Here is an 83,349-nt window from a genome sequence, read left to right on the forward strand (position 1 = left end):
CTCGCTGCCGATGCCCATCAGGTCGTACTCCGCAAGGCCGCGCGAGCCCAGCTCGCAGCACTCGAAGTACACGAGCTTGTCGGTCACGTGCAGGCGCATGGTGTCGCTGCGCGAGGCGCCGTAGTAGCGGGTGGCGCGGTTGCCGGAGATGGTCACGATGGACCACGTGACCACGCGGCCCTCGTGGCGCCCGGCGAAGACGCGGCAGTGCTCGGGCCCGAGGATGCGGATCATGTCCTCGTAGTCGGAGATGGCGGCCGGCGTGAAGCCGTCGCGCTCGCCGGTCTCGCGCATGACGTCGTAGTACTCCTCGAAGGAGGCGAGCGCGAGCTCGGTCTCGTCCGCGCAGGTCGCGGGGCTCTCGCGCAGGGCCTTGCGGACGTCGCGGCGGCCGCGCGGCTTCATGCGGGAGAGGATGGCCTCGTCGCCGCCGGTGAGGTCGATGACCACCGTGGTGTCGTAGGGCACCGTGGAGAGGCAGGGGCTCGTCTCGGGCAGCTCGTGCGCCACGGCGAGGCGGGCGAAGACCTGCTTCTTGTCCCGCGCGCGGACGAAGTCGGCGAGGGCGGCGAGGGCGGCGGACTCCTGCTCGGCCGAGGGCGCCTCCGCCCAGACCGGGGCGTGGTGGCCGCGCAGGTAACGATAGCCGTGGGTCTCGTACTGCTGGAAGGAGGCCACGGCGAGCGTGCGGCCGCCCTCCTCGAGCGCGACGCAGCCCCAGTGGGAGCGGCCGGGGATCGTGGACTCGTAGTCCTGCCAGACGCCGAGCTGCTCGACCGGCGGATTGGGGTCGACCTCCGTCAGTGCCCGCTCGTACTCCTCGCGCGTAAGCTCTCTCACCTGCATCTGGCGACGCTCCGTTCTCCGGTCCGGTTACTCCCCATCATCCTAACCCAGCCTCCGCGGTCGGGCGGGCCCGGAGGCGCGACTCCGCGAAACCCCCAGCGGCGGGGTCGTCGTGCCACCGGCGTCGGGCTTGTGCCACTGGCGTCAGGTTCGTTTGGCACGCGGGCCGCGCGTGCCAAACGAACCTGACGCCAGTGGCACAAGCCCGACGCCGGTGGCACGGCTAGCGGCGCCTGCCGAGGTAGCGGTCGAACTTCTCGTACTGGCGCGCGGAGCGCAGGTGCGCCCAGAACCGGTGGGCGATCGTGTCGGGGGCGTAGTCGAAGGGCGACGCGGCCCTCCCCTCGCGGATGAGGCCGAGGGCGCGCTCGCGCAGGGCGTCGTCGGCGACGAAGTCGCGGACCACGCGCGCGGGCACGAGGGTGTAGAGCGCGTCGCGGTAGGCCTCCTCGTAGGGCAGCTCACGTCCGAGCACGTAGTCCTCCACGATGAGGCGCGCGAAGTTCACCCCGCCGAGCGCCATGTACCAGGTGTTGGCGCCGGGACGCACGTTCACCTCGAAGAACTTGTAGGTGCCGTCGCGCTCGTCGTACTTCGCGTCGAAGTTGGCGAAGCCCCGGTAGCCCACGCGCTCGCAGAAGCGGCGCGCGTCCTCGACGAGCTGGTCGCAGCGCTCGAGCAGGATGCACACGGGGTTACCGATGCGGGCCGGCGAGTGGTCCTGGAGCACGACGCGCCCGCCCGAGACCGCGACCAGGCGGCCCGAGGCGTCGGAGTAGGTGGTGAGCGAGCGGATGGCGTCGTCCTCGCCGGGGACGAAGTCCTGCACCACGAGCTCGCGGTCGTAGCCGGCGTCGTGGAGCAGGCCGAAGACGCGCGCGAGGCCGGCGGGGTCGTGCACCTCGTAGACCTTCTCCTTGCCCGGGAAGTCCATGAGGTCGTAGCGGGCCGAGTTGGAGGGCTTGGCCACGAGCGGGTATGGGAGCCCCGCCGGGTCGAGCGGCAGCTCGGGGAGCGCGCAGTCGAACGACCAGGTCTTGGGGTACGCCATGCCGAGCTCCTCGCAGAGCTCGTAGAAGCGGCCCTTCTGCGTGATGTCGTCGAGCAGGGCGAAGTCGTTGTACGGCACGACGAACCACTGCTCGAGCTCCTCCTTGTGGCGCGAGATGATCCGCACGTGCCAGTCGGCGCTGCCGAGCAGCAGGGCGACTTTCCCCTCGCCCGCGAGGCGCGCGCCGAGCTCGCGCAGGAGCGCCACGATGGCGTCCTCGCCCTCGGACATGGCGGGCTCGACGTGGTAGTCGACGAAGCGGCTCGAGGAGGTCACCTTGACGTCCACGCCGGAGTAGACCGTCGTGGTGACGCCGTAGGCCTCGTGGAAGCAGCGCGCGTACGAGTACGCGAGGACGTCCCCGCCGAGCACGATGGGCGTGAGGCGGCCTGCGAGCTCCCCCTCGGTGATGCGATCCATGTCAGAACCTCCTGGCTGTGATGGCGAGAAGAACGCGCGGCTGGACGCGCGGCTCGCCAGCTTGACGGTTTTCGCGCACAATCCGACATGCGCGACAATTTTACCTGGCCACATACATTGTGGTACCGGATTCTGCGCGTTATTCGGCGCCCCCCGCGAGCGCGGCGCGGACGGCGTCGGCGGCCCGGCGGGCGCCCGCGGCGCCCACGTCGGCAGGGAGGGCGGCGCAGGTGGCGACGAGCCGCTCGTGGACCGGCAGGCCGGAGCGGTCGGGCGGCACGCGGAACGCGGCGGCGTCGAGGACGCCCGGGCCGAGCTCGGGGCGGTACCACGCCTCGGCGAAGAGCCCGGCGGCGCAGACCCCCGCGACGACGCGGTCCGCCGCGCGCGTGTCCGGCGCGAGGACCGGGTAGCGCAGGAGCGGCTGGGAGGGCCCCTCGAGGGCGGCGGGGAGCGTGTCTGCGCCGTCGACGCCGCCGAGCGCCGCGCGGTACGCCTCGACCGTCTCGCGCCGCAGGGCCTCGGCCTCGTCGAGGCCGGCGAGCGCGGCGAGGGCGCGCTCGCACACCCATGCGGAGGCGCGGACGGGGCCGCGCGCGGCGGCGCCTAGGCGCTCCTGCTCGCTCACGGCCGGCTCCATCGCGCCGGAGGAGACGAGCGCGCGGCGCAGGGATGCGGAGACGCCCGCGGGCAGGTGTGCGAGGACGCGGTTCTCGGTGCGGTAGCGCCGGGCGAGGGCGTCCAGGCGCGCGGGCGGCTCCGACAGCGCGGCGAGGGCGTCGCGGACGGCGCGGACGAGCCCGGAGAGCGGGCTCGCGGGGTTCACCCACACGGCGCCGCCGAAGTGCGTGGGCAGGATCTTCTCGACGCCGAACGAGTGGACCGAGACGTCCGCGACGGGCTCGCCCGACGCGTCTCTCGCCATGCGGCAGACGCAGTGGGCGCTGTCCTCGACCACGAGCGCCCCCGCGGCATGGGCGCGACGGGCGAGCTCCTCGGACTCGGCGTCGTCGACGATGCCGTAGGTGTGCTGGAGCATCACGGCGCGCGTGCCGGCGGGCGGGTCGAGCCGCTCCGGGTCGAGCGAGGCCGTGCGGGCGGAGACGTCTCGGTAGACGGGCGCGAGCCCGGCGGCCACGATGGGGACGACGGCCGTGAGGCAGGTGAAGAGCTGCGTCACGACCACGCCCTCCCCCGTCGCGGGACGCAGCGCCGACAGGGCGGCCTGCATGCCGTAGCGGGCCTTGAAGACGCAGAACCAGTCCTCGGGCATCGTGCCGGTGCGCTCCGCGAGCGCGCGGGCGAGGGCCTCCTCTGCGGGGGTGCGGGCCATGGGGGCTCCTTTCGGAACGGGTCGGGCTAGGCGGCGCGCCGACGCGCGAGGCGCGAGAGCATGCCGGTCACGAACGACGCCTCGGGCAGACGCAGGGCCGCCGCGAGGCCGAAGGTCACCACGAGGGCGGGGACGCCGCCGGCGACCGCGTAGGCGAGCGCCTGGGCCATCCCGGAGCCGAGCGGGCCCGCGAGCGCCTGCAGGCCGAGGAGGATGGAGCCTCCCACGACGGCGCCCGCCGCGCCGAGGGCAAAGGCGCGCAGGAAGGCGACGACCATGTCGCGCATCCCGATGCGGCCGAGTTCGCGACGCAGGAAGAGCAGGATGACGAAGTCGATGGAGACGAAGAAGAACGTGGAGCTGAAGCCCACGAAGTTGAGGCCGAAGACGGGCGTGAGCCAGAGGCAGAGCACGATCTGGATCGTGCCCGCGATGCACTCCGCCACCGCGAAGAGGATCATGCGGCGCAGGGCCGAGCAGGCCTTCTGGAGATAGGTGGCAAGGCCGTAGCCCGGCAGCGAGACGGAGAGCCACGCTATGTACGCGGCGAGGTCGCCCACGGCCTGGACGTCCATGTTGCCGCCGCCGAGCAGCCGCGCGAGGCACGGCGAGAAGACCACGAGGTACATGGCGAAGGGGACGAGCATGAAGAGGATCTTGCCCGTGCCGCCGGCGAGGCCGCGCACGAAGCTCGGCAGGTCGTCTCGGGCGACCGAGGTGGAGAGCTCGGTGAACATGGCGGTGGTGATGGGGATGGCGAAGACGGAGTACGGCAGCATGTACCACATGCGCGCATAGTAGGCGATGGAGGCGCCGCTCGCCGTCGCGGAGAGGGCGCAGTTCGTCTGGATCGAGGTGGTGGCGAAGGAGACGAGCGTCACGATGAGCGTGGGCGCGCCGATGGAGACGGTCTCGCGCAGGCACGGGTCGTGCAGGTCGATCCTCAGGCGCAGGCGCACGCCGTGGCGCAGGAGCGCCGGCACCTGCATGAGGACCTGCGAGAGCACGCCGAGCGGGCTGCCCACGGCGAGCGTGAGCAGGGCGAGCTGGGGGTTCTTGTCCGCGAGCAGGCCATAGGCGAGGAAGGACGCCGTGGTCACCACGTTGTTGGCGATGGGCGCGGCGGTGCTCCAGAGGTAGTCGCGCTCGGCGTTGAGCACGCCCGAGATGATGGACGAGAGGGCGTAGAGCACGATGGAGATGGCGAAGAACCGGAAGAAGTAGACCGAGAGGCCGGCGTCGAACTCCTCGCTCGCGCTGAACGACTGCGTCCAGATGACCTGCTCGGCAAAGGCGAAGGCGGCCACCGCGAGGACGCCCATGAGCAGGACGACGAGCGAGAGGAGGTTGGAGGCGTAGGCCGTGGCCCCCTCGCGGCCGGCGCGCTTCTTCGCCGAGACGTAGACCGGCAGGAACGCCGTCACGAGCATGCCGCCCATCACGAGCTCGTAGAGCTGGTTCGGGAGGTTGTTGGCCACGGTGAACGCGCTCGCCGTCATGGTGGCGCCAAGGCCGATCGCCTGGGCCCAGGTGCGCATGAAGCCCGTGATGCGGCTGATGATGACGAGGCCGCTCATCATCGCGGCGGAGCGGCCGACGGCCTCCTCGCTCGCGACGTCGTCCTCCCCGTCATGGGCGGACTCCGCGCGCAGGGTGCCCGTGACCTCCGCCTCGTCCTCCTCGGGAGAGGCAACGGGCCCGGGCTCGGCGGCGGGGCGAGCCGCGTGGCGGCCGCGCGGGGCGAGGGGGGCCGCCTCGCCCCGCGCGGCATGGGACGGGCGACCGGGCTCGGGCCTGGACGGGACGCGCCCGGCGCGGGCCGCCTCCACGTAGATCATCGTGTCGTCGGGCGAGGCCGGCCGCGGCGCCGCCGCGTGCCGGGGCCGGAGAGGACGCCCGGCAGCTCCGCCAGGCGAGAAGTGCGCGCCGCGCGCGGGGATGTCGGTTGTCTCGTGCTCCATGTGACCGTCCTTCTCGGCACCCGCGCTGCCGGGTGCCCCATACGTACGGCCCCGAGGCTTCGAAGGCGCCTCGGGGCCGAGTCTCTCCCGCACGTGCTCTCCGGGCAGGTGGCTCGCTAGACGATGGAGCCGCCGCCCATGAAGCCGTTGACGAAGTACATGCTGCGCACCTGGACGCCGCCGCCCGGGACGGAGTCGATCACGCAGCCGTTGCCGACGTAGATGCCCACGTGGCCGGGCGCGCGCCCGCCGTAGCGGTAGAAGACGAGGTCGCCGTACTTGAGCGAGCCCGCGTTGGTGGTGTACGTGCCGCGCGAGACGACCTGCGAGTAGAGGGTCTCGGGGCTGTTGGAGTTGGTGGGCAGGCCGAGCGCGTAGTCCACGACGCCCGAGCAGGTGAAGTACGAGCTCGAGGGGCTGCCGGTCCAGACGTAGCCGCTCCAGCTGTAGCCGGAGCCGATGATGTTGTAGGCGCGGGCCACCATGGCGCTCGCGGAGCCGGTGGGCGCGGAGCTGCCGCCGCTGGAGGAGCCGCCGTTGCTGGAGCTGCCGCCGTTGGAGGAGGAGCCGCCGTTGTTGGACGACCCACCGTTGTCGGTGGAGCCTCCGTTGCTGGAGCCGCCGTTGCTGGTGGAGCCGCCGTCGTTGGCGGAGCCGCCCTCCTCGGAGCCACCCTGGGCCTGCTGCTCCTGCTCGGCGGCCGCGGCGGCCTCCTGCTCGGCGAGGCGCTGGGCCTCCTCGGCGGCCTGGCGGGCCTCCTCCTCGGCGGCCTTGCGCGCGGCCTCCTCCTCGGCGGCGATGGCCTGCTTGACCTCGTCGGAGAGCTGGTCGTAGTAGGCCTGGGCGTCCGCCGCCGCGGCGTTCACCTCGTCGGTCTTGGCCTGCTGGTCGGAGACGAGCTGCTCCTGCTGGGTCTTCTGCTCCTCCAGGCTGGAGCGGCTCTCCTCGAGCGAGGTGGTCAGCGTCTTGATCTGGTCGATGGCCTCCTGCTTCTGGTCCGCGATCGAGCTCGCGTAGTGGACGTTGGTGATGAGCTCGTTGAAGTCGGCGGAGTTGAGCAGCAGCGTGAGCAGGTCGGCCTCTCCACCCTTGTACTGCATGGCGATGAGGTTGCCGAGCTGCTTCTGCGTGTCGGCGAGCTGGACCTGCTGGTCGGCGATGTCGGTCTCGAGCTGATCGATCTGGGCGTTGGTCTCGTTGAGGTCGTTGGTGACGCTCACGAGGTCGTTGTTGGCCTGCTCGGCGGAGGAGTAGAGCGAGTGAAGCTGCGCCTCGGCCTGGTCGAGCTCGGACTGGAGCTCGGCGGACGTGGCGGCCAGGGCCGGCATCGGGGCGAGCCCGAGCCCAAGGGTCAGCACGATTGCGGAGGCGACGGACGCGCCGCGCGTGCGAAGTGACATAGGACGCTCCTTACGTGTTCTTTCCTTCATCATGGCCTGTGCGTCTGGGGACCATGCCTGTTCGTCATACTAGCAGTACCGCAGGCGAGTGGGAGCCATTCCACCTCGGCTCCACAGACATGAATCGGGAAAGGGGCGCCCCGCGCGCACGGCCTCAGCGGTGCCGCGCGTCGAGCTCGCCCGCGAGCTCCCCCACGCTGACGCCGTAGCGCTCGAGCGTGACGAGCAGGTGGTAGACGAGGTCCGCCGCCTCGTAGCGGATGTGGTCGTGGTCGCGGTCCTTGCAGGCCATGACGACCTCGGTGGCCTCCTCGGTCACCTTCTTGAGGAGGCTGTCCTCCTTGCCCTGCAGCAGGCGCGCCGTGTAGGAGGACTCCGGGGAGGCCTCGCGCCGCCCGTGGATGACGCGCGCGAGTCCCTCGATCGTCTCGCCGATGTTCCCATCGGTCACGTTGGCGGTTCTCTCCCCCATGGCCCCTCCTCGACTCGTGCCACTGGCGTCAGGTTCGTTTGGCATGCCACTGGCGTCAGGTTCGTTTGGCTCGCCTGGCCTGCCCGGCGCGCCCCTAGGCGAGCGCGCGATAGAAGCAGCTGCGGTGCCCCGTGTGGCACGCGGGGCCCGGCGAGTCCACCTCGACGAGCAGCGTGTCCGCGTCGCAGTCCACGAGCACGCGGCGCACCCTCTGCACGTTGCCGCTCGTGGCGCCCTTGTTCCAGAGCTCTTGCCTGCTGCGGCTCCAGAACCACGTGGTGCCGGTCTCCAGCGTGAGCCGCAGCGACTCCTCGCTCATCCACGCGACCATGAGCACCTCGCCGGTGCCCTCCTGCTGGACGACGGCGGGCACGAGGCCGCGCTCGTCGAAGCGGACGCCCGCGGCCCCGGGCGCGGCTACCTCGAGCGGCTCGCCCGCGTAGGTATAATCGACGGAAATCTCGGACACGACGCCTCCTCTCGCGTGCCCAGTGTAGCGCGCGGGGGCAAGGGAGCCGCCCCATGTGCGCAGCATGTAACAGTGACGTATTCGACGTCCTCGTGGTGGGCGCGGGCATCGCGGGCTGCGAGGCCGCGCTCGCGGCGGCCGCCTCGGGCGCACGCGTGGCGCTCGCCAGCGCCGGGCAGACGTTCTCCGGCTCGAGCTTCTTCCCCGGCACCTGGGGCCTCGGCCTCGTCGGCCCGGACGGCGAGAAGGACGAGGACGACCTCGTCGGGGCGATCCTCGAGGTGGGCAGGGGCGTGGCGCTGCCCGGGCTCGCGCGCGCCCTCGTGCGCGGCGTGCAACCGGCAATCGAGCGCCTCCAGGGGCGCGGCGTCAGGCTCCTCGAGGCGGACAACCCCGACGAGCGCGACTTCATCCCCTGCTTCGACCGCGCGCGCCGCAGCTGGCACGGGCTCGGCCGCGCGTCGTACCGGGCTGCGACCGAGACGGCGCTCGGGCGCGCCGGCGTCGTGACGCTCCCCCGCCACGAGCTCCTCGACCTCGCCGAGAAGGACGGTCGGGTCCGCGGGGCGCTCCTCCGCGACGCGCGCGGCGAGGCGCGCGCCATCGGGGCCGGCGCCGTCGTGCTGGCGACGGGCGGCTTCGGCGGGCTCTTCTCGCGCACGCTCACCATGCCCGACGTGCGGGGCACGGCCGCCGCCGTGGCCCTGCGCCACGGCGCCCGCCTCGTGAACGCGGAGTTCATCCAGATCATGCCGGGCCTCGTGGAGCCGGTGAGAGACGTCGTCTTCAACGAGCGGACCTTCCGCTACGCGCGCGTCGAGGGGCTCGACGCCACGGACGCGGGGAGGCTGCTCGACTCGCGCGGCGGGCACGGGCCCTTCACGGCGAGCCTGCCGGACCGCGCGGTCGACCTCGCCCTCGCGGCCGCCGGCCCGCGCGGCGCGGCGGTGTCCTACGACCTCCCGGCGCGCCTCCCCGAGTTCATGCAGACGTACTTCTCGTGGTTCGAGGACGCGTTCGGCCGCCGCCCGGACGAGGGCCTGCGCATCGCCCCGTACGCGCACGCCTCGAACGGCGGCATCCTCGTCGACGAGCGCGGCTCGACCGGCGTGCCCGGGCTCTTCGCCTGCGGCGAGGCCACGGGCGGCATGCACGGCGCCGACCGCATCGGCGGCCTCTCGAGCGCCAACGGCCTCGTCTTCGGCCACGCCGCGGGGCGCGCCGCCGCGTCCTGGGCCGCGGGGCGGGCGCGAGAGGACGACGCGAGGGAGCCCCTCCCCCGCGCCCCGTCGGAACGCGGGGCAGAGGCCCTTCTCGCCCTGCGGCGCGCCATGGACGAGCGCTGCCTTCTGGGGCGCACGGACGAGGGGCTCCGCGAGATGCTCCGCCTCCTCGACGAGCTTGACGAGAAGAACGCGCGGGCCGGGTCCGCGCGCGTGGCGAACGTCGCCCTCTCCGCCCGCGCCCTCGTCACCGCGATGCTCGCGCGCACGGAGAGCCGAGGCGCGCACTTCCGCGCTGACTTCCCCGAGGAGGACCCCGCCCAGGCGCGCCCGCTCGTGGTGCGGCTTGACGCGGACGGGCGCCCCGTGGCGGAGCCGCTCTCCCCGCGGCGGAGCCGCTCTCTTAGATCAGTCGGACCGTTCCCGACGGAAGATGAGCGCTGATCTCGAGCGTGCCGCCGAGGGCGGCGATATAGCGTCTCAGCGTATCGACCTTGAGCAGGTCAAGTCGACCGTTCTCGATGTCCGAGATGCGCTTCTGGCTCACCCCCATGTCGCGGGAGAGCTCGGCCTGCGTGACGTCACGACTCTTGCGCGCCTGCATGAGGTTATACGTCTTGATCTTGTCCTGCGTCGCGCGCAGCGCCTCCTCCCTCAGCTCGTCGGGGATGCCGCGGCCGGCAAGGTAATCGTCAAGGGAAAGCGCCATCATTTCTCACCCAGCCTCTTCAAGTGCTCAGCATAGAGCCGATCGGCTTCCGGAACGGCCCGCTTGTACCACCCTCCCCACCGCCTCTGCGTCGCGCCTGCCGACTTGTCTCCCGCGAGCAGCATGATTGCCTGTCGCTGAGGATCGAAGGCGAAGAGAATCCGAATCTCGCTCCCTCCCGGCGACGCGGGCCGCAGCTCCTTCATGTTGGGAAATCTCGAGTGCTCAACGGTGTCGACAAGCGGCCTTCCCAGCGCCGGCCCCTTTTCGGAGAGCACCGAAAGGGCGGCCCAGACATAGGCGACGGTCCTGTCATCCTGATCGTCAAGCCACTTTCGTATGTGCCCCACGTCAATCTCCCACGCTTTCATGATATACCCTTTCTATTCTAATTTGGAAGGGCAGATTCAGTAGAACAAATGTACCATAATTCCCGTACAATTCAGTACATTTGTTCTATTTTTAGAGAGCATGGGTTATTCTGAATCCGCAGTCGAGAGGGCCGCACGCCCCCACGCCGCCGGCGCAAGCATGGCCGACAGAACCATCGGGGCGCACACGAGACGAGAAGAGCCGCCCGCTCGAGGGCGTTCTTCTCGCCACGTGCGCGCTTGGCAGACTGCGATGCGGCAAAGGGAGGCACGAGGGGGCTAGAAGTCCAGCCTCACGGGGATGCCCTGGCTGGCCATGTACTCCTTGACCTGGCGGATGCTGAAGGTGCCGAAGTGGAAGACGCTCGCGGCGAGCACGGCGTCGGCCTCGCCCTCGAGGATGCCCTCGGCGAAGTGCTCGAGCGTGCCCACGCCGCCCGACGCGATCACGGGGATGGGCACGGCGCGCGCCACCGCGCGGGTGAGCGCGAGGTCGAAGCCGTCCTTGGTGCCGTCGCGGTCCATGCTCGTGAGCAAGATCTCGCCCGCACCGCGCCGCGCCGCCTCCTCGGCCCACGCCACGGCGTCGATGCCCGTGGCGACGCGCCCGCCCGCGAGGTAGACCTCCCAGCGGTCCTCGCGGCCCACGCGCTTTGCGTCGATTGCGCAGATCACGGCCTGGCTGCCGAAGGCCGTGGCCGCGGCGGTGATGAGCGCGGGGTCCTTGACGGCGGCGGAGTTGAGCGAGACCTTGTCGGCGCCGGCGGCGATCATCTCGCGGCAGGACGCCACGTCGCGAAATCCCCCGCCCACGGTGTAGGGGATCCGCAGCTCGGCCGAGGCGCGGCTCGCGAGGTCGATCTTGGTGGCGCGGTCGTCCGAGGTGGCGGTGATGTCCAGGAAGACGACCTCGTCGGCGCCCTCCTTGTCGTAGCGCCGGGCAAGCTCCACCGGGTCGCCAGCGTCCCGCAGGTCAACGAAGTTGACGCCCTTCACCACGCGCCCCTCGCACACGTCAAGGCAGGGAATGACTCTCTTGGTCAGCACGGCATGGTCCTTTCGGTCGTCGGGGCCCGGGCTCGCCGGCCCCTCTCGCGGGGCTCGGCGCTCGCTTCGCTCGCTCACTTCGTGACTCGCCCCGCGAGGGGGGCCGGCGAGCCCCCAATCGCTGAAGGACGCCTCGGTCACACTGCCACTGTAAGGGAACCAGAGGTCGCATGCGCCTTCTGCCCCGAGGATGTTACATGGGGGTCAGCGCCGGCGGCCCCAGGCCCTGAGGGCGAGGCCCACGGGCCCGGGCTGGAAGCGTCGGCCGACGTCCGCCAGGCGCGCCGGGATGTCGATGTGCTGGGGGCATCTGCGCGCGCAGGCGCCGCAGCCCACGCAGTTGCTCACGAGCCTGGGCTCGCTCGTGCGAACCGCGCTCGCGGTGAAGTACTGGGAGAGCCCCGTGAGCCAGCCGTGCGCGTAGCTCGCGTTGTAGGCCGAGAAGCACCCCGGGATGTTGATGCCCCGCGGACACGGCATGCAGTAGTTGCACCCGGTGCAGGGCACGCGGTTCGAGCGCTCGAACTCGGCCACCACGCGGGCGACGACCTCGTGCTGCGCGGCCGTCATCGCGCCCGGCAGGGCCCGCTCGGCGACGTCGGCGTTCTCGTCCACCTGGCCGGGCGACGCCATGCCGGAGAGGAGCATCGTCACCTCGGGGTGGTCCCACACCCACGAGAGCCCCCAGGCGGCGGGCGAGCCGAGCCCGGGCTCGGGGGCGGCGTCGAGGATGCGGCGGGCGCGCGGGGGCAGCCTGTCCGCGAGCCGGCCTCCCAGCAGGGGCTCCATCACGAAGACCGCAAGGCCGCGACCGGCCGCGGCGCGGAGCCCCGCGGTGCCCGCCTGGTACCGCTCGCCCGCGTAGTTGTACTGGATCTGGCAGAAGTCCCAGTCGTACGCGTCGAGAAGGACGGGGAAGTCGCCGGAGCTGCCGTGATAGGAGAAGCCGACCTGGCGGATGCGCCCCGCGGCGCGCTGGCGGGCGAGCCAGCCCTCGGCCCCCGCGGCGCGCAGGCGCTCCCACTGGGAGGGGCTCGTGACGTTGTGGATGAGGTAGTAGTCCACGCGGTCCGTGCGCAGGCGCCTGAGCTGCTCCTCGAAGATGCGGTCGAGGTCGGCCGCGCCGCGGACGGAGCCGTGCGGGAGCTTGGTCGCCAGGAAGACCCGGTCGCGCAGTCCCATCCCCTCGAGCGCGGCGCCCACGCAGGCCTCGTTGCCCGGGTAGAGGTAGGCCGTGTCCAGGTAGTTGACGCCGCGCTCGACGGCGCGCGCGATTATGCCGCGGGCCTGGCGGGGGTCCGGGCGCCCCGGCGGCCCGGGGAAGCGCATGCAGCCGAGGCCGAGGGCCGAGATGCGGTCGCCGTTTCTCGGGTTCACGCGGTACTGCACGTCCTTCTCCCCTCCCCCGGCGAGCCGTCGGATCCGGCCCCGGGCCCTCACATCAAATCTGTCCGCACGATTTTGGCAGTTTTGCCCTCGGAGGCCCCTCAAACGGCCAAAAAGACGCGGCCAGATTTGATGTGCGCGAGAGGCGCGGCGAGAAGGACGCGCGGAGGGGTGTGCGCAGCCCCGTGCGAGAAGGACCTCGGCCGGGGGCTTCCCCGGCGACGGCGCGCTAGCGGCACGCCTCGAGCGCGTCCTCGAGCGAGAAGGACCCCTCGTAGAGGGCCCGCCCGGTGATGGCGCCCTCGATGACGTCCGGGCCGAGGGCCGAAAGGGCGCGCAGGTCGTCGAGCGAGGCGATGCCGCCCGAGGCCACCACGGGAAATCCCGCGACCTCGGCCACGTGGCGGTATGCCCGCGCGTCCACGCCGCAGCGCATGCCGTCGCGCGCGACGTCGGTGAACACCAGGTGGCGGTAGCCGAGTCCCGCGAGGCGCGCCACGAGCTCGTCGGCGGGGAGCGCGGCCCCCTCGCGCCAGCCGTTCACGCGCACCTCGCCGGCGCGGGCGGCCACGTCGGCGACGACGAGCTCGCCGAACTGCCGCGCCGCCTCCGCGGCGAAGGCCGGGTCGCGCACGAGGGCGGTGCCGATGGCGATCCTTCGCACGCCCAGGCCCGCGAGCCGCTCCACGGCCGCGAGGTCGCGCACGCCGCCGCCCGCGTCGACGGAGATGCCCGGCACCGCGCAGATCGCCCGGATCGCCGCGTCGTTGGCGGCGCGGGCCGCCTCGTCCTCCTCGAGCGTCGCCGAGAGGTCAACCACGTGGACCCACGCGGCGCCGGCGTCGCGGAAGGACTCCGCCACCGCGGCGGGGTCGTCCGAGTAGACGTCCATGTGGGCGCGCTCGCCGCGCGCGAGGCGCACCACGCGGCCGCCCACGAGGTCGATGGCGGGAAAGAGGATCATCTGCCACCTCGCACCACGTCGACGAAGTTGGACAGGATCGTCGCGCCCACGGCGGAGGACTTCTCGGGGTGGAACTGCACGCCGTAGACGTTGTCGCGCCACACGGCCGAGGCGAAGCTCCGCACGTAGTGGGTGCGCGCGGTCACCACGCCCGCGTCGACGTCGTCGGCGAGCGCGAAGGAGTGCGTGAAGTAGACGTTGGCCCCGTCGGGCACGCCGCGGAAGAGCCGGCACGCGCCGCCGAGCGGGGTGAGGTTGACCTGGTCCCAGCCCACGTGCGGCACCTTGAGGCGGGTCGACTCGAGGCGCGTGGCGGAGCCGGCGAGCACGCCGAGCCCGTCCGCCCACGAGCCGTCCGCCGTCTCGTCGCCGCGCTCGAAGAGGAGCTGCAGGCCGAGGCAGATGCCCAGGAACGGCACCCCGCGGCCGAGGGCGTCGAGGACCGCGTCGGCCTCGCCGCTCTCGCGCAGGAACGCCATCGCGTCGCCGAAGCTCCCCACGCCCGGGAGCACCACGCCCGAGGCGTCGCGGATGAGCGCGGGGTCGTCGGTGACGAGCACCTCTCCCCCCGCGTCGACGAGGCCCCGCTCCACCGAGCTGAGGTTGCCCTTGTGGTAGTCCACCACCGCGATCGGGCGCGCCATCACAGGCTCCCCTTGGTGGAGGGCACTCCCTCGACGCGCGGGTCGGCCTCGACGGCCTCCCGCAGGGCGCGCGCCGCCGCCTTGAACGTCGCCTCGAGGATGTGGTGCGCGTTCTCGCCGCAGGCGAGCCGCAGGTGCAGCGTCACGCCCGCCTCGCGGGCGAGGCCGCAGAAGAACTCGCGTCCGAGCTCGGTGTCGAAGGTGCCCACCTTGGCGGGCCCGATCGGCACGTCCCAGAAGAGCTCGCCGCGGCCGGACACGTCCACGGCAGCCATGACGAGCGCCTCGTCGAGCGGCACCATCACGGAGCCGAAGCGGCGGATGCCGCGCTTGTCGCCGAGCGCCTCGCGCAGCGCCTGGCCGAGCACGATGCCCGTGTCCTCGACGGTGTGGTGGTCGTCCACCTCGGTGTCGCCCTTGACGCGGACCGTGAGGTCCACGAGCGAGTGGCGCGAGAAGGCGGCGAGCATGTGGTCGAAGAAGCCCACGCCGGTCTCGATGTCGTAGGCGCCCGTCCCGTCGAGGTCGACGGACAGGCCGATGTCCGTCTCTGCGGTGGCGCGGACGGCCTTGGCGGTCCTGGTCATGCTTCCTCCCTCACGAGCGTCGCGAGCGCGTCGAGAAGGACGTCGTTCTCCTCGCGCGTGCCCACGGAGATTCTGAGACACCCCTCGAGCCCCGGCGCGGCGCTGAAGTCGCGCACGAGGACCGAGAACTCGTCGCGCAGGCGCCGGCGCACCTCGGCGGCGCGCGGCACGCGGACGAGCACGAAGTTGGCGGCAGACGGCCACACGCGCACGCCGGGCAGTTCCGAGAGCCCCGCCGAGAGGCGGGCGCGCTCCGCCACGATGTCGCCCACCACGGGGGCGAGCGCCTCGCGGCCGACGAGCGCGGCGAGGGCCGCCGCCTGCGCGAGCACGTCAACCGAGTATATCTGACGCACGGCGGCGAGCGCGCCGATGACGGCTGGGTCGGCCACGACGTACCCCACGCGCAGGCCCGCGAGGCCGAAGGCCTTGGAGAGCGTGCGCAGGACGATGAGGCGCGGGCACGCGGCGACCCGGCCGACGAGGCTCGAGCCCTCGGGAGCGAACTCGACGTAGGCCTCGTCCACAAGCACGAGGGCGTCCGTCTCGTCGAGCAGGCGCCGCACGAGCGCGTGGTCCACGAGGTCGCCCGTGGGGTTGTTGGGCGAGGTCAGGATCACGAGCGCGGCGTCGCGCGCGGCGGCGAGGAGGGCCTCGGCGTCTATCGAGAAGTCCTCCGGGTCGCGCGGCACGCGCACGACGGGGGTCTCGCACATCGCGGCGAAGTTGGCGTACTCGGCGAAGTCCGGCGGGCACGTGACCACGGCGCGCCCCGGCCCCCCGAAGGCGAAGAGCAGGTTGAAGAGCAGCTCGTCCCCGCCGTTGCCCACGCAGACGGCCTCGCGGGCCACGCCGTGGCGAGCCGCGACAGCGTCCCTCAGGGCGTTTGCCATCGGGTCGGGGTAGCGGTTGAGCGGCGTGGCGAGAAGCGCCTCGCCGATCGCCGCGCGGACCTCGGCCGGCAGCTCGTGGGTGTTCTCGTTGGCCGAGAGGTTGACGCGGCAGGGAGAGAAGGCCGGGTCATAGGGCTCGAAGTCGCGCAGGGCGGGCCGCAGGCGGGCCGTCACGCCAAGGTTCTTCTCGCCCATGTCATGCCCCCGGCCCGTCAGCCGTGGACGGTCCCCCGTCCGCGGGGAGCGGGACGGCGGGGGGCGCGGGAAGGTCCTCGGGCCAGGCGACGCGATGGACGTCGGACGCGTCGAGGACGCCGCCCTCGGCGAGGCGCCGGCGCAGGCCCACGGAGAGCGCGTGGGCCCAGAGGCCCTCGGCCTGGGCGATCGTCTGGGTGGCCGGGGCGTCGGCGAGAAGCCCCTCGGGCGTGTAGCAGATCACGCTCGAGCGCTTCTGGAAGTCGTAGACGCCGAGCGGGTTGGAGAAGCGGGCCGTGCCGCCCGTCGGCAGGGTGTGGTTGGGGCCGGCCACGTAGTCCCCCAGGGGCTCCGAGCTCCAGGGGCCCACGAAGATGGCACCGGCGTTGCGCACGCGGCCGAGGAGGGCCATGGCGTCCTCGCAGTGGAGCTCCAGGTGCTCGGGCGCGATCGCGTTGACGGCGTCGACGGCGGCGGCGAGCGTCTCGCAGACCACGATGACGCCGCGCTCGTCCAGGCTCGTGCGGGTTATCCCCTCGCGCGGGCTCTGCGCGACGAGCGTCTCCACCGCCTCGAGCACGCGCTCGGGCAGGGCCTCGTCGCAGGTCACGAGGTAGCAGCTCGCCATCGGGTCGTGCTCGGCCTGGGCCATGAGGTCGGCGGCCACGACCACGGGGTCCGCCGTGGAGTCGGCCAGCACGCACACCTCGGAGGGGCCCGCCACCATGTCGATGCCCACGTCGCCGGAGACGTAGCGCTTGGCGGCCGCCACGTAGGCGTTTCCGGGGCCGACGATCTTCTCGACCGCGGGGATGGTCTCGGTGCCGTACGCGACGGCGGCGATGGCCTGCGCGCCTCCCACGGCGTAGACCTCGTCCACGCCGGAGAGCGCCGCCGCGGCGAGCGTGTAGGCGGAGAGCGTCCCGTCAGCCTGCGGCGGGGTGACCATGACCACGCGCCCCACGCCGGCCACCTTGGCCGGGATGGTGTCCATGAGGACGGTGGAGGGGTACTGCGCGCGCCCGCCGGGCACGTAGACCGCGGCGGAGGCGACGGGCGTCACCTTCACGCCGAGCATCGTGCCGTCAGCGCGCGTGGTGAACCAGGACTGCTCGCGCTCGCGCTCGTGGAAGTCCCAGATCTGGTCCCGGGCGCGCGAGAGCGCGGCGAGGAACTCCTCGGGCACGAGACCCGTCGCGCCGCGCACCAGCTCGTCGGGCACGCGGAAGTCCCCGGGGCAGGCCCCGTCGAAGCGCAGGCACAGCTCGCGCACGGCCGCGTCGCCGCGGGCGCGCACGTCCTCCACGATCCCCTCCGCCGACGCGACGACGTCGGCGGGCAGGGCCCCGGTGCGGTTGAGGTCGGCCTGCGTGAGGCGCCGGCCCCCCTCGAGCGTCACCCTTCTCATGACGCGCTCCCCCTCTCTGCGACCTCGGCCAGACGGCGCGCGAGGTCGCGAATCCTCTTGTCGCAGCGGTAGGCGGCGGGCCCGGCGAAGAAGCGCGCCGTGCACTCCATGACGTCGTCCACGACCACGAGGTCGTTCTCGGCGAGCGTGGTGCCCGTGGCCGTGATGTCCACGATCCGGTCCGCCATGCCCACGATGGGCCCGAGCTCGATGTTGCCGTGGAGCGTCACGATGTCCACCTGCTGGCCGATGGAGTCGTAATAGTCCTGCGTGATGCGCGGGTACTTGGTGGCCACGCGCACGGTGCCGCGCCAGGCGTAGTTGCGCTCGGCCTCGCCCGCGCGGGAGGCCGGCTCGGCCACCACGAAGCGGCAGCCGCCGTAGCCGAGGTCGACGAGCTGCAGCAGGTCGAGGTCGGCCTCGATGAGCGAGTCCTTGCCGCAGATGCCGCAGTCGGCGCCGCCGTGCCCCACGAAGGCCGGGGCGTCCTGGGCGCGCACGATGACGTACTCGACGTCGCCCTCGCGGACGACGAGCTTGCGCCCGGGGTCGGCGAGCTCGGCGGTGGGAAGGCCCGCCGCCGCGAGCGCGGCCACGGTCTCCTTGAAGAGCGACCCCTTGGGGACGGCGATGCGGATGGGGCGGGCGGCCACGCGCACGCCCGGCGTCACGACGCCCGACTCGCCCGGCTCCCCGAGCACCTCCTGGAGCCGCTCGAGCGAGAGCGCGAAGCCGCAGGCGGCGAGGCCCGGGCGGCCCAGGTTGGCGAGGACCGCGTCGTAGCGGCCGCCCGAGGCGAGGCTCGCGGCGATGCCCTCGGCGTAGCCCTTGAAGATGATGCCGGTGTAGTAGTCGAAGGAGTTGATGATCGAGAAGTCAAAGGAGAGCCGGCCCTGCTCGAAGAGGTCGGCGAGCTCTCCGGCGAGCGCGCTGAGCTCGGCGGTGCCCCGCGACGCGGGATCGACGCCCGCCGCGGCGAGAAGGGCGTCGAGGCGGCCTATGACCTCCGCGCCGCCCCCCATGCGGCAGACCTCGCGCAGGGCCCGCGCGGCGGCGGGCGCGAGGCCCTCGGTCGAGGAGATGAGCTCGTCGAGGGTCACGAGGTCGGAGTCGTGCACGAGCGCGAGGACCTCCTCGCGGAAGCCCGGCGTGGGCGCGCAGGCGTCAAGCAGGGACGTGAGCGGCGTGACCGAGCCGAAGACGATGCGCCAGTCGGGCACCTCGAGGGCGCCGAGCGCCTCGGCGAGCAGGCGCACGACCTCGACCTCGGAGGCGGCGCCGTCCTCCCCCACGAGCTCGACGCCGAGCTGGGTGAACTGGCGGGGCTGGCCGCGCAGGCTCGGCTCCTCGCGGACCACGGGGGCCGCGTAGCGGAAGCGGGCGGGCAGCTCCCCGGCCGAGACGCGCCCGGCGACGAGGCGCGCGACGGGAAGCGTCAGGTCGGGGCGCAGCATGAGGAGGCTGCCGTCGGAGTCGAAGAGCTGGAACGCGGAGTCCTTGACCCGGGCCCCCCGCTCGATCGCGCGGCGGTCCTCGAGCAGCGGCGTCTCGACCGGGAGGTAGCCGTGCGCGGAGAAGCACTCCCGCACCACGCCGGTTATGCGCTCGCGCGCGAGCGCCTCCCTCGGGAGGATGTCTCTGAACCCACGGGGCGTACCTGCTGTCACGTCATATCCTTTCGGGCGCGCGGGGCGCCGGTCGCTTGGGGGCTGGGCCGGCAACGCCGGCCGTCCGCGGGGAGAGTGTCGCACAGGGGCCGCGCGCCGAGGCCGGCTTCGGGCAAGCCGTTACAGTCTGCTTTCAAAAGCCCTCTGCTACGGCGTGCCAAGGGCGGCCATCGCCGGGGCGAGAAGAGCGCGCCGATCGAAAGCGTGGCGAATCCGACGCCGCCCTCGGGGCGCCTCCCCTCGCCGGGCCGCCCGCGGCGGGAAGCCGGCCGCCCGCCGAGAGGCGGGCCGCCGCGACGGGCGGTGCGGCGGCCTCGAGCTGCGACGTCAGCGGCCAGGCAGAGAGCGGGAAGACACGGGCGGCGCCGCGCCTGCTATGCTCGCCCGACCCACCGGAACGAGGAAGGGAGCACGCGATGGGACTGTACTGGAGAAGGGCGCGCGTGGGCGTGAGGTTCGAGGACCGGCAGAGGGAGGACGAGCGCGACTACCCGGCGGACGCGATCGTGATAGCGGCCGGCCCGGAGCGGGCGGCGGACCCCGCCTTCGCCCGCGACGTGAGGAGGATCGTCATGATGCGAACCCTCGAGCACGAGATGGAGGACGGCCCCGAGGCCGGCGACGGGGACGACGGGGCCATGCGCGCGGCGGAGCGCGCGTTCCTCGAGCGCTTCCTCGACGAGGGTGATGGCGAGGACGGCCAGGGCATCCCGGAGCGCGAGCCGGCCTGGGACGAGCTCGCCGACGCGCTCGCGGGCTCCGTCGGGGGGCTCGGGTGGTACGCCCGCGAGGTCGGGTGCCCCGGCGGACCGGCCGTCCAGCTCATCGTCAACCGGTGCGACGAGGTGATCGTGGGAGGCTAGGCGTCGGCGGCCCGGGCACGCCCGGGCCGCGGCCCCGCCGCGCTAGCCGCGCACGATGTCGGCAAAGGACGCCTCGCAGAAGCCCGCGAGGTCGTCGGGGGCAAGGACGAGGCTCAGGCCGCGCCTGCCGCCCGAGACGTGGATCTCGTCGAAGAGTTGGGCCGTCTCGTCGATGAGGGTGGGAAAGCGCCTTTTCATGCCCACCGGCGAGCACCCGCCACGGACGTAGCCCGTCGTGGGCTCGAGGTCGCGGACGTGCATGAGAGCGAGGCTCTTCTCGCCCGCCGCCGCGGCGGCCTTCTTGAGGTCGAGCTCGTCGGCCACGGGAACGCAGCAGACCACGTGGTCGCCCGACGGCGTCACGCAGACGAGCGTCTTGAAGCTCGCAGCGGGGTCCTCGCCGAGCATCTGAGCGATGTGCAGGCCGAGCTCGCTCGACGTGTCCGTCTCGTCGACCTCGTAGGTCTCGTACGAGAAGGGCACGCCGGCGGCCTCGAGCTCGCGCATCGCGTTGGTCTTCTGGAGCTTCTCCCTGCGCGCCACGGCCGGCCTACGCCCTCGCCTGGCGGGCGCGGTCGCGCGCCAGGATCTGGCGCAGGAACTGGCCCGTGTAGCTCTCGGGCACCTCGGCCACCTGCTCGGGCGTCCCATAGGCCACCACGGTGCCGCCCCCGTCGCCGCCCTCCGGGCCCATGTCGAGCACGCGGTCGGCCATCTTGATGACGTCGAGGTTGTGCTCGATCACGAGCACCGTGTTGCCGGCATCCACGAGCTTCTCGAGCACGTCGACGAGCTGGCGCACGTCCTCGAAGTGCAGGCCCGTGGTGGGCTCGTCGAGGATGTAGAAGGTCTTGCCGGTCTGCTGGCGGTGGAGCTCCTTGGCGAGCTTCACGCGCTGGGCCTCGCCGCCGGAGAGCGTGGTGGCGGGCTGGCCGAGGTGGATGTAGCCCAGGCCCACGTCATAGAGGGTCTGGAGCTTGTTCTTGATGCGCGGGATGTTGGCGAAGAAGGCGAGCGCCTCGTGGACGGTCATGTCCAGCACGTCCGAGATGGACTTGCCGTGGTAGAGCACCTCGAGCGTCTCGCGGTTGTAGCGCTTGCCGTGGCAGACCTCGCAGGGCACGTAGACGTCCGGCAGGAAGTTCATCTCGATCTTGATCTGGCCGTCGCCCTTGCAAGCCTCGCAGCGGCCGCCGGGGACGTTGAACGAGAAGCGCCCGGGGCTGTAGCCGCGCGCGCGGCTCTCGGGAAGCGACGCGAAGAGCGCCCGCAGGTCGTCCCACAGGCCGATGTAGGTCGCCGGGTTGGAGCGCGGCGTGCGGCCGATCGGGGACTGGTCGATGTCGATGACCTTGTCGATCTTGTCCACGCCCTCGAGCTTCCTGTACGGCCCCACGACGCGCTTGGAGCGGTGCACGGCGTTGGTGAGCGCCGGGGCGAGCGTGTCCGTGACGAGCGAGCTCTTGCCGGAGCCCGAGACGCCCGTGACCACCGTGAGCGTGCCCAGCTCCACCTTGGCGGTGACGTTGCGAAGGTTGTTCGCGGAGGCCCCCGTCACCTTGATGGCGCCGCGGCGCGGGTTGCGGCGCCTCTCGGGCAGGCGGATCTGCCGCTCCCCCGTGAGGTAGGCGCCCGTGATGGAGTCCCTGCAGGCCGCGATCTGGTCGGGCGTGCCGGCGGCGACCACGCGCCCGCCGAGCTCACCCGCGCCGGGCCCCATGTCGATGACGTAGTCGGCGGCCCGGATGGTGTCCTCGTCGTGCTCGACCACGATGACGGTGTTGCCCTGGTCGCGCAGGCGCTTGAGCGTCTCGATGAGGCGGTTGTTGTCGCGCTGGTGCAGGCCGATGGAGGGCTCGTCCAGAATGTAGAGCACGCCCATGAGGCCGGCGCCGATCTGCGTGGCAAGCCGGATGCGCTGGGCCTCGCCGCCCGAGAGCGTGGCCGCCGCCCGGCTGAGCGTGAGGTAGTCGAGCCCCACGTTCACGAGGAAGCGCAGGCGCGCGAGGATCTCCTTCACCACGGGCCCCGCGATGAAGAGCTGGCGCTCCGTGAGCTCGAGGGCCTCGAAGAACGCTAGGCACTCGCGGCAGGAGAGCTCGCAGACCTCCCAGATGTTCTTCTCGCCCACCGTGACGGCGAGGATCTCCGGCTTGAGGCGTGCGCCGTGGCACGTGGAGCACGGCACCTCGCGAATGTACTTCTCGAGGTGCGTGCGCATGGTCTCCGACGTGGTCTCCTGGTACTTGTCGAAGAGGATCTTTCGCACACCGGCGAAGGTGGTGAACCAGTGGGTGTTGCGCCCGTCCCGCGTGAGGTAGTCCACGCGGACCTTGGTGGTGCCCAGGCCGTCGAGAAGGGCGGACTGCACCTTCTTGGGGAGGTCGGCCCACGGCGTCTCCTCGGACACGCCGAGGTGGCGGCAGACGGCGGCGAGCACCTGCGGGTAGTAGTTGGAGTGGCCGAAGAGGCCGCCGAAGACGCCGCCCGCCACGGAGAGCGAGGGGTCCTCGATCAGGGCCTCGGCGTCCACGACCTTGCGGAAGCCCAGGCCGTCGCAGTCCGGGCACGCGCCGTAGGGCGCGTTGAACGAGAAGTCGCGCGGCTGGAGGTCGTCCATCGAGTGGCCGTGCTCGGGGCAGGCCAGGGCGAGCGAGTAGCTCAGCAGCTCGCCGGGCAGGCGCTCCGGGTCGTCGCGGTCGGGCATGAGGTAGAAGCTCACGCGGCCCTGCGCGAGGCGCGTGGCCTGCTCGACGGCCTCGGCGATGCGCCCGAGGCTGTTCTCGCGGACCACGATGCGGTCGACCACCACCTCGATGCTGTGGCGGTTCTTCTTCTCCAGGCGAATCTCCTCGTCGCCGAGCTCGCGCACCTCGCCGTCGATGCGCACGCGCGAGAAGCCCTCCCGGCGCAGGTCCTCGAAGAGCTTGGTGTACTCGCCCTTGCGGTCGAAGACCACGGGGGCGAGCACGAGCGCGCGACGCCCCTGGGCGCGCTCGAGGACCTTGTCCGCCACCTGGTCGGTGGTCTGGCGCTCGATCACGCGGCCGCACTCGGGGCAGTGCGGCGTGCCCACGCGCGCGAAGAGCAGGCGCAGGTAGTCGTAGATCTCCGTCACGGTGCCCACCGTGGAGCGGGGGTTTCTCGACGTGGTCTTCTGGTCGATGGAGACGGCCGGCGAGAGGCCGTCGATGCTGTCGAGGTCCGGCTTGTCCATCTGCCCGAGGAACTGGCGCGCGTAGCTAGAGAGCGACTCCACGTAGCGGCGCTGCCCCTCGGCGTAGATGGTGTCAAACGCGAGGCTCGACTTGCCCGAGCCGGAAAGGCCGGTGATGACGACGAGCTTGTCGCGTGGGATGTCGACGTCGGCGTCGGCGAGGTTGTGCTCGCGCGCGCCGCGGATGACGATGGAGTCCTGGGCCATGCGCCCCTCCTGCACTCAAGAGAATTTGACGCATCACAGTCTAGACGAGCGACGTCCCCTTGGCCCGCAGGCGGTCCTCGCCTTCACGGATTGTGCAACACGTGTTCGTGCAAGGCGTGCAAAGGGGACAGTCACTTTTGCACGCTATGTCCCCAGCGTGCAAAAGTGACTGTCCCCTTTGCACGCCTGTCCCCTTTGCACGCCCCCTGCACGCTGGAGAACGCCTAGCAGGCCACGTACCGGCTCACGCCGTCGCCGCCCCTCTCGCGGCGCGCGGCGCCGGTGGCCACGAGGTGGTCGAGGTGCGCGATGCTCTCGGACACGAGGAACCACCGCGTCAGGGCCGGCGTCTCCGACCAGCGGTCGAAGGGGGCGCGCCAGCCCATGGCGCCCACCAGCTCGAACCCCGTCCGGCCCGGCGTCTCCCGGATGGCCGCGAGCGCGCGGGCGCTGCGGCGCTCGTGGTGCGCGGCGTTGGCGCGGCACCGCTCGTCGAGCGGGCCCTCCTGGAGGCCATGCCCCATGAAGGCGTGCTCGACCCCGAGCGCGGCCAGCCGGTCGAGCGTGGCGAGCTGCGCCCCTATGGGGTCCTCCCCCTCGTCCCAGAAGCCGATGCACGTCGAGCAGAGGAAGAGCACGGCGTCGCCGAGAAACGCCACGCGACGCGCGGGCTCCCAGAGCACGCACTGCCCGACGGTGTGGCCGGACGCCGGGACGACCTCGAACGACCAGCGGCCGCAGCGGACCGCGTCGCCCGCGGCCACGACGGAAAACCCTATCCCCTCGCTCTCGAAGTTGAGGACGTGGTCCCAGATCGCGTCCGCGAGCTCGGCCGCCTCGACGTCGCTGACGCCCTCGGCGCGCATGCGCGCGACCATCCCGTCGCGCCAGGCGGGCACGGCGAAGCGCCGCATGTCCGCAAGCACGCCCTCGGGCACGAGCACGCGCGCGCCCGCCTCGGAGAGCTCTCGGGCGAGGCCGGTGTGGTCGATGTGCGCGTGCGTGCAGAAGAGCGTCGTGCGCGCGGGGTCCACCCCGAGCCCCACGAGCGCCCGCATGAGCCGGGTGTCGTTGAACTCGTCCGGCGTGCCGGCGTCCACCACGAGCGCGTCGCCTCCGTCGAGCACCACGAAGGCGTTGACCGAGGGCAGGAAGGTGTCGTGCATGAGCAGCTCCACGCGCCAGACCTCCGGCTCGTCGAGCACCCGGTGGCAGGTGAAGCCGTCGCCGTCGAGCGTGAAGCAGTTCGGCCCGCAGCCGCATCCCCAGTCGTCGCCGCGCGGGACGGACGTCGGCGCGCCGCCCGGCGCGGCGGACCGCCCGCTAGTCAACGAGCACCTTCACGCAGATCTTCCTGAGCGGCGCCGGATCGGCGCCCTCCGGGCAGCAGCCGGGCTTGTGGGCGTCGCACGGGGGCGTCACCACGAGGTCGCCCGCGCGCAGGACGGCGCTCGCCTCGCGGTCGCCGGGGGTGAAGAGGCCGAAGTCGTCCGCCTCGGAGAACTCCCCCACCGGCTCGCACTCGCCCACCGGGGCGACGCAGATGAGCTCGGTCCCGCTGACCACGTAGTGGATGTCGGCGTAGCGGCGGTGCGCCTCGTAGTTCTTCTCGCCCGCCGGGACGGTCACGAGCTCCTGGACGTTGGCGAAGACCTCGTCGCCGTCAATCTCGTGACGGCCGGGCTCGAGCGCGGCGAGGTCCTCCCGGGCGAGGAACGCGAGCGCCTTGGCGAAGCGCTCCGCGGAGAGGTCGTTGTCCCGCGCGTGTTCGATTGACGAGAAGATCATGGTGTGTCCCTCCTTGCGCCGGCCCCGACGAGCGGGGCGCCTGTTCTTCTCAGTATGAGGCATTCGCGGCTGCTGCTTGGGTAGAATCGAGACGTCGCAAACACGCGCCGCCGAGCGGCGCCGAGGAGAGGAATCCCATGGAACAGAGCGATCAGGAGCGGCTCCGCCAGGAGGTCGACGAGGTGCTGCACGGCCAGAAGCAGCCCCAGGGCCCGGAGTTCTTCAAGCAGAACGACTACTCGAACGTGCGCCACGTGATCGGCGTGGTCTCGGGCAAGGGCGGCGTGGGCAAGTCGCTCGTCTGCGGCACGCTCGCCGTCGAGCTCGCGCGGCGCGGCGCCAGGGTCGGCATCCTGGACGCGGACGTCACCGGCCCCTCCATCCCCAAGATGCTCGGGCTCTCCGGCGCGCGGGCGCGCGGCGTGGACGAGCTCATCGTCCCGGTCCTCACCAAGGGCGGCATCAAGGTCATGAGCGCCAACCTCGTGCTCGAGCACGAAACCGACCCGGTCATCTGGCGCGGCCCCGTGGTGGCCGGCGCCATCAAGCAGTTCTGGGAGGACTGCGCCTGGGGCGAGCTCGACTACCTGCTCGTGGACATGCCCCCGGGGACGGGCGACGTGCCCCTCACCGTCTTCCAGTCGCTGCCGGTGGACGGCATCGTGATCGTGAGCTCGCCGCAGGACCTCGTCCAGATGGTCGTTGGCAAGGCCGTCAACATGGCGAACATGATGCAGGTCCCCGTACTCGGCCTCGTGGAGAACATGGCCTACGTCGAGTGCCCGGGATGCGGCGAGAAGATCTACCCCTTCGGGCCCTCGCGCCTCAAGGAGACCGCCGAGGCCTTCGAGATCGAGGCCCTGGGCCAGCTGCCCATCGACCCGAAAATCGCCGCGGCGTGCGACGCCGGCACCTTCGAGGACGAGCTCCCCGCGGGCACGCTCTCCGAGGCCGTGGACACCGTGGTCAGCGTGGCCGAGTTCGTGGACGCCCTGCGCGACCGTCCCCAGGGCGCGTAGCTTGGCGCGCCAGGCGAGAAGGGTCCCGCGGTCCCGGGCGCGCGAGGAGGCGCTCGCAGCCGCGGCGGCCGTGCGCGTCGCGGACGCCTACGACGTGGTCGTGGTCGGCGGCGGGGCCTCCGGGCTCGCGGCCGCCATCGCGGCGGCGGAGGCGGGCGCGTCCGTCGTGGTGCTCGAGCGCGACGTCGCCTGCGGGCGCACGATCCTCGCCACCGGGAACGGGCGCTGCAACTTCATGAACGCGCGGCTCTGCGGTCCCGCCCCGGCGTGGGGGCGCTACAACGACCCCGCCTTCGTCGAGGCGGTCTCGGGGCCGGGCTTCGGCGACGACGTCCTCGCGTTCTTCGAGGGCTGCGGCCTCGCCTGGGCCGAGGAGGAGGGCGGGAGGCTCTACCCGCTCTCCCGGCAGGCGGCCTCCGTGCGCGAGGTCCTCCTTGCCCGGGCGCGGCGTGCCGGTGTGGTCCTTGCGCCCGCCCGCGAGGTCACGGGCGTGTCGATGGACGGGACGCGCTGTCGCATAACCTGCCAAAACGACCCCAAAATGGGCGGAAAATGTCAGGTTATGTCCTCGTGCGCGGTGCTCTCCGTCGGCGGCGGCCCCACGCTCGCGCGCTCTCTCGGCCCCCTTGGCCTTGGGCTCGCTCCCTTCGAGCCCGTGCTCTGCTCGCTCGCATGCGAGCCCGCAGGGGCGGGCGTCTCGCTCGCGGAGCTCGACGGCAGGCGCGCGCACGTGACCGCACGGCTGTTGCGTGACGGCGCGGAGGTGGCGCGCGAGGAGGGCGAGGCGCTCTTCCGTCCGTACGGCCTCTCGGGGATCGTGACCTTCGACCTCTCGCGCGCGGCGCGGGCGGGCGACGTCATCTCGCTCGACCTCACCTGCGGCATGGACCCGGGCAGCACGCGGCGACTCGCGCACGCGGCCGGAGGCTGCACGGGGCTCGTCGACCCCGTCATCGCCCGCGCGCTGGGAGACGACGTCGAGCGGGTGCGCGACCTCCGCTTTGCCGTGCGCGGCCCGGCCGAGCCCGAGCGCGCGCAGGTGACGCGCGGCGGGCTCGCCACCCGCCAGTTTGACCCCGCCACGCTCGAGGCACGCGCGCTGCCCGGCCTCTTCGCGTGTGGCGAGGCGCTCGACGTGGACGGCGCCTGCGGCGGCTACAACCTCGCCTGGGCGTGGAAGAGCGGGCTCGTGGCCGGTCGTGCCGCGGCGAAGTCCGCTGGGCGCCGCGCCTGACGCCCCCAGGACCCACGCCCCTCGTGACGATTGTCGGTGCTTTTCACGGACCCCCTCGGGTAGTGGCGTCCTTTCCGTGACAAATCCGCAGGTAGCTAAATGTCTCCGAATAGGTAGTACTTGAGGCCCCGTCGAAAAAACACCTACAATCGGCTGAATGCCCGCGGTCGGCGGGCACCGCGCTCGAAGGGACGCCCATGCTTGAGGTCTCCGGAATCCGCATACCGCTCTCGACGTTCGACGGCACTGACGGCCGCGAGCTCGCCGCATGCCGCCGCGCGCTCGCGCGCAGGCTCCGCGTGAGCGAGGAAGACCTCGGCCCCGTCGAGCGGCGCCGGCGCTCCATCGACGCCCGAAAGCGGGGGGACGTCCAGCTCACGTTCACGCTGCGCGCCGAGCTCGCGGGCGGCGCGGGCGCGGAGCGCGCCCTGCTCGCCCGCCTCTCAAAGAAGCGCGCCGACAAGGGCGTGCGCCTCGTGGACGAGGAGCCCTACGGCTTTCCCGCCCCCGTCACGCGCCCGACGGCGCGGCCGGTGGTCGTGGGGGCAGGATGTGCGGGGCTCTTCTGCGCGCTCTCGCTCGCCCGCGCGGGACTCGAGCCGCTGCTCGTCGAGCGCGGCGACGACGCCGCCCGCCGCACCGAGGCCGTGCGCCGCCATGACGAGACCGGCGAGCTCGACCCCGAGAGCAACATCCAGTTCGGCGTTGGCGGCGCGGGAACCTTCTCCGACGGCAAGCTCAACACCGGCACCAGAAGCGCGGCGCACCGCCTCATCCTCGAGACCTTCGTCTCGGCCGGCGCCCGGCCGGAAATCCTCTGGGACGCCAAGCCCCATGTGGGAAGCGACGTCCTTCCCTCCGTGGTGAGCGAGATCGTGAGGCAGATCGAGGAGGCGGGCGGCGAGGTCCGCTGTCGCTGCCGCATGACGGACCTCGAGGTCGCAGGCGGCGAGGTCCGCTCCGTGACGCTCGTGCCCACGGGCGCGGACGGCACCGGGCGCGAGGAGCGAGTGGCCGCGAGCTGCGTCGTCCTCGCCTGCGGGCACTCCGCGCGCGACGTCTTCGAGCTCCTGCGCGAGCGCGGCGTGCCCATGGAGCGCAAGACCTTCGCCATGGGCGTGCGCATCGAGCACCTCCAGGCGGACATCGACCGCGCGCTCTACGGAGCCGCCGCGGGGCATCCCGCCCTCGGCGCCGCCCCCTACAAGCTCTCCTGTCACCTCCCCTCCGGGCGGAGCGCCTTCTCCTTCTGCATGTGCCCCGGCGGCTACGTGGTCTCCGCAGCGAGCGAGCCCGGTGGCGTCTGCACCAACGGCATGAGCCTCTCGGACCGCGCCGGCGCCAACGCCAACTCGGGGCTTCTCGCCAACGTCTTCCCGGAGGACCTCCCCGGAGACGACGTGCTCGCCGGCGTGGCGCTCCAGCGCGCCTGCGAGCGCGCGGCCTTCGCGGCGGGCGGCGGCGGATTCACGGCGCCCGCCCAGCTCGTGGGAGACTTCCTCGCCGGCACGCCGTCCTCGGCGGGCGGGCGCGTCGCGCCCACGTACCCGCGCGGCGTGGCCTGGGGCGAGGTGGGGACGTGCCTGCCGGGCTACGTCGCGGAGACGCTGCGCGCGGCGATTCCCGTGCTGGGGCGCAGGCTCCGCGGCTTCGATGCGGCCGACGCCGTGCTCACGGGGGTGGAGACGCGCTCGAGCTCGCCCGTGCGCGTCACGCGCGGGGACGACGGGCAGAGCGTGGGCGTGCGCGGCCTCTGGCCCGTCGGCGAGGGCGCGGGCTACGCGGGCGGCATCATGAGCGCCGCCACCGACGGCATCCTCGCCGCCGAGAAGACCGTGGCGACACTCTCTGCGCGGTAGGCCCGCGCCGCCCCGAGGTCCTTCTCGCTGCTCACTGCTGCGCAGAAGTCGCGCGAGAAGGACCTCGGGGCGGCGCGGGCCGCGGCACGGAGGCTGTCGCCACGGTCTTCTCGAGACGGCGTATCCTTCGGTGGTGGCGGCTGCCGCCGGGATTAGGAGGCGTGGGGTGAACTCGATTGAAATTCGTCCTATGACGGAGGGGGACCTCGAGGAGAAGGCGCGGCTGCACGTTGCGTGCTGGAACGAGGCGTATGCGGGGATGCTGCCCGCCGCGTGGCTGCGGGAGAACATCACCTACGAGGGAATCCTCGCGCGTCAGCGACGCATCGGTTGGGAGCGTGTCCTGCTTGCCTGCGACGGCGGCAGGCCCGTGGGGTTTGCGAGCTGGGAGCCCGAGGCGCGCGCCTGGGCGGGTCGGCCTGGCGCCTCCGAGGTCTCATCGATCTACCTGCTGAGATCCCACCAGGGACGAGGCGTTGGGCGCGCGCTCATGGAGGCCGCACTCGATCGCTGTCCGCATGCTGAGGTCGCGCTGATCGTCCTCGAGGACAACGCGCGGGCCATCGGGTTCTACGAGCATATGGGCTTCTCGCTCACGGGCCGCACGTTCGCCGACGGGGCGCTCAGAGAGGCCGAGATGCTCCTCGCGAGGTAGCGCTCGGGGCTACCGCCCGCGCACGATCTCCAGGAGACGGGCGAGCTCCTTCTCCTGGTTCATGCCCGTGAGGAAGGCGACGCCGCTCACGGTGGGGACGTCGTACTCGCGCTCCGGCTTGACCACGGGCACGAACGCGTCGGCCCCGGCGAGGGCCGCCTCCGCATGGACGATGTCCACGGCCACGACCTCGGCGTCCACGCCCTCGTCCGCGAGAAGGCGCCTGATCTTGGCCGCGACCATCTCGGAGGTCGCAACGCCCGAGCCACACGCCACCACGATCTTCGCCGTCATGTCAGACCTCCGCTTCCTCGGGCTCCTCTCCCCCGTCCATTCTACCCGCGAGCAGGGAGTCGAGGTCGGGGAACTGCGGCATCGAGAAGTCGGGCATCTGGGGAAGCTGCGGGAGCTCGAAGTCGGGGATGGCGGCGCGGAACAGCAGCGCGAGCGCCCGCATGATGAGGTCGCGCCGATCGGGCTCGAGGCCGCTGAGCTCGCGAAGCATCGCCGGGACCGAGGTCTGCCAGTTGCCGCTCAGGGCCGCGAACGTGTCCTCCCCGCCCGCGGAGAGCACCGAGAAGAGCGTGTCGACGAAGCCCTCCCGCTCCTCGTGCGTCATGCTCGATATCCACTCGTTGAGCGTTCCGTCAACGAAGCCCGCGCCACGCCCGAGCCCCTCGAGGCGCACGAAGTCCGAGCCCTCGACGACCCACGAGAACGGGTCGTGCTGCGAGACCCCCGCGACCGAGGAGTCGACGACGGCATAGTCCTCCTGCTGCTCGAAGAGCATGCCGATGAGCGAGGAGCGCGGCACCGTCTTCGACACGAGGCCCGCGCGGGTGCGCCAGCCATCGGAGGCGAGCGTCTCCGCGGTAAACCCCGGCCCGTCATGGGAGTAGACGCGCACGAGCCGCGAGGCGACCGCGTCCGAGCAGGTACAGGACGCGTAGACCGCGAGGTTGCCTCCCTTGGAGTGCCCACCCACGTAGAGAGGGCCCTCCACCAGGCCCGCGACGCGCTCGAGATAGGCCGTCGCGGCGAGCTGCGAGGGCACGCCGGTCTCGAAGGCCATGTTGAAGTCCTCTCGCCAGCCCACCAGCGTGTTGTCGGTTCCCCGGAAGGAGACGTAGGCGCCGCCCGAGGGGAGGAGCAGCGTGCAGGCGGAGAACTGCTTCTCCGCAGCCTCGTCGAAGTCCTCGACGTAGTGGCAGACGCGGACCCCGCGCAGGCGAGGGCTCGCCGCCATGCAGACGAGCAGGCGCGAGAGACCCTCCGGGTCCCAGAGGCCCGCCGTCATCCCGGAGACCCAGTCGGCGCGGAGCAGGTCGGTCACCGGCATGCCCTCGGCGCCCCGGGCCGACGCGGCCTCGGGCGGGAGGCGGTAGTACGAGGCGCATGCGAGCGCCAGGCTGTCCACGTCGCCGAGCGGGCGCTCGTCAAGCGTCTCGAACTCGCGCGCGAGGTACCCGAAGACGTTCTTTTCGTCCGGCGAGAAAACCGATGCCATCGAATCACTCCCTCATGTGCGGAGCCGTGCAAAGGGGCAGCCGTGCAAAGGGGACAGTCACTTTTGCACGATGCCGTGCAAAAGTGACTGTCCCCTTTGCACGGTCCCCTTGCACGGTCCCCTCCGCATTGTCACTTCTTGTGCGGGCGGTAGCGGCGGCGCGTGGCGTGGGCCGAGCCCTTGCGCGCACCGGACTTGAGCCGGGCGATGACGGCGTCGGCGGAGCTTCCCTCCACGCGCGTGCGGATGGCGACGATCTGGTCGCGGATGCGGGCGGCCGTCTCGAAGTCCATGGCCTCGGAGGCCACGGCCATCTCCTCCTCGAGCGCGTCGAGGACGTCGGTGACCTCGTGCTCCGAGAGCAGCGCGAGCTCCGCGGCTATGGAGTCGGCCGTCGACCCGTCGTCGGCCGACTCGGCGGCAGGGGCGTCCGAGAGCGTCTCGAAGGCGCCGTGGCTGCCGGTGCCGTGACGGTCACGCGTCTTGCCCTCGAGCGTGGCCTCCGCCTCCGAGATGAACGACGAGACGTCGGTGATGGACTTCTTGACCGTGCGCGGCACGATGCCGTGCTCCTCGTTGAAGGCCTCCTGGATCTGGCGGCGGCGCCGGGTCTCTCCGATGGCCTCCCGCATGGAGTCCGTGATGGTGTCGGCGTACATGATGACCTCGCCCTGGGCGTTTCTCGCCGCGCGGCCCATCGTCTGGATGAGGGAGCGCCGGTTGCGGAGGAACCCCTCCTTGTCCGCGTCCAGGATCGCCACGAGCGATACCTCGGGGATGTCGAGGCCCTCGCGCAGGAGGTTGATGCCCACGAGCACGTCGATCTTGCCCACGCGCAGGTCGCGGATGATCTCCACGCGGTCGAGCGTGGCGGTGTCCGAGTGCATGTAGTTCACGCGGACCCCCTCGTCGAGGAGGTGATCGGTGAGGTCCTCGGCCATGCGCTTGGTGAGCGTGGTCACGAGCACGCGCTCCTTCTTTGCCACGCGCGCCTTGATCTCCGCGATGAGATCGTCGATCTGCCCGCGCACGGGGCGCACGTCGATCTTGGGGTCGAGAAGGCCCGTGGGGCGGATGATCTGCTCGACCTCCTGCTGGGTCACGGACTCCTCGTAGTCCCCGGGCGTGGCGGAGACGTAGATGAACTGCGGCACGCGCTCCTCGAACTCGTCGAAGCGAAGCGGGCGGTTGTCGAGCGCCGACGGCAGGCGGAAGCCGTGGTCGACGAGCGTGACCTTGCGCGAGCGGTCGCCCTCGTGCATGCCGCGGATCTGGGGCACCGTGACGTGGGACTCGTCGATGATGCAGAGCATGTCCTTGGGGAAGTAGTCGATGAGCGTAAAGGGCGGCTCACCGGGCTTGCGCCCGTCCAGGTGCCGAGAGTAGTTCTCGATGCCGTTGCAGTAGCCCATGGTCTCGAGCATCTCGAGGTCATAGCCCGTGCGCTGGGCGAGGCGCTGGGCCTCGAGCAGCATGTCGTTGGCCTTGAGCTCGGCCACGCGCGCCTCGAGCTCCTCGCTTATGGTCTCGAGGGCGTGCGTGATCTTGGGGCGCTCGGTCACGTAGTGGGAGGCCGGCCAGATGGGGATGGCGTCGTACTCGCGGACGATCTCCCCCGACAGGTTGTCCACCTCGGCGATGAGCTCCACCTCGTCGCCGAAGAACGAGATGCGCAGCGGGTTCTCCGCATAGGGCGGGAACACGTCCACGGTGTCCCCGCGCACGCGGAAGGTGCCGCGCGAGAGGTCGTAGTCGTTGCGGTCATACTGGATGTCGATGAGGGCCCGGATGAGGTCGTCGCGCTCCAGGGGCTCGTCCTTGCTCACGTTGGGGGCGAGCCCCGCGTAGTCCTGCGGGCTGCCGATGCCGTAGATGCAGCTCACGGACGCGACCACGATGACGTCGCGCCGGGAGAGCAGGCTCGAGGTCGCCTGGTGGCGGAGCTTCTCGACCTCCTCGTTGATCGAGGCGTCCTTCTCGATGTAGGTGTCCGTCTGCGGGACGTACGCCTCGGGCTGGTAGTAGTCGTAGTACGAGACGAAGTACACGACGGCGTTGTTGGGGAAGAGCTCCTTCATCTCGCTCGCCACCTGGGCGGCGAGGGTCTTGTTGGGCTCCATGATGAGGGTGGGGCGGTTGAGCCGCTCGATGGTCTTGGCCATGGTGAAGGTCTTGCCCGAGCCCGTGACGCCCATGAGCGTCTGGTAGCGCAGGCCCCGCTCCACGCCGTCGGCGAGCTTCTCTATCGCCTGCGGCTGGTCGCCCGCCGGCTCGAACTCGGAGACCACGGTGAGCGCCTCGCCGCCGGACTCCCTGCCAAACCTCACGAGCTCCCCGCCGAAGCGCTCGGGACCGTCCTGTGCCATGCCTCCCCCTTCCCAGCTGACCTTCAGACAGTGTACCCCAGAACTCCTTCTCCAAACACTTGTTCTCATTTTCTTTTTGGGGTAGAGTTCTCGAATCCCACGGCGGGGCTCCGCGCGGGAACGGGATACGATGGAACGGAAGAGCCGCGAGAGGAGGGCGCATGCCACAGAACGGGCAGAGGGACGATACGAGGGGACGAGGCGCGCGGCGGACTCTCGCCATAACGCTCGTCGCCGTCGCCGTGGTGGCGCTCTGCCTGCTCGCGGCCGAAGGAGGCCCCAACGGCACGCGCATGGCGGCTCGCCTGGGCGGCGGGGCGTTCGGAATCGCGGTCCTCGCCGCCTACCTGGCCGTGGAGCGCCGGAGGCGCCGCACCGAGAAGGACCTCGGGGTCAGGCCGCCCGCGCCCGTGGCCGCGCCTGACGACGAAGGCAACGAGAGGGACGCGTCCCCCCTGCCCCGGAGCGAGACGAGGGCGGAGCTCGACGGCCTGCTCCTCCACGCGGACGACGCGCTGGCGGCGCTGCGCGACCTCGTGGCGCACGGCCGCGGCCGCGCGGGCTCCGAGGTCTTGCCCGAGCTGCTCGAGCGCGCGGGCCTCATGTCATGGGAGGGCGCGCCCGCCGTCGGCGCCACCAAGCTGAGGCGCGACGGCCGCTGGTGGCTCACGCCGCGCGAGGGGGAGCTCTCGGAGGAGGGTCGCGACCGCCTGCTCTCGGTCGAGGCCTCCCTCAACGTGAACGAGGACCTCGAGCGCGGCGGCTGGCCCGAGGGCATGACGCCCGAGTGGCGCGTCGCGAGGGTCCTCGCGCGCGTGGCGGACCTCCGGCCCGTTCAGCACGACGAGGCGCCCGCCATGGCGTTTCTCTCCGAGGGGGCCGTCGCAGGGGGCGAGTGGGCGAGCCGGCTCGCCCTCGCGGACCGCATCGAGAACCTGCCCGCCCCGTTCCGCATCGAGGCCTCCTTCCAGTGCAACGTAGCACGTCGGCTCGTGGTGGCGGACGTGGCCGTGCCGAGGCCCGCGTGCTTCGCACCCTTCTCGGACGACGGCGTCCGTCGGGCGGCGCTGGCGCGCGCCTACGCCCTCAGGCTCGCCGTCCTCGTGGGGCGCATGGCGCTCGCCTCCCTGCCCGCGGGCTCCCGCGCGGTCGTCAACTGCCACGAGTTCGGACACGAGGAGACGCTGCTCTCGCTCGACCTGACGCACGACGCGCTCGACCTTCTCGCCGCGCTGGCGCGCGAGGGGCGCTCCGCCGAGGGGGACCTTGCGGACGTCCCGGGCCTCAGCGCCGCGAGCTCGGGCTCCGGATGGCTCTCCCCCGTGACGCCGCACCTGACCCTCGGGGACGAGGAGGTGTTCCCCAAGGGGCGCTACCGGGAGGTCGAGCTCGACGACTCCCCCGCCCCCGCCCCCGTCGCGCGCGCCTGCGGAGCTCGGCGGGTGAGCGACCTCGGCATCATGGAGAAGGCCGGCCGCGCGAGCGCCTGGAACCGCGTGGTGCACGAGCTCGGCGACACCACGGCGACGGCGGTCTCGCGCCTCGTCGCCCTGCGGGACGAGACCGACGACGTCACCGTGGCCGAGGCGTGCGAGCGCGCGACGAAGGCGCTCGTCGAGGGCGCGATGGACGTCTCCGACCGCCGCGGCCTCGCCCTTGCCTTCGTGGACGGCGGCCCGCTCGCGGACGCGACCCGAGGGGCGCGCCGGGCGATCGGCGCCGACTCCCCGACCCGCGAGGAGCTCTCCGCCGTCCTCGAGCGGCTCGAGGGCGCCCTCTCCCCCATCACCGAGATGGGGATCTACCTGGACGACAACGACTCGGTCTACCGCTACTTCAACTCCGTCGCCGAGCGCGTCCACTACAACCGCACCGCCGACGACGGGGGTCGCAGGGTCCGACTCGTCCCGGACGAGTACTACGCCGCCCACTCGGACGCGGCGCGCATCCTCGGCATGCTCGGTCGTCACGACGAGGCGCTCGCGCACGCGGATGAGCTCATGCGCATCGCCCCCGCGACGCCCGACGCCGCGCTCTGCAAGGTGCGCTGCCTCGAGGAGCAGACGCGCATCTTCGAGGCCGCCGACCTGCTGAGCGATGCCATCGCCTACTCGGCCACGGCGCGGGACATGTCCATCTGCTTCTATCGGCTCGCCTTCATGGAGTGGAAGCTGGGCAGGGGCGACCTCTCGGTGGCGTGCTACCAGCGCGCGATCGACCTCCACGGGGAGATCGCCGGCCAGGCGCGCCAGGAGCTGCGCGACCTCATCGAGGCGGAGGGCCCCAGGCTCGCCCTCCTCGACGACGAGCGGGTCGTCCCCGCGCTCGAGGAGGGAGGCCTTCCTGCCGGGCCGGTCGGGGCCCTGCGCGTGGAGCTGCGCGACGCCGTGGCCGCCTGCGCTGACGCGGGGATCTTCTCGGTGGCGCGGCCGCTCACGGGGGCGCTTCTCGAGCTCTGCCGAGACGACGCCCTCGTCGGCGTGCACCGCTCGCTCATGCGGCCCTAGGGGTCGAGAGGGACGTGAGGGCGGCGGGGCGAGGCTACCCCGCGATGCCGTCCGGATAGCTCTCCCGATACCCCTCGTACGCGCTCATGACGCGCTCGACGTAGGCGCGCGTCTCCGCGTACTCGATGTCCTCCGGGATGCTCCCGCCGTCCGCGAGCCACCCCTGGACGGCGCCGAGGCCGGCGTTGTACGCCGCGACGATCTCCTCCGTGGTGGAGAGGCTCTCGTGCAGGTACGCGAGGTACGCGCAGCCGTACTCGATGTTCACGAGCGGGTCGGAGAGGTCCGTCGGGCTGTACGCGTCCGCGTCGACGAGCCCCATCTCGGCGAGGTGGGCGGCCGTGTCGGGCATGACCTGCATGAGCCCCACGGCCCCCGCGTGGGACACCACGTCCTCGTCCCAGTTTGACTCGCACTTGATGACCGCGCAGACGAGCGCCGGGTCGAGGCCGTAGTCCTCGGCGGCGACCTTCACCGCCTCGGGATAGTGGGTCCCCAGGAAGAGGCGGCGCAGCGGCGAGGTGGGGACGGCCGCCATCACGAGCAGCGTCGCCATCGCCACGAGGACGACGCCGAACACGACCGTGCGGCGGGAGACGCCCGCGCGCGCCCGGCGAGCTCGGGAGGGCGGCTTCGCAGCCTGCCTCCGCGTGGGTCGCGGCGTTGGGGCCGCGTGACTCCGGGACGTGCTGCTCGATGCCCTTCTCGGCGTCGGTCTAGGCCCGCGCCTCATGCCCGGCTCCCTTGGCGACGGGCGCCCAGCCGGCCTCCTCGCGGGTCTTCCACCAGTCGCGGACCTCCTGGGCCATCACGTCCGCCGTGCGGATGTTGTTGAAGACGTGCGAGCTGTGGGCGCGCAGGTACGCCTCGCTCGGCTGCTGGTCGCGCCTGCGCTCGAAGTCCCCGCGGTCCATGCCGCGCTGGATGGCGCGGACGCGGCGGGCGTTCAGCGGGCAGACCACGCACACGATCTCGTCCGCCAGGTCGAAGGAGCCGCGCATGCGGTCGAGCAGCGGGACCTCCACCACCACGACGCGCTCGGCGGGCGCGGGCTCGCCGTTCTTCTCGGCCTCGGCGCGCGCGGCGTCCTCCTCCGCACGCAGCTCGGCGATGCGGGCGCGCAGCAGCTCGTCGATGAGCGGCAGCTCGATCTCCTCGAGCGTGACCGAGCGCTCCATGCTCGAGAAGGCGCGCGCCGCGAGCAGGCGGCGGTTCACGGTGCCGTCCGGGCGCACGACGTCGTCCCCGAACTCGCGGCGGATGTCCGGCAGGATGCGCGACCCGGGGGCGAGCGCCTGCCTCGAGAGGTCGTCGAGGTCGATGAGCGTGGCCCCGCACTCGCGCATGGTGCGGGCTATGGTCGACTTGCCCGAGGCGATGCCCCCGGCCAGATAGATGACGTGCATGCGTCCCCCTCCGTCGGCGATTGATCGAGGGATATCTTCGCATGCGCGCGCTTGCGCATGGCCCGCCAACGAGAAAAACCCGCCCATCTCCAGAGGGTGCCGGAACCTGTCCCCCTGTCAGGTCCCGGCGCGGCCGTCACGCCTCGGTCGAAGGGCCCGCCGGGCCGCGATACTCGGCGCTCCCGAGGCCGATGACGAGGTACGCGATCGAGGGAATGAGCACGAGGGCGACGGTGAGCCCCATGCCCCGCCCGAAGGCTCCCGAGACCCGGTAGGCGAGCACGCAGCCCGCCGCGAACGCCGCCACGCCGACCAGCGCCTCAAGCCAGACGAACGAGTCTGGCAGCCAGTTCTGCGCGATGACGTTCAGGATCTCGAGGGCGACCACGCAGACGCCGAGCGCACGGTCTCCCGACGCCCCCATGCAGATCTGCCAGTCCGCATAGAACGGGATGAGCGCCGCCCAACCCGGCCGCCCCATCTTGCCGAGCGTCATCCACTTGCCCATGACGACGCAGATGACGAGCAGGACGAGCACGATCGGGGCAAAGAACGTCCAGCCGAGCAGCAAGGCGATGAGCGCGGTGTCCATGGCCCCTCCTCACGTACGCGCAATCACAGGTATGGGCGCATCGGTTATGCCGGGCCCCTCCTGGCAAGCGTCGCCGCCAGCGCGATGACGACCCCACACACGATTCCCAGAACGCCAGAGAGCACGAGCGTGCCCACGCACCCCAGCGCGAGGCCGGCCGCCATGAGCGCCGCGCCGAGGGCAACGAGCGCCAGGCCGCAATTGCGATGCCGCCTGGCCATTCCCAGCGCCGCGTCCTTCTCGTCTCGCTCCCAGAGCAGGCGCGAGCGCACCATGACCTGACACACCTCCAGGGCGCAGCACAGCGTCACGACCACGAAGAGGCGGAGGGTACGAAGGGCCTCGCCTGAGACGAGTTCGCCTCCCCACATGATTCCCGAGGGTTCGGGCGCGAGGGCGCCCAGGACGGACACGGCCACCTCGCACGCGAGATACACCACCGTCAGGACCAGAAGGACGATGCTGGCGACCGCCCAACGCTGCATCGTGGAGAAGCGCACCTCGTAGTGCTTCCCCGACGCCTCCTCCATGGCAGACGAGAACAGCATGGCATCCCCCCTCGCCGAGCACCGCCCATACAATTACTACCTTTTATGCCCAATCTGACCGGCAAGGCCGGGAGGGCGGCGCGCGCGGAACCGAGCGGCGCGCTTTTCTCGGCAGACGAGGGCACTCGCCTCATCGGCGCACGGCGCCGCCCGCCACGCGCCACAGCTCCGCGCGCGGGAACCACGCGAGCTCGCGCTCGTCGTGCGTGACCCAGAAGACGGTGCGGCCGGCCATCTCCGGCAGCAGGAACGCCATCACGCGCGCAACCGTCGCGTCGTCCATGCCCTTGAGCGGCTCGTCGAAGAAGAGCGCGTCGGCGTCCGCGAGCGCGCAGCGCAGGATGGCCACGCGCCGGCGCTGCCCGCCGGAGAGCTCGCGCACGGGACGCGCGTCCGCGGGCAGGCCCACCGCCTCAAGCGCCGCGCGCTCCCGGGCGAGAAACGCCTCGAGCTCGGCACCGCGCATCCTGCCGTGCGGCGCGCGGACGTTCGCCGTGGCCGTGAGGCTGTCCAGCAGCCGGTCCTCCTGGAACGTGGCGGCAAGGCGCGCTCCCGCCGGCCGCTCCACGGCGCCCGCGTCCGGCTCCGCGAGCCCCATCAGGAGGCGCAGGAGCGTGGTCTTGCCCGCTCCCGATGGCCCCATGAGCACGTGCGCCCGGGCGGGCGCGAACTCCGCCATGACGCCCGAGAGGACGCCCAGCTCGCCGTACGCCTTGGTGACGCCGCGCAATGCGAACCCGCCCGTCATGGCCTCGCCTCCCAGCGCGCCTGCGCCGCGGCCATCCCGCGGACGACGGCCCACTCCACGAGCGCGGAGAGCGCCACGATGGCGACGGTCCACGCGAAGAGGCTCGGCGTGTCGAGATAGACCTTGGCGTCGTAGAGGTGCTCGCCGATGGTGAAGTCCGGAAGGCCGATGACCTCGGCCGCGATGCCCGCCTTCCACGAGAGCCCGAGCCCGAGCGAGATGGCGGCGCGCACGTACGGCAGCACCTGCGGGGCGTAGACGAGCCGCACGCGCTCCCAGCCGCGGATGCCAAAGACCTCGGCCATCTCGACGAGGTCGTGGTCCGTCTGCTCGATGCCCTCGAGCACGTTGGTGTAGGCGACCGGCAGCGCCATGAGGAAGGCGATCACGACGGAGAGCTCGCGCGAGGAGACCCAGAGCAGCACGAGGATGACGAAGGACGCCACCGGCACCGCCTTCACGGCGCCCATCACGGGGGCGACGAGCTCGCGCACGGCGCGCCAGCGGCTCGCGAGCGCGGCGAGCGCCACGCCGAGGGCGAGCGCCGCCAGAAAGCCGAGGGCGATCCGCCCGAAGGAGAGCGCCACCGACGCCCAGAACTCCCCCGTCGCCACGAGCTCGGCGAGGCGGGCGAGGACCTGCGAGGGGCCCACGAGGATGATCTTGAGGTCGATGGCGCGCGCCGCGAGCTCCCAGGCCACGAGCCAGAAGGCCACCGCGGCGAGGCGGGCGGCCCACGCGCGGAGCCGCCCGCCCCCCTGGGGCCCGAGGTTCTTCTCGCCCCGCATCAGGCGCTACGCGCCGTAGTAGAAGTCGTCGCCGGGGACGGCGCCGCCCACGGCCTCGGGGTTCTGGTCCGCGAGGACCTGAAGGTAGCCGGAGAGCCGCTCCTTCATCTCCTCCCCCGTGACACAGACGATGTTGCACTCGGGGATGGCCTTCTTGGCCACCTGCGCGGGCACGATGTCGTAGGAGCCCACGAGCTCCGCGGCCTCGTCCACGTTCTCGTTCACGAAGTCGACGGACTCCGCGTAGTGCGCGAGGAAGGCGTCCACGGCCGCGGGGTTGGCGTCCGCGAACTCGGAGCGCACGATGGCCACGCCCGTGACCATGGAGCTCCGCTCGTCGCCGGTCTGGACGCGGTCCCACTCCTCGGTGAGGTCGAGCGCCACGCGGATCTGGTCGTTCTGGGCCTGCGCCGTGGTGACGAAGGGCTGCGGCAGCAGCGCCACCGCGTCTCCCGAGGAGGCGGCGAGCGCTGCCACGCACTCGGCGTGCTCGCTCTTCCACTCGATGGTCACGTCCTCGCCCACGGCAAGGCCGTTCTTCTCGAGCACGTACGCGAGGCCGTACTCGGTCGTGGACCCCTTGCCCGAGGAGAGGATCGTCTTGCCGCGCAGGTCCTCCACGCTGTGGACGGCGTCGCCGAGCTCGCAGATGTAGAGCACGCCGAGGGTGTTGATGGCGATGGCGCGCACGCCGCCGTCGTTCTTGTTGTAGAGCGTGGCCGCCAGGTTGGCGGGCACGGCGGCGATGTCCACCTCGCCCTTGGCGATGAGCGGCGTGACCTCGTCCGGCGAGGCCATGATCTGGAACGTGTAGTCGTTGTCGGCCGCGTTGCCGGCCTCGGCCTCGCTCATGAAGCGCACGAGCCCCATGGCCGTGGGGCCCTTGAGGGCCACGGCGCGCACCGCGACGGGCTCGGCGGGCTCCTGCGGCTCTTCCTCGGCCGCGGGCTCGCTTTCCGCCGGGGCCCCGCCGCCGCACGCGGCCAGGGCGAGCGTCATCGCGCCCGCACCCGCGACCTGCAGAAACGTCCTTCTGTTGAGCATGAGAGAACCTCCCCTTCCATGGTTGCACCAAGCAACGATAGCACGGGGAGGTTCCGCGGGCGCGTCCCTTTGGGCAAGCGGCACGAAGGACGGGCGTGCCGAGCGCGGCCCCCTACGACTTGACCTCGAACTTGGTCCCGCACCTGGGGCAGGTGACGCGGAGCTTGCCCTTGCCGCGCGGCACGCGGACCCTCTGCTTGCACGAGCTGCAGCGGGCGTGCTTGTAGGACCTGAGCTCCGCCCAGGCGGCGCGGGGGTTCTGGACCCAGGGGCGCGCGGGGCCGAGCGCGTTCAGGAACGCCTCGTTCTCTCGCGCGCGGCTGCCGAGGTTCTTGGACTGGATGCGGAACATCGCGTAGACGATGAGCGCGAGCGCCACCCAGCCGAGCCACGACGTGCGCGCGAAGAGGTTCACGACCACCACCACGATCGCCACGTTGACGCAGAAGGTGGCGAGGTCGTCCGGCCCCTGCCGTCCCCTCAGCCAGTCCGCGAGCTTGCGCTGCCAGTCACCTGATGCCATCTCTCCCCCTTGGTCGCATATCAACCCTTTGCTGATACCCATTCCTGGCCGTCTCTACACACGGCGGCAGGCGGCGCCCCCTCCGGGTACGTACGCGCCCCTTCCGGATACGTACGCCCACACGCCCCCCAAGTTCTTATCGACACGAGAGAGCCCCAGGTCAGAGGCCCGGGGCTCTCGCATCAACATGTGAAGTTCGTACGTACCCGGAGACGGAGTGTACGTACCCGGAGGGGATGCGTACGTACCCGGAGGGGATGCGTACGTACCCGGAAACGGGGCCTCCGCCCCAGGGCCCGGCGAGAAGGACCTAGCGGCCCTCGCCCATCACGTAGGCGCGCGCCAGGCGCTCGGTCTCAACGAGCGCGTCGACGTGGCAGCGCTCGCGGCCGTGGGTGTTGAGGCACGCCATGCCGAAGGCGCCGCTGCGCAGGTCGTTGCTGTGGGTGTAGGCGCCGTTGGCGTCCGTGGAGTAGTGGAAGCAGACCTGCGTGGTCCAGCGGCCCTCGGTGCAGGCCGCGCCCGCGCAGGCGATCAGCGTGTTGGTGAGGTCCCAGTCGTAGGGGCCCTTGGCGTCGGAGCAGATGACGGCCACGGAGTGCTCGTCGGTGCCCGCGTAGTCGGGGCCGATGAGCGTGATGTCCACGGCCACGTACTCGGAGACCTCGGCCGGCACCCAGGACGCGCCGTGGCCGATCTCCTCGTAGATGGGGAAGGCGAAGAGCGTGTCGTACGCGGGCTTCTCGCCAGTCTCCTTGAGCCAGCGAAGGACGTCGAGAAGGACGGCGACGCTGCCCTTGTCGTCGATGTGGCGGCTCACGATGTAGCCGTTGTCGAAGGCCTCGAAGTGCGGGTCGATGCCGATCATGGCGCCCTCGGTCACGCCGAGCGCGCGGGCGTCCTCCGGGCTCTTGACGTCGGCGATCAGGCTCACGGACATGGTGTCCTCGGTGCGCGCGTCGGTCTTGGCCTCGGCCCACACGTGGACGGAGTGGTGGTTGCAGATGACCTGACCGGCCACCGTGCGGCCGTCGCGGCAGTGGACGAGGCAGGTCTCGCCCTCGATGCTCGCGTAGTTGATGCCGCCGAGCTGGCGGACGCGAAGGGTGCCGTCATCGTTGAAGCCGCGCACCACGAGGCCGATGGTGTCGAGGTGGGCGCCGATGCACACGGTCTTCTCGCCGCTCTTTCCGGGCACGCGGACGTAGGCCGTGGCCTTGTTGTCGACGATCATCTCGTAGCCCAGGTCGGCGAGCGTGTCGCGCAGCCATGCGTGGACCTCGGGGTAGTAGCCCACGGGGCTCTCCACCTCGACGCACTCGTGGAGGGTGTCGATCAGGTACTGGGGGTCGATCTGGTGGCTCAAGGCTCCTCCTTCGTCGTGGCGGGCGCGGGCCCGCCCTTCCCTTCTCGTCGCGCTATTCTACGCCTGCGGGCGCGCATAGAGCGCCACGAGCTCCTGCAGCACGTCCACCATGCGCTCGAGCTCGCGCACCGGCACGAACTCGCGCACGCCGTGGGCGTTGTAGTAGCCCGCGGAGAGGTTCGCGCACGGGAAGCCGCGGAAGGAGAGCTGCGAGCCGTCGGTGCCGCCGCGCATGGGCACGCAGAACATCTCCTGCCCCGCCGCGGCGTACGCCGTGCGGGCGTTCTCGATGAGGTGCGCGTACTCCGGGCGGCAGATAACCTCGGCGAGGTTGCGGTACTGGTCCTTGAACTCCACGGAGACGACGTCGGCGCCCATCTGCGCGTTCACGAGGGCCGCAGCGTCGCGCATGATCTTCTCGCGCCGCTCCACCTGCGCCCAGTCGTGGTCGCGGATGATGTAGTCCGAGGAGGCCTCCTCGCAGGAGCCCTCGATGCGCTCGAGGTAGAAGAAGCCGTCGTAGCCCTCGGTGAACTCCGGGCGCTCGGCGGCGGGCAGGAGCTGGTGGAAGCGGACGAGCGCCTCGGAGGCGTTGACCATCTTGCCCTTGGCGGTGCCGGTGTGGACGGAGACGCCGTGCGCGCGGACGAAGGCCTCCACGGCGTTGAAGGTCTCGTAGCAGAACTCGCCGAAGGGGCCGCCGTCGATGGTGTAGCCGTACGCCGCGCCGAAGGCGTCGAGGTCGAGGAGCGCCGCGCCGTGGCCGATCTCCTCGTCCGGCACGAAGGCGAGCGCGAGGCGCGGGTGCGGGAGCGCCGGGTCCTCCCTCAGGCGGGCGAGAAGGGCCACGCACTCGGCCACGCCGGCCTTGTCGTCCCCGCCGAGAAGCGACGTGCCGTCCGTGACCACGAGCTCCTCCCCCGCCATGCGCTCGAGCTCGGGGTTCATCTGGGGGCTCAGGGTCACGGGGCGGCCGTCGCGCCCGGTGCCCAGGGCGAGCTCGCCGCCCTCGTAGCGCACGACGCGCGGGCGCACCGGGTCGCCCCAGGACTGCCAGGCGGTGTCCAGGTGGCAGCAGAGGCCGAGCGTGGGCAGGCCCTCGGCGCCGGCGCTCGCGGGCCAGTGGGCCGTCACGTAGGCGTGCTCGTCAACGGTCACGTCCTCGGCGCCGAGCGCGCGCAGGTCCGCGGCCACGACCTCGGCAATCTTGAACTGGGACTCGGTCGACGGCACGTGGTCGGCGGTCAGGGGGTTGGACTGCGAGGGAACCTCGCAGTAGCGGATGAAGCGGTCGAGCACGTCAGACATGGCTGGCTCCAATCGACGATGCGTCCTTTGGTCTATCGGACCTCGGCTTATCGGTCCGAGCGCGATTCTCCCACAAAGGCCCCTACAGATGAGTGACAGGTTTCGAACGGATGAGGCCCCCTGGGGCGCCCCGTCCGTCCAAAACCTGTCACTCGAGCGTGCCAAATAAACCTGACGCCAGTGGCGCGCCAAATAAACCTGACGCCAGTGGCGCGGTGGCGCGGTGGCGCGGGGCGCGGCTACTTGGCGGAGAGGGCCGCCTCCGCCTCGGCGAGGGCGGCGGCCATGACGGGCTGGCGCTCCTCGGCCGTGAGGCCCTCGTCAAAGAGGTGGCACGCGCAGCGGTGGCCGGGCGCGACCTCGTGCATCTCGGGCGCGCGCTCGCCGCAGACCCTCATGCACTGCGGGCAGCGCGTGTGGAAGACGCAGCCCTGGGGCGGGTTGGTGGGGCTGGGGACGTCGCCCTCGAGGATCTTCTTGTCCTGGATGCGCTCGTGGCGTATGCGCGGGATGACGTCCAGCAGCGCCTTGGTGTAGGGGTGCAGCGGGTTGTCGAAGAGCTCCTCCTTGCTGGCGAGCTCCATCGTGTGGCCGAGGTACATGACCATCACGGTGTCGGAGATGTGCTTCACCACCGAGAGGTCGTGGCTGATGAAGATGTAGGAGAGGCCGAACTTCTCCTGTAGCTCCTCCAGCAGGTTGATGACCTTGGCCTGGACCGAGACGTCGAGCGCCGAGACCGGCTCGTCGCAGACCACGACCTCGGGCTTCAGCACGATGGCGCGCGCGATGCCGATGCGCTGGCGCTGGCCGCCGGAGAACTCGTGCGGGTAGCGGTACTTGTACGCGAGGTCCAGGCCCACGGCCTTCATGATCTGCTCGACGCGGGCGTCGCGCTCGGCGCGCGTCTTGTAGGTCTTGGCGATGTCGATCGGCTCGGCGATGATGTCGGCCACCGTCATGCGCGGGTTGAGGGAGGAGTACGGGTCCTGGAAGATGAGCTTCATCTTCTGGCGGGCGCGCGTGAGCTCGTCGCCCTTGAGCGCGGTGAAGTCCTCGCCGTCGAGCGTGACCGTGCCCTCGGTGGGCTCGGTCAGGCGCAGGACGCACTTGCCCGTGGTGGACTTGCCGCAGCCGGACTCGCCCACGATGGCGAAGGTCTCGCCGCGGTGCACCTCGAAGGAGACGTCCTCGAGCGCGTGCACGTAGGCGCCGGTCCTGCCGAAGACGCCCTTCTTCACGGGATAGCGCTTGGTGAGGTGCTCGACCTTGAGCACGACGTCCGTCATGTCGGCGTTTCTGCCCACGCTACTCACCCCACTTCTCTGAGTCGAACATCCAGCAGGCCACGGTGTGGTTCTCGTTGCCGTCGAGCGGCGCCACGTGCGGGCACTCCCTGCGGCAGACGTCCTTGGCGTACGGGCACCTCGGGTGGAAGGGGCAGCCCGAGGGCAGCTCGTCGAGCATGGGGACGTTGCCCGGGATGGCGTAGAGCTTCTCCACCGCGTCGTCGAGCGACGGGATGGAGTTGATGAGGCCAATCGAGTACGGGTGCTTGGGGTTGGTGAAGAGCTCGGAGGCGAGCGTGTACTCCACGAGGTGACCCGCGTACATGACGGCCACCCAGTCGGCCATCTCCGAGACGACGCCCATGTCGTGCGTGATGAGCATGACCGCCGTGCCCAGCTCCTCGCGCATGCGGTCGATGAGCTGGAGGATCTGCGCCTGGATGGTCACGTCGAGCGCCGTGGTGGGCTCGTCGCAGATGAGCAGCGCCGGCTGGCAGGCAAGGGCCATGGCGATCATCACGCGCTGGCGCATGCCGCCGGAGAGCTCGTGCGGGTAGCTCTTGAAGACCTTCTCCGGCGCGGGGATGCCCACGAGCTTGATCATCTCCAGGGCGCGCGCGTCGGCGTCCTTCTTGGGCATCTTGGGGTTGTGCACGAGGATGCCCTCGCGGATCTGGCGCCCCGCCGTCATGACGGGGTTGAGCGAGGTCATGGGCTCCTGGAAGATCATGCCGATCTTGCTGCCGCGGTAGGTGCGCATCTCGTCGCGCGTGAGCGCCGCAAGGTCAGCCCCCTCGAGCAGGATCTTGCCGCCCACGATCTTGGCCGGCGGCTGGGGCAGAAGGCCCATGATGGAAAGCGCGGTCATGGACTTGCCGCAGCCCGACTCGCCCACCACGGCGAGCGTCTCGCCGCGGCGCATGACGAAGGACAGGTTGCGGATTGCGGGCAGCGCCCCGTCCTCGGTGAACAGCGTCACCGAGAGGTCCTGAACGTCGAGAAGGACCTCGGCGCGGGCGGCCTGATCGAGCGCCTGCTCGGTGACCTCCTCCGCGACGTCGCGAAGCTCGGCGTTGACCGAGACGTTGGTCTCTGACATGGATCCTCCCCTCCTAGGAGCGCATCTTCGGGTCGAGGGCGTCGCGCAGGGCGTCGCCGAGCAGGTTGAATGCCATGACCGTGATGATGATGGCGATGCCCGGGATGACGCTGTAGTACGTGCTCGACTGGATGTAGGGCTGGGCGGCGTTGATCATCTGGCCCCAGCTCGACATCGGCGGCTGGACGCCGAGGCCGAGGAAGGAGAGCGAGGCCTCGGACATGATGGCCGAGGGGATGCCGAGCGTGGTGGTGACGATCAGCGTGGAGACGCAGTTGGGCAGCAGGTGCTTCATGATGATGCGCCAGCTCTTGCCGCCCGAGAGGATGCAGCTCTGGATGTACTCGGAGCCCTTGAGGCGCATGACGTCGCCGCGCACGAGGCGCGCCGTGGACGCCCAGCCCAGAAGGCCGAGCGCGACGTACAGGTTCACGAGGCCCGGCCCCAGCGCGTACATGACGACGATGGCGAAGAGCAGGAACGGGAAGCTCGAGAAGACCTGGATCACGAAGGAGATGACCGCGTCGACCTTGCCGCCGAAGTAGCCGGCGCACACGCCCGCGAGAAAGCCGATGACGAGGGCGATGGCCTGCGAGACCACGCCCACGGAGAGCGAGACGCGGCAGCCGTATATGACGCGGGAGAGGATGTCGCGGCCGAACTCGTCGGTGCCGAAGGGGTGCGCGGCCGAGGGGGCCTGGAGCATGTTGGCGAGCTCCTGGACGTCCGGGTCATAGGGCGCGAGCACCGGCGCCAGGATCGCCACGAGGGCGAGAAGGACGACGACGCCGAGGCAGAAGACGCCGACCTTGTTCTTCTTGAAGATGTTCCAGCTCACGGCCCAGTAGCTCGAGGCGCGGCGCTTGACGGGGCCGTCGTCCTCGGGGCTGCCGGTGGGGACCTGGGCCTCGGAGGCGCGCTCGGCGACGTCCATGGCCTTCTGGACCTTGGGGCTGTTCTTGTCGCTCGTGAGGAGAGCCATTACTCAGCCGCCTCCTTCCCGAGTCGGATGCGCGGGTCGACGACCGCGTACAGGATGTCCACGATGAGGTAGACGGCCACGCAGATGACCGCGATGTACATGACGCCGCCCTGGATGAGGGGCAGGTCGCGGGAGTTGATCGCGTCGAGCAGGAGCTTGCCCATGCCCGGCATCATGAAGATCGACTCGATGAGGATCGAGCCCGTGAGGATCTCGCCGAGCTGGGTGCCCGCGATGGTGATGATGGGGATGAGCGCGTTCCTCAGGCCGTGGGCGATGATGACCGTCCACTTTCGGACGCCCTTGGCCTCGGCGGTGCGCATGAAGTCCTGCGAGAGGACGTCGAGCATGCTCGTGCGCGTGACGCGGGCGATCGAGGCGGCGTAGCGCACACCGAGCGCGATCACCGGCAGCACGAAGGCCTGCCAGGTCTTGATGCCGGAGAGCGGGAACCACTTGAGCGTGAGCGCGAAGACGATCTGGAAGATCACGGCAACCCAGAAGACCGGGGCGGAGATGCCCAGGATCGAGAGGGCCATGAGGGCGCGGTCGATCCACTTGCCGTGGTTGACGGCCGCGATGACGCCGATGAGGAGCCCGAGCGCGAGCGCGAACACGTAGGCGAGGCCGGCGAGGCGGGCCGTGGTGAGGAAGGCCTGGCCCATGAGGGTCACGACGGGCTTGCTCTGCGTGTACGAGGTGCCGAAATCACCCTGCAGCATGTTGGTGAGCCAGCGCGCGTACTGCACCTCGACGGGGTCGTTCAGGCCCATCTGCTCGCGGATGCGCTCGACCGTCGCGTCGTCGGCCATCTCGCCCACCATGATGCGCACCGGGTCGCCCGGCACGATGTTCAGGACGAAGAACGTGATGGCGGAGATGGCGAAGACCACGCCGATCGCCAGCAGGACCCTCTTGATGAGAAAGCTTCTCACCGCCTGCTCCTTTCTTCTCGCTCGGGCGCGCCGCCCCCTCTCCTGCCGGATGCGCGCGCCGCAACGTGGGGCGCCCCGGCACGCAGGAGAGCCGTGCCGGGGTGCCCTCTCTCAGGACGTCGACTAGGCCGAGTAGTTCGGGTCGGACGTGTCGATGTCGATGTCGAACATGTGGTAGATCAGGTTGCCGACCTTGGCGTTCTTGACGTAGGACTTGGCGACGAAGGAGTTCTTCGGCCAGTACAGCGGAATCGTCGCAAAGTCGACGCGGGTGACCAGGTTGTCGGCCTGCTTGTAGAGGTCGGCGCGGACGTCCTGGTCCTGCTCCTGGCGCGCCTCGGTGACGAGCTGGTCGAACTCGGGGCTGTTGTAGAACGAGGACTTGCCCTTGGCGTTGTCGGAGAGGAAGTACGTGTAGAGGTGGTTGTCGCCGTCGGCATAGAGCGGGAACCAGCCCACGGCCGTGATCTGGCAGTTGCCGTCGGCCCAGTCGGAGGACCAGACGCCGTTGTCCTCGATGGTGAGCTTGAGGTCGACGCCAATCTCCTTCCAGTAGCTCTGGACGACGGTCATGTACGTCTCGTAGAGGTTTGCGCGGATCTTGGCCTCGAGCTGAAGGCCCTCGGCGCCGGCCTCCTTGATGAGCTCCTTGGCGCGCTCGGGGTCATACGGGATCTCGGCGTCGGAGTCGTGGCCCGGGGTCTGCGGGGCGAGCCAGCCCATGGCGGGCGTGCCGGCGCCGGCGAGGACGGTGTCCACGAGGGCCTGGCGGTCGATGGAGATGGAGAGCGCCTCGCGGACGCGCGGGTCGGTGAGGCCCATGTCGTCACGCAGGTTGAGGTTCACGAAGTGCACGCCGAGCGTCTCGTAGAGCGTGATCTGGTCCTTGACGTCCGGGTCCTCCTGGTACTGCTTGAGCAGCGTGGCCTCGAGGTCGCACCAGTCGATGTCGCCGTTCTTGAAGGCGAGGAGCTTGGTGTTGTTGTCGTCGTAGTAGATGATGTGGACCTCGTCGAGGGCGGGCTCGCCGTCGTGGTACTCGGCGAACTTCTCCATGACGACCTCGGTGGTGTCGTCGTTGGAGACGATCTTGTACTTGCCGGTGCCCACGCAGTCGGTGCCCCAGCCCCACTTGCGGCCCTCGGACTCGACCTTCTCGACGGCGGCCTGCGGGAAGATGTCCGCGTAGTTGATGCCGAGGTTGTTGATGAAGGAGACCATCGGGTACTCGAGGACGAAGGTGAAGTGGGTGTCGTCCTCGACGGTCAGGCCCTCGAGCTCGGTGGCCTCGCCGTTGAGCATGGCCTTGGCGCCCTTGATCATGTCATACATGTAGGTGGACTTGGCCGCGGTCTCGGGCTTGAACATGCGCTCGAAGGAGAACTTGACGTCGTTGGCCGTGAGCGTGGAGCCGTCGTGGCACGTGATGCCCTCCTTGAGGGTGCAGTGCAGGGTCACGCCGTCATCCTCGAACGTGGGGATCTCGGTGAGCAGGCACGGGACGAGCTCGTTGTCCTCGGTCCAGCGCAGCGGGGCCTCGAAGATGCAGTCGGCAACCGAGGAGGAGCCGGAGTTCGTGGAAATCTGCATGTCCAGGCCGAGCTTGGGGTTGGACTGGCCGAAGCGCAGGATCTTCTTGACGGAGCCGTCCTCGTTGGTGGCGGGGGCCTCCTCCCCGCCGCATCCGGCGAGGGCCGCGGTGGCGGTGGCGGCACCCGCGAGGGCAGCGCCCTTCACGAAGCCGCGACGGGTGATCTTGTCGCTCATTGACATTCCTCCCTTGGTTACGTGGCGCGCCTTCCTCCGGCGCGCGGCATCTTCATTATGGGAGGCCAACTGTCAGTCCCTTGAAACCTTAACGTACGATTTACTTTGCTAAAGTCCTCTCGGCTTCCCCTCCCTTGAGCCCGGCCGGCCGTTGTCCCATCCGGGGTTGCGGCAATCCTGTCGACTTTGGCGTTGCCCAATCTGGGGTCGTGGCAGCAATCGGGCTGCCATAACCCCCAATCCCGCAACAGGGCGAGAAGAACGCCCAGTTGACGTCCCTCTCCGATTGCCACGACCCCCAATGCGACAACGCGGCCTGCCCGGAAATTGCCGCGACCCCCAATTCCGCAGCGCGCGGAGGCCAGCTCGCCCCCCCGACCGAAAAAAGGGCCGCCCCGTGGGGCGGCCCTTGCTGAGGCTCCGTGAGAGAGGCGCTACTCGGCGTCCTCGTCCTTCTCGGCAGGCTTGTCGCTCTCGGGGAGCGGCTTGACCTCGACCTCGGTGCCGAGGGTCTCGGCCGCGGCCTTCATGGAGAGGGAGATGCGACGACGGTCGAGGTCGATCTCCATGACCTTCACCTGGACGGTGTCGCCCACGGTGCAGACCTGGGACGGCTGGTCGACATGCTGCTTGGCCATCTCGGAGATGTGCACGAGGCCCTCCACGCCCTCGCCGAGGTCGACGAACGCGCCGAAGGTGACGAGCTTGGTGACGGTGCCCTCGACGATGGCGTCGACCGGGTACTTCTTGACGAGGGAGCGCCAGGGGTCCTCGGTGGTCTGCTTGAGGCCGAGGGAGATGCGCTCGCGGTTGAGGTCGACGTCGAGAACCTGGACCTCGACCTCCTGGCCGACCTTGACGACCTCGGAGGGGTGGTTGACGTGGTTCCAGGAGAGCTCGGAGATGTGCACGAGGCCGTCGATGCCGCCGAGGTCGACGAAGGCGCCGAAGTCGACGATCGAGGAGACGGTGCCCTTGAGGCGCATGCCGACCTGCAGCTTGGAGAGGATCTCCTGGCGCTCGGCCTTGCGGGCCTCCTCGAGGACGACGCGGCGGGAGAGGACGACGTTGTTGCGGTTGCGGTCCATCTCGATGACGCGGGCCTCGATTCGGGTGCCGAGGTAGGCGTTGAGGTCCTTGACGCGACGGAGGTCGACGAGGGAGGCGGGCAGGAAGCCGCGCAGGCCGATGTCGAGGATCAGGCCGCCCTTGACGACCTCAATGACCTCGCCCTCGACGGTCTCGCCGGAGTTGAACTTCTCCTCGACGGCGTTCCAGGCGCGCTCGTACTCGGCACGCTTCTTGGACAGGACGAGACGGCCCTCCTTGTCCTCCTTCTGGAGAACGAGCGCCTCGATCTCGTCACCCATGGCGACGACCTCGGCCGGGTTGATGTCCTTGCGGATGGAGAGCTCGCGGGACGGGATGACGCCCTCGGACTTGTAGCCGATGTCAAGCAGAACCTCATCGCGCTCGATCTTGACGACGGTGCCGGTGACAAGATCGCCCTCATCGAAGTCGGTCACGGTGCCGTCGATGAGGTTGTTCATCTCCTCGTCTGAGATGTCATCCAGGGAGAAGATGGACGAGTTCTGAATCTCACTCAAAGGTGGACCCCTTTCGAACAACGGGGCCCCGGTCGTCATGGTCGCTGCCTGCAGTGCCTAGAATCGTGGCGTCTACGTGGAAACTTACATGCTCTCGGGGGCCGACAGATACGGTTGTGCGGGCCCCTGTGCCCACACGTGGACTAGAGTAGCGTTATGTGAGTGTGTATTTCAAGCGGAACTCTTGGGTATCTAGTAATTTTCTTACAGGAAATCTGCGGGGACGTCGCGCGCGCCCGAGGCGACGCAACGTCCCCTGACGCGACCAGGGAGGCCACCGTGATACGAGCCGTGCTCTTCGACCTCGACGACACGCTGCTGCGCCTCAACCTCACGGCCTTCGTGGCGCGCTACGTCGCCGGCGCCTCTCGGCTGCTCGCCGAGGCCGCGCGCACGAGCCCGGCCGCCCTCGGGGTCCCCTTCGTGCGGAGCCTGCTCGCCATCGACTCGCAGGACCGGCAGGACTCGCTCACCAACGAGCAGCTCTTCAACCAGACGTTCCAGGCGGCCTCGGGCATCCCGCTCGACGACCCCGTCATCCACGACCTCATCGACTGCTACGAGCGCGAGGTCGTCCCCGGCTACGCGCGCGGCATCGTGGCGGCGCGCCCCGTCGAGGGCGCGCGCGAGGCTATCGACGCCGTCTGGTCCGAGGGCCTCGTCTGCGCGCTCGCCACCAACCCCACGTTCTCCCTCGCCTGCGACCGCGCCCGGATGGAGTGGGCGGGCGTCCACGTGGACGACTTCGCCCTCGTCTCCACCATCTCGAACTCCACGCGCTGCAAGCCGAGCGCCCGCTACTACCAGGAGTTCGCCAACCTCCTGGGCGTTCGTCTCGAGGAGTGCCTCATGGTCGGCAACGACGCCGTGCGCGACCTGCCGCGCGCCGACTGCGGCCTGCGCACCGCCTACGTGGGCCACGCCCGGCCCAAGCGCGCCGTCTGGCGCGGCTCCATGGCCGAGCTCGCCCGCGAGCTGCCGGGCCTGGTCCGCCGACTCAACGAGGCCGACGCGCGCAAGGCGCGCTGAGGCGGGGCGCCCGGGGCCGTTTTGGCGCCGCCCTAGAAGACCGGGGTGTACATATCCCCCTCCGGCTCAGACAAAGGGACAGTTGCGAGAATAGGTGAGGGGTAGATATGTACACCCCGGTCTTTTACCCATGCCACCTCGGCGCCAGAAGTCCCGCCTCATGGGGTGGCCGCCCCTCCCCCGTGGCCGGATAATCCCCCTTTTGCCGGGAACTCTCCCTGGTTGGGCGCAACCTTTGATGCGCCACAAGCCCCACGGGGCGAGAAGAACCGTCACGCTCCCGAATCCGCCCCTTTCCACGGCGGTTGGGCCGCCGCGGGCGCCGCCACAGAAACGCCGCCCCGCACGACCGCGGGGGTCGGGCGGGGCGGCGACGGGAGGTTCTTCTCGCCAGGCGGGCTGGCCGGGGCGCTACACCCAGAAGAGCATCTGGTTGTAGGTGGGCACGGGCCAGTAGTCCTCGCCGCAGACCTTCTCCATGGCGTCCACGCACTCGCGCAGGTGCGCCATGGAGGGCAGGACGTTGTCGCGGTAGGCGAAGCACTGCTCGAGCGGGTCTGCCACCTCGCGGGCGGAGGCGTTGTTGGCCTCGAGGTCGGCCGCGGCCTCGTGGATGGCGGAGATGCCGTCCGTGAGCGTGCGCACGAGCTCCTTCTCGACCGGGCTCTCGATGCCGATCTCGGCCTTGGTGGCCACGGAGGTCGCGATGTCCCCCGAGTAGTCGAAGAGCGCCGGCAGGTAGAGGTGGCGCGCCATGTAGACCATGGTGTTGGCCTCGATGTTCAGGAGCTTGGCGTACTGCTCGGCCTTGGAGACGTAGCGGGCGTGGAGCTCGGCCTCGTTCAGGACGTGGTACTTGGCGTAGAAGGCCACGGTCTCGGGCGCGGTGATGCAGGAGAGGGTGTCCGGCGTGGTCTTGAGGTTGGGCAGCCCGCGGCGGGCGGCCTCGGCCTCCCACTCCTCGGAGTAGCCGTTGCCCTCGAAGAGCACGCGCTGGTGGTCGCGCAGGGTGTGGCGCACCCAGCGCATGGCGAGCGCGGTGAACTCGTCGCCCGTCTTGCCCTCGAGCTTGGTGGCGAAGCGGTCGCACTGCTCGGCCACCGCGGTGTTGAGGACCACGTTGGGGTCGGAGAGGTTCTGCTGGCTGCCGCACATGCGGAACTCGAACTTGTTGCCCGTGAAGGCGAAGGGCGAGGTGCGGTTGCGGTCAGTGGTGTCGCGCAGGAGGTCGGGCAGCGCGGGGACGCCGAGGTCCATGCGCTCGGCCTCGTGGACCTCCGGCTCCTCCTTGTGGATGAGCGCCTCAACGATCTCGTGGAGCTGGTCGCCGAGGAAGACCGAGATGATCGCCGGCGGCGCCTCGTTGGCGCCAAGTCGGTGGTCGTTGCCGGCGGAGGCGACGCTCATGCGCAGCAGGTCGGCGTGCTCGTCGACGGCGGCCACGAGCGCGGCCAGGAAGACGAGGAACTGCAGGTTCTCGCTCGGCACCTCGCCGGGCTCCAGGAGGTTCTTGCCATCGGCGCAGATGGACCAGTTGTTGTGCTTGCCCGAGCCGTTCACGTACTCGAAGGGCTTCTCGTGCTCGAGGCAGGCAAGGCCGTGGCGCGTGGCCAGGAGCTTGAGCTTCTCCATCGTGAGGAGGTTGTCGTCGATGGCGAGCGACCCCTGCTCGAAGATCGGCGCGAGCTCGTGCTGGCAGGGGGCGACCTCGTTGTGCTTGGTCTTGACCGGCACGCCGAGCTTCCAGAGCTCGTCGTCGACCTCCTTCATGAAGTCGTTGACCGTCGGGCGGATGGCGCCGAAGTAGTGCTCCTCGAGCTCCTGGCCCTTGACCGGCTCGCAGCCGAAGAGCGTGCGGCCGCAGTAGATGAGGTCAGGGCGCTTCTCGTAGTCCTCCTCCTTGATGAGGAAGTACTCCTGCTCGGGCCCGATCGTGGTGAAGACGCGCTTGGGCTCGCGGCCGAAGAGCGCGAGCACGCGCTTCGCCTGCTTCTCGAGGGCCACCTGCGAGCGCAGGAGCGGCGTCTTCTTGTCGAGCGCCTCGCCGTTGTAGGAGACGAATGCCGTGGGGATGCACAGGACCTCGTCCTTGATGAAGGCCGGGCTCGTGGGGTCCCACGCGGTGTAGCCGCGCGCCTCGAAGGTCGCGCGCAGGCCGCCGGAGGGGAAGGAGGACGCGTCCGGCTCGCCCTGGACGAGCTCCTTACCCGAGAAGGACATGAGGATCGTGCCGTCGTCGATGGGCGTGAGGAAGCTGTCGTGCTTCTCGGAGGTGATGCCCGTGAGCGGCTGGAACCAGTGGGCGAAGTGCGTGGCGCCCTTCTCGAGCGCCCACTCCTTCATCGCGTGCGCGACCTCGTTTGCGATGTCGAGGTCGAGCGGCTTGCCGTCGTCGATGACCTGGCGAAGCTCCTTGTACGTCGGCTTGGGAAGCCGCTCCTGCATCACGGCGTCCGTGAAGAGCAGGTTCCCGTACTCCTCTGTGACCTTGTCCTTGCCCATGTGCGCCCCTTTTCGTCGTCGGCGTTGTGGCTTACGGCGGAATACTCTAAGGGGTCATTATTTCACGACCGTTGCCCCCGCGTGAAGCTCGCGGTGACGTTTGGTTGCCGTCGTGGGGCGTCCCGGTAACGAACGGCCGTGCGGAGGGGGCAGCCGCCGTGCAAAGGGGACAGTCACTTTTGCACGGTGCTCGCGTGCAAAAGTGACTGTCCCCTTTGCACGGCGGCTGCCCCCTCCGCACGGCCCCCTCTGCACGGTCCTTCTCGCCCGTCACTTCTCCAGAAACCACTTCCAGGCCGGTACCACCCGCACGGTCCCGCCCGGCGTTGAGACCTCGTCCTCCTCGTCAAGCGTCACGAGCGTCGAAGTCGAAAGGCTCGTCTCGGCCATCGCCCGCTCCAGGTTGCCGACCTCGCTTCGATACTTTGTCGAACGGGCTCCGCCCTCCCCCGGCCGCGTTGCCCCGCTCTCAACGGCAACCTGCACCAGCTCGTACTCGGCCGCGAGCAGCGCGTCGCCAACCACGAAATCCACCTCCGGGCATGCGGGCGAGCTGTAGCGGGCAATGACCCGGTCGCGATCTCCAGCGTGACGCCGCTTGAGCCCCATGAAGACCGCGGTCTCCAGCCTCTGCCCCAGGTCGACGTGACTGGCGGGCGCCACGGCGAGCGAGAGTCCCTGGTCCACGGAGTACAGCTTGTAGGCCGCCTTGGGGTTGTCGGCAATCGAGCGCGAATAGTCCGCGAGCTTGAACGCCAGATGAGCGTCCTGGAAGTCGTCGAGCAGCGCATAGGCCGACTCACTCGATATGGAAACCCCGGCGCCGCGCATGGCGTTTACCTGCTTGTTCACCGAGAACTTCAGGCCCGTCGAGCGTAGCGCGGCGAGGGCGAGCCGCCGCCCCGCCCTGAACGACGCGTTCCCAAAGCGCTCGAGCACATCCTTGGTCACAATCTCGTCAGCATAGGCCTGCAAGAGCCGCACGCGGTCGATGGGGGTCATGCCCTGGACCGCGGGAAAGCCGCCGATGTCGAGATAGCTGAGAAATGCCTGAGAGAGCGCCGCCGCATCGCGCGTCGTGAAGATCTGGCCGGACGGAAGCGCGTCCCACCCGTGAAACGAGCAGAACTCGGCGAAGTCGAGCGGCCAAACCTCCGTTGCAAGCGAGCGGCCCCTCAGCCTGGTGGGGATGTCCAGAGAGAGCAGCTTCGAGGACGAGCCTGTGAGCACGAGCGTCACGTCGTTCTGCTCGGCGACGCGCCGCGCGAACGACGCCCAGTTGGGTATGTCCTGGATCTCGTCGAAGAAGAGGTAGCAGCCCCGAGCCGCTGCGGGGACGAGCGCGTAGTAGGCGTCCAGGACCCGCGACGCCGTGAGCTCGTCAAGCTCGCCCAAGCGGTCGTCGTCAAAGGGGAAGTACAGCATGAGCTCCCGCGGAACGCCCGAGCGCGCCAGGTCATCCATGAGCTGGAACAGGCGGAACGTCTTGCCGCAGCGCCGCACGCCGATGAGGGTTGTGATGATGTTGCGACGCGCGGGGGCGGGCAGCTCGCCAAGCGCGTCACGTCGGCGCACGTATGTCGGGAGCTCATAGGCAAGGTACTCCGCCACGAGCTGCTCATACATGGGATGCTCCAATCTTCTTCGGATTTCGGAGAAGATTGTACCTTAGCTTCTTCGGAATCCGAAGAAGTTTGGCGTGCGAGGGGGCCGTGCAGAGGGGGCAGCCGCCGTGCAAAGGGGACCGTGCAAAGGGGACAGTCACTTTTGCACGCGAACACCGTGCAAAAGTGACTGTCCCCTTTGCACGGTCCCCTTTGCACGGCGGCTGCCCCCTCTGCACGGCCCCCTCGCACGGCCTCCTCCGCACGGTCCTTCTCGCCTACAATGATGCGAGCCAACAGACGAGAGGACGCACATGCCAGACGCCACCCGCACCATCGCCGTCATCGACGGAAACTCCCTCATGCACCGCGCGTTCCACGCGATTCGCCAGCCCATGAGCGCGCCGGACGGGCGCGCCACCAACGCCCTCTTCGGGTTCTTCAACATGTTCATCAAGATGGTGGACACCTTCCGCCCCGACGGCGTGATCTGCGCCTTCGACAAGGGCAAGCCGCGCGTGCGCATGGAGATGCTGCCGCAGTACAAGGCCCAGCGCCCGCCGATGGACCCGGCGCTGCACGAGCAGTTCCCCATGGTGAAGGAGCTGCTCGGCGCGCTCGACGTCCCCGTGGCCGAGCTCGAGGGCTGGGAGGGCGACGACATCCTGGGCACCCTGGCCCGGCGCGGCGAGGCGGCCGGCTACGACATGTACCTCTTCACCGGCGACCGCGACATGTACCAGCTCACGACCGACCACGTGAAGGTCGTCTCCACCAAGAAGGGCGTGACGGACGTGGTGATCATGGACCCCTCCACGGTGGAGGACCTCTACCACGGCATCACGCCGGAGCTCGTGCCCGACTTCTACGGCCTCAAGGGCGACTCCTCGGACAACATCCCCGGCGTGCCCGGGATCGGCCCCAAGAAGGCGGCCGCCCTCATCGTGCAGTACGGCAGCCTCGACGAGGTCATCGCGCACGCCGACGAGGTCAAGGGCAAGATGGGCGAGAACCTGCGCGCCCACGTGGAGGACGCGCTCGTCTCCCGCAAGGTGGCCACGATCCGCACGGACGCGCCGATCGAGCTCGACCTCGCCGACGCGCGCTTCCCCACCTTCGACCCGGTGGAGGTCACGCGCGCGTTCTCCGCGCTCGGGTTCACGGGCATGACCTCGCGCCTCGTCCGGCTTGCCGGCGAGGAAGCCGTCGCCGCCGCACGCCAGGCGCTCGGCGAGAAGGACGAGCCCGCCCCGGCCGGCGTGGAGCTGCCCGCGCCGCTCGTCGCCGACGACGCGCTCGCGGCGCTCGACGCGGCCATGCGGGACGGCTGGGTCGGCGTGGCGCTTGACGACGACCGCGCCGACGGGGCGCTCTTCGGCCTCGCGCACGTCCTGTGGGCCTACGACGGCGAGCGGCTCCTGCGCCTCGAGGGCGACGCCGCCGACGGGGCGCTCGCCCGGCTCCTGCGCGAGGGGCGCGTGGCCGCCGGCGACGTCAAGGCGCTCATCCACGCGCTCTCCCCCGCCGACTCGTCCAAGCCCGAGCTCCTCTCGCCCGGCGAGGTCGACCCCGCCCGCATCTTCGACGTCGCCGTGGCCGCCTACCTGCTCGACTCCGAGCGCGGCTCCTTCGGCCCCGCGGAGCTCGCAGAGGCGTACCTCGCCGAGACCCTCCCCGCCGCGAGCGACGAGCTCCCCGAGGCAGCACTCGACGCGGTGCGCGCGCGCCTGCTCGTGCCGGCGCTCTCCGAGCGCATGGAGCGCGACGGCGCCACGGGGCTCTTCCGCGACATGGAGATGCCGCTCCTGCCGGTGCTCGCCGAGATGGAGCGCGTGGGCCTCGGCGTGGACGTGAGCGTGCTCGCGGCCCAGTCCTCAGAGCTCGGCGCGGAGATCGAGGGCATGGTCGAGAAGATCCACGCCGCCGCCGGCGAGGACTTCAACATCGACTCCCCGCAGCAGCTCTCCCACGTGCTCTTCGACGTGCTCGGGCTTCCCACCTTCGGCCTCAAGCGCACCAAGCGCGGCTTCTACTCCACCAACGCCAAGGTCCTCGGCGACCTGGCGAACGAGCACCCCATCGTGGCCGAGGTACTCGACTACCGCGAGCGCTCCAAGATCAAGAGCACCTACCTCGACGCCCTCCCCGCGCTCGTGGCGGGCGACGGGCGCATCCACACCACGCTCAACCAGACGGTGACGGCCACCGGGCGCCTCTCGAGCTCGGACCCCAACCTGCAGAACATCCCCACGCGCTCCGAGCTCGGCCACCGCGTGCGCCAGGCGTTCACGGTGCCCGAGGGCAGCGTGTTTCTCGCCTGCGACTACTCGCAGATCGAGCTCAGGCTGCTCGCCCACCTCTCCGGGGACGAGCACCTGGTCGCCGCCTTCTGCGAGGGCGCGGACTTCCACGCCGCCACCGCGGCGCGCGTCTTCGGCGTGCCGGTGGAGGAGGTCACGCCGCAGCTGCGCAGCCGTGCGAAGGCCGTGAACTTTGGCATCGTCTACGGGCAGCAGGCCTTTGGCCTCGCGAGCTCGCTCAAGATTCCGCGCGCCGAGGCGCAGGAGATGATCGACCGCTACTTCGAGGCCTACCCCGGCGTGCGCGCCTTCCTCGACGAGGCGGTGCGCGTCGCCCACGAGCGCGGGTACGCCGAGACGCTCTACGGCCGCCGCCGGCACATCCGCGAGTTCCAGCAGAGCAACCGCCAGCTCATCGCCTTCGGCGAGCGCACCGCGATGAACCACCCGATGCAGGGCACCGCCGCGGACATCATCAAGATCGCGATGGTGCGCGTGGAGCGGCGCCTCCACGAGGAGGGCCTTGCCGCCAAGCTCGTGCTGCAGATCCACGACGAGCTGGACCTCGAGGTCCCCGAGGCCGAGGTCGAGACCGTGAGCGCGCTCGTGCGCGAGACGATGGAGGGCGTGGTGAAGCTGCGCGTGCCGCTGCTCGCCGAGGTCTCCTATGGCGCCAACTGGGCGGAGGCCAAGTGATGGCGAGCTGGGAGGAGTTTGCGCGCTCGGCGGGAGAGAGGCTCGCGACGGGCGAGAGGGACGTGCGCCCCGGCGCCCTCATGCAGGTGCAGGCCTGGTCGGACGGCTCCTCGCGCGGCAACCCGGGGCCAGGGGGCTACGGAGCGGTTCTTCGCTACGCGGGGCCAGACGGCCGCACCTATGAGCGCGAGCTCTCGGCGGGATATCGCCGAACCACCAACAACCGCATGGAGCTCATGGGGGCGATCGCGGCGCTCGAGGCGTTGCGCCGCCCCTGCGCGGTCACGATGACGACGGACTCGCAGTACGTCTGCAACGCGTTCAACAAGAACTGGATCGGCGGCTGGCTCCGCCGCGGATGGAAGACCGCGAGCAAGCAGCCGGTGAAGAACGTCGACCTCTGGAAGCGGCTGCTGACCGCCTGCGACTCGCACGAGGTCACCTGGGTCTGGGTCAAGGGCCACGCGGGGCATCCCGAGAACGAGCGCTGCGACGAGCTGGCGACGTCCGCCGCCGACGGGACGGGCCTTCAGGAGGACGCCGGCTTCGAGGGATAGCGGCGGCGCGAGGCTCTTCTCGGTCGTTCTTCTCGCCCGCCTCCCGTTCTTCTCGCCCGCGTCCCGTACTTCTCGGCCGCCTCCCCTCCCACCTCCTTAGGTGAGCATAATCTTCGAACTAGCACGACTCACCTAAGGACGAGGCGAGAAGAACAACTGGGCAAACGTCACTCACCTAAGAAAATCGTGCAAGAAAGTTCGATATCTGTGCTCACCTAAGTCGCGGGGCGAACCGCGAGCGAGCAAGCGGGGCAGCGCGGCAAGGGCGCGAGCGCGTCGTAGGCGAGTTTTTCACCCGTCTTCCCGGCCCTTCTCGCCGGCTCTTCTCGCCGTGCGCTAAGTGAGCAAAGACTTCGAACTTTCTCGACTCACCTAAGCGCGGGGCGAGAAGAACAACTGCGCTAACGTGACCCACCTAAGAAAACCACGCAAGATAGCTAGATTAATTTGCTCACCTAAGCGCGCAGGAGAGCAGGGCGCGCAGGAGAGTAGGGTACACGGGAGAGTAAGGCGCACAGGAGAGCGCGGCCTCCTGGTCGCCTCGCCGGGGAACGGCGGCCGTGCCGGCTGGCGGCCGGCGGCGCCTCACATGCGAAACGCCGCCACGAGCTCGGTCACGCCGTTGAAGACGAGGCCGAAGCCGGCAATGGAGAACATGAGGTCGACGAGGGCAAACGGCGAGGCCACCACGAGCACGCCGAGGATGACGGTGAGGACGGCGAGCACCGTCCCCATGCCGGCGGCCGGGGAGCCCAGCGCCGCGAGCGAGCGCGCCTCCGCGAAGTCGCCAAGGCCGGAGAAGAGGATGAACACGCCCACGATCACCACGAGCCAGTTCACGAACATCCCGGGCCAGAACCAGAGAATGGCGCCGAAGACCAGCTCGACGAGGCCGACGAAGAGGTCGGACTGCGTCGAGACGTCGCGGGCGCGGGCGTAGCCCACGAGCGTGATCGCGCCCGTGATGGCGAGCACCCCGCCGAAGAGGGTCGTGAGGAAGAGCGCCACGCCGGCCGGGTTGAGCAGGATCACCACGCCGGTGAGAAGCGAGGCGATTCCCATGAGGACCACCGTCGCGCGGGCGCGCTGGAACGAGTTAGCCATGATGCCACCTTAGGTTGGGCGACGGACTCTCCGTCGCATGACGTCTTTCTACCCGCTCGCCGCGCGCGCCAACGCGGCGAGCCCCGCCGCGCGATACACTACCCACGTGGAATCTCTCGGAAGCGACGCGAGGAGGGGCCATGCCCGCTCTCATCACGCACCACATATTCGGCGAGGACGTCATCGCGGGCCTGCCCGACGGCATCGTGAGCGGCGAGGAGGAGAAGCTCGCCTTCCTGCTCGCAAACCAGGGTCCGGACCCCCTCCTCGCCCGGTTCTCGGCCCTGCCCGCCACGGCGCGCGCCTGTCACCGCCTCGCGCGGCTCATCCAGGGAGGCTGCGTCACGCGCGCGTTCTGGGCGCTGCGCGACGGCGTGAGCCGCCTGCCCGCCGCCGACAAGGGCGTCGGGCGCGCCTTCGCGCTCGGCTTTCTCGGCCACTACGCGCTCGACCGCGCGGCGCACCCCCTCGTCGTCTCCCAGCAGCGTGCCCTCGTCGAGGCGGACCGCACGCTCGCCGCAGTCGCGAGCGACGTGCACGCCGTGATCGAGTCGGACATCGACAGCTGGATCCTCTGGGAGAAGCGCGGCGCCACCGTGCTCGAGCGGCCCGCCGCCGGGAACCTCATGCGGACCGAGCGCGTCGAGCGCGTGGGCGGGGCACTCGTCTCCCAGCTCTCGCTCGCCGTCTTCGGGCTCGAGCTCGGGGCGCGGGAGTACGCCGGCAGCGTGCGGGACCTCGAGCGCGCCTACCGCCTCATCGACCCCGCCGGGTCGCCGCGCGCGCGTGCGGTCAGTGCCCTCGAGCGGCTCGCGCGCGGGCGCTCCTGGGCAGCGGCTGCGGCGCACTACGTGCGGCGCGACGAGGACTGCCCCGCGGCAAACCTCGGCTGCCTCCCCTGGCGCGACCCCTTCACGGGGCGCATCCGCTCCGAGAGCCTGGCCGACCTCTTCGACGAGGCGCGCCTCTCCTACCCCGCGCTCGCCGAGGCATTCGTGCGCGGGGACCGAGGCGGCTTCAGGAGGCTCGTCGGCGGGCTCGACTACGCGGGGCGGCCGGGGACGGACGACTGACGTCGGCGGCCCCTCCCCTCCCCTTCGCGTTTGCACGTGCAAACGCGCCGGCGCATGGCATGGCGAGAAGAACCATCAAGCCCCTGAGCAGCACGGATGCGAATCAGTCACCACGGCGCCCCTCGCGTTTGCTCGTGCAAACTCGAGGGGTGCCGCCATTGGCGTGCGTCGGGAGACGGGACGAGGCCGGTGGGGCGCCACGGCCGGGGCGCGGCCCTAGAGCCAGACGAGGGTGTCGGGCGGCTCGGGACCCTCGTCGGCGGGGCGGGCGTCTCGGGAGCCCTCGCCCCACGTCGCCGACTCCTCGAGCCAGGGGCGGCGACGCTCCGGAAGCGCGGAGAAGGGCCGCTCCTCCCCGTCCTCGAGCCAGACGAGGGACTCGGCCTCGTGCGCCGGGGACTCCTCGACGCCCGGCGTCGGGTCCTCGGAGCCCGCCACCACCGTGGCCGACCCCCGGACGAACATGATGCCAACCGGCCCGTCCATGGCTATATCCCCAGCTCGGCGGCTGCCTCTGCCGCGCAGGACAGGGCGTCTGCTATGGCGCTCACCACGAGCGAGGACCCCGTCCTCGCGTCACCGGCGAGAAAGACGGGCGTCTCACCGGGCGCCGCGGCGCGATGGGCGCCCCCCTCGGTGACGGGAAGCCCCCGCTCGCCCACGGAGACGCCCAGCGCGTCCAGCACGCCGCGCTCCGGGCCCGTGAAGCCGCAGGCTATGAGCACGAGCTGCGCCGGGACCTCGCGCTCGCTGCCGACGACGCGCTCGGGCGCGCCGCCCGACCAGTCGAGGTCGGCCACGCGCAGGCCACGGACCGCGCCGTCCGCGTCGAGAAGGACCTCGAGCGTGTCCACGCCCCAGGAGCGCATCTCGCCGCCCATGGACGCGATGGCCTCGGCCTGGCCGTAGTCGGTCTTGAGCGTGGAGGGCCACTCGGGCCAGCGCGTGACGCCCGGGCCCGGCTCGGCGGGACGCGGCAGGAACTCGACCTGCCGCAGCGAGCGAGCGCCCTGGCGGACGGCGGTGCCCAGGCAGTCGTTGCCCGTGTCGCCGCCGCCGACGACCACCACGTCGCGGCCCTCGGCGCTCACCGCGGGCTCGCCGCCGTCCAGGAGCGCCCGCGTGGAGGCCGTGAGGTAGTCCACGGCCCAGACCACGCCGCCCGAGGCAAGCCCCTCCTCGAAGCCCGCCGCGGCGAGCCCCCGCGGCCGGCGCGCGCCCGCGGCCACGACCACGGCGTTGCTCTCCGCGAGGAGCGCCGACGCCACGTCCTTCTCGGCAGCGTCCGTGTTGAGGCGAAACTCGATCCCCAGCTCCTCCATGAGCGCGACGCGCCGCGCGACCACCCGCTTCTCGAGCTTCATGTTGGGGATGCCGTAGGTGAGCAGGCCCCCCGCGCGGTCCGCGCGCTCGACGACCGTCACGCGGGCCCCGCGCCGGGCGAGCTCCCACGCGGCCGCAAGGCCGGCCGGCCCGGAGCCCACCACGGCGACGCGCGGGGCGCCCGGCGCCGCCGGCGGGAAGCGTCGGGGGCCGCCATGCGCCCACTCCCAGTCGGAGATCGCGCGCTCGTTGTCGTGGATCGTCTCCGGCTCGCCGTGACAGCCCAGGTTGCAGGCGGCCTCGCAGAGCGCGGGACACACGCGGCTCGTGAACTCCGGGAGCGGGGACGTAAGCGCCAGCCTATCGGCGGCCTCGCGCATGAGGCCACGATAGAGGAGGTCGTTCCACTCGGGGATGAGGTTATGGAGCGGGCAGCCGCTCGGGCGCGCGCCGCCGAAGCCAAGGCCCGTCTGGCAGAACGCCACGCCGCACATCATGCAGCGGCTCGCCTGCGCGCGGCGGCGGGCCTCGTCAAGCTCCCCGTGGAGCCCCTCGTAGTCGAGCACGCGCTCGGCCACCGGCCGCAGCGGCTCGGTCTCACGGTCAACCGTCAGGTACGCACCAGGCCTTCCCATGCTAGCCCTCCCTCATGACGTCGAACGCGCGCTCGAGCGCGGCCTCGCGGGACGCGCCCGCTGCCTCCGCCTCGGCCACTAGGCCGAGGACCCGCTCGTAGTCGCGCGGTATCACCTTCACGAAGCTGTCACGCGCCTCGTCGAACTGGTAGAGGAGCTTGATGCCGCGCGGGCTCGCCGTGCGGCGCACGTGCTCCTCCACGAGCGAGCGCACGAGCTCGAGGTCCTTCTCGCCCGGCTCCTCCAGGTTCACGAGCTCCCGGTTGCAGCGCCTGGCGAGCGTGCCGAAGCGGTCGTAGACGTAGGCCACGCCCCCCGACATGCCCGCGGCGAAGTTGGGGCCCACCTCGCCGAGCACGACCACGGTGCCGCCCGTCATGTACTCGCAGCCGTGCGCGCCCACGCCCTCCACCACCACCGTGGCACCGGAGTTGCGCACGCAGAAGCGCTGGCCCGCAAGGCCGTTCACGAAGGCGCGCCCGCCCGTGGCGCCGTAGAGGGCCACGTTGCCCACGATGACGTTCTCGTCGAACTTGTAGGTGGCACCGTCCGCGGGCCGCACGGAGAGGACGCCGCCCGAGAGGCCCTTGCCGAAGTAGTCGTTGGCGTCGCCCGCCACGTTGAGCGTGACGCCCGCCGGCAGGAAGGCGCCGAAGCTCTGGCCCGCCGAGCCCGCGCAGTCCACCGTGACCGAGCCCTCCGGGAGGCCGTCGGGGTGCGCGGCCGTCACGCGGCTGCCGAGCATCGTGCCCACGCAGCGGTTCACGTTGTCGATGTCCGCGCGCAGGCGGATGGGCTCGAGGTGCGCGCGGGCGCGCTCGGTGTAGGGCACGAGCAGCGTGGCGTCGAGCGTGCGGCCGAGCTCCAGGTCGGCCGCCATCTCGGGCAGGAAGCGCGGCACGTCGGCGCCGGGGATCTGCCGCCCGAACTCGCAGACGCCGGGGGCGAGAAGGTCGGAGAGGTCCAGGCGGTTGGCCTTCCAGCTGTCCTCGCCGGCGACGGGCACCTGCGTGAGGCAGTCGGCGCGGCCGACCATCTCGTCCACCGTGCGAAAGCCCAGCGACGCCATGATCTCGCGCAGCTCCTCGGCCACGAACGTCATGAAGTTCACCACGTGCTCGGGCCGTCCCGAGAAGCGGGCGCGCAGGCGGCAGTCCTGCGTGGCCACGCCCGCCGGGCAGGTGTCGCGCTGGCAGTCGCGTTGCATGAGGCAGCCGCAGGCGATGAGCGGCATCGTGGCGAAGCCGAACTCCTCGGCGCCCAGAAGCGCCGCGATCGCCACGTCGCGCCCGCTCATGAGCTTGCCGTCCGTCTCGAGCACCACGCGGGAGCGCAGGCCGTTGCGCAGGAGCGTCTGCTGCGTCTCGGCGAGGCCGATCTCGAACGGGATGCCCGCGTGGTAGATGGAGTCTCGCGGGGCGGCGCCGGTGCCGCCGTTGTGCCCGGAGACGAGGATCTTGTCGGCCCCGCCCTTGGCCACGCCCGTGGCGATGGTGCCCACGCCCGCGAGGGCGCAGAGCTTGACCGAGACGCGGGCGCCGGGGTTGGCGCACTTGAGGTCGAATATCAGCTCGGCGAGGTCCTCGATCGAGTAGATGTCGTGGTGCGGCGGGGGCGAGATGAGGCTCACGCCAGGCGTTGACTGACGCACCTCGGCGATCCACGGGTAGACCTTCTTGCCGGGCAGATGGCCGCCCTCGCCGGGCTTGGCGCCCTGCGCCATCTTGATCTGGATCTCGGTCGCGGAGACCAGGTAGCGGCTCGTCACGCCGAAGCGCCCGGACGCCACCTGCTTGATCGCGGAGCGCGCGGAGTCGCCGTTGGCGCGCGGCGTCTCGCGCGCGGGGTCCTCGCCGCCCTCGCCGGAGTTGGAGCGGCCGTGCAGGCGGTTCATCGCCACGGCGAGACACTCGTGCTGCTCGCGCGAGATGGAGCCGTAGCTCATGGCGCCGGTGTTGAAGCGCCGCACGATCTCGCTCGCGGGCTCCACCTCCTCGAGCGGCACGGGCGCGCCGGCGGGCGAGAAGCCCATGAGGTCGCGCAGGGTGACGGCGCGTCCGGGCCGGTGCACCCACGCGGAGTACTCCTTGAAGAGGCCGTAGTCGCCCTCGCGGCAGGCGCGCTGCAGGAGGTAGATGGCCTTGGGGTCGATGAGGTGCTCCTCGCCCGCCGGGCGCCACTTGGTGAGGCCGAGCGTGGGGAGCTGGTCCGGCGCGGGGGACGCGGCGAGCCCCGTCGCGGCGGCGCGGCGCGCGTCGAGCTCCCGCTGGAGGTCGTCCGCCGTGAGGCCGCCCACGCGCGTGGCCGTGAAGGTGAAGCACTTCTCGACGAGCTCCTCGGAGAGCCCCAGGACCTCGAAGATCTGCGCGGAGTGGTAGCCCTGCATCGTGGAGATGCCCATCTTGGACATGACGGAGACGATGCCCGCCGTGACCGCCCGGTCGAAGTTGGCGCAGGCCTCCTCCGGGGAGAGCGCGAGCTCGCCGCGGGCGCACAGGTCGCGGATGCAGTCGTGCGCCAGGTACGGGTGGATGCCGCTCGCCGAGTAGCCCACGAGGCACGCGAAGTCATGGGCGCAGAGGGCATCGCCGGTCTCCACCACGAGGTCCGCGCGCGTGCGCAGGCCGCAGCGGATGAGGTGGTTGTGCACGCAGCCGAGGGCGAGCAGGGACGGGATCGGCGCCTCGCCGGAGCCCGCGCGGTCGGAGATCACCACGATGTTGGCCCCGGAGCGCACGTCCTTCTCGGCCTGCGCCGCCAGGGCGTCCAGGGCCTCGGCCAGCGCGTGCGGGCCCGCACCGGCGGGGTAGGTCGCGCTGAGGCGCGCCACGGCGAAGCCCGCGCGGTCGATCGCGCAGACTCGCCGGAAGTCGGCCTCGGAGAGGATGGGGCCGGGCAGGCGCACGAGGCGGCAGGCGTCGCGGCAGTCCTCGAGGAGGTTCCCGTGGTTGCCGAGGTAGAGCGTCGTGCTCGTGACCATGCTCTCGCGCAGCGCGTCGATCGGCGGGTTGGTGACCTGCGCGAAGAGCTGATGGAAGTAGTCGAAGAACGAGCGCGTCTTGGTGGAGAGGCACGCGAGCGGCGCGTCCACGCCCATCGACGCCAGCGGCACCGACCCCTTCTCCGCCATGGGCCGCACGACCTCGTCCACGTCGTCGTAGTGCCAGCCGTAGGCGGCGAGGCGCGACGCGAGGGAGGGGGCGGCGCCGGCAGGCGGCGTCGGCCCGTCCTGCGGCGCGGGCGCAGGAAGGTCCTGGAGCTCGATCGTCTCCTCGTCGATCCAGTCGCGATACGGCTTCTCGCCCGCCAGGCGGTCGCGGACCTCGTCGTTCCAGACGACGCGCCCCTGCACGGGGTCCACCTCGAGCATCTCGCCGGGGCCGAGGCATCCCGTGCGCAGGATGTTCTCGGGCTCGACGTCGATGGTCCCCACCTCGGAGGCGAGGATCAGCCGGTCGTCGCGCGTCACGTAGTAGCGGGCCGGGCGCAGGCCGTTGCGGTCGAGCGCGGCGCCGAGCATGCGGCCGTCGGTGAAGACGATCGCCGCGGGGCCGTCCCAGGGCTCCATGAGCATGGACTGGTAGGCGTCGTAGGCGCGGCGCTTCTCGCCGAGGGCGGGGTTCTTGTCCCAGGGCTCGGGCATCATGAGCGTGACCGCGCGGTCGAGGGGCCGTCCGTTCATGACGAGGAACTCGAGCACGTTGTCCAGGATCGCGGAGTCGGAGCCCTCGCGGTTGATGATCGGCATCACGCGCTCGAGGTCGGCGCCCAGCACGGGCGAGTAGAGCCGCGGCTCGCGGGCGCGGATCCAGGAGACGTTGCCGCGCAGGGTGTTGATCTCGCCGTTGTGGATGAGGTAGCGGTTGGGGTGGGCGCGCTCCCAGGAGGGCGTGGTGTTGGTGGAGTAGCGCGAGTGCACGAGGGCGAGCGCCGTCTCCACCGCGGCGTCGTTGAGGTCCAGGTAGAAGCGGCGCATCTGCGTGGCGACGAGCATGCCCTTGTAGACGATCGTGCGGCTGGACATGCTGCAGACGTAGAAGATCTTGCCCTCGAGCGCGGGCGTGGCGTCGGCCGCGCGCTCGATGGTGCGACGGCAGACGTAGAGGCGGCGCTCGAAGTCCTGGCCGCGGGAGACGTCCTCCGGCCGGCGCAGGAACGCCTGGTAGATGGTGGGCATGCAGGCGCGCGCCGTGGAGCCGAGGTCGTGCGGGTCCACCGGGACCTCGCGCCAGAACATGAGCGGCACTTCGCACTCGGCGCAGCCGCGCTCGAAGACCTGGCGCGCCGCCGTCACGCCGGCGGCGTCGTCGTGCGGCAGGAACAGCATGGCCACGCCGTAGTCGCCCTCGTCGGGCAGCAGCTGGCCCTCCTTCTGCGCCTCCTTGCGGAAGAAGCGGTGCGGCACCTGGAAGAGCACGCCCGCGCCGTCGCCGGTGTTGCGCTCGAGGCCCTTGCCGCCGCGGTGCTCCAGGTTCACGAGCACCGAGAGCGCGTCGTCGAGCGTCTGGTGGCTGCGCTTCCCGTGCAGGTGCGCGATGGCGCCGATGCCGCAGGCGTCATGCTCGAAGCTCTCGCGATAAAGACCGCGGTTCATGGGACTCCCCTCGTTCGACTTCAAGGGGAGTCTACGGCGCGCCCGCGCCGGGCGAGAAAAACGAGACCGACTTGCTACGCGCTCGCCACGCAGGCGTTTCTCGCCCGCCATCCGCGAGACGCGCGCCGGAAACGGGCGGGAAATCTGCGCCGCTCACGCGCGGGCCGGGCCGCGGCGAAGAATGGCGCCGCGGCGCGGCCGAAGACGCGCTACCATGGACGAAGGGGGAATCGATTCCATGCCGAGGAAAGGCGGTCCCATGCTCGAGGACTATGCTAAGGCTCGCAAGCTCGGCCTCAGGCAGGTCGAGCGCGACGTCTCGGACGGCCACTACCCGTACCCTCCCGCGCTGGACGACATCCTCAAGAACCAGGGCTACCAGGGCGAGGTGCCCATCGGCCTCGCCGAGGTGGACCTCTCGCTCATCGCGGGCACCAAGACGCGCGGCAGACAGAACATGTTCTCCAGCAGCTTCTACCCCATCGCAGAGCCCGAGTCCGAGTTCGCGATGAAGTGGAGCGACCTCATCGACTCCCAGCGCGCCGAGGGGCTGCGCGACCCGATCGTCGTCTACGAGTACCTGCAGCGCTTCTACGTGCAGGAGGGCAACAAGCGCGTCTCCGTCTCGCGCTATCTGGGCATGCCCACGATCCTCGCCAGCATCACGCGCGTGACGCCCATGCCCTCCGACGAGAAGGGCCTGCGCGTCTACCACGAGTTCACGCGCTTCTACCGCGTCTGCCCCATCTACGGCATCACCTCCTCCGAGGAGGGCTTCTACGCGCGCCTCGCGGCGCTTCTTGGCCGCGACCTCGAGACCCCGTGGCCCGAGGACGTCGTGCGCGACCTGCGCGGCCTCTTCGACAGCTTCTCGGCGTCCTTCCGCGCCCACGGCGGCGACGGGCTCGACCTGCAGGTGGGCGACGCCCTCGCGAACTACATAACCATCTTCGGCTTCGAGCACCTGCGCGGCCTCTCCCCCAAGGACGTGGACGCGCAGGTCGAGAAGATCTGGGGCGAGTTCGTGGTCACGCAGGGCACGGGCGCCCGCGCCTACCTCGAGGACCCGAGCGCGGAGCGCACGGCGCCGCTGCCCAAGCTCAAGAACCTCGCCAAAAAGGCCGTGCTCGCCAAGCCCTTCCGCGTGGCCTTCGTCTACGACCGCAACCCCCTCTCCTCGGGCTGGATCTCGCTCCACGAGCGCGGGCGCCTGAAGCTCGAGGAGGCGCTCGGCTCGACCGTCGCCACCTCGGCCTACACCGACCGCAGCTCGGACGCCGCGTTCGACCAGGCCGTGGACGACGCCGTGGCGCAGGGCGCCGACCTCGTGGTCACGTGCGCCGCGGCCCAGATGCGCCAGACCCTGCGCGCCGCCGCCGAGCACCCGGGGCCGGCCTACCTCAACTGCTCCGTGAGCCTCTCGCACAGCGCGGTACGCGGATTCTACGGCCGCATGTACGAGGCCAAGTTCCTGCTCGGCGCCCTGGCGGCGAGCCTGGCGGGGCATCACAAGGTGGGGTACGTCGCAGAGTCGCCGGTCTTCTCCACCGTGGCCGAGATCAACGCATTTGCCATCGGCGCTGCGATGGTGGACCCATACGTCACCGTCCACCTCAAGTGGTTCTCCGCCAAGGACTACGACTGGCGGCGAGAATTCCGCGAGGAGGGCGTCCACATCATCTCGGGGCGCGACTACGCCAACCCGCTCGCCCCCAAGGAGTCGTGGGGCCTCTACCGGGTGGAGGACGACGGCGCGGAGACGCACCTCGCCGAGCCCGTCTGGAAGTGGGGCCGCTACTACGAGATGCTCGTGCGCTCCATCCGCAACGACACGTGGAGGAAGGAGGGCGAGAAGATCCAGGGGCAGTCGCTCAACTACTGGTGGGGCATGTCGGCCGGCGTGCTGGACGTGCGGCTCTCCGAGAACCTTCCCCGCGGGCAGCGCATGCTCGTGGACGTGCTGCGCCAGTCGGTGCTCTCCGGGCGCGTCCACCCGTTCACGGGCGAGCTGCGCGCCCAGGGCGGCGACGTCGTCCAGGGCCCGGAGGCCGGGCGCCTCACGAGCGAGCAGATCGTGCGCATGCGCTGGCTGAACGAGAACGTGGTGGGCCGCCTGCCGGAGCAGCGCGAGCTCGACCGCGACGGCCTCGTCGAGGTGGAGGTGGCAGGCGTCATCCCGGTCGACCCCTCGACGGTGCTGCTCAAGGACACGAGTCGCTAGGGGGCGGGGCGTGAGGATCCTCTTCATAGCCGACGAGGAGGAGGGCTGGCTCTACGACCACTGGGACGCCGAGCGCGTCGCGGGCGTGGACCTCGTCATCTCCTGCGGCGACCTGCCGGCGGTGTACCTGGAGCACATCGTGACCCTCACCAACGTGCCGCTCCTCTACGTGCAGGGCAACCACGACACCGCCTACGACCGGCACGCCCCCGAGGGCTGCGTCTCCATCGACGGCCAGATCCGCGACTTCTGCGGCCTGCGCATCATGGGGCTCGGCGGCTCCATCCGCTACAACGACCGCGTCCACGGCTTCACCGAGGCGGAGATGGGCAGGCAGGCGGCGCGCCTGACGCTGCTCGCCCAGGCGACGGGCGGGGTCGACGTCATCGTGACGCACGCGCCCGCGCGCGGGTACGGCGACCTCGAGGACCTCCCCCATCGCGGCTTCGAGGCCTTCAACCGACTCCTCGAGCGCACGCGCCCGCGCTACCTGGTCCACGGCCACGTGCACCTCAACTACGGGCGCATCGAGCGCGTGCGCGAGCATGCGTGCGGCACCACGATCGTGAACGCCTTCGGGTCGCACGTCATCGAGATTCCCGACGAGGACATCATACAGCGCGGCGGCCTCTTCCGCCCCGAGGGCGTGTAGGGGACGGGAAGACGGGCGCGCCGTCGTTGCGCCTCTCGCTTGACGTCCGTCTCGCCGTCCTTCTCGCCGCCGGCGCTTAGGTGAGCAAAAAACGTGAACTACCACGACTCACCTAAGGGGCGAGAAGAACGATGACCTCGGCAAACGCTACTCACCTAAGAAATCGATGCAAGATAGTTCCGATTTTTTGCTCACCTAATCCGGCAGGGCCCTACGGGCATGTCGGCAACCGGGACCTCGACACAGGAGCGGCGACGCAGCCGAAGCCACGTCGCCGCCCCAGAGTACCCTGGCGAGAAGAACGTCCGCCTTACGCCCTGCCGAGGCAGGCGGCGCCGGTCTGGCGGATGTTGGTGAGGTAGACGTTCTCGCGTCCGAAGTAGCCGGCCATGTAGTCGACGTAGCCCGCGGTCTCGGCCTTGGGCAGCACGCACATGATCACGCCGGCAAAGCCGCCGCCGTGCAGGCGGCACACGCCCGCGCCGATCTTGCGCAGGTAGAGCTCGGTGAGCGCGAGCGCCATCGGGATGGGCTCCTCGGCGGGCATGCCGGGGACGACGGCGTTCTGCAGCCACTCCCAGGAGGAGCGACCGGAGGCCGTGATGATGTCGAGCACCTTGGCCTTGTCGCCGGCGTTGATGGCGGCCTCGGCGGCCTCGACGCGACCCACCTCCTCGAAGTAGTGCAGGGCGCGCATCACCGCGCGGTCGCCGCACCTCTCGCGCAGTGACGCGAGGTTGGCGAGGACCGCGTCCTCGGTCGTGTCGCAGAGGTTCTTGACGCCGAGCGCCGAAGCAACGTCATGCATCTCGTTGGGGACGGAGGAGTACTCCTCGGAGAGGTCCGCGTGACCCTTGCCGGTGTTGACGATCACGAGGTCGTGGTCAAGCTCGTCAAAGCCGAAGTCGACCTTCTCGTACTTCACGCCGTCGGAGAAGTCCAGCAGGATCGTGCCGCCCACGGCGCACGCCATCTGGTCCATGAGGCCGGAGGCCTTGTCCCACCAGACGTTCTCGGCGTACTGGCCGATGCGGGCGTAGTCGGCGCGCTCGATGGCGTCGTCGTTGTAGAGGTGGTTGATCATCTCGCAGACGAGCATCTCGAAGGAGGCCGAGGAGCTCACGCCGGCCGACGGGATGACCTCGGAGGAGCACACGGCGTTGAAGCCGCCGATCTTGAAGCCGCGCTTGGCCGTGGCCTCGAGCATGCCGGCGACGAGCGTGGTGGAGCCGCCGCCGTGCGGGATCTTGTCGATGGCGCCCGTGTCCACGACGATGGCCTCGGGATAGCCCTCGCTCCAGATGGTGACGACGCCGTCGTCCGTGCGCTGGGCGGCGCCGATGCTGTCCATCGTGATGGAGGCGGCGAGGATCTTTCCGCCGTTGTGGTCGGTGTGGTTGCCGATGATCTCCGTGCGGCCGGAGGCGGTGAAGAACTCCGGGTCGCCGGCGCCGAAGGCCTCGTCGAAGCGCGCGGCCAGCGCGCCGAGGCGCTCCGCGGCGCGCGCGGCGTCCTCTCCGTAGACCGCGGTCAGCGCGTCGGTCGTGGGAATGCCCATGGGTAATCTCCTCTCATGCGTGGAAAAGTGACAGGCACTTTTCCACCTAGCGCACGCTCGCGACAAAGCGCGCGAGCGCCTCCCTGCCCTGCTCGTCGTCGGCAAAGACCGCGCAGTGCTCGAGCACCTGCGCGAATACCTGGCCGATCTCCTCCTCTATGACGGCGTCGAGCGCCGCGGGGTCCGCGCTCGCGACGTTCTCCGGCGCAAACTCGGGATGCCGTCCCAGGACCTCGGCCGTCCACGGCGCGTGGCTCGCCACCTCGGGCACCGCCGCCGGGTCCTCGCCCGCCAGGATAACCCGCTTCAGGCGGTCCATCTCGCCGAGCAGGCGCGCCGGGAGCACCGCGAGGCCCATGACCTCGATGAGGCCGATGTTCTCCTTCTTGATGTGGTGCAGCTCCTGGTGCGGGTGGAAGATGCCAAGCGGGTACTCGTCGGTCGTGCGGTTGTTGCGCAGGACGAGGTCGAGCTCGAAGGCCTCGCCGCGCCGACGCGCGATGGGCGTGATGGTGTTGTGCGGGGTGCCGTCCGTCTCGGCGAGCACGCCAACGGAGGCGTCGGAGTAGCCGCGCCAGGCCACGAGGATCTTGTCCGCCAGCTCCACGAGGCGCTCCGGGTCGTCGGCGTCCAGGCGGATCACGGACATCGGCCAGTCCACCACGCCGGCGCGCACGTCCTCGAAGCCCGGGAACGAGACCTCCTCGCGCAGGCCCGCCCGCGCCATGGCGAACTCGTAGCAGCCGCCCTGGTAGTGCTCGTGCGTGAGGATGGAGCCGCCCACGATGGGCAGGTCGGCGTTGGAGCCCACGATGTAGTGCGGGAACATCGTCACGAACTCGAGCAGCCGGCGGAACGTGGTGCGGCTGATCTGCATGGGCACGTGCTTCTCGGACAGCACGATGCAGTGCTCGTTGTAGTAGACGTAGGGGCTGTACTGCAGGTACCACGGCTCGCCCGCGAGCGTGAGCGGGATGAGGCGGATGGTCTCGCGCGCGGGGTGGTCGAGCCTGCCGGCGTAGCCGAGGTTCTCGGGGCAGAGCTGGCAGCGCGGGTAGGGCTCGTGGTCGCTCTTCTTGGTGAGCGCGGCGGCGATGGCCTTGGGGTCCTTCTCGGGCTTCGAGAGGTTGATCGTGATGTCGAGGTCTCCGTAGCGCGTGGAGGTGACCCACTTGCGGTCGCGCGCGATGCGGTAGGAGCGGATGTAGTCGGAGTCGAGCGCGAGCTGGTAGAAGTAGTCGGTCGCGCTCTTGGGGGACTCCTCGTAGCGCTCGCGGAACGTGCGGGTGACCTCGCTCGGACGCGGCGTCACGCAGCCCATGAGGCGCGTGTCCAGAAGGTCGCGGCTCGCGATGCCAGGATCGCACACGCCGCGGGCCACGGCGTCGTCGAGCAGGCCGGCGAGGATCTCCTCGAGCGGCGGCAGCTTCCCGGACGCGACGACGTCCCCAACGGCCTCGCGCGGGACGTACGAGCCCTCCGGCTCGTAGGAGAGCGCATCGAGCATGAGGTTGGCGGCATAGGTGACGTCATCCTGCCCGATGAGGCCCCGGTCGAGGGCGTAGGCGACGAGCTGCGCCACGCCCCTCTCGACGGCGCCTGCCTGATAGTCGTCCATATTTTCTGGGCTCCCTTCTTCGTGGGCTCCCCCCGAACCCTGCCAAACATAGCTATGGAAACGATATCGCAATCGAGGATGGCCGTGGCCCACTTCCGTGAGCGGCGTGCCCGGTGGCGGTGCCAGAGGGGCCCTGCGGCGAGCATGCCGTAACGCACGGAATCAGGTGCCGCTGGGGACGATTCCGTGCGCGGGGGCATGCTCGGGGATCTGTGCTCTGAGGCATGCCCGATGGAGCCCGACAGGGCGGCGGGCACGCCATGAGGCCGCGACGAGCATGCCCAGGCGCACGGTTGCGCCGAGCATGCCCAGGCGCACGGTTCTTCTCGCCTGTCGGCGGATTCCGTGCGCGGGGGCATGCTCGAGCCCGAAGGCGCCCGGCGCAAGGTGTCGCGAGCGCCCCGCAGGTTGGCTGCGCGGGGGCTATGCGACGGTTTCTCAGGCCAAAACGTCGCCAAGGGCCCGCAGAGCGGCTGTGCGGGGATCGCGACGACTCCCCGGCCGGCGGGCGGGAGGAGCCGCGCCACGAGAAGGACCGCGCAGCGAGAAGAACCGCGAACGGTGGAAATTCGCCCACGAGCGGAAATGTCGGGTTCTTCTCCCCTGGCGGCGCCGAGTGCGCTATAGTTGCGCTCAAGCCGTTTGGAAACGTTTCCAATCCATCCGCTCCCTCCTCTTCCCTTCCTGCTAGAATGGGCTGGAAACGTTTCCAAGCGGCTCCGGGCAACGGCATCGGGGCGAAGGCAGGTGAGCCATGGACATCAGGGACATCGCGGAGCGCTCGGGCTACGGGGTCGGGACGGTCTCGCGCGTCATCAACGGGCAGCCCAACGTCAGCGACCGCGCGCGCAAGCGCATCCTCGCCGTGATGGCCGAGTGCGGCTACGAGCCCAACTCCAACGCGCGCTACCTCAAGATGCGCTCCCAGACGCCCGTGGCCGTCTTCGTGATGGGCGTCGGCAACCGCATGTTCGACGACATCCTCGGGCCCCTCCAGGCCGCGCTCGCCCGCGAGGAGGAGGAGATCGTCGTCACCTACCTCACGGGCGAGGTCAACGAGGTCCGCGCCGCCATCGACTACCAGCACGCGCGCCACCCCAAGGGGATGGTCTTCCTCGGCGGCGAGCTCGAGAGCTTCCGCGCGTCCTTCCACGAGATCGAGACGCCGAGCGTCCTGGTCACGGCGGACGCGGGGCAGCTCGGGTTCGCCAACCTCTCGAGCGTCACCATCGACAACGAGGCGGCGGCGAGAAGCGCCGTGGGGCACCTGCTGGCGCGAGGGCACCGCAGGATCGGCATCGTCGGCGGCAACCGCACGAGCGGGCAGATCGGCGAGCTGCGCCTGCGCGGCGCGGAGCAGGCCCTCCGCGAGCACGGCATCGAGCTCGACTACGAGCGTGACTACGAGCCCTGCGACTTCGTCGAGCGCGGCGGCCACGAGGCGACGCTCCGGCTCCTCGCCCGCGCGGGCGACCTCACCGCCATCTTCGCGCTCGGCGACGTCGTCGCCTTCGGGGCGCTGCGGGCCATCGCGGACCAGGGGCTCGACGTCCCCGGCGACGTCTCGCTCGTGGGCTTTGACGACACGGCCTTCTCCCAGTACGCCGTCCCCCGCATCACGACGATCCGCCAGGATGCCGAGCGCCTCGCCGAGTGCGCCGCGCGGCTCCTGCTCGACGCCATGCGCGACGGCTCCCCGGCACGTCACGAGCTCGTGGACTTCGAGCTCGTCGAACGAGAGAGCGTCCGCTCCCTCTGACCCAAGACGGCGGCGGAAAGGCCCCGCCGAGAAAGGAGGACGCATGAGAACCTCGGGCATCCTCATGCCCATCACGTCGCTCCCCTCCCCCTGGGGAGTGGGCACGATCGGCGGGGAGGCGCGGGCCTTCGTCGACTTCCTGGCGCGCGCCGGCGTCTCCATCTGGCAGGTGCTGCCCATCGTGCCCACGAGCTACGGGGACTCGCCCTACCAGTCCTTCTCCACGTACGCCGGCAACCCCTACCTCATCGACTTCGACGACCTCGCCGCCGAGGGCCTGCTCGTGCGCGCGGAGTACGCGGGCGTGGACTGGGGGCGCGACCCGGGGCGCGTGGACTACGGCGCCCTCTACCGGGGCCGCTTCGGCGTGCTGCGGCGCGCCGTGGGGCGCCTTCGGGAGGCGCGCCCGGCAGAGCTCGCCCGCTTCTGCGAGCGAGAGGCGTCCTGGCTCGACGACTACGCCCTCTTCATGGCCCTCAAGGACCGGCATCGCGGCGCCCCCTGGCACACCTGGTCGGACGGCCTGCGCCTGCGTCGCGCGAACGCGCTCGCCCGGACGCGCGAGGAGCTCGCCGAGGACGTCGCCTTCTGGCAGGGCGTCCAGTACCTGTTCTTCTCGCAGTGGGGCCGCCTGCACGACTACGCGCGCGCCGCGGGCGTGCGCATCATGGGCGACCTCCCCTTCTACGTGGCCGAGGACAGCGCGGACGTCTGGAGCCATCCCGAGCAGTTCCAGCTCGACGCGGACCTCAGGCCCGTCGAGATCGCCGGCGTCCCGCCCGACGGCTTCTCCGACATCGGCCAGCTCTGGGGCAACCCGCTCTTTGCCTGGGACCGCATGAAGGCGGACGGCTACGACTGGTGGTGCCGCCGCATCGCCTTCCAGCTGAGGCTCTACGACATCCTGCGCATCGACCACTTCCGCGGCTTCGACTCCTACTTCGCCATCCCCGCGGGCGCCGTGACGGCGGCGGGCGGGCGCTGGCGCAACGGCCCCGGGATCGACCTCTTCCGCGTGCTGGAGCAGCGCCTCGGTCGCTGCGACATCGTGGCGGAGGACCTCGGCTACCTCACCCCCTCGGTGCACCGCCTGCTCGAGGAGTCGGGCTTCCCCGGGATGAGGGTCCTCGAGTTCGCCTTCGACACGCGCGACGGCTCGGGAGCCACGTACCTGCCCTTCGCCTACCCCGCCAACTGCATCGCCTACGTGGGCACGCACGACAACGACACCGCACTGGGCTGGCTCGAGACGGCGCCGGCCGACGACGTCGCCCTCGCCCGCGAGTACCTGCATCTCGACCCGGCCGAGGGCGAGGGCTGGGGCATGATGCGCGCCATCTGGGCGAGCGCCGCGGACACCGCCGTGGTGCAGATGCAGGACCTGCTGGGGCTGGGCAGCGAGGCGCGGATCAACACGCCCTCCACGCTCGGGGGCAACTGGGTCTGGCGGGCGCGCCCGGGCTTCGCGAGCCGCCGGCTCGCCGAGCGCGTGCACCGGCAGATGGAGCTCTACCGCCGCCTGCCGCCCATCAAGGTCGTCCCCGACGAGTACGCGCGCGGGGCAGGCGGGATCTGGTGACGACCGTGCAAAAGTGCCTGTCCCCTTTGCACGCTTTGCACGCTTTGCACGCGAGAAGAACGAGGAGGAGCACGATGGACATCGAGAAGAACCTAGGGCTGACGCTCGCCGGGATGGGCGCCACGCTCGACGACGCCACGAACGCGCAGATCTTCTGCGCCCTGCTGCGCATGGTGCGCGACCTGGAGACGGGCATGCGGCCGGCGGCGGGAGACCGCAAGCTGTACTACTTCTCCGCCGAGTTCCTCGTGGGGCGGCTCCTGCGCGCCAACCTCGTGAACCTCAGCCTGGTGGACGAGGTCGAGCGGATCCTCTCCGAGCACGGCACCACGCTCGCCGCCGTGGAGGACTGCGAGCCGGAGCCCTCGCTCGGCAACGGCGGTCTCGGGCGGCTCGCCGCGTGCTTCCTCGACTCCATCGCCTCGCTCGGCCTTCCCGGCGACGGCGTGGGCCTCAACTACCACTACGGCCTCTTCCGGCAGGACCTCTCCGCAGGCGTCCAGCGCGAGGAGCCCAACCCCTGGATCGCGCCCGATTCGTGGCTGATCGACACCGGGCGCAGCTTCGAGGTGCCCTTCGGCTTTGGCCCGCTCACGGCGCGCATGTACGACATCGAGGTCCCCGGCTACGAGAACGGCGTCGTCAACCGCCTGCACCTCTTTGACGTGGAGGAGCCGTCGCCGGCGCCCGAGCACGGCATCGCCTTCGACAAGGGCGACGTCCGCCACGGCCTCACGAGCTTCCTCTACCCTGACGACTCCGACGAGGCGGGCAGGCTCCTGCGCGTCTACCAGCAGTACTTCATGGTGTCCGCGGGCGCCCAGCTCATCCTCGCGGAGCTCGAGGGGCGCGGCTTTACGCCCGAAGAGCTCGCCGAGCACGTGGCCGTCCACATCAACGACACCCATCCCTCGATGGTGATCCCCGAGCTCGTGCGCCTGCTCATGGAGCGGGGCATCGCCTTCGAGGACGCCGCGGGCATCGTTGAGCGCACGTGCGGCTACACCAACCACACGATCCTCGCCGAGGCGCTCGAGACCTGGCCCATGGGCTACCTCGAGCAGGTGGCGCCCGGCATCGTGCCCGTGATCCGCCGGCTGGACGAGCTCGCCCGCCGGCGCACGGACGACGAGCGCGTGGCCGTGGTCGACGGCAACGACGTGGTGCACATGGCCAACATGGACGTGCACTTCTCGCATGCGGTGAACGGCGTGGCCGCGCTCCACACCCAGATTCTCGTTGAGTCGGAGATGCGACCCTTCGCCGAGCTCTACCCCGAGAAGTTCTCCAACAAGACCAACGGCATCACCTTCCGCCGCTGGCTCATGGGCTGCAACCCGGCGCTGGCCACGCTCGTGACCGACGCCATCGGCGACGGCTGGAAGCGCGACGCCTCCAAGCTTGAGGACCTTCTCGCCCTGCGTGGGGACGCCGGGTTTGTCCAGCGGCTCCTGGAGGTCAAGGGGTCCAACAAGGAGCGCCTTGCCGCGTGGCTGCGCGCCGAGAAGAACGTGGAGGTCGACCCGCACTCGGTCTTTGACATCCAGGTCAAGCGCATGCACCAGTACAAGCGCCAGCAGATGAACGCCCTCTACGCCATCTGGAAGTACCTGCAGATCAAGCGTGGAAACGTTCCCAACAGACCGCTGACGATGGTCTTCGGTGCCAAGGCCGCGCCGGCCTACGCCCTGGCCAAGGACACGATCGCCCTGCTCCTGGCACTTGGGCGCCTCATCGCCGAGGACCCGGAGGTCGCGCCGTGGCTGTGCCTCGTCTTTGTGGAGAACTACAACGTCACGGCCGCCGAGCACCTCATCCCCGCGGCAGACGTGTCCGAGCAGATCTCGCTCGCGTCCAAGGAGGCGAGCGGCACCTCCAACATGAAGTTCATGGCCAACGGCGCGCTCACGCTGGGCACCCTCGACGGCGCCAACGTGGAGATCGCGGAGCTCGTGGGGCGCGAGAACATCTACCTCTTCGGACGCTCGTCCGAGGACGTGATCGGCCTCTACGCGCGCGGCGACTACCGCCCCTGGGACCTCTGGCAGGCGGACGGCGAGCTCGCGGAGGTGCTGGACTTCATCTGCTCGCCGGAGCTCCTCGCCCGCGGCGACGCGGGATGCCTCACCCGCGTCTACCGGGACTTCGTCGCCAAGGACTACTTCATGGCGCTGCTCGACGCCCGCGACTACGTGAGCGTGAAGGAGCGCTGCCTCGCGGACTTCGAGGACCGCGCCACCTGGGGCGAGAGGGCCCTCGTGAACGTGGCGAAGTCCGGGTTCTTCTCGTCCGACCGCACCATCCGCGAGTACGACCGCGACATCTGGCACCTTGCCTAAATGGGGACGTGCCTAAAACGTGCAAGAACTTGCACAAAAGAGGCACGTCCCCTTTTGTGCAGAGAGGAGAATGACATGACCCGCAACAACGTGAGCGCCGAGTGGTGGAAGCAGGCCGTGGTGTACCAGGTGTACCCGCGCAGCTTCTACGACGCCAACGGAGACGGCCTCGGTGACATCAAGGGCGTCACCGCCCACATGGACTACCTGCACGCCCTGGGGATCAACGCGATCTGGCTCTCGCCGTTCTACCCCTCCCCGCTCGCCGACGGCGGCTACGACGTGGCCGACTACCGCAACGTGGACCCACGCCTGGGCACGCTCGAGGACTTCGACGAGATGGCCGCGGCGGCGCACGCCGTCGGCATCAAGGTGATCGTTGACATCGTGCCCAACCACACCTCGACCGAGCACCCCTGGTTCAAGGAGGCGCTCGCCGCCGGCCCCGGCTCGCCCGAGCGCGACCGCTACGTCTTCCGCCCCGGCCGCGGCGAGCACGGCGAGCTGCCCCCCAACGGCTGGAAGTCAACCTTCGGCGGCCCCGCCTGGGAGCCCGTGGGCGACGGCGAGTGGTACCTGCACCTCTTTGCCGTGGAGCAGGCCGACCTCAACTGGAAGAACGCGGACGTCCACGAGGACTTCAAGCAGACGCTGCGCTTCTGGAGCGACCGCGGCGCGGACGGCTTCCGCATCGACGTGGCGCACGCGCTGGCCAAGGACCTGGAGAGCCGCCCGCTCGCCGACTGGCCGGACGACCCCGACCAGGGCGAGCCCGGAGACGAGAACCCGCTCTGGGACCGCCCCGAGGTGCACGAGATCTACCGCGAGTGGCGCCAGGTCTTCAACGAGTACGAGCCCGCGCGTTTTGCCGTGGCGGAGGCGTGGGTCGTCCCCGAGCACCAGTGGATGTACGCCTCCCCCGACGAGCTGGGGCAGGTCTTCAACTTCCAGCTCTCCAACGCGGGGTGGTTCGCCGACGAGTTCCGCCTGGCCATCGAGAAGGGCCTCGCCGCGGCCGAGCAGTCCGGCTCCACCACCACGTGGGTCCTCTCCAACCACGACATGCCGCGCCACCCCACGCGCTACGGCCTGCCGCAGGTCCGCTCCGCGGTGCACCACCAGCTCGTGACCGACTGGCTGCTCCGCGACGGCAAGACCTACTACGAGGACCGCGACCTCGGCACCCGCCGCGCCCGCGCCGCCCTGCTCATGGAGCTGGGGCTTCCCGGCTCGGTCTACCTCTACCAGGGCGAGGAGCTGGGCCTCTTTGAGGTGGCGGACATCCCCTGGGGCGCGCTCGAGGACCCCGAGGCGGCCATGACGAGCCACGGCGACGCCATCAAGGGCCGCGACGGCTGCCGCGTGCCGCTGCCCTGGAGGGCCATGGACGAGTCGGGCGACTTCGGCTTCTCCGCGCCCGTCGATCACGCGCCGGCCCACCTGCCCCAGCCCGAGTGGTTCGCGCAGTACGCCGTGGACGTGGAGGAGACCGAGCGCGACTCCATGCTCAAGTTCTACCGCCGCGCGCTCGCCGCGCGCACCGAGCTGCTCACGGCCACCGGCGACACCTCGCTCACGTGGGCCGCGGGCTACGACGACCAGGTCATCGCCTACGAGCGCCCCATAGCCGACGGCCGGGTGCTCACGAGCGTGACCAACTTCGGCGCCGCCCCCGTGGCGCTGCCCGCCGGCGAGGTCCTTCTCGCCAGCGCCCCGCTCGCGGACGGCGGCCTGCCCGCCGACGCCACCGCCTGGGTCGCACGCTAGCGCGTCAGGCATCGCCCCCTGTCGGGCCCCCGGACGACGTCCCTGCTCGTCCGGGGGCCCGTTCTTCTTGCCCGTCGCCCGCCCTTCTCGCCCCGCGCCCGCTCTTCTCGCCCCGTGCCATGCGCAAACGAGGATTTGCAAGAAGTCGCGGTTACGCATGGCGAGAAGG

The 83,349-nt window shown here is 70.5% G+C and carries 65 protein-coding genes (1 of these 65 cut by a window edge); 17 read left to right on the forward strand and 48 right to left on the reverse strand.

The features are described 5' to 3' along the window. From E0L17_RS02620 to hisI, 7 genes are all read right to left on the reverse strand, one after another. Window positions 1-846: the 5' portion of a lipid II:glycine glycyltransferase FemX gene (locus E0L17_RS02620; protein ID WP_167929721.1), read on the reverse strand. The gene continues 165 nt to the left of window position 1, outside the view; only the first 846 of its 1,011 coding nucleotides appear in the window; the start codon lies at window positions 844-846; its stop codon lies beyond the left edge, outside the window. 223 nt (window positions 847-1,069) lie between these two features. Then, a complete protein-coding gene (locus tag E0L17_RS02625; protein ID WP_167929722.1) occupies window positions 1,070-2,317 on the reverse strand; it encodes a carboxylate--amine ligase in 1,248 nt (415 codons plus the stop codon). 139 nt (window positions 2,318-2,456) lie between these two features. Next, window positions 2,457-3,650 carry a DegT/DnrJ/EryC1/StrS family aminotransferase gene (locus tag E0L17_RS02630; RefSeq protein ID WP_167929723.1) on the reverse strand — a complete coding sequence of 398 codons (1,194 nt, stop codon included), beginning with the start codon at window positions 3,648-3,650 and terminating at the stop codon, window positions 2,457-2,459. A 26-nt stretch (window positions 3,651-3,676) separates the two neighbouring features. Next, complete coding sequence (murJ, locus tag E0L17_RS02635) at window positions 3,677-5,611, reverse strand: murein biosynthesis integral membrane protein MurJ (RefSeq protein WP_286163234.1); 1,935 nt, start codon at window positions 5,609-5,611, stop codon at window positions 3,677-3,679. 116 nt (window positions 5,612-5,727) lie between these two features. After that, window positions 5,728-7,011, reverse strand: coding sequence for an NlpC/P60 family protein (locus tag E0L17_RS02640; protein WP_167929724.1), 1,284 nt, complete (start codon window positions 7,009-7,011; stop codon window positions 5,728-5,730). Window positions 7,012-7,165: 154 nt separating this feature from the next. Next, window positions 7,166-7,483 carry a phosphoribosyl-ATP diphosphatase gene (gene hisE, locus E0L17_RS02645; RefSeq protein WP_167929725.1) on the reverse strand — a complete coding sequence of 106 codons (318 nt, stop codon included), beginning with the start codon at window positions 7,481-7,483 and terminating at the stop codon, window positions 7,166-7,168. Window positions 7,484-7,577: 94 nt separating this feature from the next. Beyond that, on the reverse strand, window positions 7,578-7,952 hold the full coding sequence (gene hisI / locus E0L17_RS11195; protein WP_502706246.1) for a phosphoribosyl-AMP cyclohydrolase: 375 nt from the start codon (window positions 7,950-7,952) through the stop codon (window positions 7,578-7,580). 53 nt (window positions 7,953-8,005) lie between these two features. Between hisI and E0L17_RS02655 the strand changes: the two genes are divergently transcribed. Then, window positions 8,006-9,619: an FAD-binding protein gene (locus tag E0L17_RS02655; protein WP_167929727.1), complete on the forward strand. Its 1,614-nt coding sequence runs from the start codon at window positions 8,006-8,008 to the stop codon at window positions 9,617-9,619. On the opposite strand, the gene E0L17_RS02660 is transcribed toward E0L17_RS02655, so the two are convergent. The 10 genes from E0L17_RS02660 to hisG all read right to left on the reverse strand — a co-directional run bounded on the left by E0L17_RS02660 (window position 9,579) and on the right by hisG (window position 19,046). Beyond that, window positions 9,579-9,884, reverse strand: coding sequence for a helix-turn-helix domain-containing protein (locus tag E0L17_RS02660; protein ID WP_206108969.1), 306 nt, complete (start codon window positions 9,882-9,884; stop codon window positions 9,579-9,581). The genes E0L17_RS02655 and E0L17_RS02660 overlap by 41 nt on opposite strands. Continuing rightward, window positions 9,884-10,255 (reverse strand): type II toxin-antitoxin system RelE/ParE family toxin, encoded by a 372-nt coding sequence (locus tag E0L17_RS02665; protein WP_167929729.1) that lies wholly within the window; start codon window positions 10,253-10,255, stop codon window positions 9,884-9,886. Before E0L17_RS02665 ends, E0L17_RS02660 begins: the two co-directional genes overlap by 1 nt. A 279-nt stretch (window positions 10,256-10,534) precedes the next feature. Further along, on the reverse strand, window positions 10,535-11,302 hold the full coding sequence (gene hisF, locus E0L17_RS02670; protein ID WP_167929730.1) for an imidazole glycerol phosphate synthase subunit HisF: 768 nt from the start codon (window positions 11,300-11,302) through the stop codon (window positions 10,535-10,537). A 204-nt stretch (window positions 11,303-11,506) separates the two neighbouring features. Beyond that, a complete protein-coding gene (locus E0L17_RS02675) occupies window positions 11,507-12,691 on the reverse strand; it encodes an aldo/keto reductase (protein WP_167929731.1) in 1,185 nt (394 codons plus the stop codon). A 226-nt stretch (window positions 12,692-12,917) separates the two neighbouring features. After that, window positions 12,918-13,652: a 1-(5-phosphoribosyl)-5-[(5-phosphoribosylamino)methylideneamino]imidazole-4-carboxamide isomerase gene (locus E0L17_RS02680; protein ID WP_167929732.1), complete on the reverse strand. Its 735-nt coding sequence runs from the start codon at window positions 13,650-13,652 to the stop codon at window positions 12,918-12,920. After that, window positions 13,649-14,296: an imidazole glycerol phosphate synthase subunit HisH gene (gene hisH, locus E0L17_RS02685; protein WP_167929733.1), complete on the reverse strand. Its 648-nt coding sequence runs from the start codon at window positions 14,294-14,296 to the stop codon at window positions 13,649-13,651. The genes E0L17_RS02680 and hisH overlap by 4 nt, the downstream gene beginning before the upstream one ends. Continuing rightward, window positions 14,296-14,883: an imidazoleglycerol-phosphate dehydratase HisB gene (hisB, locus tag E0L17_RS02690; protein ID WP_167929734.1), complete on the reverse strand. Its 588-nt coding sequence runs from the start codon at window positions 14,881-14,883 to the stop codon at window positions 14,296-14,298. The genes hisH and hisB overlap by 1 nt, the downstream gene beginning before the upstream one ends. Further along, a complete protein-coding gene (gene hisC, locus E0L17_RS02695) occupies window positions 14,880-15,971 on the reverse strand; it encodes a histidinol-phosphate transaminase (RefSeq protein ID WP_167929735.1) in 1,092 nt (363 codons plus the stop codon). The genes hisB and hisC overlap by 4 nt, the downstream gene beginning before the upstream one ends. 1 nt (window position 15,972) lies before the next feature. After that, a complete protein-coding gene (hisD, locus tag E0L17_RS02700; RefSeq protein ID WP_167929736.1) occupies window positions 15,973-17,379 on the reverse strand; it encodes a histidinol dehydrogenase in 1,407 nt (468 codons plus the stop codon). Continuing rightward, complete coding sequence (gene hisG, locus E0L17_RS02705) at window positions 17,376-19,046, reverse strand: ATP phosphoribosyltransferase (RefSeq protein ID WP_167929737.1); 1,671 nt, start codon at window positions 19,044-19,046, stop codon at window positions 17,376-17,378. Before hisG ends, hisD begins: the two co-directional genes overlap by 4 nt. Window positions 19,047-19,462: 416 nt before the next feature. On the opposite strand from hisG, the gene E0L17_RS02710 reads away from it, so the two are divergent. Then, on the forward strand, window positions 19,463-19,909 hold the full coding sequence (locus E0L17_RS02710) for a hypothetical protein (RefSeq protein ID WP_167929738.1): 447 nt from the start codon (window positions 19,463-19,465) through the stop codon (window positions 19,907-19,909). A gap of 42 nt (window positions 19,910-19,951) precedes the next feature. On the opposite strand, the gene ybaK is transcribed toward E0L17_RS02710, so the two are convergent. The 4 genes from ybaK to E0L17_RS02730 all read right to left on the reverse strand — a co-directional run bounded on the left by ybaK (window position 19,952) and on the right by E0L17_RS02730 (window position 25,121). Beyond that, window positions 19,952-20,452 carry a Cys-tRNA(Pro) deacylase gene (gene ybaK, locus E0L17_RS02715; RefSeq protein ID WP_167929739.1) on the reverse strand — a complete coding sequence of 167 codons (501 nt, stop codon included), beginning with the start codon at window positions 20,450-20,452 and terminating at the stop codon, window positions 19,952-19,954. Window positions 20,453-20,459: 7 nt separating this feature from the next. Then, window positions 20,460-23,333 carry an excinuclease ABC subunit UvrA gene (gene uvrA, locus E0L17_RS02720; protein WP_167929740.1) on the reverse strand — a complete coding sequence of 958 codons (2,874 nt, stop codon included), beginning with the start codon at window positions 23,331-23,333 and terminating at the stop codon, window positions 20,460-20,462. A gap of 224 nt (window positions 23,334-23,557) precedes the next feature. After that, the gene (locus tag E0L17_RS02725) at window positions 23,558-24,664 is read right to left on the reverse strand and encodes an MBL fold metallo-hydrolase (protein WP_167929741.1); all 1,107 of its coding nucleotides are present in this window, start codon (window positions 24,662-24,664) and stop codon (window positions 23,558-23,560) included. Then, complete coding sequence (locus tag E0L17_RS02730; protein WP_167929742.1) at window positions 24,657-25,121, reverse strand: NanQ anomerase/TabA/YiaL family protein; 465 nt, start codon at window positions 25,119-25,121, stop codon at window positions 24,657-24,659. The genes E0L17_RS02725 and E0L17_RS02730 overlap by 8 nt, the downstream gene beginning before the upstream one ends. Window positions 25,122-25,258: 137 nt before the next feature. Here E0L17_RS02730 and E0L17_RS02735 point away from each other — a divergent pair, with 137 nt between their 5' ends. The 4 genes from E0L17_RS02735 to E0L17_RS02750 all read left to right on the forward strand — a co-directional run bounded on the left by E0L17_RS02735 (window position 25,259) and on the right by E0L17_RS02750 (window position 29,888). Next, complete coding sequence (locus tag E0L17_RS02735; RefSeq protein ID WP_167929743.1) at window positions 25,259-26,140, forward strand: Mrp/NBP35 family ATP-binding protein; 882 nt, start codon at window positions 25,259-25,261, stop codon at window positions 26,138-26,140. Window position 26,141: 1 nt separating this feature from the next. Further along, on the forward strand, window positions 26,142-27,374 hold the full coding sequence (locus E0L17_RS02740; protein ID WP_206108972.1) for an FAD-dependent oxidoreductase: 1,233 nt from the start codon (window positions 26,142-26,144) through the stop codon (window positions 27,372-27,374). Window positions 27,375-27,571: 197 nt separating this feature from the next. Further along, complete coding sequence (locus tag E0L17_RS02745; RefSeq protein ID WP_167929744.1) at window positions 27,572-29,233, forward strand: NAD(P)/FAD-dependent oxidoreductase; 1,662 nt, start codon at window positions 27,572-27,574, stop codon at window positions 29,231-29,233. A gap of 190 nt (window positions 29,234-29,423) precedes the next feature. Beyond that, the gene (locus tag E0L17_RS02750) at window positions 29,424-29,888 is read left to right on the forward strand and encodes a GNAT family N-acetyltransferase (RefSeq protein ID WP_167929745.1); all 465 of its coding nucleotides are present in this window, start codon (window positions 29,424-29,426) and stop codon (window positions 29,886-29,888) included. 9 nt (window positions 29,889-29,897) lie between these two features. Here E0L17_RS02750 and E0L17_RS02755 read toward each other — a convergent pair whose 3' ends face one another. From E0L17_RS02755 to uvrB, 3 genes are all read right to left on the reverse strand, one after another. Beyond that, a complete protein-coding gene (locus E0L17_RS02755) occupies window positions 29,898-30,182 on the reverse strand; it encodes a PTS sugar transporter subunit IIB (RefSeq protein ID WP_167929746.1) in 285 nt (94 codons plus the stop codon). A 1-nt stretch (window position 30,183) separates the two neighbouring features. Continuing rightward, complete coding sequence (locus E0L17_RS02760) at window positions 30,184-31,395, reverse strand: Mbeg1-like protein (RefSeq protein ID WP_167929747.1); 1,212 nt, start codon at window positions 31,393-31,395, stop codon at window positions 30,184-30,186. A gap of 131 nt (window positions 31,396-31,526) precedes the next feature. Continuing rightward, window positions 31,527-33,761 carry an excinuclease ABC subunit UvrB gene (gene uvrB, locus E0L17_RS02765; RefSeq protein WP_167929748.1) on the reverse strand — a complete coding sequence of 745 codons (2,235 nt, stop codon included), beginning with the start codon at window positions 33,759-33,761 and terminating at the stop codon, window positions 31,527-31,529. A gap of 161 nt (window positions 33,762-33,922) precedes the next feature. Here uvrB and E0L17_RS02770 point away from each other — a divergent pair, with 161 nt between their 5' ends. Next, window positions 33,923-36,268, forward strand: a complete 2,346-nt coding sequence (locus E0L17_RS02770; protein WP_167929749.1) for a tetratricopeptide repeat protein — start codon at window positions 33,923-33,925, stop codon at window positions 36,266-36,268. A 34-nt stretch (window positions 36,269-36,302) separates the two neighbouring features. Here E0L17_RS02770 and E0L17_RS02775 read toward each other — a convergent pair whose 3' ends face one another. From E0L17_RS02775 to rpsA, 16 genes are all read right to left on the reverse strand, one after another. Continuing rightward, a complete protein-coding gene (locus tag E0L17_RS02775) occupies window positions 36,303-36,848 on the reverse strand; it encodes a lytic transglycosylase domain-containing protein (protein ID WP_353652938.1) in 546 nt (181 codons plus the stop codon). A gap of 136 nt (window positions 36,849-36,984) precedes the next feature. Continuing rightward, the gene (gene coaE / locus E0L17_RS02780) at window positions 36,985-37,674 is read right to left on the reverse strand and encodes a dephospho-CoA kinase (protein WP_167929750.1); all 690 of its coding nucleotides are present in this window, start codon (window positions 37,672-37,674) and stop codon (window positions 36,985-36,987) included. Window positions 37,675-37,810: 136 nt separating this feature from the next. Continuing rightward, a complete protein-coding gene (locus tag E0L17_RS02785; protein WP_167929751.1) occupies window positions 37,811-38,266 on the reverse strand; it encodes a DUF5684 domain-containing protein in 456 nt (151 codons plus the stop codon). A gap of 44 nt (window positions 38,267-38,310) precedes the next feature. Next, a complete protein-coding gene (locus E0L17_RS02790) occupies window positions 38,311-38,814 on the reverse strand; it encodes a hypothetical protein (RefSeq protein WP_167929752.1) in 504 nt (167 codons plus the stop codon). 130 nt (window positions 38,815-38,944) lie between these two features. Then, on the reverse strand, window positions 38,945-39,562 hold the full coding sequence (locus tag E0L17_RS02795) for an ATP-binding cassette domain-containing protein (RefSeq protein ID WP_206108973.1): 618 nt from the start codon (window positions 39,560-39,562) through the stop codon (window positions 38,945-38,947). After that, entirely contained in the window at window positions 39,559-40,350 is a 792-nt protein-coding gene (locus E0L17_RS02800) for an ABC transporter permease (RefSeq protein WP_167929753.1), read from the reverse strand. Before E0L17_RS02800 ends, E0L17_RS02795 begins: the two co-directional genes overlap by 4 nt. Window positions 40,351-40,356: 6 nt before the next feature. Continuing rightward, window positions 40,357-41,394, reverse strand: a complete 1,038-nt coding sequence (locus tag E0L17_RS02805; RefSeq protein ID WP_167929754.1) for an ABC transporter substrate-binding protein — start codon at window positions 41,392-41,394, stop codon at window positions 40,357-40,359. Window positions 41,395-41,506: 112 nt separating this feature from the next. Next, complete coding sequence (locus tag E0L17_RS02810; RefSeq protein ID WP_167929755.1) at window positions 41,507-41,917, reverse strand: zinc ribbon domain-containing protein; 411 nt, start codon at window positions 41,915-41,917, stop codon at window positions 41,507-41,509. A gap of 310 nt (window positions 41,918-42,227) precedes the next feature. Then, window positions 42,228-43,283, reverse strand: a complete 1,056-nt coding sequence (locus tag E0L17_RS02815; RefSeq protein ID WP_167929756.1) for a M20/M25/M40 family metallo-hydrolase — start codon at window positions 43,281-43,283, stop codon at window positions 42,228-42,230. Window positions 43,284-43,340: 57 nt separating this feature from the next. Continuing rightward, on the reverse strand, window positions 43,341-44,591 hold the full coding sequence (pepT, locus tag E0L17_RS02820; RefSeq protein ID WP_167929757.1) for a peptidase T: 1,251 nt from the start codon (window positions 44,589-44,591) through the stop codon (window positions 43,341-43,343). Window positions 44,592-44,830: 239 nt separating this feature from the next. Then, window positions 44,831-45,880, reverse strand: a complete 1,050-nt coding sequence (locus tag E0L17_RS02825) for an ABC transporter ATP-binding protein (RefSeq protein WP_167929758.1) — start codon at window positions 45,878-45,880, stop codon at window positions 44,831-44,833. 19 nt (window positions 45,881-45,899) lie between these two features. Then, window positions 45,900-46,979: an ABC transporter ATP-binding protein gene (locus E0L17_RS02830; RefSeq protein ID WP_167929759.1), complete on the reverse strand. Its 1,080-nt coding sequence runs from the start codon at window positions 46,977-46,979 to the stop codon at window positions 45,900-45,902. A 13-nt stretch (window positions 46,980-46,992) separates the two neighbouring features. Beyond that, window positions 46,993-47,961, reverse strand: coding sequence for an ABC transporter permease (locus E0L17_RS02835; protein ID WP_167929760.1), 969 nt, complete (start codon window positions 47,959-47,961; stop codon window positions 46,993-46,995). After that, entirely contained in the window at window positions 47,961-48,896 is a 936-nt protein-coding gene (locus tag E0L17_RS02840; RefSeq protein WP_167929761.1) for an ABC transporter permease, read from the reverse strand. The genes E0L17_RS02835 and E0L17_RS02840 overlap by 1 nt, the downstream gene beginning before the upstream one ends. Before the next feature lie 123 nt (window positions 48,897-49,019). Further along, window positions 49,020-50,663, reverse strand: a complete 1,644-nt coding sequence (locus E0L17_RS02845) for an ABC transporter substrate-binding protein (RefSeq protein ID WP_167929762.1) — start codon at window positions 50,661-50,663, stop codon at window positions 49,020-49,022. 434 nt (window positions 50,664-51,097) lie between these two features. Beyond that, complete coding sequence (rpsA, locus tag E0L17_RS02850) at window positions 51,098-52,270, reverse strand: 30S ribosomal protein S1 (protein ID WP_075279845.1); 1,173 nt, start codon at window positions 52,268-52,270, stop codon at window positions 51,098-51,100. Between the two features lie 279 nt (window positions 52,271-52,549). Here rpsA and E0L17_RS02855 point away from each other — a divergent pair, with 279 nt between their 5' ends. Further along, on the forward strand, window positions 52,550-53,299 hold the full coding sequence (locus tag E0L17_RS02855) for an HAD family hydrolase (protein ID WP_167929763.1): 750 nt from the start codon (window positions 52,550-52,552) through the stop codon (window positions 53,297-53,299). 411 nt (window positions 53,300-53,710) lie between these two features. Here E0L17_RS02855 and E0L17_RS02860 read toward each other — a convergent pair whose 3' ends face one another. Beyond that, entirely contained in the window at window positions 53,711-55,801 is a 2,091-nt protein-coding gene (locus tag E0L17_RS02860) for a glutamine synthetase III family protein (protein ID WP_167929764.1), read from the reverse strand. Between the two features lie 270 nt (window positions 55,802-56,071). After that, a complete protein-coding gene (locus tag E0L17_RS02865) occupies window positions 56,072-57,427 on the reverse strand; it encodes an ATP-binding protein (protein WP_167929765.1) in 1,356 nt (451 codons plus the stop codon). A 292-nt stretch (window positions 57,428-57,719) separates the two neighbouring features. On the opposite strand from E0L17_RS02865, the gene polA reads away from it, so the two are divergent. Together polA and rnhA are read left to right on the forward strand one after the other, a co-directional pair. Next, on the forward strand, window positions 57,720-60,401 hold the full coding sequence (gene polA, locus E0L17_RS02870; RefSeq protein WP_167929766.1) for a DNA polymerase I: 2,682 nt from the start codon (window positions 57,720-57,722) through the stop codon (window positions 60,399-60,401). Between the two features lie 80 nt (window positions 60,402-60,481). Then, on the forward strand, window positions 60,482-60,958 hold the full coding sequence (gene rnhA / locus E0L17_RS02875) for a ribonuclease HI (protein WP_167929789.1): 477 nt from the start codon (window positions 60,482-60,484) through the stop codon (window positions 60,956-60,958). Window positions 60,959-61,543: 585 nt separating this feature from the next. Here rnhA and E0L17_RS02880 read toward each other — a convergent pair. Next, entirely contained in the window at window positions 61,544-62,062 is a 519-nt protein-coding gene (locus tag E0L17_RS02880; RefSeq protein WP_167929767.1) for an HdeD family acid-resistance protein, read from the reverse strand. A gap of 140 nt (window positions 62,063-62,202) precedes the next feature. On the opposite strand from E0L17_RS02880, the gene E0L17_RS02885 reads away from it, so the two are divergent. Beyond that, entirely contained in the window at window positions 62,203-63,135 is a 933-nt protein-coding gene (locus tag E0L17_RS02885; RefSeq protein WP_167929768.1) for a zinc dependent phospholipase C family protein, read from the forward strand. Window positions 63,136-63,351: 216 nt separating this feature from the next. On the opposite strand, the gene E0L17_RS02890 is transcribed toward E0L17_RS02885, so the two are convergent. From E0L17_RS02890 to gltB, 3 genes are read right to left on the reverse strand one after another with little or no spacing between them, the layout of a single operon-like run. Then, complete coding sequence (locus E0L17_RS02890; protein WP_167929769.1) at window positions 63,352-63,621, reverse strand: hypothetical protein; 270 nt, start codon at window positions 63,619-63,621, stop codon at window positions 63,352-63,354. Between the two features lie 2 nt (window positions 63,622-63,623). Beyond that, window positions 63,624-65,093 carry a glutamate synthase subunit beta gene (locus tag E0L17_RS02895; RefSeq protein ID WP_167929770.1) on the reverse strand — a complete coding sequence of 490 codons (1,470 nt, stop codon included), beginning with the start codon at window positions 65,091-65,093 and terminating at the stop codon, window positions 63,624-63,626. A 1-nt stretch (window position 65,094) separates the two neighbouring features. Further along, window positions 65,095-69,687, reverse strand: coding sequence for a glutamate synthase large subunit (gene gltB, locus E0L17_RS02900; RefSeq protein ID WP_167929771.1), 4,593 nt, complete (start codon window positions 69,685-69,687; stop codon window positions 65,095-65,097). A gap of 259 nt (window positions 69,688-69,946) precedes the next feature. Between gltB and E0L17_RS02905 the strand changes: the two genes are divergently transcribed. Both E0L17_RS02905 and E0L17_RS02910 read left to right on the forward strand, forming a co-directional pair. Then, window positions 69,947-71,908, forward strand: coding sequence for a BMP family ABC transporter substrate-binding protein (locus tag E0L17_RS02905; RefSeq protein WP_167929772.1), 1,962 nt, complete (start codon window positions 69,947-69,949; stop codon window positions 71,906-71,908). 10 nt (window positions 71,909-71,918) lie between these two features. Continuing rightward, the gene (locus E0L17_RS02910) at window positions 71,919-72,560 is read left to right on the forward strand and encodes a metallophosphoesterase family protein (RefSeq protein ID WP_167929773.1); all 642 of its coding nucleotides are present in this window, start codon (window positions 71,919-71,921) and stop codon (window positions 72,558-72,560) included. A 310-nt stretch (window positions 72,561-72,870) separates the two neighbouring features. Here E0L17_RS02910 and E0L17_RS02915 read toward each other — a convergent pair whose 3' ends face one another. Both E0L17_RS02915 and E0L17_RS02920 read right to left on the reverse strand, forming a co-directional pair. Continuing rightward, on the reverse strand, window positions 72,871-74,118 hold the full coding sequence (locus tag E0L17_RS02915) for a galactokinase (RefSeq protein WP_167929774.1): 1,248 nt from the start codon (window positions 74,116-74,118) through the stop codon (window positions 72,871-72,873). Between the two features lie 46 nt (window positions 74,119-74,164). Next, window positions 74,165-75,736 (reverse strand): UDP-glucose--hexose-1-phosphate uridylyltransferase, encoded by a 1,572-nt coding sequence (locus E0L17_RS02920; protein WP_167929775.1) that lies wholly within the window; start codon window positions 75,734-75,736, stop codon window positions 74,165-74,167. A gap of 754 nt (window positions 75,737-76,490) precedes the next feature. Between E0L17_RS02920 and E0L17_RS02925 the strand changes: the two genes are divergently transcribed. The 4 genes from E0L17_RS02925 (at window position 76,491) to E0L17_RS02940 (ending at window position 83,180) form a co-directional block, all read left to right on the forward strand. Next, the gene (locus E0L17_RS02925; protein WP_167929776.1) at window positions 76,491-77,495 is read left to right on the forward strand and encodes a LacI family DNA-binding transcriptional regulator; all 1,005 of its coding nucleotides are present in this window, start codon (window positions 76,491-76,493) and stop codon (window positions 77,493-77,495) included. Between the two features lie 43 nt (window positions 77,496-77,538). Beyond that, window positions 77,539-79,074: a 4-alpha-glucanotransferase gene (malQ, locus tag E0L17_RS02930; RefSeq protein ID WP_167929777.1), complete on the forward strand. Its 1,536-nt coding sequence runs from the start codon at window positions 77,539-77,541 to the stop codon at window positions 79,072-79,074. 74 nt (window positions 79,075-79,148) lie between these two features. Beyond that, window positions 79,149-81,413: a glycogen/starch/alpha-glucan phosphorylase gene (locus E0L17_RS02935; RefSeq protein ID WP_167929778.1), complete on the forward strand. Its 2,265-nt coding sequence runs from the start codon at window positions 79,149-79,151 to the stop codon at window positions 81,411-81,413. Window positions 81,414-81,488: 75 nt separating this feature from the next. Beyond that, window positions 81,489-83,180: a glycoside hydrolase family 13 protein gene (locus E0L17_RS02940; protein ID WP_167929779.1), complete on the forward strand. Its 1,692-nt coding sequence runs from the start codon at window positions 81,489-81,491 to the stop codon at window positions 83,178-83,180. The last annotated feature ends 169 nt before the right edge of the window (window positions 83,181-83,349 follow it).

This window comes from Olsenella sp. SW781 (assembly GCF_012027725.1).
In the GTDB taxonomy this organism is placed as follows: Bacteria; Actinomycetota; Coriobacteriia; order Coriobacteriales; family Atopobiaceae; genus Thermophilibacter.

Excerpts from the sequence above, each read along its gene's own strand:
- E0L17_RS02730 (WP_167929742.1), bottom strand. The coding sequence starts at position 25,121 with ATGATCTTCTCGTCAATCGAACACGCGCGGGACAACGACCTCTCCGCG.
- E0L17_RS02680 (WP_167929732.1), bottom strand. The coding sequence starts at position 13,652 with ATGATCCTCTTTCCCGCCATCGACCTCGTGGGCGGCCGCGTGGTGCGC.
- E0L17_RS02860 (WP_167929764.1), bottom strand. The coding sequence starts at position 55,801 with ATGGGCAAGGACAAGGTCACAGAGGAGTACGGGAACCTGCTCTTCACG.
- hisE (WP_167929725.1), bottom strand. The coding sequence starts at position 7,483 with ATGGGGGAGAGAACCGCCAACGTGACCGATGGGAACATCGGCGAGACG.
- E0L17_RS02655 (WP_167929727.1), top strand. The coding sequence starts at position 8,006 with ATGTGCGCAGCATGTAACAGTGACGTATTCGACGTCCTCGTGGTGGGC.
- E0L17_RS02745 (WP_167929744.1), top strand. The coding sequence starts at position 27,572 with ATGCTTGAGGTCTCCGGAATCCGCATACCGCTCTCGACGTTCGACGGC.
- polA (WP_167929766.1), top strand. The coding sequence starts at position 57,720 with ATGCCAGACGCCACCCGCACCATCGCCGTCATCGACGGAAACTCCCTC.
- rnhA (WP_167929789.1), top strand. The coding sequence starts at position 60,482 with ATGCAGGTGCAGGCCTGGTCGGACGGCTCCTCGCGCGGCAACCCGGGG.
- E0L17_RS02760 (WP_167929747.1), bottom strand. The coding sequence starts at position 31,395 with ATGGCATCGGTTTTCTCGCCGGACGAAAAGAACGTCTTCGGGTACCTC.
- uvrA (WP_167929740.1), bottom strand. The coding sequence starts at position 23,333 with ATGGCCCAGGACTCCATCGTCATCCGCGGCGCGCGCGAGCACAACCTC.
- E0L17_RS02895 (WP_167929770.1), bottom strand. The coding sequence starts at position 65,093 with ATGGGAAGGCCTGGTGCGTACCTGACGGTTGACCGTGAGACCGAGCCG.
- hisC (WP_167929735.1), bottom strand. The coding sequence starts at position 15,971 with ATGGGCGAGAAGAACCTTGGCGTGACGGCCCGCCTGCGGCCCGCCCTG.
- E0L17_RS02810 (WP_167929755.1), bottom strand. The coding sequence starts at position 41,917 with ATGGCATCAGGTGACTGGCAGCGCAAGCTCGCGGACTGGCTGAGGGGA.
- E0L17_RS02710 (WP_167929738.1), top strand. The coding sequence starts at position 19,463 with ATGGGACTGTACTGGAGAAGGGCGCGCGTGGGCGTGAGGTTCGAGGAC.
- hisD (WP_167929736.1), bottom strand. The coding sequence starts at position 17,379 with ATGAGAAGGGTGACGCTCGAGGGGGGCCGGCGCCTCACGCAGGCCGAC.
- hisH (WP_167929733.1), bottom strand. The coding sequence starts at position 14,296 with ATGGCGCGCCCGATCGCGGTGGTGGACTACCACAAGGGCAACCTCAGC.
- E0L17_RS02920 (WP_167929775.1), bottom strand. The coding sequence starts at position 75,736 with ATGGACGACTATCAGGCAGGCGCCGTCGAGAGGGGCGTGGCGCAGCTC.
- E0L17_RS02880 (WP_167929767.1), bottom strand. The coding sequence starts at position 62,062 with ATGGCTAACTCGTTCCAGCGCGCCCGCGCGACGGTGGTCCTCATGGGA.
- gltB (WP_167929771.1), bottom strand. The coding sequence starts at position 69,687 with ATGAACCGCGGTCTTTATCGCGAGAGCTTCGAGCATGACGCCTGCGGC.
- E0L17_RS02890 (WP_167929769.1), bottom strand. The coding sequence starts at position 63,621 with ATGGACGGGCCGGTTGGCATCATGTTCGTCCGGGGGTCGGCCACGGTG.
- E0L17_RS02640 (WP_167929724.1), bottom strand. The coding sequence starts at position 7,011 with ATGTCACTTCGCACGCGCGGCGCGTCCGTCGCCTCCGCAATCGTGCTG.
- E0L17_RS02885 (WP_167929768.1), top strand. The coding sequence starts at position 62,203 with ATGCCCGCTCTCATCACGCACCACATATTCGGCGAGGACGTCATCGCG.
- hisB (WP_167929734.1), bottom strand. The coding sequence starts at position 14,883 with ATGACCAGGACCGCCAAGGCCGTCCGCGCCACCGCAGAGACGGACATC.
- E0L17_RS02825 (WP_167929758.1), bottom strand. The coding sequence starts at position 45,880 with ATGACGGACGTCGTGCTCAAGGTCGAGCACCTCACCAAGCGCTATCCC.
- E0L17_RS02940 (WP_167929779.1), top strand. The coding sequence starts at position 81,489 with ATGACCCGCAACAACGTGAGCGCCGAGTGGTGGAAGCAGGCCGTGGTG.
- E0L17_RS02660 (WP_206108969.1), bottom strand. The coding sequence starts at position 9,884 with ATGGCGCTTTCCCTTGACGATTACCTTGCCGGCCGCGGCATCCCCGAC.
- E0L17_RS02835 (WP_167929760.1), bottom strand. The coding sequence starts at position 47,961 with ATGGCTCTCCTCACGAGCGACAAGAACAGCCCCAAGGTCCAGAAGGCC.
- coaE (WP_167929750.1), bottom strand. The coding sequence starts at position 37,674 with ATGCACGTCATCTATCTGGCCGGGGGCATCGCCTCGGGCAAGTCGACC.
- E0L17_RS02905 (WP_167929772.1), top strand. The coding sequence starts at position 69,947 with ATGCTCGAGGACTATGCTAAGGCTCGCAAGCTCGGCCTCAGGCAGGTC.
- E0L17_RS02830 (WP_167929759.1), bottom strand. The coding sequence starts at position 46,979 with ATGTCAGAGACCAACGTCTCGGTCAACGCCGAGCTTCGCGACGTCGCG.
- E0L17_RS02915 (WP_167929774.1), bottom strand. The coding sequence starts at position 74,118 with ATGGGCATTCCCACGACCGACGCGCTGACCGCGGTCTACGGAGAGGAC.
- E0L17_RS02665 (WP_167929729.1), bottom strand. The coding sequence starts at position 10,255 with ATGAAAGCGTGGGAGATTGACGTGGGGCACATACGAAAGTGGCTTGAC.
- E0L17_RS02770 (WP_167929749.1), top strand. The coding sequence starts at position 33,923 with ATGCCACAGAACGGGCAGAGGGACGATACGAGGGGACGAGGCGCGCGG.
- E0L17_RS02800 (WP_167929753.1), bottom strand. The coding sequence starts at position 40,350 with ATGCGGGGCGAGAAGAACCTCGGGCCCCAGGGGGGCGGGCGGCTCCGC.
- E0L17_RS02795 (WP_206108973.1), bottom strand. The coding sequence starts at position 39,562 with ATGACGGGCGGGTTCGCATTGCGCGGCGTCACCAAGGCGTACGGCGAG.
- E0L17_RS02925 (WP_167929776.1), top strand. The coding sequence starts at position 76,491 with ATGGACATCAGGGACATCGCGGAGCGCTCGGGCTACGGGGTCGGGACG.
- E0L17_RS02865 (WP_167929765.1), bottom strand. The coding sequence starts at position 57,427 with ATGTATGAGCAGCTCGTGGCGGAGTACCTTGCCTATGAGCTCCCGACA.
- malQ (WP_167929777.1), top strand. The coding sequence starts at position 77,539 with ATGAGAACCTCGGGCATCCTCATGCCCATCACGTCGCTCCCCTCCCCC.
- murJ (WP_286163234.1), bottom strand. The coding sequence starts at position 5,611 with ATGGAGCACGAGACAACCGACATCCCCGCGCGCGGCGCGCACTTCTCG.
- E0L17_RS02805 (WP_167929754.1), bottom strand. The coding sequence starts at position 41,394 with ATGCTCAACAGAAGGACGTTTCTGCAGGTCGCGGGTGCGGGCGCGATG.
- E0L17_RS02935 (WP_167929778.1), top strand. The coding sequence starts at position 79,149 with ATGGACATCGAGAAGAACCTAGGGCTGACGCTCGCCGGGATGGGCGCC.
- E0L17_RS02735 (WP_167929743.1), top strand. The coding sequence starts at position 25,259 with ATGGAACAGAGCGATCAGGAGCGGCTCCGCCAGGAGGTCGACGAGGTG.
- E0L17_RS02750 (WP_167929745.1), top strand. The coding sequence starts at position 29,424 with ATGACGGAGGGGGACCTCGAGGAGAAGGCGCGGCTGCACGTTGCGTGC.
- E0L17_RS02790 (WP_167929752.1), bottom strand. The coding sequence starts at position 38,814 with ATGCTGTTCTCGTCTGCCATGGAGGAGGCGTCGGGGAAGCACTACGAG.
- E0L17_RS02785 (WP_167929751.1), bottom strand. The coding sequence starts at position 38,266 with ATGGACACCGCGCTCATCGCCTTGCTGCTCGGCTGGACGTTCTTTGCC.
- E0L17_RS02625 (WP_167929722.1), bottom strand. The coding sequence starts at position 2,317 with ATGGATCGCATCACCGAGGGGGAGCTCGCAGGCCGCCTCACGCCCATC.
- uvrB (WP_167929748.1), bottom strand. The coding sequence starts at position 33,761 with ATGGCACAGGACGGTCCCGAGCGCTTCGGCGGGGAGCTCGTGAGGTTT.
- E0L17_RS02755 (WP_167929746.1), bottom strand. The coding sequence starts at position 30,182 with ATGACGGCGAAGATCGTGGTGGCGTGTGGCTCGGGCGTTGCGACCTCC.
- E0L17_RS02630 (WP_167929723.1), bottom strand. The coding sequence starts at position 3,650 with ATGGCCCGCACCCCCGCAGAGGAGGCCCTCGCCCGCGCGCTCGCGGAG.
- pepT (WP_167929757.1), bottom strand. The coding sequence starts at position 44,591 with ATGTCTGACGTGCTCGACCGCTTCATCCGCTACTGCGAGGTTCCCTCG.
- E0L17_RS02845 (WP_167929762.1), bottom strand. The coding sequence starts at position 50,663 with ATGAGCGACAAGATCACCCGTCGCGGCTTCGTGAAGGGCGCTGCCCTC.